Origin of the sequence: Veillonella sp. 20925_1_51 (genome assembly GCF_041431445.1) — a bacterium.
In the GTDB taxonomy this organism is placed as follows: domain Bacteria; phylum Bacillota; class Negativicutes; order Veillonellales; family Veillonellaceae; genus Veillonella; species Veillonella nakazawae.
Window position 1 is genome coordinate 1 of the sequence record NZ_JAPVXT010000008.1, and the last position, 95,844, is coordinate 95,844.

The window sequence follows — 95,844 nt, forward strand, 5'->3', positions numbered from 1 at the left end:
CGTGTTATATGTAGTATTCTCATATGTGGCAATAAAAAAGAACAGCTCATCAAGAGCTGTTCTTTTTATGTTACCAAATCTTAGAAGAAGAAGTGGTGAATTTCATGGATGAAATGTTGACCGAAGAAGGAGATACAACCATGCATAACGATGAAGATCAAGAAGTATTTGAATGCGCTGTTCATGATAACGCTTGCTTCGATTTCATGTTCTAAGTTGTGAGCTTCTTCAGAATTAATTTCTTTGTGGTTTTCTAGGTATGCTTTCAAAGCAGGACCTACGGCACCAATAGAAATCGCGATGGATTGTGGGGACAACATTTTGCCGATACCAGCTGCACCGGAGTTAACTGCTGCCAACCAGAAGCCAAGGTCTTCGAAGTTTGTAGGATCTAAACCTTGAGCTGCAGCGATTTGAAGTGGGCCAAACAATACGTTGGAGTTTGTACCGGAACCTGTCAAGAAGGCACCCAATGCACCTACGATAGGAGCGAATAGAGGGTACAAGGAACCTGTACCGGCAACCATTGCTTTCGCAATATCTGCAGTCATACCAGAGTAAGTCATCAATTTAGCTGTCATAACAACTGTGATGATTGTAAGGTATGTGAATTTCAAGTTTTTAACTGTGGAACCCAATGTACCGAAGATTTCGCCAGCTTTTGCTTTTTGGATGAAACCACCAACAATACCAGCGATGAAGATCATGATACCAGGAGTTGCAATCCATACGAATGTGTAAGGTTTTGCACCAGGACCTTGGTAGATAGGTACAGATGTTTTAATGGACGCAAGAGGACCATTAATTGCAGGGAACAATTTGGAAGTTAATAACAATAATACGAAGATCAAGATGAATGGCATTGCAGCTACAAGGCCTTCGCCACCGGAAACTTTAGGAACTTCGCCAGTTTGTTTAACTGCGTATGCAGGATCATTAGGAGGCATAATTTTTGCACAAATAATGATAACTGCCATGATAACGATGGATGCAGAGATTACGGATAATTCTGGACCCATTACTGCGTTGATTATAGTTTCAGGAATAGCTAATGCTAAACCGGAAAGTAATGTTACAAGGAATACACCTTTTAACGCTTTAACACCGCCACCAATGATCATAACAACGAAGAATGGTGCGATAAGGTTAAGCAAGAATAATTGTACGGAAATGAATGTACCTAAATGGCTTGGATCAAGGCTTGTTAAGGATGCCAATGTAGTTGTTGGAATACCAATGGAACCAAATGTTGTTGGTACAGAGTTTGCAACGAGACATGCAATGATAGATTTTAGCGGGTCAAAACCTACTGCAACCATCATAGCAGCTGGAATTGCAACGGCAGTACCAAAGCCAGCCATACCCTCCATGAAGGCACCGAAGCCCCATGCAAGTAACAATGCAAGTACACGAGTATCAGATGTTACAGAAGAAAGCATTGTTTTAATAGTTTCCATTGCTTTCGTATGTACTACCAAGTTATAAACGAAGATAGCAGCTGTAATAACTAATAGGATTGGCCAGATTGCCAATGCGGCACCTTCAAGGGCACCAGTGACCATAATAAATGGGTCAGATTGGAATGCTGTAATAGCGATGATGAAAGAACCGATTGCAGCAACACTTGTTGCTTGCCATGCTGGTAATTTCAAGATGGATAACGCTACGATCAACCAAATGATTGGAGATAGCGCTAATAGAACGGTGATAGCACTCATTTCTAAAATCATCCTTTCAAGAAAAATAAAAATATATGCTTAACAGGACGATGTAGCTTAATCAATTTAATTGATGAGTAAATCGCTATTATATTAAGTTGTAAAAGTTCAGTTAAAATAAAGGATTACAATAAAATAACAGATATACTTATCATAAAAAGTGATATATCTCTTAAAAATTTTTAACCTCATTACATATGAGGTTAAGAATATAAGAGAGGGGACATAAACAGTGTTTATGTCCCCTTCTTTACTGACTACATGTCCGTGTTAGGGCCTTTGTAAGGTCTTAGGTATTAGTAGTTACCTTTGAACATTGTAGCAGGAGCTTCTGGTACATAATCGCCGAAGTAGGATTTGAAGTCTAGACCTAATTCGTTGCAAAGATCTTGAACTTCTAGCATTGTACCGTTAAGTACAGGGATGCCTTCAGCTTTAACTTTTTCAACGGATTCATGTTCTTTTTCACCATGAGTGTAAATGCGGTCTTGACCAGCAGCTTTAGGAGCTTCACGTAATTCTTGTAAGAATTGGGAGAAGTGTTTTTTGATTTCAGCTGGGTCACCGAAGAATTCAGGGTTGATAGCCATGAAGCCGTGGCAGATATTGGATTTACCGCCAACCATACATTTGTTGGAAGTACCGCCTTGGGACAAGATGGAGGAGAATAATTCAGCAATCATGCCGTTACCATAACCTTTGTGGCCGCCAAGAACTTCTGTAGCACCACCTAAAGGAAGGATACCGCCGCCTTCATGACGGGAGATGTTGCCCAATACTTCAGCTGCATCAGTGGAAGGAACGCCGTCTTTATTAACAGCCCAACCATCTGGAGTAGCTTTGCCCATTTTGTTGTACATTTCAAGTTTACCACGAGTTACTACTGTAGTGGAGCAATCGAAGAAGAAGTCAACAGGATCAGCTGGTACAGTCCAAGCGATAGGGTTAGAACCAAGCATAGCTTTACGAGCATATACAGGAACCATGATTGCTTCGGAGTTTGTACAAGAGAAACCGATTAAGCCTTGGTCGGATGCCATTTTAGCATAGTAACCAGCGATACCATAGTGGTTGGAGTTACGTACGGATACGATACCAACACCGGATTTTTTAGCTTTTTCGATAGCCATTTCCATAGCCATGTGGCCCAAGATTTGGCCCATGCCGTCATGACCGTCGATAACTGCGGAAATTGGAGTTTCTTTTACGATTTCAGGTTTTGCGTCGATTTTGATCAAGCCATTAGTGATACCTTTGTGGTAACGAACCATACGTTGCATACCATGGCTTTGAATACCGAACAAGTCGGAAGTCAAAAGTACGTCTTGGATGATGTCAGCTTCTTTTTCGGAGAAACCGAATTTTTGGAAAGCGTCCATGCTTAATTTTTTCAATGTTTCATAAGGGAATAACACAGTGTTTTTTGCGTCTGCCATCGTTAAAACCTCTTTTCAGAAAATATGTACCTGATATAGTAACGTCACTCTAAAATATCATGAAGTTTAAATGATATCTGGTGAGCTCTATATCCTCTCAAATGACAATGTCAGTATAGCACAGAAAGAAGTGAGATTGAATAGTCTTACAGTCTGAAACACATTACTAAATACGCATACGTACCGGTGATGTTTGTCACATATTCCGAGGTCGATTACTGAAACATCCGATTATACCTAAAACTATATGGTTATGACTTTTAGTTATGATTGCATGATTTTTTTATAGATTTTCAGTATTTTTATAGAGCTTATTAGTATATCTGTTTAGGCTTTGAGCAAGAATGAGAATGGATAAACATCGATAAAACTTGAAATGTTCAATAACATATATAAAAATTTTTGATATGTATAGCAACGTATTGTGATAACTGAATGTATTGATATGCATGATATGCAATGATTTTAATCTTTGTGAAGATAGAAAATGTGTTAAAGGTTACACTTATACAGACAATGCTGTAATATAATATAAATATACATCCTATAGTTTATATAATTTATAAGCGAGGTGCTTATTTTGAAAGAATACAAATCAGTATGTCCTTATGATTGCCCAGACGCATGTGGTCTAATTGTATCGGTAGAGAACAATAGAGTAGTATCTGTTCGTGGTAATAGAGATCATGCTTTTACAAGAGGTACATTGTGCCCTAAAATGGCGCATTACGAACAAGTGGTTCATTCTCCATTGCGTTTACAGTACCCAATGAAACGGATTGGTAAAAAAGGAATCGGTGAAGACCAATATATACGTATCAGTTGGGATGAGGCATTAGATACCATTGTTAATAATTTTAAAGAAACTATTAGTACTCATGGCAGTGAAAGTATTTTGCGCTACTCCTATGCAGGTACGATGGGTGTGATTCAAAGCCCAGCAGCAGATTACTTTTTCCGCCGTATTGGTGCTACAGACCAGGACCGTGGTATTTGCTCCCCTGCAAAACAGGCAGGATTCCGCTCTGTTTATGGCGATACACTAGCCATTAAACCGCAAGAGGCACAACATAGTGATTTAATTGTTCTATGGGGCATTAATGCCACTGCTACTGATGTTCATATCTTACATGATGTAAACATAGCAAAAAAGAATGGCGCTCAAGTTTGGATTATTGATACTCATAAAACCTATACTTTTAATCAAGCTCATGAACATATTTACGTAAAACCTGGTAGTGATGGTGCCTTAGCGTTAGGTATGCTTCATATTATTCATCGAGACGGTTTAGCAGATATAGATTTTATTAAGAAACATGTACAAGGTTATGATGAACTCGTAAACGATGTGTTGCTTGATTTTACACCGGAAAAAGCATCTGAACTTTGTGGCGTTTCCGTAGAACGTATGATTGAGTTTGCCCATGCCTATGCTAAAGCTAAGGCTCCATTTATACGTCTTGGCAGTGGGTTATCACGCTATGGGAATGGTGCTATGAACTGTCGTGCTATTAATGCATTACCTGCTGTAGTTGGAGCTTGGCAATATTTAGGCGGTGGCTTATTATCGAGTGCTAGTGGTAGTAAGTTTGTGGGCAAAGAAGTGATGCAACAGGCTCATGTGGATGCACCAGCAAAGCGATTGATGCCTATGATTAAACTAGGTGAAATGCTTACAAACCCATCAGGTACAGCTGTGCATAGTCTTTATGTATTCTCTAGTAATCCGGCTATAACAGCACCTGATCAAAATGTAGTGCGAAAAGGCTTGATGAGAGATGATTTATTTACGGTTGTTCACGAACGCTTCTTTACCGACACATGTAAATACGCCGATATTGTATTGCCCGCCACAACATCAGTAGAACATGACGATATATATAACTCCTATGGGCACTATACAATTGGAACGGGTTATAAATTAATCGATCCTATTGGCGAATCCCGCTCTAACTGGCAAGTGATTTCTGAATTAGCTAAACGTATGGGACTTACAGATGAATTCTTTAAGCATAGTGAACGAGATTTAATAGACCAAATTGTAAGTGCGTCGCACCGTATTTCTAAGGATGATCAAAATTTAATTCTCCAAGGTGAACCAGTAGAGATGACGTTGCCTGAAAATTATAAATTAGATTTTAAAACGCCATCTGGAAAGATTGAGTTATATAATCCACATGATGTGGAGCCACTAATTCGTTATTTACCGCCTTATGGTGATAGTGCACCATTCTGGCTTATTATCGGTAATGATATTCGCATTTTAGATTCTAGCTTCTGTGAGTTAGAATTTGATGATCCTGAATTGATGAAACTACGCATCAATCCTAAAGATGCAAAAGTATATAACATTAATGATGGCGATGAAGTGGAAATCTATAATCAACGTGGTAGTGTAAGAATTAAAGGTTACTACGATGAAGGTGTACAACGAGGTACATTGGTAACCCTTGGTGTATGGTGGCAATCACAATCTAGTGATCCTAATGTAGGTATTAATGTACTTACAGCAGACAGACCTACGGATCAAGGTTGGGGTAGTACATTCTATGATGTGCAAGTTTACATCAAAAAGGCGGATGTTTAATTTCCTTTACTTATGGGAATAATATTATGCTAATATATCATAACAAGGATATTTTTGTTGCATACATATCCTCATTAGGATTATAATAGTAACATTATTTCTATATATAACCTGAAGGGGGTTACGTTTATGAATGGTAATGATAAATTATCTGCCCGCGCCTATTGGGCTATAGGCATGATGTTATTCGCCCTATTCTTTGGGGCAGGGAATTTGATCTTCCCAGCGGCCTTAGGTCAACAAGCTGGTAGTAATGTAGGTTGGGCTTTGCTCGGCTTCGTATTAACAGGTGTAGGCCTTCCACTTTTAGGTGTTGCAGCGATGGGGTACTCCTCCTGTAAAGATGTTGAAGAACTTGCGAGCCGTGTTCATCCAATTTATGGCTTGTTGTACACAATTTCTCTTTACTTGAGTATCGGTCCAATGTTTGCGACGCCACGTACTGGTACTGTAGCTTATGAAATTGCAATTAAACCTTTCACAGAAGGTTTAAGCATGAATATGGAACCAATTTTCTTGGCATTATTCTTTGGTGTTTCTTTGTGGTTATCCATTAGCCCACAAAAGCTTGTTAATCGTATCGGTAATATTTTGACACCAGCATTACTACTTGTAATTCTGTTGTTAATTATTAAATCCTTTATGACTCCGCTAGGCGGCTATGCAGTGCCACAACCTACTTATGGTGATGCACCTACAGCTGTGTTGCAAGGTTTCTTGGACGGCTATAATACGATGGATGCATTGGCTTCCGTAGTATTTGCTATTCTTGTAATCGACTTTGTTCGTCTTAGCGGCGCTACATCTCGTGCGGTTATTACAAAAACAGTAATGGAAGTAGGTGCTATTGCAGTATCTCTTCTTGGTATTGTGTATGTATTTATCGCTAACATTGGTGCTACTAGTGTTGAACGCTTTGGTTTGTTTGATACAGGTGCTCCTGTGTTGTCCGTAAGTGCTAACTACTTGTTCGGTGAATTCGGTCAAATTATCTTGGCTATCATCGTTCTCTTGGCTTGCTTGTCTACGAGTATCGGTCTTATCACTTCTTGTGGTACGTACTTCCACAAGTTGACACCGAAGATTAGCTATAAATTATATGTAGTAATCTTCTCCGTAGCAGCATTTGGTCTTAGCATGTTCGGTTTGAAAACAATCATCAGTGCAGCGATTCCAGTGTTGATGCTCTTGTATCCGTTAACGATTGTAATCATCTTGTTAGCACTTTTTCACAATGTGTTCGGTGGTCGTCGTTGCGTATACGCATGGACAATGGCTTTCACAATGATCTCTGCTCTTATGACTGGTCTTGAAACGGCAGGTATTGCACCTGTTGCATTGGAACAGCTCTTTACTCAATACATTCCATTCCAGGCTGCTGGCATGGGCTGGGTGAGCTTTGCGGTATTAGGCTTTGTTGTAGGTCTTATCCATAAAGGTCTTGTGTCCGAAAATAAATAAATAATATTAAAGGTTCTATACTTTCGTTTTGGGTGAAAGTATAGAACCTTTTTGTGTCTTAAGGGTTGTCATATAAAATTGATTTTGTGAGTAGAAGTTTCTATAATAAGAATATAGATAATGAATGAATGAAGGAAGGAAGATTTTATGCGTAGTACTCATTGTTTACCTAGTTATAGTTTTGGCGGTCATGAGGTGTTCGATGCTATTCCCAAATTTACAAAATTATATGGTAAGTCTGTAGCTATCATCGGTGGTGAGACAGCTCTTTCTAAAGCTTTGCCACACATTCGTCCAGTGCTTGATAAAGCAGGGATTAAAGTGCTAGATATTATTCACTTTGGTGGAGAGTGTACTTTCGCTCGAGGTAAGGAAATTGCACAAATGGCTTCTGTAAAAGATGCGGACTTTATGTTTGCTGTTGGTGGTGGTAAGGCCATGGATACGGTAAAAGTAGTAGCTCTAGAGTTAGATGATAAACCATTCTTTACAATTCCGACCATTGCCTCTACTTGTGCTGCAACGTCAGAAGTAGCAGCTGTTTACACTGCAGAGCATACTTTTGATGACGTAGCCTTTGTAAATCATCCTCCTGTGCACTGCTTTATTGATGCTGATATTCTCGTAGAAGCACCAAGCCGTTACTTGTGGGCGGGAATGGGAGATACTATTGCAAAACACTATGAAACTCATCTTTCTGCTCGCAATCGTGAGCAAGATTATAATACTCAGTTAGGCCTTACTCTAGCTTCTATGTGTAGTGAACCAATTTTAGTACATGGTATACAAGCCTATAAAGACAGTCAAGCTAAAAAACGTAGTGATGCATTTGATACCATTGCTATGACTGTTATCTTTACTACCGGTATTGTATCGGGTTGTGTTCCTATGGCATATAATAGTAATATGGCTCATGCTGTATGTTATGGCTGTGTTACTAATAAAGAAACAGAAGAAAACCATTTGCATGGTGAAATGGTAGCATATGGCTTACTTATTTTGTTAACCGTTGACCAACAAATGGATGAATTACAACGGTGGTTGCCAATATACCGCGAATTAGGTTGGCCTACTAAACTTTCACAGTTAGGTCTTACTGCATCGCATATTCCTCAAATTGTTGAAAAGGCTACATCTGTTCATGATATTGATGTATCTCCGTACAAAATTACAGCAGATATGTTGACTAAGGCTATTCAATACATGGAATCTCTTGATTAATATAATTTGTAACCGTTTGTGTATGTTATGTGATGAGGTTATAAATGCGAAAAATTGAAAAGGGTGGCTTATATCGTCATTTTAAAGGCATGTACTATTATGTGTTAGATGTTGCAACTCATTCGGAAACGAGTGAACAGTTCGTAGTGTATCAAAAATTATATGATCAACGTGACTTATATGTACGACCACTAGATATGTTTTTGAGTGATGTGGATCGTGAAAAATATCCTGATGTAGAGCAGAAAGAGCGATTTAAGTTAATGAGCGGACGTGATTAGGAGGGCCTGTGGAACAGAAATTTTTCTTTTTCGATATAGACAATACCTTAGCTGTGTGGCCGGAAGGTAAAATTCCTGACAGTGCACAATATAGTTTGGATGAACTGAAGCGCCGTGGCCATCGGGTAGCGCTTGCTACAGGTCGTATCCAAGTAGATGCTAAGCGTTTTGCTGAGCAAGCAGGTCTTACAGATTTTGTGGCAGACGGCGGACATAGTGTTACTGTTAATAATGAACTAGTGTCCATGATTGGCATGGATCGTGACGCATGCATTAACTATTTGGAATATTTAGAGTCCCATAATATTCCTTGGGCTGTAACAGATCGGAATAAATTAGGCCGAATTACGCCGTATAAGGAAATATTAGATTGGCATCCGAATTGGGATGTTTTTAAAACGACAGTAGATCCTAATTTTGACTTTCATAATGTAGAAGAGTTTTATAAGATTTATGTGTTCTTTAAAGAAGGGGAAGAAGAGGAAAAAGAAATTGAGCATATGACGCATAAGCTCATTCGTTATGGCGATGGCTGTGTTTTATATGAACCAATGGAAAAAGCTTTGGGTATTCGCAATATGCTTGATTATTTTGGTATGAAACCTAATCAAGCCGTAGTGTTTGGTGATGGATATAATGATTTATCTATGTTTAGGCCAGAATGGCTTAATATTGCCATGGGGAATGCACGTGCTGAATTGAAAGAAAAAGCCGATTATATCACTACCGACTGTGATAAGGATGGCATTTATAATGCGTGTAAGCATTTCAAGTGGATTGATTAGTTTGAGTTAATTCCAAGCAGACGGTTTGGCGCAATTAAAAGGTGGCTTCCAAGAAGGTGCTATTACTAACCAACCTCACTATGACAGATTGCAAGACGCTTTGGAAAAATCTAAAAAAGAAGGTTCTACATTCAAGGATCTTGATGCAGAACGGGACAATCTATTGAACGTTCTTAATGAATTAGTGCCAGTGTATAAAGAGTTGACTTCTTATAATGACTCTAAAGCCTATATGAACGATGGCGGTGCTAAAGGTAAAGAGTTAGCTGCTAAATATGTAGCTTCTGTAGAAAAATTTGATACAGCGTATGCTAAATTTAGTGATGTTCTTACAAAAACTAACAATGAACAAACTCAAAAACAAGTTGAAAAATTGAAAAAAGAAGGCAAGAAAGGTTATGCGGCAGCAATGGAATCTACGCTTCGCTTGAGTAACCTTGTAGAAAACCTTGAAAAAGCTCCTCAAAAAGCTGATAAGGCAGCTGTAGAAAAAGAGCTTTCAGAAATCGATGCATTGCTCAAGAGTGTGAATAATGATCGTGGACAAGTTCTGGCTGATCGTTACAATTCCGTAGTCGGTTCCGTACGTCAAGTACTTGCAGATTCAAACGAAAACAATCTTGACGAAATGATTCAATCCTTCAATGCTTATATTGATACCTATAACAGCACGAACCCAGAACAATTTGATGGTAAATAATAGCTAATATATAACTGAAAGTATAAGGTTATATAATTTGGTAAATTTAATAATTATTTAAACCAAATTTTCTCTAAAACATGATATACTAAAAAAGAGCCGCTCACGGGTTGAGCGGCTTTTCTATGTGAATTTTACATACATGTTAGTATAAACAATATATTTTGGGGGAACTATGAACTGGAAACGCTTGGCTTTATGCGCAATGTTGGGGATTACAATGCTTGGTACAGCAGCTTGTGGTACAAAAAGTGGGGAACAACCACAAGGTAATACTGTAAAAGCAGAAACTGTAACTATGCCTAACTTCTCTAACGCACCAATTGCTGATGAGTATGCTATTTTTGATACAAATTATGGTCAATTCAAAGTTCGTTTGCTAGGCTCTAAAGCGCCTATTACTGTAAAAAACTTTGATTACTTAGTAAAAAAAGGTTTCTATAATGGTGTTACATTCCACCGTGTTATCGAAGGCTTTATGATTCAAGGTGGGGATCCAGATGGTACAGGTGCTGGCGGTCCAGGCTATACAATTCCTGATGAATTCTCTAATGATTTACATTTCAACAAAATGGGCGTTCTTGCTATGGCAAACCGTGGCCCTAATACAGGGGGCTCTCAATTCTTCATTACCTTGGGACCTACAGATTGGTTAGATAATAAACACACTATTTTTGGTACTGTTGTACAAGGTATGGACGTAGTTGAAAAAATCGGCAAAGTAAAAACAGGCCGTAATGATAAACCAGTAGAACCAGTAATCATCAATACCATTACATTGGAACCGATTACTGATGATGCAAAAAATGGCAAATAAGGCTACTAAGTCTAAAGAGCGACACTATGTGTATTTAGTGCGTTGTTCTGATGATTCCTTGTACTGTGGGTGGACCACCGATATTGAGCGCCGTATAGAGGCTCATAATGGGCTTATTCCAGGCGGTGCTAAGTATACGAGAGGGCGACGTCCTGTTACATTGGTGTATTCTGAAAGCTTTCACAATAAACAAGATGCACAACGTAGAGAATATGCCATAAAACAGATGACAAAGACTAAGAAATTGCGACTCATTGAGGGTGCAAAATAGTCTTTGATTATGGTATAATATGATGATTAATTACTGCCATGGAGGTTGAAAAATGAAGCGGGTTCTAGTGTCCGTAAAAAGTGTACAACGAGATATGGACGGCAAGGATACCGTAGTGGAACTGATTTCCCCAGGTACATCACATGAAAAGGGTAATGCCCAGTATGTGCGTTACGAAGAATCTAGTGTGACTGGCTTAGATGGGGTAAAGACGACCATTAAAATCCATGATGACTCTATTGTATTGCTCCGAACAGGGGCTGTTAATATGCGTCATCAATATGTCCGTGGTGAAGAGCGCGAATCCGTGTATGAAACACCGTATGGTGATTTGCACATGGCCGTGAACACTCATGAATTAACAGTAGACTTTCACGAAGGCGTAGGTCATGTTCATTTAGGATATGATATTTCTGTCGAAGGTGAATGGCAATTTTATAATCAGTTAGATATAGACGTGCGGGAGGATACAGAGCATGGACATGAAGGAAATCCTGAAATCGGGGATTGAACAGGCATTACAAGATACGATTAACAGTGGTGGCTTACCAGCTGGTGAATATCCAGAAATCGTTCTCGAAGTGCCACCTCAAAAAGAATTCGGTGATTTTTCTACAAATATTGCGATGCAATCCGCTCGTGTAGCTCGTCAAAACCCTCGTGCTATTGCAGAGGCTTTGATTAGCCATATGAATTTTGATTGGCTTGAACGCGCTGAGGTTGCTGGTGCAGGTTTCATCAACTTCTTCTTGAAATCTGATATGGTGTACGATACGTTGAAAGCTATTTTAAATGCTGGCGATCAGTATGGTATTCAACCATTGCGTGCACGCGATACGATTCAAGTAGAGTACGTAAGTGCGAACCCAACAGGTCCTTTACATGTAGGTCATGGTCGTGGTGCTGCGTATGGTAGTGCTCTTGTAAACTTGTTGCGTGCAGCAGGTTATAATGTACAGTCTGAGTACTATATCAATGATGCAGGTAACCAAATCGATAATATGGCTATCTCCATTGAGTACCGTTTCCAAGAGTTGCAAGGTGCTACATTAGTGTTCCCACCTAAGCGCAACGAAGATGGTTCCATGCCTGAATTCGATATTCCAGAAGGGGCTCTCGTGTTCCCTGAAAATGGCTACCGTGGCCCTGATATTATCGAGACTGCAAAAGCTATTGCTGAACGCGAAGGCTTTGATAAATTGAATGCTATGAACGAAGCTGATCGTGTAGCATTGTTTAAAGAAGAGGGCTTAAAAGAAAAATTAGCTCGCTTAGAGGAAACATTAAGCAATTTCCGTGTTACTTTCGATAATTGGTTCTCTGAACGTACTGTTCATGAAGCTGATGAAATTCATCACTCCGTAGAGGCGTTAAAGGCTCTTGGCAAAGTGTATGAAAAAGACGGTGCATTGTGGTTGAAATCTACTGACTATGGCGATGATAAAGACCGTGTAGTTATTCGTGATAATGGAGTTCCTACATATTTAGCGGCAGATATTGCATACCACCGCAATAAATATGATCGTGGCTTCAAAGAAATGATTGATATTTGGGGCGCTGACCATCATGGTTATGTATGCCGTGTAAAAGCTGCTATGGCTGCTTTTGGGTATGACCCAGATAAACTAACAGTATTATTGTTACAAATGGTAGCATTGTTCCGCGATGGACAACTCGTTAAATTATCAAAACGTAGCGGCGATAGCGTTACATTAGATGAATTGATTGAAGAGGTTGGCGTAGATGCATCTCGTTACTTCTTCTTGATGCGTTCTCTAGATAGCCAACTTGATTTTGATATTAACTTGGCTAAATCTCGTAGCAATGATAACCCAGTGTATTATATCCAATATGCTCATGCTCGTATTCATAGCATTTACAACCAAGTGCATGAAGCTGGCATCGCATTTGGCGATTATAGTGAAACTGATTTCACAACGCTTACAAGCGAAATGGAATTAGAATTGATTAAAAAATTAGCTGAATATCCAGAAGAGGTCGTTCAATCTGCCGAACATCGTGCACCACATCGTATTGCTCGTTACTTATTCGATTTGGCAAGCATGTTCCATTCCTTCTATCGTCAAGGTCGTATCATTGGCGTAGATCCAGCGTTGCAACAAGCTCGTCTAGGATTAATCACAGCGATTGCCCTCGTACTTCGTCAAGGCTTGGGTATTTTAGGTATTTCTGCTCCGGAAAAAATGTAATAGGTGGGAGGCATCATGGCAACTAAGTATATTTTCGTAACTGGCGGCGTTGTTTCTTCTCTTGGTAAAGGGATTACAGCAGCATCCTTGGGTCGCTTGCTTAAAAACCGCGGTTTCAATGTAACGATTCAAAAATTTGACCCATACATTAATATTGACCCTGGTACGATGAGCCCTTACCAACACGGTGAAGTATTCGTAACAGATGACGGTGCTGAAACTGACCTTGATTTAGGCCATTATGAACGCTTTATCGATATTAACCTTAGTAAACGTTCCAACATTACAGCAGGTAAAGTGTACTGGTCTGTAATCAATAAAGAACGTAAAGGTGATTACTTGGGCAGCACTGTACAAGTTATTCCACACATTACAAATGAAATCAAACAAAACGTGTACCGCGTAGGTAAAGAGGATAACGCAGATGTAGTTATCACTGAAATCGGTGGTACTGTAGGTGATATTGAAAGCTTGCCATTCATGGAAGCTATCCGCCAAGTGAAAAAAGACGTAGGTCGTAATGATGTACTTTACATTCACGTAACATTGGTGCCTTACATCAATGCAGCAGGCGAGTTGAAAACTAAACCTACACAACATAGCGTAAAAGAATTGCGCAGCATTGGTATTCAACCAGATATCTTGGTATGCCGCAGCGAAAAACACATTTCTGATGAAATGAAAGAAAAACTTGCTTTATTCTGTGACGTAGAACCAGAAGCAGTTATTGAAAACCAAACTTGCAGCTCCATCTATGAAGTACCATTGATGATGCAAGATCAAGGTCTTGATGATATTGTTATCAAAAAATTAGGCCTTGAAGAACGCCCTTGCGATATGACTGAATGGAAAGAAATGGTTCATAAAATCTTGAACCCTAGTAAAGACATTACAGTTGCTATCGTTGGTAAATATGTAGCATTACATGATGCGTATTTATCCGTAGTTGAAGCTCTAGATCATGCTGGTATCGCTACAGGTACTAAAGTTAACCTTCGTTGGATTGACTCCGAAGAACTAGATGATACATCTGTAAATCCTAAAGAAGTGTATGAAGGTGTTGATGGTATCATAGTACCAGGCGGTTTTGGTTCCCGTGGTGTAGAAGGTAAAATCCGCACAATTCAATATGCTCGTGAAAACAATGTTCCATTCCTTGGATTATGCCTTGGTATGCAATCTGCAGTAATGGAATTTGCTCGCAACGTATGCGGTATGGAAGGTGCTACATCTAGCGAATTCGACGAAAATGCTAAATACAAAGTAATCGACTTGATGAGCGATCAAGTTGATGTAGATAAAAAAGGCGGTACAATGCGTCTTGGTATCTATCCATGTAAAGTAGAAGCAGGTACAAAAACTCATGAAGCTTATGGTGAAGACTTGATCTATGAACGTCACCGTCATCGTTATGAGTTCAATAATGAATACCGTCAACAATTGACTGATGCTGGTCTTGTTATCTCCGGTACATCACCAGATGGTCGTCTTGTAGAAAGTGTGGAAGTGAAGAACCATCCATTCTTCATCGGTACACAAGCGCATCCAGAACTTAAATCCCGTCCAAATAATGCACATCCATTATTCCGCGGCTTCGTAGATGCGATTTTGGAACTAAAAAAATAGAGTAGAGCCATGGGATCTCTTTTATCTATTATAGGTATCTTTATATTAGCTGCACTCAAACTAGAGCAGTTTGTATATGGTAAATCTGGAAAAGAACAATCTACAACTGGTCACATAGCACGGAGAGGGCTTGCTAATATAGCGGGTTTAATCGCTTTTGATCATTCTACTGTAAGTAGTAAATCTATTGTAGTTCGTAAAAAGAAGAAAGATGCTCAGAAATGAGCATCTTTCTTCTTTTTTGGCTCTATAATAAATGTTGGGGTGACACCACTACGGTGTCACTTCCAACATTATTTTTTTGCAAAAAAATAAGCATATAAGGCTCACATGCTTTACAATAAAAGTGTCAAAGTCCTAAAGAAAGGATGTGAGCTTATATGCCTACTACTGATTATACTGAATTTTTACATAATGTAAAACAAGAATATATTACAAATAGCTATGAATTAGACGGAATATTTATTTTTGACATAGAATTACCAGCAACATCACATATTTGCCCAAAGTGTGGAGAAAGCACAAAGCATATTAAGGATTACCGCATACGTACTGTAAAGTTTGGAAAAGTACAACGAGGTCCACTAATTGGAAAATACAGACAGCGTCGGTATATTTGTCCGCATTGTGGTCATTCTTTTGCTGAAAGCAATCCATTTGTACGAAAACATATGCAACTAAGTGTAACTAATATTAGAATGCTATTTGATAAACTTACTGAAAGTGTAACCTATACAGCTATTGCTAACGAGTGTGATACATCTATTACTACAGTATTACGTTATTGCTCTATGATTACTATACCTAAGCCCAAGACCTTACCCACTGTGATTGGTATTGATGAGTTTAAAGGAAATGCAGAAGGCTACCAATACCAAGTTAATTTAACTAATCCAGATACACATGAAATATTAGATATTTTACCGAAACGTGATACGCAAGCATTAATCCACTATTTTGCATCATTTAAACATAAGGATCGCCTACAAGTTAAGTTTATTGTAATGGATATGTCCATACAATTTAAGCGCATCATGGAGGCGCTATTTCCACATGCGCATATTATCTGTGATCGATACCATGTATGTCGACTTGTAGATTGGGCGGTAGAGCGAGTTAGAAAGCGTGAGCAACATAAACTGGCTGCTTATTCACGTATGTTAAAACAGAATCGACGTGTACTAATGAAGCATCCAGACCATTTAACGGAAGCCGAACATATTAAACTATGTGAAATACTCAGAATATCTGATGATTTACGAAAAGCATATGCTTTAAAACTTTCTTTTAGAAAAATCTTTTCAATCTATGGTAAACAAAGAATAGCTGCACATTTAACGCATTGGTTGGAATTAGTAAAAGCATCTGGCTTAAATGAATTTAATAACTTCTTTACATCATTTCCTGCATGGATGACGCAATTAACTAATGCATTCTTACTTCCATATTCTAATGGATACACAGAAGGAACTAACAACAAAATTAAAGTATTAAAACGGATAAGCTATGGACTTCGCCACTTTGGTAGATTTAGAGTACGTATTCTACTTTTGAGCAAAAAGAATGGCACCAACCATAACTATGATTGGTGCCAAAGAAGACTCGTAGGGTGAATACCCCAACATTTGACAGAGAGCCTCTTTTTTATTCATATCGATAAATGTTGGAAAAATATATCGATAAATTTAAAAATAACACTTGCAATCTTGAATGATATTTGTTATTATATAGACAAAGATAGATATAGATATAGATTTGGTGATAAGTACACTGATAATAATATAATTGTTACATTGGAACTCAATTAAGGAGGACATAACATGTCTATTATTGGTAAACAACTTCCTGAATTTACTCTAGATGCTTTCAAAAAACCTGAATTAGTAAAAGTTAGTACTGCCGATGTGTTGGGCAAATGGTCCATCTTCGTATTCTATCCAGCAGACTTCACATTTGTTTGCCCTACAGAATTAGAAGACGTACAAAACTCTTATGCAGAATTGAAAGAACTAGGTTGCGAAGTTTACTCCGTATCTTGTGACTCTGAATTTGTTCACAAAGCATGGTCTGATGCTTCTCCAAGCATTAATAAAATCGAGTACTACATGTTAGCTGATAAAAAACATGAATTAGCTGATTTCTTCGACGTATTCCAAGAAGAATCCGCTATGGCTTACCGTGGTACATTCGTAGTAGATCCAGAAGGTTTCGTTCGTACAGCTGAAATCCATGATATGGGTATCGGCCGTTCTGCTGAAGAATTGGTTCGTAAAGTACAAGCGGCTCAATTCGTAGCAAAACATGGTGACCAAGTGTGTCCTGCACGTTGGAAACCAGGTAAAGACACATTGAAACCAGGTCTTGATCTAGTAGGTAAAATCTAATTTAGAAATAACTTAGACGCTAGAATAATCTAGACAACTCCTCAAATGACAAAACGGGCGCGCATCGTTTTCCTGACGATACGGTAAGTCCCAATACCAGATGAACCCTCTCCAATTCATCATGGTAAACCTCATATAACAAACTACAAACTATACGCAAAAGGACTGGCCTTCGGGCTAGTCCTTTTGTGTTATGTAAAATAGTTAATGTATCGATATGTGTGATTGCTAGTCTAATAATAGAATAAAATAAATCAATAATATAGGCTTAGACCAATAAATATAAGGGTTTTAAATATCCCTTTGTAAAAGTAGGAAATAAGTTCTTGCATTTTTGAATTTAGTGGTCTATAATGAAATTAATTCCTATTGATATACAAGGTTTTATAAATGAAGTAGGATGAGTGTTTTATAACATGGGGTGTGTTAGCACTAACTTTTATAAAGAGAGGCAAGATATATGAGGATTTCCACAAAAGGTCGCTATGCATTGATGGTTCTCATCGATTTAGCAGAGCAAGGTCAGGATAAACCGGTTTCTTTGCGATCCGTTGCAGAACGACAAGGTATATCTGAGAAATACCTTGAGGGTATTGTGGCTCGTTTGGGTGCCGCTAACCTAGTGGATAGTATTCGTGGTAAATACGGAGGCTATCGCTTATCTAAAAGCCCTAAAGAGTACACTATTATTGAAATTTTGCTTGCCACGGAAGAATCCATGGCTATCATCTCCACTCTTGATGAAGGGGTGAGTACTGATACAGTAATCAATGAAAGAACTGTTGGTTTCTGGGCAGGATTACAAAACTATATTCATGATTATCTAGAAAACGTAACTCTTCAAGATGTAATTGATGGAACTTACGCTAAACTTGATACAAAATATGATAATTGGGATGGTTCTATTTAATAAGGAGTAACTATTATGTCTAATATTGCAAAATCTTTCGTTGAATTAATTGGTAAAACACCTTTGTTGGCAGCTACACGTTTTGGTAAAAAATATGGCGCAGATGCAAATATTTTTGCTAAATTGGAATACTTTAATCCAGGTGGCTCTGTAAAAGACCGTATTGCTGCAGCAATTATTCAAGCAGCTGTTGAATCTGGTGAATTACAACCAGGTGGTACAATCGTAGAAGCTACATCTGGTAACACTGGTATCGGTTTATCCGCTGTTGGTGCTGCTCTTGGCTATAAAGTTGTAATTGTAATGCCAGAAACAATGTCCATCGAACGCCGTAAATTGATGCTTGGCTATGGTGCTCAACTTGTGTTGACTGATGGCTCTCTTGGCATGAAAGGTGCTATTGCAAAAGCTAAAGAAATCGTAACAGCTACAGCTGGTGCCATCGAGGCGGGTCAATTCGTAAATCAAGCAAACCCAGCAATTCACTATAAAACAACTGGTCCTGAAATCTGGCAAGATACAGATGGTACAGTAGATATCTACGTAGCTGGTGTTGGTACAGGCGGTACTTTGACTGGTGCAGGTCGTTATTTAAAAGAACAAAACCCTGACGTAAAAATTGTGGCTGTTGAACCAACTGATTCCCCAGTATTGTCCAATGGCAAACCTGGTCCTCACAAAATCCAAGGCTTAGGCGCTGGCTTCATTCCTGATACTTTAGATACTTCCATTTATGATGAAGTAATCCAAGTAACTAATGATGATGCATTTGCTACATCTCAAGCATTTGGTCATACAGAAGGTATCCTAGTTGGTATTTCCTCTGGTGCTGCTCTTTGGGCTGCTCAAGAATTGGCTAAACGTCCTGAGAATAAAGGCAAAAACATCGTAGTAATTCTTCCTGATACAGGTGAACGCTACTTGTCCACAGCATTATTCCCAGAAGTATAATAGAATATGATTGGTGAAAGCTGTGAATATGCTTTCCTAATATAGCAAAGCCCCTCGTTTTTGATATGTACCCCCTTTACTGGACAACCAGTAAAGGGGGTATTTTCATGAGATATAGTTATCAATTTAAAAGGAAAGCAATTGAATTATTCTATCGAGGTGAATGGCCTAAGACACCTAACGGTGTAACAACAGATACATTTCATAGACTAATAAGAGACTGGGTTAAACTAGAGCAGCATCATGGCCCGGACATTAATAAAAATCGAGGGACTAATAAGTATTGGACTCCAGAAGAGAAATATAGTTTGGTATGCCAAGTCCTCTCTGGACAAGGATTGAGAACAGTAGCTATTGTAGCTGGTATTAATTCTGGGCAGCTGTATCAATGGGTTCATAAATACAAAACTTTGGGATACAATGGTCTTATCAATAAATCTAAAGGGCGACCATTAAAGGATTCCAAAATGAAACTACCAAAGAATACTTCACCTCGAACACTGAATGAGAGTGAATATGAAGAACTCATTCGCTTACGTGCTGAAATTGCGTATATTAAAGCTGAAAATGAAGTCATAAAAAAAGAGATTGCCTTGAGAGAAGAAAAAGAGGCTGCGCGACTCAAGGCGAAAAAGCAGCGATTATCAAAACGCTTCGCCAGCAAGGCTATCAACTAAAACATCTTTTGAAAGCTATGCCAATGTCCAAATCTACCTATTATTTTGAACTTACTAAAGTAGATCTTGTAGATAAAAGAAATACAGAGCTAAAAGATGAAATTCAAAAGATTTTTACAGAACATAAAGGGCGGTATGGTGTACGCCGTGTATATCGGGAGCTTCTTAATCGAGGTTTTGTAGTTAATCATAAACGAGTACAAAGACTTATGCATTGTATGGGACTCGCAGGAAAGCGACCGAAAGAAAAGTATCACTCTTACAAAGGGAAAGTCGGTAAGGTAGCAGAAAATATCGTCAATAGAGATTTTAGTACAACTGCACCATTACAAAAATGGACTACTGATGTGTCTCAATTTAATTTCTCGTGGGGAAAATGCTATTTGTCACCTATTTTAGATATGAATACGAATGAGATTATTGCTTATGACTTAGCATTAAGGCCCAACTTAGAACAAATTTCTCGTATGTTAGAGAAGGCATTTAAGAAGTTTACGAATCTTTCGGGATTAATCTTCCACTCTGATCAAGGCTGGCAATACCAACATAACTATTTTAGACAAGCACTTAAAGAACATGGCATTATTCAGTCTATGTCTAGAAAAGGAAATTGTTATGATAACTCTGTGATGGAAACCTTTTTTGGTAGATTGAAAACAGAAATATATTATGGTTTTGAAACAGAATATTCATCATTTAATGCTTTTGCAGTAGCAATAGAAGAATACATTAACTATTACAACAACAAAAGGATCCAGAAAAAAACAAAATGGATGCCTCCTGTAAAATACAGGGAAGCATCCATGTGTTTAGGCTAGTAAATAATATGTGTCCAGGAAAATGGGTACATATCATTTGAGGGGCTTTTTCGTGCTTAACATAGTGGAAGTTTATGTTAGAGATATTTAATTTAACATAAAGAAAAGGAGCTACTAGGTAGCTCCTTTTTTGTTATGGTATGTATTTAGTTGTTATTATCTACCGTTTTTAACGATATTATCCATCCAGTTGAATAATTCATCTAAATCGTAGTCGCCAGAATGGTCTACACCAAATGGTGTTGCCATATCTACGTTGTACCCAAGGTTTTGAGCACGTGTACCTACGATCAATGGGATGGCTACGGATGTATTGCTATCAGCTGTACCATAGCGGATACGATAGTAGCGTGCATTTGTCGCTGCTGGAGAACCGAGATAGTTCATTGGGTTCATCATAGTAACGATTTTAGCATTTTCTACGTATACATCTTGGTTCGGTGTTGTATCGTGTAATGCAGCAGTAATTGTAAAGTGATTATTATCTGTAGCACTTGTACCGAATAGGTTATTCTCGCCAGAGTCATTAGAACGGGAGTCAAATGCACCTGGTGCTTTAGAACGGCTTACAAATTGGTTGTAAGCTTCCCAGTTGATGTCTTTGATCGCGCCTGTTTTGCCATCTCGTACAAGGTATGTATGTTTAGATAAATCAGTACCTTTGGCTTGTGCTTTATTAGCTGCATCGATGATAAATGCTTTCACATAATTTTTGAAAGTACCATTACCATTCTTATCTAGTTTCAATACACGCCCCATGGAGTCATGTAATTGTAAGTTATTTATGTATTCTGGGAAGTGTTCACTTAGTAAGTTAGAGTATGCTACATCATCAGCATTCAAGTTTACACGTTGCATTGTACGTTGTGGAGGAGCTGTATTGCCACCTACGTTGGCTTGAGGCAATTCACCTTGGCCCATCGTTACTTTATTGAAAGATGTAATACCTTTATAGCTCCATTCATAGGCCATATCAGCCGCATCAAGGTTTGTAATAGGTGCATAGGCAGAAACTGCATATACATTGGTTGCCGCTGTAGCAGCCCCTAATGCTTGTAAATATGGTTGGAAGTCAGAGTTGTTACCAGTGGCACCTTGCAATAAGGATACAGCACCACCAGCACTTGTACCATTAGTGATGATACGATTTGCATTACCTGGCATTGTGGAATCGTTAGCATGTAAGTATGCTGTGGCAGCTTGTAAGTCAACAATAACTGCAGGCGCTTTACCGATAAAGTTGCCATCGGATGCTTTATTTGTACGACCGCGTGTAGCCGGGGAAGCTACTACATAGCCACGGGATAATGCGTAAAGAACACTATTAGGTTTGCCATTTTCTACTTTTGGAGTCATAGCTTGGCTTGGCATATAACCACCTACCGCATTTGGCATGAAGATAGGGGCTGTTTGCGTATTGTAACCATTTATAGTGCCATTGTTGAAGTATTCTTCTGGTACATAAATGTTCATGTACTGTTGATCGATATCGATTGGATTAGCCACGTAAGGGATATATTCGAAGGCGCGATATTTGATTTCCTTATTATCTGCAGTAGTAGACATGGATTCATAATTCTTCACGTCGAAAGCAAGGCTAATCTTCGCAGATGTATCGGCCTGCAATGGTGGTTCTATTGGTTGAGAAAGAATATTTTTTTCTTCCGTTACACCAGCACCTTTGGTGGAAGCTTCATTACGAGCATCTACATAAGATTGAGGTAATTTATTTTCTTGAGCTTTAGCTTGTGCCTCAGCTTCGGCTTTAGCTTTTGCCTCAGCTTCAGCTTGTGCTTTAGCTTTTGCTTTTGCTTCTGCCTCAGCCTGAGCTTTAGCAGCAGCTTCAGCTTGGGCTTTAGCTTTTGCTTCTGCCTCAGCTTGAGCTTTAGCAGCGGATTCAGCTTCTTCTTTTGCTAATTGCTCAGCAGCTAAACGTTCTTGCTCTTCTTTGATTGCAGCTTGTCTAGCCATTTCTGCTTGTTGTGCTGCAATGCGATCTTGTTCAGCTTTGAGTGCCGCTTCACGTTCAGCTTTAGCTTGTTCAGCAGCAATACGTTCTTGTTCAGCTTTGAGTGCCGCTTCACGTTCAGCTTTAGCTTGCTCTGCTGCGATACGCTCTTGTTCAGCTTTTATAGCCGCTTGACGTTCTGCCTCAGCTTTAGCAGCAGCTTCTGCACGTTGGCGAGCAGCTTGTTCAGCAGCGATACGTTCTTGTTCAGCTTTCAAGGCAGCTTGGCGTTGAGCTTCAGCTTGTTCAGCAGCGATACGTTCTTGTTCAGCTTTCAAAGCCGCTTGACGTTGAGCTTCAGCTTGCTCTGCTGCGATACGCTCTTGTTCAGCTTTTAAGGCAGCTTGTCGTTGAGCTTCAGCTTGTTCTGCTGCAATACGATCTTGTTCCGCTTTTAGAGCCGCTTGTCGTTGAGCTTCAGCTTGCTCTGCTGCGATACGTTGTTGTTCCGCTTTCAAAGCCGCTTGACGTTGAGCTTCAGCTTGCTCTGCAGCGATACGTTGTTGTTCCGCTTGTTTAGCTGCAATACGATCTTGTTCTGCTTTTAAAGCCGCTTGACGTTGAGCCTCAGCTTGTTGCTGTGCAATCCGTTGCTGTTCCGCTTGCATAGCCATTTGACGTTGTTGTTCTGCTAGAATTGCAGCTTGACGCTGAGCTTCAGCTTGTTTCTGAGCAACCATTTGCTGATCAACTTGGTTTGTACCTGCTTGTTGCGCCGCTTCTTCTGCTGCTAATTGAGCTAATCTTTCACGTTCTGCACGTTGAATATCTCGAATAGTTAATTTTTGTTTTGCTACAACGGCTTTAGTTTGAGTTGTATTAGCAATAACTAAAGGTGTTGTAGATTCTTGTTGAACCATTACAGGAGTACGTTGTACCTGTGTCGTTTGTACTTGCTGTTTGCCATCAACTTGTTTTTGTACTGTAACAGGTTCAGTTTTACGTTGTACGTTCATCAAGCTATGCATGGCCAATGTTGGTTCCATGACAGCATTAGTTTGTTTGTTAACAACATATTGTGGTTGTGAAACAGCCCGTTGTTGATCTGATAAAGCTTTCGCAATATCGTTTACAGGTACTGGACGTACACGCGGTATTAAAGGTGTTACCTTTGGAACTGATTGTGTAGTTACAGGGGTAGGCTGAGTTGCCATAGGTCGTACGACTGGAGTAGCAATATTATTATTGCCTTGAGCCGTTGATTCAGTGGTAGTGTTCGAACCTACTAAATCATTCATGTTGAGGGTAGGGGCTGCGTGGGCAACACCACCCAACGCTGCTGCTGCAAAAAATGCGGCAGTGACCTTACGTTTCCTAGATGATTTCATGAATTACTCTCCGAACTAGAATTGAAAAAAATAATTTATAATTTTAAAATTTATTTATATTTATATAGTTTAACATAAATCGATATATTTGTACAATTTATAGAAGGATAGATGAATACTGGATGAGTACGAAGAAGATAAACTTAGAAAAATATAAATAAATTTAAAGTACGTACAATAGTGATCATTACTTTTATATTATCTATAATGATTTGAAATGGCATTTTTCGTATGTGTACATCTTTCTATAAAATATGATATGCTTTTTGTAATTTAACGGAATTTCAATTATAAAGGAGAGAGTATGTTTAGAAAATTCTTGCTAGCCTGTATGGTACTAGCTACTTTTACCATACAGACACAAGCGATATCGATTAATGAGTTAAATAGTTCGCCCCAGTTTAAAAATGTATATGAGAAAACATATTCTTATGATGATAATTCAAGTAATAGGGATGTATTCTTTTTAAATACCTATTCTGTGGAAAGTTTAGAGTATGCAGCTCCACATTATAAGCTGAAAGGTATTATTTATTCTGTTAGCGAGCGGGCTCGTGGTGAGGCTATTACGGAATATGAATTGACTGCCACCTATAATACGAATTACTCGTTAGCTAGTCTAATACAAGCTCAACAGAGTGTAAAATCATCACCAGCTATGTATGCAGTGATTAAGGCTGCACAAGATGAGTCTGGTATACAAATTGAATTACAAGCGGTCAAACGATACACTTGGGATGGCACTGTGATTAATAGCCCAGCTAGATTGCTACATCAATCACGACCGCTTGATCGCAGTCGTTTCGATCAAGATCTCTTTGCTATAGCAGATGCCATGTTTGTCGTTGCATATCAGCAGCATTTTGATGATATTGTGGTGAAATGAGGTGCCTTATGAAACGTTTCTTATTTTTTATGGCACTACTATGTATTTGGTGTATTTCTTTTAATTCTGTAAAAGCTGTTTCTAATGCTGAGCTACAAGATACAAGTCGTTTTGAACATATCGTTTCTAAAGGTGACACAGGTGGTGGAGATGGTAAATATATTGAGTTGAGCACACTTCGAGATATATCTACCGATGCACGTACAAAAAGTATAGAGACTAAGATATACGTTGTATTACCGTCTTCTGATTTGATTCGGGAATACACAATTCGGTATGACTATAACTTAAATTACTCCTTTGCCAATTTAGTAGCAAAAATGCCAGAGTTTAAACAACGATTTCCTGATTTTAGTTTAAATGATATATGGAATCTTAAAATGGATGAATCTGGTATTGTAGGTACTGTTAAGGCGCAACAGGATTATACTCTTAATGGTGAAAGTAAACCTACACAACCAGGTTATAAAGGGTATGAGCATGTTACATTTTTAACACCGACTGACTTTGATTTTGAAAGCTATCATGTAGCAAATCGAGTTTTCAAGAAAGTATTTGGCATATTTTATGATGATGTAAGTCGATAGTTTACATAAGAAAAGGACTAGAACATTTTGTTCTAGTCCTTTTGCTATATGTACTTATTTAGCTTATGTACGTTTTTGTCATATGTACTAGTATTAAACTAGCTTTTACAATTATTTTTTTAGGCTTGGTTTTACAAGTGCCAAGATGAAGCAAGCCACAACGGAACCGATTGCGATGGATGCAAGGTATAGGAGTGGGTTACCGATTGTTGGTACTACGAAGATACCGCCGTGAGGAGCGCGTAATGTACATTCGAAGAACATGGACAATGCGCCAGCTGTACCAGCACCGATGATGCAAGCTGGTAATACGCGAACTGGATCAGCCGCTGCAAATGGGATAGCCCCTTCTGTGATGAAGGAGAGGCCCATGATGTAGTTAGTGATACCAGATTTACGTTCTGCTTCTGTAAAGCGGCTAGGGAAGAATGTAGTACAAAGAGCGATTGCCAATGGAGGAACCATACCACCTGCCATTACAGCCGCCATAATACCATATTCACCAGTAGCAAGTGCGCCAGTGCCGATAACGTAAGCCGCTTTGTTTACAGGACCGCCCATATCAACGGACATCATAGCACCAAAGATGAGACCTAACAATACGCGGCTAGTAGTACCCATGGATTGCAAGGAGTCCATTAACCAGTGGTTAAGTGCAGATACAGGAGGGTTGATTACGAAGGTAATGGCAAGACCTATGAACAATACACCAAGTACAGGATAGAAGAGAACTGGTTTTGTACCTTCTAACGCTTGAGGTAAACCAGAGACTAATTTTTTAACTAATAATACTAAATAACCTGCTGCAAAGCCGGCGATTAATGCGCCAAGGAAACCAGAGCCACCTTGGTTAGCCAATAAGCCACCAACGAAACCAGCTACAAGACCTGGGCGGTCCGCAATACTCATTGCAATGTAACCTGCGAGTACAGGCAACATGAAGCCAAAGGATGCGCCACCGATTTGCATTAAGAAGCCAGATAAAGGTGTGCCGGAACCGAAGTTTTTAGGGTTCGCAGGATCAAATGTATCGAACAAGAATGCAAGGGCAATCAAGATACCGCCACCGATAACGAATGGCAACATGTGAGATACGCCGTTCATCAAGTGTTTGTAGATTTGACGACCTACGCTGTCAGATGCGCTAGCAGCAATTTCAGCAGCTTCGCGGTCTGCCGCGGATGCTTGGTATACAGGTGCTGTGCCAGCCATGGCTTCGGTTAAAAGCTCTTCTGCTTTATTGATACCGTTCGCAACCTTAGTTTGAATCATAGGTTTGCCGTTAAAGCGCGCCATTTCTACTTGACGGTCAGAAGCGACGATGATGCATTTAGCATGAGCAATTTCTTCTGCTGTAAGAGCATCTTTAACACCAGAAGCACCATTTTTCTCAACCTTTAAGGAAATGCCCATTTCTTTGGCTTTTCGTTCTAAAGATTCTGCAGCCATGTAGGTATGAGCAATACCAGTAGGGCAACCAGTTACAGCCAATACATCGTAGTGCGGGTTATCTACAGAAATCTTAGGAGCCACTTTTTCGATAGCTTCCGTAGCTTTAGCTTCGATAGCATCGGTAATACTTGGAGTCTCTTGAGATTCTGGCTGTTTGATATATCCTTCAACGGATGGGTCAAAGTTACCTTGCTCTTTAGCTGTTACGAGCTCCAAGAAACGTTCTACAGTTGGTGCAGCGATGAGGGCTTCTTTGAAATCCGGGTCGATAACCATCATAGCTAATTGGCTCAATACCTCTACATGAGTATCAGCAGCGCCTTCAGGGGCAGCGATCATGAAGAATAAACGAGAAGGTTGGCCGTCGAGTGCTTCAAAGTCTACGCCGTGAGGCACAACCATAGCTGCTAGGCCTGCTTCTTTTACGCCTGCAGATTTAGCATGTGGTGTAGCAATACCGTCACCAAGGCCGGTGGAGCCAGATTCTTCACGAGCGAAAACGGCTGCTAAGTACTCACCTTTGTCGATGAGGTTACCGCTTTTTTCCATTAACTCGCCTAAGGTATAAATGGCGTCAGCCTTTGTAACAGGGTCTGCATTTAGCAGGACGGATTGAGGTTTTAATAAATCAGTGATTTGCATATGTGTACTCCTTGATGCAAATAAAATGTAAAACTAGTTAACTCGTACTTGTGAAAGTAATGCTTCTACTTCTGCCAGTGTAGCGAGGTTTTCAGAGTAAGCGGAGGCAGAGCCACTGGAGATACCCCAGTATAGAGCCTCTTGTAGGTCGCCTGTCTTTTCAAAGCCTGTAATAAAGCCTGCTACCATGGAATCGCCAGCGCCTACAGAATTTACGAGCGTTCCCTTTGGTGCAGGGCTTGTATATACAGTGCCATCAGCTGCGACCAAGATAGCTCCATCACCAGCCATGGAGATAAGCACATGCTGTGCGCCTTTCTCTTGCAATGCTTTGGCAGCTTCTACGAGGTCCTTCTTTGTAGAAAGGGGGCGACCAAAGATTTCGCTAAGCTCATGATTGTTAGGTTTAATCAAGAACGGTTTGTATGGCAATACTCGTGTAAGTAAATCCTTTGTAGCATCTACGACGATGCGAATGTTTTTATGTTGCAAGCGCTCCATAATGAGCTCGTACATATCGCTTGGTAAGCTAGAAGGAATGCTGCCTGCAAGGATTAGTGTATCCTTATCTGTCAATGTATCGAGCTGTTTGTAAAGTGCTTCTAATTCTTCATCCGAGATAATTGGTCCACGGCCGTTAATTTCTGTTTCTTCGTCAGAGGCTTTCACCTTAACATTGATGCGAGTTAAACCTTCGCGAAGACGGATGAAATCTTCTTTTACGCCAAAGCTATTGAGCTGCGTAACGATTTCTTCACCTGTAAATCCTGCGATGAAACCGAGTGCCGTTGTATCCATGCCCAAGTTGTTAAGAACGATAGATACGTTAATACCCTTGCCGCCACCAAGTACGTATTCTTGGGTGGTGCGATTAATGGTGCCCGTCTTGAGGTGATCAAGTCGTACGATATAATCGAGGGCTGGGTTAAAGGTAATGGTGTAAATCATACAAATTCCCCTTTAAGATAAATTATTAGATTATGATTGGTTAATCTTGTAATTAGCGTAAATTTGATTGATTTTGTAATTAGCCTATGATTGATTGATCTTGATTCCGTAGTCGTAACCAGTAAAGGAGTGGTACGAGGTATAGGAAGAAGGCGAATGGCACATAGCCAGCTGTGCTAGTACCCATCATAACAATAGGTACATAAGCGGCGATGTTCCATGGTAATAGTGGAGCAATGAGAATGCCACTGTTTTCAAAGTCGAGCATCACATCTTCATCTTGAATACCCCGTTGAGCGTAGGTAATACGCATAATAGAATGTGTCATTACAACCGCAATAGCTTGGCTACAGCCAACAGCGCCGGTTAAGAGTGCGAGGCCTACATTGGCAGCAAATACATCGCTCCGCGTTTTAGCTCGCTCTAATAGTTGTCTAAGATCATTCCAGAAGCCAACCCCTTCGAGCATGCCTGAAATGGCAGTAGCCATAAAGATGGATAGGGTAGGAATGAACATTGTTTGCAGCCCACCGCCATGAATGATATCTGCTAGTGGATTATAATGTGGTAGTTTAAAGCCTGTTAAGGTATACCAGCCTAAATCAGAAAGGGTAGCCCCTTGATTAGTATAAGCCAGAATGGCTGCGGCTAATGCGCTGACGCCGATAGGCCAACGGATAGATACTTTCAAAGGCAATAAAGCGATGACGATAATCACTGGAATCCACAATGTCCAATCAATATTGAAGATAAAGTGGATTGTATCGGATAGTAAACTATTTTCATAGTTTAGCGGGAACCACTGGGACAGTATTAGGTAGAGCACTGTAGAAATAACAAGTGCAGGTAGTCCCGCTTTAAACATAATTGGTATATTACTAGAAACCTTAGTATGTGTTAAGGCTGCTACCAGTGATGCGCTAGATGACAATGGGCCGTTGCGATCACCAAAGTACGCACCGGCTATAATGGCACCTGCTACGATATCCTCTGGAATATTACCGGCTCTTGCCATCGTGATGAATACAATGCCTATGGTGCCTACAGTACCGAAAGCTGTACCTAATAGCATGCTAACAATCGCTGTTATTAAGAAGGCACAAGCAATAAAGAGGGACGGATCAATCAAGTCGATGCCGGTGGCGATAATCATAGGGATGATGCCTGCTGCTTGCCACATAGCAATGAGCCAACCGATAAGCAAGAATATTTGCATTACCACAATCGAGCTTTTAGCACCTGTCCATGATAGGTTTAGCAGTTCTTTTGGTTGGTATCCTTTGCGATAGAATACATAGGCCATGATGCACCATATCACTATTAAGGCGTAACCAATAGCAATACCGTTAGCTACGGCGATGATAATGACGAGGATGGATATGAGTAAACCTATGAGCGACTCCGTATTTTTCGGCATTAGAGAACGGCCTTGTTGATACTTTAGAAACGCATTTAATATGAGTTGTAACCACTTCATCTTAATCAATAGGAAGTTCTGTTTCGAAGACTTCCTCAGCAGGGCCAGTCATGAGCACCGTGCCATCCTCCAAGTATGAAATATGTAATGTTCCTAAATAGAGCTCTACATCGACTTCGCGACCGGTTAAGCCCTTTTCAAAGGACATAACAGCAGAGGCACAAGAGCCTGTACCGCATGCTAGTGTAGCGCCAGCACCGCGTTCCCATGTGCGAACCTTGATGTGCTTATCATTTACTACCTCAATGTAGTTAACATTTGTATTGGATGGGAATGCATCGTGTTTTTCAATGATAGGACCTTGTGTCGTTACAGGTGCCTTTGTAATGTCATTGATATACACCTCTGTGTGCGGCACGCCGAGTAATACGGAGCTTACCGTTACTGTTTCGCCGTTTACGTCGAGGTCTACGTCGATAACATTATCCATATCTACATTCATAGGAATGTCTTGGGCTTTAAAGAATGGTTTGCCCATGTCTACTGTAACTTGTGTGACTATACCATTTTCAATGGTCAAGGTAGGTTTCATTACACCTGCTAATGTTTCGATGGTGAAAGTCTCTTTCGTAGTTTCACCGTGTTCGTAAGCGTATTTGGCGAAGCAACGAATGGCGTTGCCGCACATTTCTGCTTCACTACCATCAGAGTTGATGATGCGCATGCGTACATCGCATGTTTCAGAAGGAACTAGGATGGCAAGACCATCAGCACCGATACCAGTACGACGATCGCAAAGGCGAATCGCCAAATCAGTATAGTCCTTGTTAGCACCTTGAGGGTCGGCAAAGAGGATGAAATCATTGCCAAGACCATGCATTTTAGTTAATTTCATAAAATCTCCTATCAATAAGTAAGACTTTCACCATGAAGCCCGTGAAAGTCTCATATGTATATTATTATATATTCTATATTATTATATCATAAATGACACTTAATTATGTGGTGGAACTTTATAAAATTATAGCGAAAGTAAGCGAAAAATAACCCACGTGGGACGATTAAATGGGCGGATATAAAGGGCTCTATTACTTTATTGTTTGTCAGAGAAATGATAAAATAAAGAGTAATGTAGTTTATCGTAATAGAAAGAGGAACACATATGCGAATTCAAGGGATTTCTGGATCTCGTGGCGTTGCAGTAGGCAATGTATATAGATATATTCAAGAGGAAATTGTCATTCCTGATTACACTGTAGCAGAGGATAAGGTAGAAGTGGAAATTGGTAAGTTCGCTTCTGCTATGGCAGCTACCTTAAAGCAATTGGATACAATTCGTCAAAAGGCGTTGAAAGACATGGGCCCTGAAGAGGCGGCTATTTTCGAAGCACATATGCAAATTGCTCAAGACCCATCTTTGTCTGATGGTATTAAATCCCTTGTTGAGACTAGCCATACTAATGTGGTAGCGGCGACAGCTCAAACTATTGAAACCTTTGCGAATATCTTCCTCGGTATGGAAGATCCATATATGCGTGAACGCGGTGCAGATATCAAAGATATTGGTGATCGTTTGATGCGCAATATGTTAGGCATGAATCCTCGTGGTTTATCCCATATTTCTGGGGAGGTTATCTTGGTGGCTCATGATTTGGCACCATCTGATACAGCTTCTCTTGATAAAAATGTGGTAAAAGGCATTGTAACAGCTGCTGGTGGTCCTACATCTCATGCGGCTATCATGGCGCGCACCTTGGAAATTCCTGCCGTTATGGGCGTTGGTGACATTGAAGGCTTCGTAGATGGCGAGAAAGCTGTTGTACTTGGTACAGATGGTATTGTGGAAACAAATCCATCTGATGCGGATTGGACTGAATATACAAATCAAGCGGCTGCATACCAAGAGGAATTGAAACGGTTGCGCGAATCTGCCAATCTTGAAGCTAAGACTACTGATGGTCATCATGTAGAATTATTCGGTAACATCGGTAAGTCTAAAGATGCTAAACACGCTCTTACAATGGGCGCACAAGGCATCGGCTTATATCGTACAGAGTTCTTGTACATGGAAAACGATGAATTGCCAACAGAAGATGTACAGTTTGAAGAATATAAAAAGGTTGCAGAAGATATGCAGGGCCAACCTGTTATTATCCGTACCATGGATATCGGTGGCGATAAAGAATTGAAATGCCTTGATTTGCCAAGTGAAATGAATCCATTCCTTGGTTATCGTGCGATTCGTATTTCCTTGAACCGTCCGGATATCTTTAAAGTACAATTACGTGCGTTATTGCGTGCTAGTTCCTTTGGTGATATTCACATCATGTACCCTATGATTGCTTCCGTAGAAGAAGTGAAACAAGCGAATGCTATGCTCGAAGAATGTAAGGCAGAACTTACAGCTGAAGGCAAAGAATTCAACAAGGATATCAAGGTTGGCATTATGATCGAAGTACCAGCGGCGGCTGTTATTTCTCCAATCTTAGCAAAATATGTGGACTTCTTCAGTATCGGTACAAATGATTTATGCCAATATACACTGGCGGTAGACCGTATGAATGAGTCTATTGGTTCTCTATATCAACCATTGCATCCAGGTGTATTACGTCTTATCAAGCATGTTATCGATGCGAGCCATGAACAAGGTAAATTTACAGGCATGTGCGGTGAACTAGCTAGTGATCCTGTAGCTACTATGATTCTATTAGGCCTTGGCCTTGATGAATTCTCTATGACAGCGTCATCTATACCACTTATTAAGAAAATCTTGCGTTCCGTTTCTAAAGCAGAATGTGAAGAGGTGGCTAATAAAGCACTTTCCATGGATACAGCTGAAGAAATTACAGAATATGCTAAATCTGTACTAGCCGAAAAAGACTTACTATAATTCTGTATAGATTAAAGATAAACGTTAAGCGAATCAGTATATAGTAAATAACTTTTAATATACTTGAATTGAAATGCTTGAAATTGATACAATATATCTATTAGAACGTATGGGATAGGTACTACCTATCGAGATAGAAAGAGGTTATTATGAAAGAATTAACAGTAGAAATTACTAACGAATCTGGTTTACATGCTCGTCCTGCTACAGCTTTCACACAATTGGCTGCTAAATACGCTTCCAAAGTGACAATCGCTGCTAACGGTAAAACAGCTGATGCTAAATCCATTTTAACTGTATTGACTTTGGGCGCTACAAAAGGCACATCTGTTACATTGACAGCTGACGGTGCTGACGAAGATGACGCACTCGCTGCATTGAGCGAATTCTTAACAACTAACCACGACTAATACTTTGTGGTAATATAAAGGACTCTACGAATGTAGAGTCCTTTTTTTGAGTTATATATGATGGATGCTTTAATCAGATTTGATTTTTATTTGCTTTTTCGGGGAATCTTCGCGATTTAGTAGAGCCTTGTTTTTTGTAAAAAAAGAAGAGGCCTCTTAGCCTCTTCTTTATTTTCCCATGTTTGCAAAACGCTCTACAGCTTTTGTAAAGTCGCTAATGGTTTTTTCTACGTCACCGTGTTCGATACCATCTCGCACGCAGTGGTTGATATGTCCTTCAAGAACTACTTGACCTACTTTATGTAGTGCAGATTTAGCTGCATTAATTTGGCTCAACACATCTTCGCATGGAATGTCTTCTTCAATCATTCGATCAATAGCTTGCACTTGACCAAGGATTTTACGCAATCGACGATGTAGATTTTCTGAATCCATACATTGTTTCATAATACTCCTCCAATGGGCATGTTTTTATCATCTTTACTATTATACTCCATGTAAAGTTTATAATACAACTTAATAAGTATACCTAATATGAATTAAATCTGTATATGTAGATATACGCTTGGTTATAAATAGTAAGATTCTCTCTTTTATATTGTTAGAATTCTTTTCCTAACAACTATAATAGCAAGGTCTATACATATCTTCTTCTTGATTGATGTGATACAATACATTTAATACACATTATAGTAGTATATGTATATAAGGCGTTGTAGATACTGTTAGTTAATAACTGTATGTATACTATGGTCCTTTATGAAATAGGTGAAAGCAATGAAAGTGTTTCGCTACCTTCGAAATCTAGTGGTGTTCGTGGTGGTCATCATATTGGCTGTGTTTATATATGACGGATACCATAGCTTTCAAGGTACAGATCGTGAAAGTAAGGCTCACACAACTGTTGAAAAACGCATAGAACAAAGTGAAGATACCCTCAGCCGTACAGATCGTATCATACGAATATTTACATTTAAAGAAAAGGTAGAGGCGGCCCTTAATCAACGTGTTTCTAAAGAACACTGGGTGAAGGGTGATGTCATTCCAGAATATACAAAGAATGCACTCATCGCCATTGAGGATAAGCGGTACTATAAACATGGAGCTATTGATGTGCTCGGTATTATTCGCGCCTTTTATACCAATACTATAGCAGGTGAAACTGTAGAGGGTGGTAGTACCATTACACAGCAAGTAGTAAAGAATCTGTTCCTTTCATCAAAACGCATCATGAGTCGTAAGGTGGAAGAGGCAATCCTTGCTAGTGAAATGGAACATTACTACTCAAAGGAAGAAATCCTCACCATGTATTTAAATACTGTATATTATGGTCATAATTATTACGGCATTTACGAAGCTGCGCATGGCTACTTTGGAACGAGCCCAAGCCGATTGACACTAGGCCAAAGTGCACTCCTTGCAGCACTACCTAATGCACCATCCTATTTGGATCCCTATACGAACTATAAAGGGGCTAAGGCTAGACAAAAACTGGTGCTTGAACAAATGGTAGATCAAGGCATGATTACACAAGCGGAAGCAGACTATGCATACCAACAAGACTTGGGTCTTGTGGATGAATAATTGAATATATTTTATAATCTCTGTTTGCTAATGAATAATTAATTGGCGAACAGAGATTTTTTTGCGAAGATTGTTACATTCCGAAATATATTACTAAATTGAATAAAAATAATGCTTGCATTTATAATTATACAGGTGTATACTATTTTTTGTCAGAAAGAGGGAATGACCGGTGAGCTAGATGCCACGGTGCTTTCACAATTATCTGATATAATATTGATTATATGAGTTTAAATACATAGTAAGTTTTTTATGAGGTGTTATCATGGGTAAAGCAAATAAAGTAGTACTCGCATATTCTGGTGGTTTGGACACATCCGTTATCATTCCTTGGTTAAAAGAAAATTATGGCGCTGAAGTCATTGCAGTGTGCGTAGACTTGGGCCAACCTGAGGATTATGATGCAGTTGAGAAAAAAGCAATCAAATCTGGTGCTTCTAAAGCGTACATCGTTGATGCTAAAGAAGAGTTCGTAAAAGATTATGTATGGCCAACAGTAAAAGCTGGTGCAGTTTATGAAGGCAAATATTTATTAGGTACATCCTTCGCTAGACCTTTAATCGGTAAAATCCTTGTAGATATTGCTAAAAAAGAAGGCGCTGATGCTATCGCTCACGGTGCAACTGGTAAAGGTAATGACCAAGTTCGTTTCGAACTTGCTATCAAAGCATTGGCTCCTAATATGAAAATCATCGCTCCTTGGAGAGAATGGGATTTGAAATCTAGAACAGACTGCATGGAATACGCTGCTAAACACGACATTCCAGTTGTGGCTACAAAATCCCATCCATATTCTATGGACCAAAACGTATGGCATTTGTCCCATGAAGGCGGCGATCTTGAAAATCCAGCAAATGCTCCTAAAGATGATGTGTACTTGGTAACACATACTCCTGAACAAGCTCCAGATGAAGCTGGTTATGTAACTGTATCCTTCAAAGATGGCGTACCTGTAGCAGTAGATGGCCAAGAAGATACTCCGTTACAATTGTTAGAAAAACTCAACGAAATCGGTGCACACTATGGCGTAGGCGTTGTAGATATCGTTGAAAATAGATTAGTAGGCATGAAATCCCGTGGCGTTTATGAAAATCCAGGTGGATCCATCATCATGTATGCTCACAGAGAACTTGAATACCTTTGCCTCGACAGAGCTACATACCACTACAAAGAACTTATTGCTAACAAATACGCTGAACTCGTATACGATGGCATGTGGTTCGCACCATTGATGAACGCTTTGCAAGCATTCGTTGATGAAACTCAAAAAACTGTAACTGGTGAAGTAAAACTTAAATTGTACAAAGGCAACATTATCTCTGCTGGTGCAACTTCTCCATACTCCTTGTACAGCGAAGATTTCGTAACATTTGAAGAAGATGATGTATATAACCAAGCTGATGCGGCTGGTTTCATCAACTTGTTCGGTTTACCTCTTAAAATTAATGCATTAATGAAAGAAAAGGCAGGTAAATAATGGCTAAATTGTGGGGCGGGCGTTTCACAAAAGGCACTGATAAAGCGGTAGAGGATTTTACATCCTCTATCGCTTTTGATGCGCGGATGTACGCCGAAGATATTGCAGGCAGTAAAGCACATGCGACTATGCTAGCAAAACAAAATATTATCTCCGACGCAGATCGGGACGCTATTGTTGAGGGCTTAACAAAGATAAAAGGCCAAATCGATAAAGGGGAGTTCCCATTCTCCGTGGCTCTTGAAGATATTCATATGAATATTGAAAAGCACCTAACAGATAATATTGGTGAAGCCGGTGGCCGCTTACATACCGGCCGTAGCCGTAATGACCAATGTGCAGTAGACTTGCATATGTATGTGCGTAAAGCCGTAGTAGAAATGGGCGAGCTCATCGTAGATATGCAAAAAGCTCTCATCGAAACGGCTGAAAAATACAGCGATGTTATCATGCCTGGCTATACGCATTTACAACGGGCACAACCTGTATTGTTCGGTCATCATATGATGGCATACTTCTCTATGCTAGAACGTGACTTTGACCGTTTGTTGATGGTCTTCAAACACGCAGACATCATGCCACTTGGTGCAGGGGCCTTAGCAGGTTCTACATACGGTATTGATCAAACTTATACGCAAAAGCTACTCGGCTTCTCCCGTATTTACGAAAATAGTATGGATGCCGTATCCGACCGTGACTATGTAGTTGAATTCTTGTCCTTTGCATCTCTTGTGATGATGCACTTGAGCCGCCTTAGCGAAGAATTGATTTTGTGGTCTACCAATGAGTTTAATTTTATTGAACTTGATGATGCTCATTGTACAGGCTCTAGCATTATGCCACAAAAGAAAAATCCTGATGTATGTGAACTTGTTCGTGGTAAAACAGGTCGTACCTATGGCCACTTGTTAGGTTTATTAACTACATTAAAAGGTTTGCCACTTACATATAATAAAGATATGCAAGAGGATAAAGAGGGCATTTTTGATGCTATCGATACAGTACACTTTGCATTGTCCATTAATGCGGCTATGATTCGTGGTATGAAGGTTAATGGGGCTCATATGAAAGCTGTCCTCGATGATGACTTCTCTAATGCTACAGATATGGCAGATTACCTTGCAAAAAAAGGTGTTCCATTCCGTGAAGCGCATGAAATCGTAGGTAATGCTGTTCATCATTGTATCGAAAAAGGCTGCGTATTACTTGATTTATCTGTTGAGGATTTCAAAGCTATCTCTGATCACTTCGATGCAGATATTCTTGATGCCATTTCCATCGAAGCCTGTGTAGCAGGACGTAATAACTACTCTGGTACAGCTCCAGAATGTGTGGAAAGACAACGGAACAATGGTAAAGCTGTTATCGCCGGAGAAGAAAAACAAATTGCTCAGTGGAAAGCAATTGTTGAATCTGTGCAAGCATAACTGCTTTAGTAAGCCTAATGTTTTGATTTAGGGCCACATCCTGTATAAGAGTAACATTCAGAGTAATCGTTACTTGTGACATTGAAAATTTAAGATCGATATACATATAAGTCTTATGTTAAAGTGCTTTATATTAACCTTTAAGCTTATGTGTATATCGATTTTTTTATTTGAATGATAGATAATTTCTAGAAAAGAGGTATTCTAATTGATAAATTACTATTAAAATGGTGTAAATTTGTGTACGTATACAGTGGACTGTGCAAAAACAATAGTCTTGTACTACGACACTATAACCATGATAGATAGTAAAAATCACATATATACACAGAATAAAATGGGGTAAAAACATACACTGTCATTGTTAAAATGAGTTCTGTTCGTTTTAGATGATAAATTAACTATAATTTATTCAATTCGTGTAATAATGCTTGTCCGCCAATAAAGTACTTTCATTTTGGGTTCATAGGTGTTATTATTTAATTCGTAATAAGAATAACAATGGTAAATTCACATTCAAGCCCATCACAGCACGAACTGAATTTACTTAGCGGTATATTATATTTAAGTGAATTATGGACGAGAAAAAATTCACCTTTTGAAAGGGGATTGATACATGAAAACCACCGCTAAAAAAATGTCTGTATTCCAGCTAACCACAATGGTAGCAGCCAATATGCTAGGAGCTGGGATCATTATGTTACCAACTAATTTGGCTCAAGTTGGTACTATTTCAGTTTTATCTTGGCTCGTAACAGCTGTGGGTGCGCTTCTGTTAGCGTATATTTTTGCTCAAGCGGGTATGTTCTCCCAGATTAGAGGGGGCATGGGCGGTTATGCAGAACACCGCTTCGGTAAAACTGGACATTTTATGGCGAGCTATGCTTACAGCATATCTCTCATCATTGCTAATATCGCCATCGCGGTATCTGCCGTAGGTTATGGCGCAGCTTTCTTTGGTGTTGACCTCAATGCAACACAAACTAGCCAAGTAACAATTGTGCTTTTATGGTTCGCAGCGATTTTGAACTTCCGTGGTAATCGCTTCACAGGTCGACTCAGCAACATGACTATTTGGGGCTCTATTGTGCCGGTTTTATTAATTGGTACAATCGGCTGGTATTGGTTTGACCCATCTATTTATTGGGCGGCTTGGAACCCAAATGATCTTCCGTTTTACGATGCAGTAAAACAATCCATTTCCCTCACATTGTGGGGCTTCCTAGGATTTGAGTCCGCAGCGGCTAATGCTGATGCTGTTGAGAATCCAAAGAAAAACGTACCTATCGCAACTGTAGCGGGTACATTAGCAGTGGCAGTGGTTTACATCTTGTCCACAAACGTTATGGCCGGTATCGTGCCTAACATCGACTTATTAAATTCTAACGCACCATTCGGTTTGACATTCGTATACATGTTCAATGATACAATTGCAAATATCGTGATGGCTGCAATGGTTATTTCTTGCTTTGGCGCTTTACTTTGCTGGCAATTCACATTGTCTCGCGTATTTAAAAGCGCAGCGGAACATGGTTACTTCCCTAAAGTATTCGCTCGTGTAAATAGTAATGATGCTCCTGTTCGTGGCGTATTCATTCTACTCGCTGTTGAAACATTACTTACATTGTTCACTGCAAGTGATTCTTTGCGTGAGCAATTTGAAGTATTGGTAAACTTAGCGGTTGTAACTAACGTAGTACCATATGTATTGTGCATCTTAGCTGTACCTACAATGATGCGTATGGCTGGCGTAGCTGAAAGCCGTATTAAACGCTACAATTACGTATTTGGTGCAGGCGTTGTGTATTGCTTATATGCTATCTATGCATGTGGCTTTGATGCTATGGTTGGTAGTGCCGTGGCAGTAAGCATTGGTCTTGTGATCTATGTTTTGCGTAAAGCGTGGGCTACACGCAAAGCGCACCGCTTACAACAAAGTATCGATTAACTGAATATCTCTCGTCTTATAAGAGGCTGTTACTTAGTAACAGCCTCTTTTTGGTATATTAATCAGACTTATTAATTATAATTTTATTAATTATAAATAATTGATAGTTGCTAAAGTGATTAAGAGTTTTTTCGGTATGTATAAAAAAAATTCATGAGAAAATTACCATTATAATAATAATTAATATATATACAGTTGGATACAGTTAATACGGAAAAAATCATATATATAAAGTGATTTGTATGGGTTTATACATAAATAGAGACTTGTTCAGTAATCGATAATTTTTATTAGTATAAAAATTATATTGATTTTACTAAATATAACAATACCCCTAAGGGGTATATGTATTGTAAACATATTATTAATATAGTATATTTATAATCGATAAAAATGAATAAACTAATGAGTGTCGGGGTATACCGAGCGTAAAAGAGGAAAATGGGTGTAAATCCCATACTATGCAAATAGCTGTAATGAGGAGCAAGGTTTCATTATAGGGTCACTGGGAAACTGGGAAGGCCGAAATATTGCGATGAATCATGAGTCAGAAAGCCTGCTCTAAATGTATGGTATTGTACATACTATACTTAATTTAGGTTAGTCAGGTGGACTAACCTTTTTTGTCGTTTTCCTATATGCACCTCTGCTATATCGGGAGAAATAAGCATATTAGTTGTTCATTTAGATTATTGTAGTATTTAGAGAGTATAGGAGGAGGCGCCTATGGGCAAACGCTTTGCTAAACAGCTAGGTCAATTCATTGTTACACTGTTTGGCATTACTTTTTTAACATTTTGTCTCACTTATTTAGCACCAGGCGATCCAGTAACGATGTTACTAGAAACGGCAGATACAATTGTATCTCAGGAGCTTATCGATGAAACTCGAGCTCAGCTTGGGTTAGATAAACCGTTTATAGTGCAATATGCAAACTGGGTTGTGAATGCTGCACAAGGTGACTTAGGGATGAGTTACTCTGCTAAAAAGCCTGTTGTAGATCGTATGTTGGAGGCTTTGCCAGGGACAGTTATGCTAGCAGGTACAGCATTAGTATTTACATTGCTCTATGCATTGCCGGCAGGGATTATAAGCGCCTTAAATCGAAACAAATGGATCGACTATCTGTTGCGCGTTGCTTCCTTTGTAGGCGTGTCTATGCCATCATTCTGGTTAGGCCTTGTACTGATTTATATCTTTGGCCTTAAATTAGGACTTGTTCCTATTGCATCTTCTCGTGTAACTCCTATCGGTGTAATTCTACCAGCCGTTACATTAGCTGTTGTAGTCGGGTCCAAGTACATGCGCCAAGTTCGTCTCGTTATTCTTGAAGAAATGCAAAAGGATTATGTTATCGGCGCACGTGCTCGTGGTGTGAGTGAGATGAAAATTTTATTCGGTCATATTTTGCCTAATGCAGTATTACCACTTATCACTATACTGGGCGTTGTTATCGGTTGGTTATTAGGCGGTGTTGCAGTTATTGAAATGGTATTCTCCTGGCCTGGCCTTGGGAATATGGCAGTATATGCCATTACCATGCGCGACTATCCATTGATCGAAGGTTTTGTGTTGTGGGTTGCCTTAGCATATATGTGTATTAATGCATTAGTTGATGCGTCATATATCTTGTTAGACCCTAGATTAAAAAGGGAGAGAGCATAATGGCAGAATTTATTCAAAAACATAAATTGTTCTCTTTCTATAGCGCCTTGATGATTGTGGTAGTTCTCATAGCTATATTTGCACCATGGCTTGCTCCGGGTGATGCTTTTAGCTCAAATCTGAGTCAAGCATTACAAGCGCCAAGTAGTCAACATTGGTTTGGTACAGATAAGCTTGGTCGTGATGTATTGTCTCGCATCATTTATGGTACACAGTTATCCTTGTTTATGGGTGTCAGTATCGTTGTTATCATGGTAAGCATTGGTACTATTATCGGTGCTGTAGCTGGTTATTTCGGCGGGAAAATCGAAATGGTCCTCATGCGTCTTGCGGACATTATGCTATCCTTCCCGGGTGTAGTATTAGCCATTGCCATTGCTGGTATTTTGGGTGGTAGCATTGTGAATACGATTATAGCGCTATCTGTAGTTGGTTGGGCAAAATATGCTCGTCTTGTACGGTCTATGACGTTGAAAGTTCGCGGTGAAGAGTATGTAACGGCGGCTGTCATGATGGGGGCCTCTACAACGACTATTCTAAGACGTCATATCATTCCCAATATCCTTCCTCTTGTTGTTACAACAGGGGCTCTTGATATTGGGGCTATCATGATTGAAGTAGCAGGTCTTTCCTTCCTTGGATTTGGTGCTCAACCACCAACACCAGAATGGGGCCTTATGCTTAACGAAGGTCGTCAATATTTACAAACCAGTCCATGGCTGATGGCATTCCCTGGTATGTCCATCCTTATCGTAGTTGCTATCTTTAACCTTTGGTCTGATTCCTTACGGGACGTAGTGGATCCTAAGAACCAAGGTTAGTTATGTGTGATGCTTATTTATAGGTTGTGTTGTGAAAGTTGTTATATAAATAGGCGGTAATAAGGTTTTTCCATTATGACTATTGTAGATTGTAGTGGTCATGATGTGTATGTTTTATGTTTATATGTAATGGAACAAGGAGATTTTACATGAAAAAATCTTGGAAAAAAGCCCTCTTAGCAGGTCTTAGCATTGTAGTGATGGGTTCCTTCATCGCTGGTTGCGGCTCTGATAATAATGGTGCTGCTAATAAGGATGTTTTAAAAGTTGGTGTAACTAACTTCGCATCCACATTAGAACCTACAGAAAACTTCTTCGCATGGGTTGTTATGCGCTATGGTGTAGGCGAAACATTGGCTAAGTTTGACGAACACATGAAACCTCAACCATGGATTGCATCTAAATGGGAAGTATCCCCAGACCATAAAACGTGGACTTTCACAATCAATGATAAGGTGAAATTCTCTAATGGTAAAAAAGTTGATGCTGCAGCAGTTAAAGCATCTATCGAACGGGCTTTTGAAAAATCCAATCGTGCAAAAACATTTTTCGAATATGACTCTATGGAAGCTAATGGTCAACAATTAGTTATTCATACAACAAAAGAATATCCTAATATGCCTGGCCTTTTAGCGGATCCGTTGTTCCTAATCGTTGACGTTCAATCTGAAAAAGATGGCCGTAACTTTGCCAAGGAAGGTCCTATCGGTACAGGTCCATACGTAGTTAAATCTTTCACAAAAGATCGTGCTGAGATGGCTGCTAACGAAAACTATTGGGATGGTACAGTACCATTTAAAACTGTAGAAATTCCTTCCATCGATGATCCTAATACGCGTGCTATGAGCTTGCAATCTGGTGACGTAGATATGGCGGTTAACATCGGTGCTGGTGAAATGGGCTTATTCCAAAATAACGATAAGTTCAAGGTTGATGAAATCGCATCTCTTCGCGTAGTATTGGCTCGTATCAACCAAAAAGGTGTTCTTGGTGATGACAAAGTACGTGCTGCAGTTATTTCCGCAACAGACCGTAAAAACTATGCTGATGTATTGTTAAAAGGTACATTCATTCCTGGTTCCGCACCAATTCCACCATCCATGGACTATGGCTTCAAAGATTTGAAAGATCCTAATGCGTATAACCCTGAACGTTCTAAACAATTATTAGCAGAAGATGGTTGGAAAGATACTGATGGGGACGGCATCCTTGATAAAGATGGCAAACCATTAACATTTGACTTCGTAGTATATAATTCTCGTGCAGAATTACCACTTTATGCAGAAGCTGTTCAAGCAGACCTTAAAAAAGTGGGTATCGACATGAAAATCAAAACAGTTGACTATAACTTGATTGATAAAATGGGTCAAGATGGCGACTATGATATGCTTATCTCCAACATCGTAACTGCTAATACAGGCGATCCAATCTGGTTCTTAGCTAACTACTGGCATACTAATGTGGATGGTTCCAACCCTCAAAACGGTTCTGGTTACTCCAATCCACAAGTTGACCAATTGTTAGATGCTGCTGAAACTGAATTTGATCCTGCAAAACGTCGTGACTATGCAATTCAAATTCAACAATTATTGATGAATGATGGTGCTGCATTGTTCTTAGGTTACCCTAAAACTAATATCGTTACTGGTTCTTACTTGAAAGGTGCTGTCATGTACCCAAGTGACTACTACTGGATTACTAATAAAATTACAAAATAATAAGGAGCTATAATGGCAGAAAACATACTAACTGTAGAGAACCTTAACATCGCGTACCAAGGTGTGCCTGCTGTTATGGATGTAAACTTTACCTTGGAACGCGGTAAGGTATTGACCATTGTAGGGGAATCTGGATCCGGTAAAACTACCGTGATCCGGGCCCTCATGGGTTTATTGCCTATAGGTGGTGAGGTCACAGATGGTACAATGCTCTTTAATGGTCAAGACCTTCGCACCCTATCTAAGTCTGAATGGAGAGCTATACGTGGTAAAGACATGGCCATGATTTTCCAAGATAGTGGTAGTGCTTTAGACCCAATAGTTCGCATTGGTAAACAGTTTAGAGAATTATTTAAATCTCATATAGAAATTACCAATGATGAATGTGATCGACGAGCAATTGAGTTATTAGAATCTGTTTCTCTCCCTAATGGGGCAGATATATTGCGCCGTTATCCACATGAATTATCCGGCGGTCAACGCCAACGTGTGGGCATTGCTATGGCATTAGCGCTGGATCCTGCGTTATTAATTGGTGATGAACCTACATCTGCTTTAGATGTAACAACACAATCACAAGTTGTTATGCAAATGCTAGAACTTGCTAAAGAGCATAATTCTGCTATCGTAATGGTTACGCATAACCTTGGTGTAGCGGCCTATATGTCCGACTATATCATTGTTATGAAAAAGGGTCGTGTTGTTGATGCTGGCACACCGCAAGATATTTTGGAAAACCCATCTAATGAATATACGAAGCAATTAAAAGATGCTGTACCAACATTGGAAGGAGGTCGTTACATTGACTAACTACGCTGTAGAATTAAAAAATGTATGTAAACGATTCCCACTTCCTACTGGTGGTGAGCTCGAAGCGTGTAAGAGTATTAATATCACCTTAGAAAAAGGCGAGTCCCTTGGGATTGTAGGGGAGTCTGGCTCTGGTAAAACAACTTTGGTTCGTATGATCATGAAGATGCTGCCTATCACAGAAGGCGAGATTTATGTAGATGGTGTAGAGATTCAACATATGAACTCTGAGCAAACGAAAGAATACCGCAAGAAAATTCAGATGGTATTCCAAGATCCATCTGCAGCTTTCAATCCGCGTATGAAGGTAAAGGATATTATCCTTGAACCGTTATACAATTTTGGGCTTCTTGAAAAAGGAAAAGAAGAACAAATCGCAGGTGACTATCTTGAAATGGTAGACCTACCTCGCGAGTTCATGCATCGTTATCCTCATGAAATGTCTGGTGGTCAACGTCAACGTGTAGCTATTGCTCGTGCCATTGTACTAGAACCAGAAATTCTTGTTCTAGATGAGGCAACAAGTGCTCTAGACGTGTCTGTACAAGACTCCATCGCCTATTTACTAGCGCGTTTACAAAAGAAGAAAAATTTAACATATCTATTTATCGCTCATGATATTGCGTTCATTCGTACCATGTGTCATAAGGTAGTGGTTATGTATAAAGGTGCTATCGTTGAAGAGCTAGATGCATTCCATTTAGCAGATGCAAAACATCCTTATACAAAGGTTCTATTGAGTTCTATCTTTGAAATTGGTAAAGATCATAAGCCACTTACTTTAGAAGAAGCTGGGAAAGCATAAATTTTGATTATATAAAATAGCAGTTAGCCATTTGGTTAACTGCTATTTTTATATTATCTATTATTTATTATGCGGATAATTTTTGCTTCTACATAAATATATCGAAAATTTTCTCAAAAATGATTGTGTTAACACTAAATATATAGTATAGTTGACTAAGCGATATACCCCTATGGGTATAATTAAAATATGCTCATATGAAATGATATACATATACATATACTTATAGAGAAAGGTTAGGTGTGTGAATGAAAGGATTACGTAAGGCATTACTGATTGGTATGATGCTGGGTGTTACGGTCCTTGGTACTGTAGGCTGTATGAATCAATTATCCAATTCATCTAATGATGTATTAAAGGTAGGGGCTATTAGCTTTGCAGGTACATTAGAACCAACAGAAAACTATTTTAGCTGGGCCGTTGTACGATATGGTGTAGGGGAAACTCTAATAAAATTTGATGATCACATGAATGCTAAACCCTGGTTAGCATCCTCTTGGAAACAAAGTGATGATAAGCTGACTTGGACTTTCACCATCAACGATAAGGTTAAGTTCTCTAACGGTAATGCTCTTACTGCTGAGGCCGTAAAGGCGTCTTTGGAACGAACCTTCGGGAAAAGTAAACGGGCAAAAACATTCTTTAATTACACTGAAATGACGGCTAATGGTCAAGAGCTCACAATTAAGACCGATAAGCCTTATTATAATTTGCCAAACTTGTTGGGAGATCCATTATTCTTGATTATGGATGTAACTGCTGAGGCAAATGGTCGTGATATTGCGAAGGAAGGTCCTATTGGTACTGGTCCTTATGTAGTGACATCATTTACAAAAGAGCGTGCTGAGCTAGCACGGAATGATAACTATTGGGATGGCAAGCCAGGCTTTGCTAAGGTTGAAATTCCATCTATTAACGATGCCAATACACGAGCTATGGCATTGCAAGCGGGTGATGTAGATATGGCCGTTAGCATTGGACCTGGCGAATATGGTATCTTCCAAAACGATAAGAAATTTACTATTTATGAAGGATCATCTTTACGTGATGTATTCGTTCGGATGAGCCAAAAAGGCAAGCTTAAGAATGCTAATCTTCGAGCGGCCCTCATTGCCGGAGCGAATCGTGAGTCCTATGCAAAGAACCTTATGAAGGATACCTTTATTGCCGGTAAGGCTCCATTGCCACCGTCCATTGATTATGGATTCAATCAATTGCGGGATCCTAATAAATATAATGTTGAACGTGCTAAAGAATTACTTAAACGTGAAGGTTATATTGATACAAATGGTGATGGGATTGTAGATAAAGATGGTGAAAACCTAGTGCTTGATTTCTATGCCTATACATCTCGTCCTGAATTGCCATTATATGCAGAGGCATTACAAGCGGACTACAAAAAAATCGGTGTAGATTTACAAATTAAAATCATAGACTATGCTGTGATTGATACATTGGCGCAATCTGGGGATTACGATATGCTCATCTCTAGTGTAGTTACTGCTAATACTGGCCAACCTGTATGGTTCTTGAAACAATACTGGGGGACCGGTGCTGAGGCAAATGGTTCTGGATTCTCCAATCCACGTTTCGATGAATTGTTAGCTCTTGGTGAAAGTGCCAACGATCCATTAGTGCGTCGTAATGCGTTGATCAATGCACAACAATTGATGCTAGATGATTCGATAGCACTCTTCCTTGGATATCCTAAGATTAATATTGTAGGGAATAACAATATCGATGGTATTAAGATATCTCCATCTGAATACTATATTATTACGAAAGACTTAAAACGGAAATAATTTTATTATATAAACCTATAGTAATGAAACTTGTTAATATAATTTAAAGTAGTTGTAGACATATCAAAAGAGGACTAGCCACGGCTAGTCCTCTTTTGGTAGTTAGTTATTTTTTCTTTTGATCTGTTGCATCAAGTTCTGCCATATTTACGACATTTGCTTTGCCAACCATTTTGTTATATTTAATAAATAGTTGTGTATATGCTTCGCCGTAGGAAGAATTGATGATGATATAGTTGCGAGCCTCTGCGACAAACTCTTTTACAGAATCTTGATACTCGCGAACTGCGTTTTGCGTTTCTGATGTTGTACCAGGTTGTAATTTGTTGATGCGTTGCGTGATTTGTTGCAAGTTTGCTTCAACCTTTTGGGTATCTGTATTTCCATCTGGATCGATAAGATCGATTGTTTGGGCCGTCATGAGATTTAACTCGATGAAGTTAACTGCGTTTTCACGTTTTTCACCTTGATATTCAGTCATGCGTTCTGTATAGAGCTCATTATTACGATTATCTAAGGCTAAATCTAAAGCATTGTATGTAGCGTAGAATTGTTCAGCTAGAGGTACATACTGTGCCGCTAACTCATCGCTACCTTTGAAATTATCTTTTTCAAAACGACGTTCTACATAGTAGGCTTGCAATTGATCCGCAACAGGAATCAATTGATCTAGCACTGCTAATACATCATTAGTTGATTGGTTTACATCTTCGTATGGAGTAGGGCTATCTTGCTTTGCAGCCTCTAATGCTGTTTTAAGATCTTTGTATTTTGGTAATGTAATCGTCGTGTTATGGGACCCATTACGTAACTCTTCAAGAGTTGGTTGTAATTGATTTGCATAGGCTACACTGTACGCGTTATATGAGTCTAATGCGACGATATAAGGTCGGATAGCGTTGATCTTGTCGTCAACGGTTGATCGATATAAAATTGTCGTTGTATTGGATGACAAGAGTGTATACACCCCGTAGATCCCACCACCGATAATAGCGACGCCAAGTATAACAGCTGCTATTAACTTGATGTACCCCTTTTTCAACTGCGCACGCTCCTTGAAAACACACTAACTCTTTTTGGATCCGTTTGGGCGGACTACGCCCCTAAGAGTAATTAGTTATATTATATCATAAACTTACGTCCCAAAAAAGACGTATAGAGTGGAGAATCATAAGGAATAGATGAAATTATGTTATGTGAACATGTATTAATATTTGTAATTAGTGATTTGTAGAGGGATAACCTTAAAAGGCTTTTACATAAACAAGCTATTCTGCATAAAAATATATTTCTCTAGACGCTGCAGCTGCGGCTGGTATAATAGCAAGTATAGTATTCATTATATGGGGAGTTTTTTATGTTAGAATCGAATCGTTTACTCAACTTTGCTACATCTTCAGAACTCATAGCAAATGGGGAAGGGCGCAATGTGCTATCTGCTATAGAAGATGGTTTGCGTAATTGTGATGAGTTTTTAATATCTGTAGCATTTATAACACCAGAAGGATTACTAACATTAAAGCCAATACTTAAAGAGTTAGAAGATCGAGGTGTACATGGTCGCATATTAACAACAGATTATCTTGGTTTTAATAGTCCACAAGTTCTAGAAGATTTAGGTAATCTAAAGAATATTGATTTGAAGGTATATTGTACTACTCAAGGTAGTGGACATGGTTTTCATACAAAGGGATATATTTTTAGGAAAGATGAATCCTATCAAATTATAATAGGTAGTTCTAATTTAACTATTAATGCGCTAAAGAGCAATAGAGAGTGGAATACCCGTTCTGAAGTACATGGTAGCGATACTTATGCTCGAGAGATTAATGAGGAATTTGAACTGTATTGGGATTCAAAATTTGCCATTCCTTATGAAGAGTTTATACCTTGGTATAAGCCTAGATGGGTTCGTCCAGAACGTTCTTCTCAAAGGTCTGTAGCGGAACAGTTTAATCAAGTTGATTTACCTACTTTAGAACCTAATATAATGCAACAACAGTTTATTGCCAACTTTAATGAGCTAAGAGCTAATCAGGCTAAACGAGGGCTTTTAATTTCTGCTACGGGGACAGGAAAAACTTATGCAGCAGCCTTTACGATGCGTGAAATGAATCCGAAAAGAATTCTATTTTTAGTGCACCGCGAACAAATAGCAAAACAGGCAATGGCAAGTTTTGAACGGGTTTATAATGATCCATCTATAACGTTTGGGTTAGTATCTGGTAATGTTAAAAAATATGATGCTACCCATGTATTTTCTACAATGCAAATGATGGGGCGTTATGATGTAATGAAACAATACGATCCAAAAACTTTTGATTGTATTATTATTGACGAAGTACATCGTGCAGGCTCTGAAAGTTATCAACGTATTATCGACTATTTTAAACCACAGTTTCTATTAGGTATGACTGCAAGTCCGGAGCGGACTGATGGTTATGATTTATATGAGCTCTTTGATCATAATATTATTTATGAAATTCGATTACAACAGGCTCTAGAGGAAGATTTATTGTGTCCATTCCACTATTTTGGTATTAGTGACTTATGGGTTGATACAGACGAACCGATTACTGATATGGAGGTTACTTTTTCTAATTTATCAACAAAGGAGCGTGTAGATAAAATTATTGAAAAGATTCGCTACTTTGGACATAGTGGTAGTCGAGTAAAAGGCCTGGTATTCTGCAGTAATCGCGTTGAAGCAAAGGCTTTATCTGACGCTTTTAATGAGCGAGGGATTTATCGCACGGTAAGCTTGACGGGTGAGGATAGCCAAGAAAGTAGAGAGAAAACGATTGCTCGATTAACAGGGACCGGGGAGTATCAAGGTAGACTTGATGAGCAGTTAGATTATATATTTACTGTGGATATATTTAATGAAGGCGTTGATATACCTGAAATCAATCAAGTTATTATGTTACGTCAAACTGAAAGCCCAATAATTTTTATTCAACAATTAGGACGTGGACTTCGTAAGTTTGAAGATAAGGAATATGTAGTTATCCTTGATTTTATTGGGAACTATACAAATAACTTTATGATTCCCTTGGCACTATCTGGTGATAGAAGTTATAACAAAGATACATTGCGTCGATATGTACAAGCAGGTAATCGTATTATCCCTGGTAGCTCAACAGTACATTTTGATAAAATTGCGAAACAACGTATTTACGAATCTATTGATACGGCAAAGTTTTCTGATATGAAATTAATAAAAGAAGCCTATTTTAATTTGCGCTTTAAATTAGGTCGTATTCCTAGAATTTCTGATTTTGCAGAACATGGTTCTATTGATGTAAGTCGAATTTTTTATAAATTTAAGTCCTATCATAATTTCTTGATAAAGATTAAAGATAAGGATTATGATGTATCATTCACACCTGTTCAGGAACGGATGTTACATTTTATATCTCAAAAACTAACAACAGGAATACGTGTACGAGAGCTATTAGCATTACAAGCATTATTAGAAGGAAAACAGGATGTTATTACATATGTATCTAATGAGCTTTTAAATACATATGATGTAGAATTATCTGAGCATGGGCGAATTAATCTCATTAATGTTATGACAAATCAATTCGGTGTGAAAGCGGCACAAAAGACATTTGAAGATAGTGTATTTATTGAATTATCTAATGGTCGTTATGGAATATCTCAAGCATTTAAAGATGCATTAGAAAATAGTAATTTTAAAGAGCAAGTGCAAGAACTTGTTGCCTATGGTTTGAAACAGTTTGATGATAAATATAAAGGTAAGATTTATCCGAATACTCCTTTTGCTTTATATGAAAAGTATACCTATGAACAAGTGTGTCAATTATTAGAATGGCCTCAAAATGAAGTGCCATTGAATATTGGGGGATATAAATTCCATAAGGAAACAAAGACGTATCCTGTATTCATCAATTATCATAAAGCAGATGATATTCAAGATACTATTAAGTATGAAGATAGATTTGAAAATCCAGGATTATTGAAAGCTATTTCTAAAAATAAACGATCATTTTCTTCTGATGATGTGCAGACTGCATTTAACGCTGATGCCTTAGGGGTTTCTATGCACTTGTTTATGAGAAAGAATAAGGATGATGAAGAGTCTAAAGAGTTTTACTATTTGGGTCCTATTCATTCTACAGGACGAGAACGAGCTAAAGAAATCTTTATGGCAAATGGTACTATGGCAGTAGAGCTAGAGTATCAACTTGAAGTGCCCGTACGGGATGATATTTATGATTATATTATTAATGGGTAAGGATATATGAGTGAAGAACGAAAACATATTGAAGTTGTAGCAGCAATTATCAAAAAAGATAATACTATATTAGCTACTCAACGTGGTTATGGTGATCTAAAAGATGGTTGGGAGTTCCCAGGTGGTAAGGTTGAGCCTGGCGAAGCTCACGAGGTAGCACTTAAAAGAGAAATACATGAAGAACTAGAAGCGGAGATTACCGTTCTGGAACATATTATTACTATTGAATATACAGGGTATGAGAAGTTTGATTTAACAATGTATTGTTATTTATGTTCTTTAGTAAATGATTCTGATATTACTCTATTAGAACATGAAGCGGCTAAATGGCTTTCAAAAGAGAATTTATACTCAGTAGATTGGTTACCTGCTGATATTGATGCAGTAGATGCGATCTCTAAACGTTTATAATTATTAGTGTTAGTATTAGTATAAACTCTAGTTTTATTATGTGATGAGCTTCAAAAGATTGATGCTACTTCAAGTGCGTATATTATCTCAGTAAAGGCATTTAAACAATATTATAAAGTTATCTTTTAATTACGAAGAGTCTCTATCCCTGATAGAGGCTTTTTTAGTCATAAAAATATTGTAATTCTCATTACTTTCTCATTAATTCTAAGTAGGATATAAACTATTATAGTATTATGAGATATAATAGGAGAGAGATTTATGAGCGAGAATGCATACGTGTGTCCATATTGTCAGTCGGAAAATATTCAAAGTTATAATATTGCTTATGCTGGTGGCTTTTCTAATGTAAATGGTGTAACTACAGGTGTAGGTATTGGTGCTGGTGGTCGAGTAGGTGTTGGTATTGGCAATACTGTAGGTACTCAACAAACAGCACTTTCTATGATGGCAAAACCTCCGATGAAAAAATCAATTGCTACATTTATTTTAAAGTGGTGGATTGCGATTCAATTTGGTCTCGTATTATTGCTTTGGATTTCCGGTCTAAGTAAACATGAGGCTTCACTAATTATTTATTTTGGTGCATATGCGTTGTTAATCTACAAAACATATCAACGTTATGTATGGAATAGAGACATATATCCAGGATTACGTCGCGACTGGGAGCATACATATATATGTTTACGTTGTGGGAATTCTTTTCTTTTATAATTGAAATACATCAGCATACAATATAGAGGTACGCCTATAATACTATATAGGTGTACCTTTTATTTTGTATGGATAGGATATTTGTAATGTGAAAGAGCTATTAGAACATATTGGCTTATCGTTTAAATTATATTTTCATATTCATTGTCCATACTTTCATATCGTTATATAATAATATTATCAGATTTGTATTTTTCGATATAATTATATGAAAGGAGTACATATGTCAAATTTCATCACTCCTAAAGAGTTATTAGCTTGTCTCGATGAGGTTATCATCTTAGATGCTCGAGGTTATCAAGATTATAAACAAGGTCATATTAAGGGGGCTTTTCCTGTAGATTTAGATAAGGATTTAACAGGCCCTGTAGGTGAGCATGGCGGTCGTCATCCATTACCAGATATGGAGCGTTTGGCTCATACTTTTGAGTCTTACGGGATTACTCGTGATTCCAAGGTTGTTGTATATGACTCTTGGCTTTTCTTGGCGGGACGTTTATGGTGGACGTTGCGCTACCTGGGTTTAACGGATGTACGCGTATTGTCTGGCGGTGTTGAACGCTGGATTAAGGAAGGTCATGTTCTAACTAAAGAACCAACTCCATTACCTGCAGAACCGTCTGTTTTCAACTATGAATTACAAACGCATATGGTTATGAGTCGTGATGAGGTTCTCAAGGCTAGTGAAACGGGTGACCATGTTATCATCGATGCTCGTGCGCCGTTCCGCTACGATGGGTCTCAAGTAGATACGATGGATGGCATGACTGGTCACATTCCTGGTGCTGTTAATCATTTTTATGAAAGTGGTTATACCGTAGATGGTCCTAAGTCTGTAAAAGATTTAGAAGCTGAGTACTATAATGAAATCTACCAAAATAGACCTGTTGTGACTTACTGTGGCTCAGGGGTAACCGCTTGTAATGCGATGTTAACTATGAGCGAAGTAGGGCTTGAATCGGCTTTATATGTTGGTAGCTCTAGTGATTGGGTAACCTATGACGGTTTCCCACTTAAGACTGGTGTAGAAACATTACGATAATACAGGAGGGCAAATGAAAATTTTAAAACATCTACTAACCCTTGTTGCGTTTGGTTATTTGTGTTATCACATCTATACCTTTGGGCCCGGCATGTTTAATGTTACGGTGTTGGTAATTCTTGTTTTATCTTCCATAGCTAATTATTTCCGTGAAAAACGTGAAAGTGATCTTAAAGCAAACGAAAATGCTCGAAAGGCTCGTGCGGAAGCAAGACATGCAAAGAAACACAAACAATAGTAATGTACAACTTTCTGTCTAAACTGTATAACATACTATAATTGCTAGTATAAATAAGAATATTTTTGAAATATAAGGAAATTGTTGAAATAGAGGCTTTCACAAACTATATTGGTATGTAAAAGCACTATTAGAATAAGGAGTAAGCATTGAAATTAATTTCTTGGAATGTAAACGGCCTTCGTGCCGCTGTAACAAAAGGATTTATGGAATCCTTTAATGAACTGGATGCAGATATTTTCTGTTTACAAGAAACTAAATTACAACCTGACCAAATTTCTTTGGAGTTGCCAGGCTATGAGCAATACTGGAATAGTGCTGTTAAAAAAGGCTATAGTGGTACAGCTGTATTCACGCGCATTAAACCATTATCTGTAACTAATGGCATCGGTATTGAAGAGCACGATCAAGAAGGTCGCGTTATTACTGCAGAATATGAAAACTTCTATTTAGTATGTTGCTATACGCCAAATAGCCAACGTGAATTGGCTCGTCTTGAGTACCGCATGACTTGGGAAGATGCATTCCGCAACTATTTACTTGAATTAGATAAGAAAAAACCAGTTATTCTCTGTGGTGACCTCAACGTAGCTCACCAAGAAATCGACCTTAAAAACCCTAAGACAAACCGTAAAAATGCAGGCTTCTCAGATGAAGAACGTGCAAAAATGACCGAACTATTAGGTGCTGGTTTTACAGACACATTCCGTCACCTTTATCCAGATGCTATTGAGGAATATAGCTGGTGGTCTTATATGGGCAAGGCTCGTGAACGAAATACGGGATGGAGAATTGACTATTTTATCACCTCTAAACGTCTTGACGACAAAATTCAAGAAGCTAAAATTCACCAACAAATCTTTGGCTCTGATCATTGCCCAGTAGAATTAGATATCGATTTATAATATATTGAAAGTATAATCTACAGCCTCATCTTAGGATGGGGCTGTTGTAATAGGTGAAAGGAGACCTTATGGCTCAAAAACAAAAGGCTGTTGTCTTATTTAGCGGTGGTGTAGATAGTACTACATGTTTAGCGCTAGCTATTGAAAGATTTGGCAAAGATAATGTAGTGCCGTTATCCATTCAATATGGTCAAAAACATAGTAAAGAACTAGAGGCTGCTGCATCTATTCTCGCTTATTATGGCATTGAAGGTAAAACGATGGATGTCACTAAATTGTTTGCCTTCAGCAATTGCTCTTTATTGACCCAATCCACAGAGGCAATACCTCAAGGTTCATACAAGGAACAACAAGAAACAGAAGGGGAAGGTACGGTTAGCACCTATGTGCCATTTAGAAATGGCCTATTCCTATCTGCGGCGGCTTCCTTAGCCTTATCTCTAGACTGCGGCTATATCTACTATGGTGCCCATAGCGATGATGCGGCTGGTAACGCATACCCAGACTGTACAGAACACTTCTATAAATCCATGGGTGATGCTATCTTCGAAGGATCCGGTAAAGAATGCTCTCTAGAAGCACCATTTATCAACCATAACAAAGCAGACGTCGTAAAAGAAGGCTTACGCCTTGGCGTACCATACCACCTAACATGGTCCTGCTACGAAGGCGGAGACAAACCATGCGGACACTGTGGTACCTGCATCGACAGAGCCGAAGCATTCCGCGCCAACGGCGTTGAAGACCCAGCACAATAATAGAATTTCTCTACATCCACTAAAACTTCTCTACATACACCAAAACTGGATTATATTAGTAGTCGCCTTTTAGGCGGCTACTTTACATATAAACTAATAGATAAGACACCATATTTGCCTTGAGGCGGACTTCTACGTCGCTAACTCTCCTCAACTGGCTTAGACTAGTTGAGGCGCTTTGATGAGTAATATATTTTATATTATTTATCATGTGGGGGATGCTGAGTTAAAGCGGCCTTTTACGTCACTATGTATCTGTAATATTGATTTGTTAAATTCGCAGTGGAAGAAAATACCTTTTCAAAGAGCGACTTTGGCAGGTCGAGGCCCTCGGCCGATGACCGTATAGCCAGTGGAGCGATGAGGAAAGGTATTTTCTGCCACCCCACCCTTGCCAATATTACACTGATGGTAGTTGCTGTAACAGGCTGCTTTAGCTCTCAACGACTTGTAGATATCGAAAATATATGATATTATAAATGCAACAACTAAATAAGACAGTTTGAAACCATCCTGTCTCTAAACAAAACTACGGAAATTCATAAGCATTTATAGCATGGTAGTTTTGCCATGCTTTTTTTATTTGAGGAGGTGAGTGTTATGATTACTACACGTAAATTGACTATTTCTGCCATGGTTGTGGCATTGTACATCGTCGTACTATATTTAACGCAAAGCGTTTCTTTCGGAGCGTATCAAATTCGTATAGCAACATCATTATATGCACTTGCTTATGCCTTTCCGTTTTTGGTAATTCCAATGGGGATTGGTAACCTCATTTCTAACTTCCTATTCGGTGGTCTTGGTATCCTCGATATGATGGGCGGCTTTGGCGTCGGTATTTTAACAACAGGTATTATCGTAGGTATGCGTAAACTTGGCCTTAGCGCTTGGTGGGCGATTTTGCCAATCATCTTTGTTCCAGCGCTCTGTGTACCATTATGGCTAAGCCCATTGCTTGGCCTGCCATACTGGCCATTGGTATTGAACCTCATCGTAGGTCAAACAATTCCAGCAGTGCTTGGCTCTGTTTTGGTAAAAGCATTGATCAGCCGTCCTAGCATGGCCGCTTTATTAGGTGCTTTCAAATAAAAAGTACATAGGTAAATAAAAAGGCGTAAGCTCGATGTGAGCTTACGCCTTTTTTATGGCTAAATGTTATGGAGGTTGAAAGTATTAGCAGTTGTAGCCGCGCCATTTAGTTTCTACTACGAGGCGTTCAAGGGCAACCATGTACGCTGCTTGACGAGGTGGTACATTGTATTTATGTTGCATTTCCCAAACTGCTTCAAAGCTATTTTGCATATTTTTAGTTAAGCGTTCATTAACTTCTTCTTCAGTCCAGTAGAAGCTAGCTTTGTTTTGGACCCATTCATAGTAGGATACAACTACGCCGCCGCCGTTTGCAAGAACGTCAGGAATGATGTCGATACCTTTTTCATAGAAGTATTTATCTGCATCATTAGTAGTAGGGCCATTAGCACCTTCCAAGATGATTTTAGCTTGGATGTTTTCCATGTTGTCTTTGTTCAATTGGTTTTCAAGAGCTGCCATGTACAATACATCAACTGGTTGAGCCAATAATTCTTGCGCACCAATTGTAGTCATACCTGGTTCGCTGTAACCTTCAAGGGAACGACCATGGGAGTTAGCATATTCGTATGCTTTTTCCACATCAATACCGTTAGGGTTGTAGATATTAACGCTTACGTCGCCGATAGCAACAACTTTAGCGCCTGCTTGCGCGATGAGGCGAGCACCTACGGAACCTACGTTACCGAAGCCTTGAACTGCTACAGTAAGGTTTTTAATGTCTAAGTTTTTCTTAGCTAAGTAACTTTGTAATGCGATGAGACAGCCGCGACCAGTTGCTTCATTACGACCTAAGGATCCGCCTACTTCAATAGGTTTACCCGTAACGATACCAGGGCTCCATTCACCTTTTAATGTGCTGTATTCGTCAGCGATCCAGCTCATGATTTGGGCGTTTGTATTTACGTCTGGTGCAGGCACGTCAGTATTTACGCCAATGATAGGAGCAATACGACGTACAAAGTTACGAGTCAAGCGTTCTAATTCGCGAGGGTTCAAAGTTTTAGGATCAACTTTGATACCGCCTTTACCACCGCCATAAGGAATGTTAGCGATAGCATTTTTAATAGTCATCCAAGCTGCCAATGCACGAACTTCGTTTTCGTCGGAGTCAGGATGGAAGCGAAGACCACCTTTAGCGCTACCACGTAATGTGGAGTGTTGGCAACGGTAACCTTCGTATACGCGAACTTCACCATTGTCTAGTTGAAGAGGTACAGCTACTTTTAGTTCTCGTTCAGGATGACGTAATACTTCGTACTCACTACGAGAATAACCGAGTTTTTCTGCTGCTACATCTAACGTATTTAGCATGTTTTCATAAGGATTATAACCACTCATAATAACCTCCTGTATATAAGAGTAAATTAAGTTTTGCTAATTTTAGACATACTGTAGTATTCGACGTTGTATACATAATACCCTTTATAATTTTATAACTATATTCTATAGTTTTTAATGCTTGAAAAGTGTATAGAATATAGATATTTACTGTGATTATAGTCACTCCTAAAGTTAGATATAAATCGTAGTTTTTACAGTATAAATGGATACTTTTACAAAAAAAAAAGAGACCGATGAAAGATACTTTCACCGATCTCTAAAGAGAATATATTTTATTTTTCCATTGTATTTTCCACTGGAGTAGGAGGTACAGAAGAGTCTGTAGTTTGGCCGTCACCCCACCATACGATACCGTATGTATGATTAAGAACAGAACGGTTAAATACAGGTGTTTCGATGCCTGCCTTGCGTTGTTTGATATAGTCATCAAGAGCAAGACCTGCAGTACGTCCCATACGTACGATGGAACTAATATTAGTTAATACTAAGAAGGCCATGAATAAATCGGCTAAATTCCATACTAAATCAAGGGAGGCAATAGAGCCTACGAATGTCATGATTATTACACCAATACGGAATAAATGAAGATAGAATTTCTTCTCTGTTAAGTGGCTAATATTAATTTCACCGTAGTAATAGTTACCAATTAAGGAACTGAAGGAGAACATTACGATAAAGATTGCTACCGCTGTTGGTGCCCAAGAACCAAGTTGTTGTTCAAGGTTATGTTGTACTAGAGCAACACCAGTTAAACCTGTTGTGCTATAGTCACCAACGATGAGCACGATGAAAGCAGAAGCGGTACAAATGATAAATGTATCAAGGAATACACCGAATGCTTGTACAAGACCTTGTTCAACAGGATGGTTAACAGCTGCAGTAGCCGCTGCATTAGGCACAGAACCTTCACCGGCTTCGTTGGAGAATAGACCACGTTTAATACCATTCATTACAGTAGCACCTAATAAGCCACCACCTGCTGCTACTGGTTCAAAAGCAGAGGAGATAATAGTATAGATTACATGTGGGAATTGAGTGATATTCATAATAACTACGAATAATGCAGTAGCGATATATAAAACCGCCATGATAGGAACGATGATTTCAGATGCTTTAGCAACGCGGCTGATACCACCGAAAATGATAATACCAAGAAGAATTGCTACTACAGCGCCTGTATAGGATACATCAAAGTTGAATACTTGAAGAGATGCAGCTAATGTATTAGCTTGTACAGAGTTGTAAATCCAACCGTATGTAATACTGATCAAAATTGCAAATAAAACAGATAATGCTTTGTTGTTTAAGCCATAGCGAATGTAGTATGCTGGGCCGCCGTAAAAGCCGCCTTTAGCAACAGGTTCTTTGTAGATTTGTGCCAATGTAGATTCGATGAAACCTGTAGCAGCACCAATAAGAGCGATAACCCACATCCAGAAAATAGCACCAGGACCACCGAGTACAACAGCAATCGCTATACCTGCGATGTTACCAACACCTACACGAGATGCAGTACTAACACAGAACGCTTGGAATGAGGATACATGATTTTTTTCTGTAGAACTACCTGCACCATTGATTACGAGGCGAATCATTTCTTTGATCATACGAATTTGTACAAAATTCGTTGTCATCGTAAAGAAGAGACCTGCGCCGATGAGGATAAAGATGATGAAATAACTCCATAAATAGCCATTAATGGTAGAAATAGCATCATTGAGCATTGCTTCCATAAAAACGCTCCTTTCTCATAAAAAGAATTCTTATAATTATTAATAATATTGTATCAATTTCTATAGACTATGTAAAACAAAATCCCTCACAAGAGTGAAGGATTTTATTAATAGTTTATTATTGTATAGCAACTAAGATGTTTCTTTAAGCTTTAGTGAATTCCGGTGATTCCTCCATGCCTTGTAATAAGGTTTGTTCAGAATGTTCCATGTGAATTCTTGCTAACTTACGAGCTTGAGTAGCATTATGTGAAGCAATGGCCTCTACCAATTGACGGTGTTCTTCCCATGTTTTTCTTAGTCGGCCCGGTTGATTCATAGAGAAGCTACGGAATCGATAGGTTTGCTCCCGCAAGTTGTGTACGATATCTGCTAAACGTTCGTTACGAGATGCACGATATAGTACTTCATGGAATTCTACGTCTGCTGTTACGACGGACTCCATATTTTTATTCTCCATATGGTCGCCGATCTCTACGAGCATTCGTTCTAGTGTTTCGATTTCCTCTTCGGTTATGCGTTCGGCAGCAAGGCCTGCTGCGAGTTCTTCTAGGGCAGATCGAATTTCGAATACTTGAGTAATATCCTTTAACGATATATTGGCTACATATGTACCACGGCGAGGAACCATGACAACAAAACCTTCGAGCTCAAGCTTACGAATGGCTTCGCGAATTGGTGTACGGCTCACACCGAGTTCTTCAGCTAGAGGGATTTCCATAAGGCGTTCGCCCGGTTTTAACACGCCGTCTTGAATGGCTTGACGTAATGTTTCACTTACGACTTCGCGTAGAGGTTTATACGCATCTAAGCGTATTGGTTGTAACCGTTTTGTCATGGTAAGTCCTCCTGTGTACATGTTTTTGTAATGAGCGATAGCCAATCATGGCCTGCTGCTTTGATCTCTTCTTGCAGTTGTAATGCTTCCATTGGTTTATCCAGCAATACCACCATTGTAGGGCCACTACCAGTCATAATCGTTGGATACCCACGACTAGTGAAGAATTCTTTACAAATGACAAGTTCTTCATGGTCAGGGAAGAGTAGTTCTTCAAATGTATTAGCACTAGTAAGGAATGCTGATTTTAAGTCATTATTTTCTAAGTGTTGTTGGACTGTATCGATGGTTTGTTTTGTTGCTACGGACTTATTTGTGAAGCGACCATAAGCAGCTGCAGTTGATACAGAAACCTTTGGCTTTACTAGTAATAACCAATGTGGATCTGGAGATTTTCCGTACGTTAATATTTCACCACGCCCCGTGCCACGTGCTGTACCACCTTGCAATAGGAATGGCACATCGGATCCAAGAGTAGCACCGATTTGTAAAAGTTCCTCTTGGGGGAGTCGTAAGTCCCAGAATCGATTGAGACCTACTAACATAGCTGCCGCATCAGCACTACCACCGCCAAGACCGGCTTGAATAGGTACTCGTTTTAATAGGTGAATGGCAGCTCCCGCTTTGCAGCCGGTATAAGCTTGTAGTGCCCGTAATGCTTTGAGGGCAAGATTTTCTTCCCCGTAAGTAACTAATTTTTGCATATACTCAGGTAATTCTGGAGCGCCACCGGAGAAAACTACGGAATGATGCTTCGCAAAATAAATGGAGTCGCTAAGGCGAATGGATTGGAAGATAGAGTCGATATCGTGATATCCGTCTTCACGCTTGCCCGTAATGGCAAGTCCAATATTGATTTTACTGCAACCGAGTTGCTCAAAACTTTTACTCATGATAGCCTCGTTTGTAACATACAGAATATATGCAATTTATATGTTTATTTTATACTCTTATAAAGTGATTGAAAATAACCATTAAGTGGTTTATGATGAATTTGTATACGCATATTGTTTTATTACTAAATATATTGTAAATAGCGTATGTTTTAGTTAGTTCATTATAGAATATTTATAGTGAAATGGCAATTTGGAGGGGGCTATGTTCGCTAAGTATAAAAGTGTTATCTATGAAAGCCTTATGGTCATTCTTGGATGTGCCATATTTGGTGCCGGCCTTGATGCCTTTGTATTGCCACACAAATTGGTGAGTACTGGTATTAGTGGGGTAGGCTTGATTTTGTATTATGTAACGGGCTTATCCGTTGGTTCTTGGAATATGATTTTAAATATTCCTATATTCTGGGCTGCTTGGAAGTGGCTGGGCACCCGTGTTGTTATCAAAACCTTGTATGGCACATTGATGCTGTCTTGGATGGTTGATTTATTTAACTTCTTGCAATATGACATGATTATTAAGGATCCTTTGTTGAGTTCCATGATGGCTGGTATTACTACTGGTGTCGGTCTTGGCATTGTATACCGCGTAGGCGGTAACACAGGTGGGCTTGATCCTATTGCACTCATTGTACGCAAATATTATGGACTTCAAATGGGGTCCATTAATAGTGCCATAAACTGTGCCATCCTTGTTGCCGCAATTGGTGTTGTTGGCCTTGAAGCCGTAGCGGTCACACTTATTAGTGTCTATGTGTATACCATCATTACGAATAAGGTAGTTATCGGGTTTAATCAACGAAAGGTAGCTTTCATCATTACCTATCGTACCGATGAGGTCTGCGAATGCATCATCAAAAAGGTTGGCCGTGGAGCCACTATTATTAATGGTGTGGGTGCCTACACACGGACGCCGAAGCAAATCGTTATGGTAGCCGTTAATCTCTTGCAAGTAAATAAATTAAAAGAGGTTATTCAAGAGGCCGATCCAAATGTATTTATTTTGATAACCGATGCACAAGAGGTTATTGGTCAAGGCTTTACGCAGCCTATTATACCGACTGAAGTATGTGAACAGTTGAAAGATAAGAGTACTACACAAGAGGACGATACAGAGACTGTACACAATCAATAAGTAAGTATTTGTCATCTCATCTTAATCATGTGTAAATATAATGTTTTATGAATGATATATACAGTTGAGATTAGGAGGTTCCTATGGCTCATAAATTAGCAGGTATGCCTGTACAAGAACAAGATATTATAGATGTACAAACTCTGGTGGATGCATATTTTGATAATGCACCGGATGTAACGGATCCGACACAACTCGTATCCTTTGGTACATCTGGTCATCGTGGTACCTCTTTGAATGGTACCTTTACAGATTTACATGTAGCAGCTATTACGCAGGCTATCTGTGATGGTCGTGGACAATTTGGTGCGACAGGTCCTATTTTTGTGGGCCAAGATACACATGCTTTATCTCAGCCTGCATTAGTAACAGTGCTTGAGGTCCTTGCCGGTAATGGTGTGGTTGCAATGGTTGATGCGGATATGGACTTTGTGCCTACACCGTCAGTGTCTCGTGCTATCATTCGGTATAATGAAAGTCATTTTGATAAGGCGGATGGTATCGTTATTACACCATCCCATAACCCGCCAGATAATGGGGGTATTAAGTATAATGCTACCAATGGTGGCCCTGCGGATACATTGATAACGAAATGGATTGAAACCCGTGCCAATGAGTACGTTCGTGCTTATTGTGAATTAGAAGGGTTCAAACGTATTAGTATTGATAATATTGAACCAGATCAACAAGTTCCGTATGACTACAAGGGTTTATATGTTGAAGAGTTATCTTCCATCATCAATATGGAAGCTCTTCAAAGTGCTAAGCCTAAGGTTCTTGTCAATGCATTAGGTGGTAGTGGTCTCGGTTATTGGCGGGCCATTAAAGAACGATATAATCTCAATATGGATATCATCAATGATGAGTACGATCCAACCTTTAGCTTTATGACTTATGACCATGATGGTAAGGTGCGTATGGATTGTTCCTCTGAATATGCGATGGCGGATGTAATTAAACAAATTGGCAATTATGATCTCGCTGTTGGCAATGATCCAGACTATGACCGTTATGGTATCGTTACTGCAGAGGGCCTTGTTTCTCCAAATGCATTCCTTACGGCTGCTGCAGATTATTTGTTTACGACCCGTGGTTGGACTGATAAAGGGGTAGGGAAAACCGTTGTTTGTACTACGATGATTGATAAATGGGCTGCTGTTAAAGAAATTCCGGTTTATGAGGTTCCGGTAGGCTTTAAATATTTTAGCTCTTTATTATTTGATGGTGAGATTGGCATCGGTGGGGAAGAATCTGCAGGGGCATCGTTCCTCAAAAAGGACGGCACCGTATGGACTACCGATAAAGATGGCATGGTAATGGCTTTATTGGCGATGGAAATGTATGCTGTTATGGGGGCTACTGTTGATAGACTTTACAATAATATTGTTGAAGGCTGTGGGGACCCACGATTTGGTCGCATTGATGCGGCTTGTACAAAGGCGGCAAAGGCTAAGTTGAAACAATTAAATGCTAGTTCCATTACAGCTACTGAGGTCGATGGTGACCTTATTACCAATATACGTACTACGTCCTTGTACAAGGATATGCCAATCGATGGCGTTCGCGTAGAAACGGAAACAGGTTGGTTTGTGGCGCGTCCATCTGGTACAGAGGATTTGTATAAAATCTATGGTGAAAGCTATAAAGGGGATAAAGGCTTAGTTGCGTTATTGACAGCAGGAGAGGCTATCGTAACGGCTGCATTATCCGACGAAGTATAAAATACCGTTTTTATGTGAAAACTCATGAAGATTTCACCGTAGAAAAGTAATAAATGTGATATAATATATTAATATAGTTTATTGAATGCCCCATATGGGTTAAATAGTTTGTAGTGCTCAGAAAAGGTGATGTTATGAAATTAGTTGTTACCGTTGTCGGCGTTGACCGCGTCGGTATCATTGCTGGGGTTAGTACAGTACTTGCTAATCACGGTGTAAATATTATGTCTATTAATCAAACCATTCTTGACGGCGTTTTCAATATGATTATGATGTGTGAAACAAAGTCTGAAGATATAAAAGATTTGACCTCCATTCAAGAGGCTTTAACTACACTTGGTAAAGAACTTGGTGTTGAAATCCGTGCACAACATGCTGATATTTTCTTAAGCATGCACCGTGTAGGATAGGAGGCACTATGTTATCTATCGACAATATTTTAGAAACGAATCAGATGATTCATGACAACAAGCTTGATGTTCGTACAATTACGATGGGCATTAGCTTGCTAGAATGTGCATCTAGTTCTGGTAAAGAACTATGTGATCGCATTTATGATCGTATTACAAAAGAAGCTGAACATCTTGTGTCCACTGGTGAGGATATTGAGCGCGAGTTTGGTATTCCTATCATTAATAAACGCATCTCTGTAACTCCTATCTCTCTTGTTGCAGGTGGTAGTGATTTAACATCCTATGTACCAATTGCAGAAGCGATGGACCGTGCTGCTAAAACAGTAGGTGTTAACTTTATCGGTGGTTACTCCGCTCTTGTAACAAAAGGTGCTACACGAGCTGATCGCATCTTGATTGATTCTATCCCAGAAGCATTGGCAACTACAGATATCGTATGTAGCTCTGTAGGTGTTGGTTCTACTAAAACTGGTATCAACATGGATGCAGTTCGCGACATGGGGATTATCGTTAAGAAAACGGCAGAACTTACAAAGGATAATGATGCTCTTGGCTGTGCTAAGCTCGTTATTTTCTGTAATCCTGTAGAGGATAATCCATTCATGGCAGGCGCTTTCTTTGGCGTTACTGAAGGTGATAGTGCTATTTCTGTAGGAGTATCTGGCCCAGGCGTTGTAAAACACGCACTTGAGTCTGTGCGTGGTCAGTCCTTTGACGTTGTAGCAGAAACGATTAAACGTACTGCTTTCAAAATTACTCGTGTAGGCCAATTAGTAGCACAAGAGGCATCTCGCCGTCTTGGTAAATCATTTGGCATTATCGATTTGTCCTTGGCGCCAACACCAGCGGTAGGCGATTCTGTTGCTCACGTTCTTGAAGAAATGGGCTTATCATCTTGTGGTTGTCATGGTACGACTGCGGCACTTGCATTACTTAATGATGCGGTGAAAAAAGGTGGTCTTATGGCATCCTCTCACGTAGGTGGTCTCAGTGGTGCATTTATTCCAGTATCTGAAGATGCTGGTATGATTGATGCCGTATCTTGTGGCAGTTTATCCCTCGATAAATTAGAGGCTATGACATGCGTATGTTCTGTTGGCCTTGACATGATTGCTATTCCTGGAGACACAACAGCGGATACAATTTCTGCAATTATTGCTGATGAATCTGCTATTGGTATGATTAATAATAAGACAACTGCGGTTCGTGTAATTCCTGTACCTGGCAAAACCGTAGGTGAGGTTGTTGAATTTGGTGGCCTTTTAGGTTACGCTCCAATTATTGAAGTGAGTCCATATAGTGCAGCTGAGTTCATCGCCCGTGGTGGTCGTATTCCAGCACCTATTCGTAGCTTAACTAATTAATTGTGTTTATAACCCAGTTGTTGGAGGTGTCTTATGAGTGATTATGTGCTCGATTATGTGTGGGCCTTTGCTCTGGCGCTCATCATAACCTTTGCACTAACCCCTTTGGTAAAACGCTTTGCCGTTGCTGTAGGGGCAATAGATAAACCTGATGCCCGAAAGGTGCATCATGGTGCTATTCCACGACTTGGTGGGTTAGCAATCTTTCTCGGTTATGTAGGATCGGTCCTCTTTAATGGCTCTATCCCACATGACCATAAACTATTTGGCTTTGTACTTGGTACAGTTATTCTTGTGCTCGTTGGCATTTGGGATGATATTAAACAGATTGAGCCAAAGACTAAGTTAATGGGCCAAATCATAGCAGCTGCAATTTTGGTGGCTTATGATATTCGGGTGGACTTTATCAACCTTCCTTGGGGTGGTGTAGTGTACCTTAAATATTGGGCTGCTCCATTGACTATTTTCTGGATCGTAGGATTTACGAATATCGTAAATCTTATCGATGGCCTTGATGGCTTGGCAGCAGGGATTTCCTTCATTGCTTGTATTGCTGTTTGCGCTATGACATTACAACTTGGCCAAACTGACTTAGCATGTATATCTCTTGCACTTGCAGGTGCAACAGTAGGGTTCTTGCGGTATAACTTTAACCCAGCGAAAATTTTCATGGGTGATACGGGTTCCATGCTCCTCGGTTATACTTTAGCAGCTATTTCTGTAATGGGTGCTGTTAAAACGGCAGCTACTATTGCATTAGTAGTTCCTGCAATCGTACTTGGCTTACCAATTCTGGATACATTATTTGCTATCGTACGCCGTAAAATTAGCGGTCGTCCAATTTTTAAGCCTGATAAAGGCCATGTGCATCATCGTTTGTTAGCTCAAGGTTTATCTCAAAAACAAGCGGTGCTAATGATGTATGCCGTAACAGCTCTGTTTGGTGGCGTGTCTGTCATCGTAGCAGAGGTCAATGCTTGGATTGGTATTGCATTGGTACTCGTTATCTTCTTAGGCAGTATTTTTGTGGCTCGTCGCCTTGGTGTTATTACCCATAGTGATGCAGCTGGACATCCATTGCCACGTCCTACAATTGAACGCAGCGATTCAGATGAAACTATTTCCTTTGATCGTGAAGAATTGGCAAAAGCTTTAGAGGAACCTGACGATTCCCATAAGAAATAACCATATGTGGGGCGCACGGCGCCCCATTTTTTCTATCCTACTATGTTGGAGGCAACTATGTTAAAAGTTATGACAATCTTTGGTACAAGACCTGAAGCTATCAAGATGGCTCCTCTTGTAAAAGCACTAGAAGCAGCACCAGATATGGAGCCGATTGTAACCGTTACGGCACAACATCGCGATATGCTCGATCAAGTACTAAACTTGTTCAATATTACCCCTGATTATGACTTAAATATTATGAGCCAAGGTCAAACATTGTACGATGTAACAAACCGTGCATTGATGGGCCTTAAAGATGTATTAGAAGAAGCTAAACCTGATGTAGTTCTTGTACATGGTGATACAACAACAACCTTTGCAGGTGCTTTGGCGTCCTTCTATCAAGAAATTCCTGTAGGTCACGTAGAGGCAGGTCTTCGTACTGGAGATATTTATTCTCCGTTCCCAGAGGAAATGAATCGTAAATTGACTGGCTCTATTGCAACCTATCATTTTGCACCAACAGCTAGTTCTGAAAGCAATCTTAAGAAAGAAAATATCAATACAGATCATCTATATGTAACAGGTAATACTGTTATCGATGCCCTTGATACAACAGTGCAAGATAATTATGTTTTTGATGATGCTGCTATCAATGCATTGGATCCTGAAAAACGTACAGTTCTTGTTACTACACATCGACGTGAAAACTTGGGTGAACCTATGCGCCACGTGTACCAAGCTATTCGCGATTTAATTAATGAATTTGAAGATATTCAAGTGGTCTTCCCTGTACATAAGAATCCTAAGGTTCGCCAAGTTGTACAAGAGGAACTTGGTTCTGTAGAACGTGTTACCTTAATTGATCCGCTTGATTATGAACCATTTGCGAACTTAATGGCTAAATCTTATTTGATTCTTACTGACTCTGGTGGGATTCAAGAGGAAGCGCCAGCCCTTGGCAAACCAGTTCTCGTATTGCGCGATACTACAGAACGCCCTGAAGCGGTTGAAGCTGGTACGGTTCGCCTAGTAGGTACTGATAAAGATGCAGTACACATAGCGGCTCATGAATTGTTGGGCAATGCAGCAGCTTATAAATTGATGTCTAACTCCGTTAACCCTTATGGTGACGGCAAAGCATCTGAACGCATTATTCAAGCGTTGCGCCATGAGTTCTTAGGCGATTCTAATCGTCCTGAACGGTTTGGTAAATAATATGGATAAGGACCTTGTGAAAGCCCTCGCCATGGCAACATCGGCGGGGCTCACACTCGTTTTCTGTATAGGTGGTTTCATTTGGATTGGATATACACTGGATGGTTGGTTTAGAACGGAACCGTTATGTATGATTATATTTGGTCTTATTGGAGCTATAACAGGTTTTTATATGTTATATAAACAAGTTAAGTAGTGAGGTATATATGAATCAATATATTAAATTCATAGTGCGTGTGCTACTAACTTGTTTTTTTATTGCCTTTTTAGGCGGTATAATACAAGTTTTATGTGGCCTAGAACAGTATCTATGGGGATGGTTTTGGGGGATTTTTATAATGGTACTCTACTTGCTAAGTTTAGCTTTGCATGGTCAATCCATTGTATCAGGGGGGGATCCTTACAAAGCCGTTCGTAAAGCTCGTAGACAGATGATATGGCGTCTTATGTTAGTAGGTTCATTAGTAGTCTTAGGATTAAAGATTCCCGGCATAGAGGCTATTAGCATGTTTGTTGGTGTCGCACTTATTCAGCCCGCATTATATGTTGTTTACTGGTGGCTTAGTCGACATTTCTAAGCTTATGATGTGTTAAATTATAGATACATTCCAATAATGCATTATACACAATACATTCATGAGAAATTAGAATTGTTTACCTTTCAAGTGTTGATTATATATCTATAACGATGTATGATGATACATATATATTATATTTATATTTATTGTAAGTATATTAGTTTTTTATTATGTCTATGGAAGGGGTTGAGAACGTGGAATTACATGCGGGACACCATGAAGTCGTGCAGTGGTTAGGGTTGACATTTAATTTGGATACTCTAATTGCTACATGGGTTACTATGGCTATTGTAATACTGATAACAGTACTAGCCACCCGGGGACGAAAATTGGTGCCTGTAGGCTTGCAAAATATAGTTGAATCTATATTGGAAGGCTTAGAGGGGCAATTAGCTCCGAACTTAGGTCGTCATTGGCCGATGGTGAGTTCCTTGTTATTTACGTTTTTCTTATTTATTTTTGTAGGAAATGAATTAGGTTTAATGCCTACGCTTAAGGCTTTAACATCACCGACATCCGATATTAATACTACTGTTGCATTAGCTCTAAGTAGCACATTAGTAGTATGGGTTATGGGGATTAAAGTTAAAGGCTTATCCTATTTCAAGCATTTCGTACGACCTTATAAGGCTTTGCTAATACTGAATATTTTTGAAGAGATTGCTAGACCTGTTACACTTGCCTTCCGTCTATTTGGTAATATCGTAGCTGGTGAAATTCTGTTAGAAGTATTGTACAATTTGCCTTGGTTTGTACCGGTACCATGGGTATGGATTGCTTTTAGTTTATTTATTGGTATTATTCAAGCCTTTATTTTTACCGTTCTTACTGCCTCCTACTTGGGGATGGCTCTTAGTGAGGAACATTAATTTTTTACGGAGGATATATTATGGAAGCTCAAGGTTTATTCGCATTAGCAGCAGCAATCGCAGTAGGTTGTGGTGCCATTGGTGCAGGTATCGGTGACGGTCTTGTATCTAGCAAAGTAATTGAAGGTATTACGCGTCAACCTGAATTGCGTGGTCAATTGATGTCTACTATGTTCGTAGCGATTGGCTTGATCGAAGCGATGCCTATCATCGGTGTAGTAGTAGCATTTATTTTGTTATTCAGATAATAACGAGGAGGAATAACCTTGGTTGACTTAAGCCTTGGAACGATTCTTGCTCAAATGTTGAACTTTTTTATATTAGTTTGGCTATTGGCTCGTTTTGCATATAAACCATTATTGGCTATGATGACAGAACGTAAAGAACGAATTGCTAAAGACTTAGAAGCTGCAGAAAAAGCTCGTGCAGAAGCAGAAGAATTTAAAGCTGATTATGCAGCTCAAATTTCTAATGCTCGTGTAGAGGCACAAAAAATTGTTGAAAAAGCAATTCAAGAAGCAGAAAATACAACACGTGAACAATTAGCAACAGCACGCGAGCAAATTGAACAAGAAAAAAATCGTGCTCGTCAAGATATTGCCATTGAACGTGATCGTGCTATGAACAGCTTGCGCAATGAAGTTGTTTCTTTATCTGTAGCTATGGCTGGTAAAGTTGTTGCTAAAGATATGAACAGCGAAACTAATACGAAATTGATCGAAGACGCTATTCGTCAACTTGATAGTAAAACGATAGGGTTGTGATACGATGAGCATAGAAATTGTAGCAGATAAATATAGTTCGGCTATGTTTGAATTAGCTCAAGAACAAAATAAGTTGGAACTCATGGAGGAGCAATTAGGTTATGTAGCATCCGTAATGGTTGATCAACCTGAGTTGCGTTCATTTCTAGAGAATCCAATCGTTACAGAAGATGCAAAGATTAAGCTTATTGGTAAAATTTTTGACTCTAGTATCGATAAAGTTGCTCTACACTTTATTTATGTGATGATTAAGCGCGGTCGTTATCGCTATATAGCATCGACTATCGAAGCGTTTATTAAGAAATCACGTGCAGCACGTGGTATTTTGGAAGCTACTGTAACAGTAGCTGAACCAATTACAGCTGATGTAGAAGCATCTGTACAAGCTAAACTAAGAGAAGTAACAGGAAAAGATGTCATCTTATCCGTGCGTCAAGATCCATCCATTATGGGTGGTATCGTTATCCAAGTAGGGGATAAACGCATCGATGGCTCTGTAGCTCGCCGTTTAGAGGAATTAGAAAAATCTTTATTAAGAACGAACTCTATTAGATAGGGGTGAATGGGTATATATGAAAATGAAGCCTGAAGAAATCACTGCTATAATTAAACAGCAGATTCAGGACTATGATGTTGACCTCAATGTCGATGACGTGGGTACTGTTCTTGACGTAGGGGATGGCATCGCCCATATTTATGGTCTTGAAAGAGCCATGGCTGGTGAGTTGTTAGAGTTACCACACGGCGTATATGGCTTGGTTTTGAACTTAGAATTAGATAATGTTGGTGCCGTACTATTAGGTGACGACTTCTTGATTAAAGAAGGCGATGAAGTATGCCGTACTGGCAAAATTATGGACGTACCAGTAGGTGATGCTCTTATTGGTCGTGTAGTAAATCCATTGGGGCAGCCTATCGATGGCAAGGGTGCTATTCAAGCGACTGAACGTCGTCCTGTAGAACATCCAGCGCCTGGTATTGCGGATCGTCAATCTGTAAACGAACCATTGCAAACAGGTTTGAAAGCGATTGATGCGATGGTACCAATTGGCCGTGGCCAACGTGAGCTTATCATTGGTGACCGTGGTACAGGTAAAACTGCAATTGCTCTTGATACAATTATCAATCAAAAAGGTAAAGATGTAATTTGTATCTATGTAGCAATTGGTCAAAAAGAATCTACCGTAGCTCGTGTAGTACAAAAATTGGAAGAAACAGGTGCGTTGGAATATACAATCGTTGTTTCTGCTAGTGCTTCTACAGGGGCTCCATTACAATACATCGCTCCGTACGCAGGTGTTGCTATGGGTGAATACTTCATGTACAAAGGCAAACATGTACTTTGTGTATATGATGACTTAACTAAGCAAGCGGCTGCTTACCGTGCTATGTCTTTATTATTACGCCGTCCACCAGGGCGTGAAGCGTATCCAGGCGACGTATTCTACTTACACAGCCGTCTATTAGAACGTGCTGCGAAACTTTCACCAGAACTTGGTGGTGGTTCCATTACTGCGTTGCCAATCATTGAAACACAAGCAGGTGACGTATCTGCATACATCCCAACAAACGTAATTTCCATTACTGATGGTCAAATTTTCTTGGGTACAGATATGTTCTACTCTGGCATTCGCCCAGCGGTTGATGTAGGTTTGTCCGTATCCCGTGTAGGTGGTAGTGCGCAAACTAAAGCGATGAAACAAGTAGCAGGCCAATTGCGTTTGGACCTTGCTCAATATCGTGAGTTAGCTGCCTTCGCTCAGTTCGGTTCCGATCTTGATGCGGCTACTAAAGCACAATTAGACCGTGGTGAACGTTTGACTGAAATGTTAAAACAAGGTCAATATGAACCTATGAGCGTAGCAGAAATGGTTATTAATCTTTACGCTGGTACAAAAGGATATTTAGCAAGTATTCAAGTGGATGATATTTTAGCGTTTGAAGCTGAACTTTTACGTTATATAAAAGCTAACTATCCTGAAATCATCACAAATATTGAAACGTCTAAGAAAATTGACGAAGATACTGAAAATCTATTGAAACAAGCAATCCCAGAATGTGTAGAAGCATTTGGTTCTACGCATACATTAGTGTCTCATAAGGAGGCGTAATGTATGGCTAGTGCACAAGATTTGCGAAAACGCATAAAAAGTGTTACCAATACGCAACAAATTACAAAAGCGATGAAGATGGTAGCCTCTGCTCGTCTTCGTAAGGCGCAAACAAAAGCGGAAGGTACTCGTCCTTACGCAGAGAAGATTGGGCAAATCTTGCGTCATATGTCTAATAGTGATTTAGAAGGCTTTAGCAGTCCTTTGTTAGAGGTACGCCCTATAAAACGCACATGCTATATCGTAATAGGTGCCGATAAGGGCCTTGCAGGGGCATTCTCGTCTAATGTGTTGAAGTTTGCTATGGAACAATTGCATGGTAAATCTTCCGATACATACCGTGTTATCACGGCAGGTAAAAAGCCTAGAGACAGCATGAAATCTAGAGGAATTCATATCGATAAGTCCTATGCAGGCTTCTCTGATAAACCTTCTTATGAACATGCCCGTGCCATTATGCATGAAGCACTTTCACTATACGAACGTCATGAAGTTGACGAAGTCATCATGATCTATACACGTTTTGTAAATTCTATGACGCAAATTGCACAGGCTGAGCGCTTGTTGCCGATAGAGCAACCACAAGATGAGGTAAAGGGCGAAGAGTATGATTTCATGCCATCTGCTGTATCTGTCTTGGAGGCGTTGTTACCAAAATATTTAGAGATTACTGTTTATAATGGATTGTTGCAATCTGCAGCAAGTGAATTGGGTGCTCGTATGACAGCTATGACATCTGCTACAGATAATGCAGGGGAACTCATTGATTCCTTAGGTCTTGAATATAACAAGTTACGTCAATCTAGCATTACAAACGAAATTTCTGAAATCGTTGGTGGCGCTAATGCCTTGCAATAAATAAGGAGACATTTGTCGATGAGTAATAATATTGGTAAAGTTGTGCAGGTCATTGGCCCAGTTGTAGACGTGCGCTTCGATGCTGGTCATTTGCCAAGCATCTACAACGCCATCAACATCTACCATGATCATAAGGCACATGATAGACAAAAAATTGTAGTAGAGGTTATGCAACACTTAGGCGACGATACTGTACGTTGTGTTGCGATGAGCTCTACTGACGGTATGACCCGTAATATGGATGCCGAAGATACTGGTGCTGCAATTGCAGTTCCTGTAGGCGAAGGAGTGTTGGGTCGTATCTTTAACGTATTGGGTGAAACTGTAGACCATGATCCAGCTCCAGTTGTAGCCGATGAAAAATGGCCTATTCACCGTCCAGCACCTAAATTTGATGACCTTTCTCCAGATACTAAAATCTTGGAAACAGGTATTAAGGTCGTTGACCTTATCGCTCCATATGTAAAAGGTGGTAAAATCGGCCTCTTCGGTGGTGCCGGTGTAGGTAAAACCGTATTAATTATGGAATTGATTCACAATGTTGCCACAGAGCATGGTGGTTACTCCGTATTCTCCGGCGTAGGCGAACGTACTCGTGAAGGTAACGACTTGTGGAACGAAATGAAAGAGTCCGGCGTTATCAACAAAACAGCTCTTGTATATGGCCAAATGAATGAGCCACCTGGGGCACGTATGCGCGTAGGTCTTACAGGCCTTACAATGGCTGAATACTTCCGTGATGTGAAGAAACAAGACGTGCTCTTGTTCATCGATAACATCTTCCGCTTTATTCAAGCGGGCTCTGAAGTATCTGCCCTCTTAGGTCGTATGCCATCTGCCGTAGGTTATCAACCTACATTGGCTAATGACGTAGGGGCATTACAAGAACGTATTACATCTACCAAAGAAGGTTCTATTACTTCAGTACAAGCTGTATACGTACCTGCCGATGACTTAACTGACCCTGCTCCAGCGGCAACATTCGCTCACTTGGATGCGACAACAGTATTGTCTCGTTCCATTGCGGAACTTGGTATCTATCCAGCGGTGGATCCGTTAGATTCTACAAGCCGTATTTTGGACCCACATGTACTTGGTGAAGAACACTATGAAGTAGCGCGTGGCGTGCAAGAAGTATTGCAAAAATATAAAGATCTTCAAGATATTATCGCAATCCTTGGTATGGAAGAATTGTCTGACGAAGATAAATTGACTGTATCTCGTGCGCGTAAGATTCAACGTTTCTTGAGTCAACCGTTCTTCGTAGCTGAAGTATTTACTGGTTCTCCTGGTAAATACGTACCATTGTCCGAAACATTGAGAGGCTTTAGAGAAATTCTTGATGGTAAACATGATGATTTACCTGAAGGTGCATTCTACATGGTTGGTACCATCGATGAAGCCGTTCAAAAAGCAAAGGAAATGCAAGAGAAGGGGGAATAATCCATGGCGGAACCTATGACCCTACAGATCATTACACCTGATGCGATTGTCTTTGAAGGTAAGTCTACATTCTTTGTAGGTAAAGCCATTGATGGTCAATTTGGTATCTTGCCAAATCATGCACCTATGATTATCGCATTAGATTTAGCGCCATTACGCATAGATCAACCAGATGGAACATCTCGTGAACTTGCTGTATTTGGTGGTTTCTGTGAAATCGAACATAATAAGGTGAGTATTGTAACACCAGATTGCCAAGATCCAGCATCCATTGATGTGGAACGTGCTCGTCGAGCTAAAGAACGTGCAGAAGGCCGGTTATCCAATCCTACACCAGATATCGATGTAGAACGCGCAGAAGCAGCATTGCAACGTGCATTATTGCGCTTGCATGTAACTAAACAACTATAAAGAAAAAGGCTAGCCATAGGGCTAGCCTTTTTCTATAGAATTTCATTTTGTTTATAGGAAACACTCATCTAACATTAAGGTCATCTACTTATACTAAAATTTGTCATTTAAATTTAATGACTTATTGTGTTAATTTGGAGGTTTTCTAATGAACGTATCAAAAAAATCTTTCATTGCTTTTGCTGTATTAGCATGCTGTTTTGGTGCATCTACACTAGGAACACATGTAGACGCATCTTATGGTTATAAATATACTGACTCGGTTCGTCCACCAGTAGAAACTCCTACAAATGATGCTTTTAGAGCTAACATGGTTAAACAAAATGAAGCTGATAATGCTAAATATGCTGCGACTACTAATACAAGTACAGCAAGTGCAAAAGATGATGATTCAATTTATTACGTAAGCGATTTATCTGATTCCTTCCGTAGTTCATTTACTGCACTTTTAAGAAATGCTGGTTTTACAGAGCATCAACTTAGATTAATCGGCTTGATTCACTAAGTTATGTATCGTTAATAGGTGAATACAAAAAGACCGTTAAGCAATTGCTTAACGGTCTTTTTAGTGTCTCTTATAATACGCTAACACCTTTTAAGGAGTAAGCAGTATTTCTAGGTTGTTCTACTTGGAAGTCAAGTACAACTGGAGATTCAGAGTTAATACCAGGTGCTTGATAGCGGTCGCGGTCTGTTGGAATACGTTTGTATGGTAATTTATCAAGTAATACAGTCATAACTTTGTTCCATACAGCCTTATGTGTTGGCATTGTTAAGGAATCATCAGTTTGATTGAATCCACTGCGTACAGTGTGAATTACTTGATCATTCACATCGTAATAATATAAAAGTGCATTTACCTTTGCGGCGATGTACATTTCACGATCATCATTATTATATGCATATGGGCTATTAACACCATTGATTTGTACATATACGTCTTGTAATGGTACAGGCATAATAACGATTTCAGAATTTTGTGCAGCTGCAATTTGTGCAAGGTCAACAGCTCTAATTTCAGCTGTTGGCGTATTAGTACTTACGATTGCTGTATCATAGTATGGATACTTAAGCGTATTAGATAGACGGTCTGTCATGTAACGACCTAATTGGGCTGTGTTTTCGTTGCGCAATTTTGCAGGTACAACAATTGTAACTTTGCGACTAGGGAAATTATCTAAGTGACCATCATAATTAGAATTAGAAGTATTGATAGTCGCTTTTTCAGGTGTTCCAACAATTGGAGTTGAAACAGGTGTGTTTGCAACCTTCAAAATAGGTTGACCATTATTATCGGCTTGTAATGTAGGGGTAGTCGTATCTACATTGGATGACATAGAGTTGATGACTACCGGTTGAGCGGTATTTGATGTTAACTGGCTCATATTAATAGTGGCAGCACTTGCTGTAGCGAGTGTAGATGCCAATAATACACCTAGTACTGTAAGTAGCGAACGTTTATAACGTCCGAATGCATGAAACATATTTCCTCCTCTAAATAAGACTCTTTAAAGTTCACAAACAAAACAACTGGTACTATTATATCACATATACAAAAAAAAGAAGCAAGCTTTATGCTTGCTTCTAGGTTTGGTGGACGATGACAGGATCGAACTGCCGACATCCTGCTTGTAAGGCAGGCGCTCTCCCAGCTGAGCTAATCGTCCATATGGTGACCCGTCCGGGAATCGAACCCGGGATACCGCCGTGAAAGGGCGGTGTCTTAACCGCTTGACCAACGGGCCAGAATGGCTCCTCGAGTAGGACTCGAACCTACGACCGATCGGTTAACAGCCGATTGCTCTACCAACTGAGCTATCGAGGAATGGTACGATTGTTATTATATGTTAGATTAATTATAAAAGCAAGCGTTTTTTTTAAAATTACTATAAATCAAAAGACGTTAACTATGACTAAAACACATAACGTTATACAAAAAAACAATTATTAAAAATATTGATAAGCAAGTCATTAAAATTAATATAATCTATATAAATGAATAAACATAGATAAATACTGTGTTTATAGAGATATCTTGAGGGATATTTTACTAAGAGTTAGCAATATAAGTATATTGAATATAATCGGTATACATATGCATTACAAAAAAGTTTAAACCTTTTATTTGAAAAATAATATCAAGTAGTCTGAAAGTGTATTTATCATCTTAGATATACTCTGCATTTATACGGTGATTTCAACCTAATTTTGGCCTCTAAAAGTGGATTAATATATAGGGTATAAAAATTCTTTCAACCTATGATTAGCTATGACTTTTATCACATTTGAAATATAGTTTTTATAGTCGAAAATATGATGAAAAAGAACTATTGAAATACCGAAATATATACAATAATATTCATGAAAATAATTCTCAAAACATGAAAAAGCATTGAGAAAACTGTATAGTTAAGCCGTTGAAAGCATGTATGTTGTGTGTTACGATTGATGCATAGAGTTAATCTCGATGTGTATGAGAAACATATGTCTTATACACTTGAGAGTTAAAAGTTATCTCACGGTAATTTAGAATTAATATTCAACTATGTTCCTGAGGAGGGATTATCTTGCGCGAGATTCAAGTATCTGAAATCACAAAAACAGTCCGTCAAATGTGTATGGACGCAGCTTACCACTTGCCAAAAGACATCTATGAAGGCTTGAAAAAAGGCCGTGAAACAGAAGAGTCTCCAGTTGGTTGCATCGTTCTCGATCAAATCATCAAAAATGCAGAAATTGCTGATGCTGAAGATCGTCCATACTGCCAAGATACTGGTATGACATTGGTATTCGTAGAAGTAGGTCAAGATGTTCATTTCGTTGGTGGCGATCTTAAAGAAGCTATCAATGAAGGTGTTGCTCAAGGTTATGTAGAAGGTTACCTTCGTAAATCCGTTGTAGCAGAACCATTGTTCAACCGTAAAAACACTCAAAACAACACACCTGCAATCATCTACATCGATATCGTTCCTGGCGATAAAGTAGAAATCAACGTAGAACTTAAAGGCTTCGGTTCTGAAAATAAATCTGACGTAGCTATGTTGGTACCTGCAGATGGCGTTGAAGGCGTTAAAAATGCAGTTCTTGAAATCGTAAAACATGCTGGCCCTAACCCATGCCCTCCAATCGTACTTGGCGTTGGTATTGGTGGTACTATGGACCAAGCAGCTGTTATGTCCAAAAAAGCTTTGCTTCGCGATATTAGCACTCCTCACAAAGATCCTGAGTATGCAAAATTGGAAGAAGAAATTTTGGAAATGGTTAACAAAACTGGTATCGGTCCACAATTGGGCGGCACAACAACTTGTATCGGTGTAAACATCGAATGGGGTGCAACTCATATCGCCGGCCTTCCTGTTGCTGTTACTATTATGTGTCATGCTGCTCGTCATAAACACGTAGTACTTTAATCGGTAGGAGGTAATTACAATGGCTGAAACAATTCGCATTAATACTGAAGAATATAATGAAGAGTTTTCCCGTAAATTAAAAGTTGGTGATAGCGTTCTTATTACTGGCAAAATTTACTCCGCTCGTGACGCTGCTCATAAAGTTATGACTGAAGCTTTAGCACGTGGCGAAAAATTACCAATCGATTGGACTAACAAATTCGTTTACTACCTTGGCCCAACACCTGCAAAACCTGGTGACCCAATTGGTTCCGCTGGTCCTACAACTTCTGGTCGTATGGATGCTTACACACCAACAATGCTTGATCAAGGTATTAAAGGCATGATCGGTAAAGGTTCCCGTAAACCAGCAGTAGTTGAATCCATGAAGAAAAATGGTTGCACATACTTCGCAGCAGTTGGTGGCGCTGCAGCATTGATTGCAAAATCCATCAAAAAATACGAAGTACTTGCTTATGGTGAACTTGGTCCAGAAGCTTTGGCTGAATTGACAGTTGAAGATTTCCCTTGCATCGTAGTTGGCGATACTGAAGGTAACAACTTCTACGAACAAGGCCAAAAACCTTATAGAAAAATCTAATATCACCGTTGAGTGATTGAAAGAGGCTTGCTAATGCAAGCCTCTTTTTTATCTATAGAGGTTCAATAATTATCACTGTACATGTATATATTTAATGATTATTACATTGTTTATTAGTATGATAGTAATATATGAAATTACTTTTATAGTTTATATATTATTATGTTAGATTCACTTTTGCTTAGTAGAGTAAAGTCTACCGATTCTGTCCATTTTGTGATAATATACATATAGATTTATACATTCAAAGTGAGTGAGGCGATATCATGACTTCTGTAGAAACTATTCGTCAGTCAGTGCGTACAGCGATGGCTGAATTGCTAGATTTGGCAAAGGTTCGAGAAGGTCAATTATTCGTGGTGGGTTGTTCCACTAGCGAAGTTATGGGTAAGAAAATTGGCACTGATTCCCACATTGATGTGGCTCAGATCCTATTTGATGAAATATATAAAGCTGTTAAAGCTAAAGGTCTTAATTTGGCTGTTCAATGTTGTGAGCATATTAATCGAGCTCTTGTTATGGAACGTAGTGCAGTAACTTGGGAGGAAGAGGTTAATGTAGTACCTCAACGTCATGCAGGTGGAGCCATGGCTGTTACTGCCTATGAACGTTTTGACGATCCAGTGATGGTTGAATTTATTAAAGCTGATGCAGGTATCGACATCGGGGACACTTTCATAGGTATGCATATGAAACATGTTACTGTACCAGTGCGCCTCAGTATTAAAGAAATTGGTGAGGCTCATGTAACCGCTTGTCGTGTTCGACCTAAGAGCATTGGTGGTGAACGTGCTGCATATAATGAAGCGTTGATGTAGGGGGATAGTATGTCAAACGTAATACCATATTTTGTATTAGCTGTTGTAGCGCTTGGATTTTTTGCCATTTGTTACGCCGTTTTTAATCGTAATGATAGTGAAAGCCAAGCTAAAGATGAGCACCATGATAGATCTGTTACTAAGTTTGATGGCGAACATCATAGAGAAAAGTCCGTTAATGAATCTAGGGTAGGCGATGTAACTGTTACACATGAAGGTGGAACCAATGTGTATACGGCCTCTGTGTTAGAGAATAATGAGGATTCTAATGCTTCTGAACCTGTGGAAGCTCATAAAGATACATCTTATAACCGACGAGATGGTAATCAATTACATGTGGAAAACTCCGAAATAGGATATTCCTTGGCCTTAGGTCATCATGCAGGCGAGACTGAGACTAAATCAAGTCAAGCTGACTTAAAAGGACAAGAACCTGTTCAAGATACATCTGTTTCTGCTGGTTCTATTCCGCATGAATCTGTTTCACATGAATCTATTCAAGTAAATTCTGGTTCTCTAGAGAAGACAGAATCTGCTCCAACAGAACATAGTAATGATGAAACTATTATAATGCCTGCAGTTTCTGATGGTAAACGCTCTAATAGTGAGCATCATTCCACTCCATTGATGGATAAGACTATTGTTCTTGATGCTGTTACAGATGAACTTCGCAATCGAGCTAATTCTGTAGAGGATACGATTGCTATGGGCGAATCTGTAGAGGCTCTTGAAGCTGATGAAGCAGAACATATTGAGGCTACACAAATGATCGGTGGTGTCGATGAGATTAAAACAGCAGAAGGCCCATCTGTATTGGATGAAACACGCTTGTTTGATGCTTCCGAAATAGAGGCTCAATTGGCAGCCGCTAGTATGGTTGAAGAAGAGGTACCAACAGGGCAATGGGCTAAAGCGGCACATGAAGATAAATGTATTGAATTGGCAATCGCACCATTTATTCATGCCTTCGGCGTGTTGCATGGAGATACACAACATTATGTGGAATCTATTACAAGAGATGCATTAGCAGCTCTTAATATTACAAAGTTAGCTGAAGTCAACGCACTTCTTGATAATATTGTTATTCAAGAAGCATTGATGAGTATGCAAAAGGCTTATGCTGCGACGAATACAGAGTGGATGAAATCCGCCGCCTTAGGTGCGTTCTTAGATGTAGTACAATCACCTAAGTCTAGTACTCCGTACCTTGTAGCCTTTGATGCGTTACGTGTATTGCCACACTTGACATTAGGTCATTTCCAAGTCATGGCATTGACACTATTGCTACAATATTCTAGAAACTCTAATAATTATGGATTAATTCATTTCCAACATTATGTAGAGAAATATATTGAGCCATTTATTTCTGATTTACCTCAAAATAATTCTTTCTACCGTCAGCTAGACTATTTACGCTGTACACAAGAGGAACGTGAACCGATTACATTAGCTCAAGTATTATCCAATTCTTATCCATTCGTGTTCAACTATCGTGGTTTCTCCAAGGAGGAACTCTTCCGTGCTACCGATGGTCATGGTGTGGATCCGCGCTATGTAGTGCGTAGCTTGAACTCCAATCTATATAAATTGGCTTTGGTTGATGAGTCTTTAGCACCACGATTCTTTAGACAAACTCGCATTTCCGATTCTATGGTACAACGAGATCTCATCGCTCTTATGAAGAGTAAACCGACTGCTTTCAGAGGTCAAGAAGCACGTGATATTATGGATGATATTTCTCCAGTTCTCTTAGATTTAGCAGATGTATTTGATCATACGCCTATGTCTAAAATCAGTTTAACATTACTTGGCCTATATTTAGGTCGTGCTCATGTGAAAGCTACGATTGGTGAAGAATTCGATTTATCTCATTGGTTCTAATGTGTAAAATTAATTGTAAAGAATTAATGCTAAAGAACTAATACTAAAGAAATAATAACTGTATACTAAAAGGTCTCCCTAGATTATATAGGGAGACCTTTTTACGTTTATTGTATATTATTAGTTTTATTATAGGTTAAAAGATATGCTAGAAGCTATTAAAACCGAATTCTTCGATTCCTTCCACGTCTTTTAGTGTTACTGTACGGCCTGTAATATCGATAATGCCTTCATCTCTTAGGCGACCGAGTTCGCGGCTAAGTGCTGTGCGAGATACATTGAGTACCTCTGCCATTTGCTCGCGGTTATGTGGTAAATGGATTGTTGTAGACTGCTGACGTTTATAAATGTCTGTTAAGTACGCGAAAATCTTCTCGCGCATACCTTTCAAGGTAAGATAATGAACCTTTCTTGTGAGGAGAATAGCTTTTTCAGACAAATCCTCCAATAGGTTGGACAAGATTTTGGTTTGGCATTGTTGGCAATCAGGCAATGTATCAATAAATGTTTCAAGAGGAATGAACATAATTTTACTAACCTTTGTAGCTTTAATAGTAGCAGGCCATAGAGGTTGCTTACTAAATAGCAATGCTTCACCAAAAATATCAGATTGTTCAAGGTTAGCCATAATAACGCGTTGGCCCATAACATTTTCACGTGTCAGTAACGCACTGCCTTCGAGAATGACCCCAATGCCTTCCATCGGATCCCCAGAGAGGGCAATAAAATCATTTTTCTTATAGCTATGCACAATAACTTTCGCATTATGTAAATAACTGCGTAGTTCAGGTTCGCCCAACTTATTAAATAAAGGGCATTTAATTAGGGTAGGTAGATATTGGTTGATAATGTCATTTGAAAGTATTTGCTTCATGGTCGCCTCCGATGTGACGAAGTCTATAGTAAATTAAATTGATTATTGTATAATAATAGTATAAGGTCAAATGACCTACCTGTTCCGAAAGGGGAGCCAGGTAAAAATTTTGAAAAAGTTTTTTATTTGTTGCTCAAGCTACAGAAATTGTATCATCTTTACGTTATACTTTCAAATGTAATCAATCAGACACCTGATAATTCATCAGTGTAATGTATAGGTTTTATATTATCTAGCTTGAATGCGAGGAAGTCTCGCAAAGGAGGATTTTTAAATGAGTATGTTCTGTTATCAATGCGAACAATCTGCAGCACCAGGCGGCTGTACTGTACAAGGTGTATGTGGTAAAACTGCACCAGTTGCTAACTTACAAGACGAATTAACTGCTGCTTTAGTTGGTTTAGCACGCGCTTTAGACGTAAAAGGCCAAACTAAAGAAGGCGTTGACTATTTAATGCGTGGTTTGTTCATGTGTGTAACAAACGTAAACTTCTCTGAAGACCGCGTTCAAGAATTCATCGACGAAGTAAACGCTTATCATGCAAAAATCGATAGCGCAGCTCAAAACTTCGATTGGGAACAATTGTGGAAAGGTGAAGAAGATATCGTATCCCTTCGTTCCACATTATTGTTAGGTATGCGTGGTATGGCTGCTTATGCATGGCATGCTGCACGCCTTGGTTTCCATGATCCTGAAGTTGATGCTTGGTTCATCAAAGGCATGGTAGAATTCGCTAAAGACCACAGTGCTGAAGAATGGTTGAACTTGTTGATGGAATTCGGTCAAATCAACTTGAAATGTATGGCTATTCTTGATAAAGCTAACACTGAAACATATGGTACTCCAGTACCAACTACAGTACCTTTGACTGTAGAACCAGGTCCTTTCATCGTTGTAACTGGTCATGACCTTCACGACTTGAATCAATTGTTGGAACAAACTGATGGTAAAGGTGTAAACATCTATACTCATGGTGAAATGTTACCTTGCCACGCTTACCCTGAATTGAAAAAACATCCTCAATTGAAAGGTAACTTCGGTACTGCATGGCAAAACCAACAAAAAGAATTCGTTGACGTTCCTGGCGCATTCTTGTTCACTACAAACTGCATTATGCCACCAAAAGAAAACTACAGAGCTAATATCTTCACTACAGATATGGTAGGTTTCGACGGCTGTGCACACGTAGAAGAAAAAGCTGATGGCACTAAAGACTTCTCCGCTGTTATTGAACGCGCAATCGAATTGGGCGGCTACAAAGAAGCTCAAGAATTCACTGGCATCAACGGTGGTCACGAAGTAACTACTGGTTTCGGTCACGGTACAGTATTGGGTATTGCTGATAAAGTAATCGACGCTGTAAAAGCTGGCGCAATCAAACACTTCTTCTTAGTTGGTGGTTGTGACGGTGCTAAAGTAGGCCGTAACTACTACACAGAATTCGTAAAACAAACTCCAGATGATACTGTAGTATTGACATTGGCTTGTGGTAAATTCCGCTTCAACGACCTTAACATCGGTGAAATCGGTGGTATCCCTCGTATCCTTGATATGGGTCAATGTAACGATGCTTACTCCGCTATTCAAGTAGCAGTAGCTTTGGCTGGTGCATTTGAATGTGACGTAAATGACTTGCCATTAACATTGGTATTGTCCTGGTACGAACAAAAAGCAGTATGTATCTTGTTAACATTGTTGGCATTGGGTATCCGCAACATCTACATCGGACCTTCCTTGCCTAAATTCTTCTCCAGTAATGTATTGAACATTTTGGTAGAAAAATTCCAATTACATCCAATTACAACTCCAGAAGCTGACATGAAAGCTATCTTGGGCTAATAGGATCCATTAACTTATTAACTACAGTCCTACTTCCCCTCTCTTTTATGATTTAGGACTGTTGTTATAAATAACGCACCTTAGGTTCGCCTAAGGTGCGTTTTTTACTATTTTGTGAAAACTATCTATCAAATTTTGTATATTGATGGGGCCCAGTTTCGTATCTACAACTTAGTCCTCCGTATGTGTACAAAAATACTGCTAATGTGCATATAGACATTAATTAATATCGATTGTTATACTATAGGTAAAGTAAGAATTTTCTCACATTGTTTATGTGTATATAGAGGCGTGTATGAATAGTATTTTTGATATTATAGGGCCTGTCATGATTGGCCCGTCTAGTTCGCATACAGCGGGTGCTGCGCGGCTAGGTAAGATGGCGCGGTGCATTTTCCGTTCCACACCTAAAAAGGTAGATTTAACCTTATATGGCTCTTTTGCTAAGACTTATAAAGGCCATGGTACAGACCGTGCCTTGATTGGGGGCTTATTAGGTTTTAAAGAGGATGATACGAATATTCGTGTTGCTCATAAATTAGCTGAAAAAGAGGGCATGGAGTATAACTTTATCGAGTCTCCTCTTGATGTAGGTCATCCTAATGTAGTTCGTTTTGATATGTACGATGAACATAATCGTCATATGACGGTGATTGGTCGATCTCTTGGTGGCGGTCAAATTATGATTACCGAAGTAGATGGCAATGATATGTCTATTACTGGCGATGAGTTTACTCTTGTTGTATTCCATGAAGATAGACCTGGCGCCATTTCTTTGGTGAGCCAAGCATTGAGTGAGTCCGATATTAATATTGCAACGATGCGTGTATTCCGTAAGGGTAAGCACAAGGATGCAGTGATGGTCATTACTACAGATACAGTAGTAAATCCTATTACCGTTCAGTTTATGCGCGAGTGTCCAGGCATTCAAGATGTCATGACCTTTGAAGCGTTATAGGAGGGTGAATAATGAGCTATGCATATGATACAATTGCAGATATTATTCGCTTAGCTGAGGAAAATAACATTTCCTTTGGCGAAGTAGTGCTGCGTTATGAATTAGAGAATTATGACCGCAATGAAGAAGCGGTTATTCGTGAAATAGAGCATCGTTTAGACATCTTTGAAGGTTCTATTCAAGATGGTATAGACTATGCAGAAAAAACAGCGTCTGGTATGTCCGGTGGTCAGGCGGCACAGCTTAATGGCCAAGCACCAAGATTTATGAGTGATATTGCGTATAAGGCTATGACCTATGCTATTGCTGTTAATGAAGCAAATGCAAAGATGTTCCGCATTGTTGCGTGCCCTACGGCTGGATCTTGTGGTGTTATGCCTGGTGCGGTGAAAGCAGTAGCGGACCATTACAAGCTAGATAGAGCAACTATGGTAAAGGGCTTCTTGGCTGCCTCTGGCATTGGCAATGTCGTAGCGAATCGCGCTTGTGTGGCCGGTGCCGTTGGCGGTTGTCAAGCAGAAATTGGTACGGCCGCTTGTATGGCTGCCGGTGCCATTGTAGAAATGATGGGCGGTACGCCTCGTCAAGTAGGACATGCTATCGCATTGTGCATGAAAAACTTATTGGGCCTTGCCTGTGATCCAGTAGCAGGGCTTGTAGAGGTACCGTGCGTTAAACGTAATGGTTTCTATGCAGTTCATGCCATTACTGCATCTGAATTGGCTTTGATGAATATTGAAAGTCAAATTCCACCAGATGAAGTTATTGAAGCAATGAATAATATCGGTCGCGCTATGCCAGCAGCATTGCGTGAAACAAGCGATGGCGGCCTTGCGGTAACACCGACGGGTACAGCTATTGCAGAACGAGTGCAATCCTTATAGGATTGCACTTTTTTCATGCTTTCATTTGTAGTAAAATAAAGGTTAGACTAGTTCAGAAAGGAGTGTGCATGATGGAACAAGCCAATCGAATATTGACTGTATTAGAAGAAGCAGGTTATGAAGCCTATATCATTGGCGGAGCAGTGCGTGATATTTTGATGCATCAAAAGCCTCATGACTTTGATATTGTGACGTCTGCACGCCCTGATACGGTAATTGAAGTCCTACGCGGTCAAGGTATTCAAACGACAGACTTAGTAGGAAAATCCTTTGGTGTAGTAGTAGCTACACTAGAAGGAAAGCAATATGAAATTGCAACGTATCGCACTGAACGATATGGAGCGGATAGTCATCGACCAGAAGAAATCGCTTATGCCGATACCTTGGAGGAAGACGTGTTGCGTCGTGACTTTACGGTCAATGGCATGGCTATGAATCGTTTTGGTGAGGTCATAGACCTAGTAGGGGGACGTCGAGATATCAAGCATAAGACTTTGCGAACCATTGGGAATGCACAGCAACGCTTCGAAGAAGACGCATTGCGATTATTTAGAGCCTGCCGCTTTGTGGCAAAGCTAGATTTCTTACCTACCGAAGACTTATTAGAAGCTATGCCAAAGGCATTTCATCGTGTGCCTGGATTATCTCTCGAGAGAGTTCGTAGTGAACTGGACCGCCTCCTGTTAGAGCCTGCTGTGGCTAAGGGCCTTGATGTATTAGTACAATCTCGCTTGGCCGAGTGCTCTTGTCGCGTTGTAGAAAATGGCGTGGCTCGTGAAGTGCCTATTTTACCAGAGCTATACCATCTTGTGAATTTACCACAAGAAAAAGACTTTCACGAATTTGATGGTTGGTATCATACATTAGCCGTTGTATCTCATACAGAACCAGATTTAACATTACGTTGGGGTGCACTGTTACACGATGTAGCAAAGGGGATGCCTACGGTGCGTGCTGTGGTGAATGGTCGCCTCACAGATCGTGGTCATGATACATTAGGGGCTGAAATGACAGAAACCTTGCTTACTCGTTTAGGTTACCCTAAGAGTTTTGTGCGCCGTGTAGCTTGGATTGTAAAAAATCATATGCGCTTTCACTATTTTGTACAAAATGGGGAAGCTAATGAGAAGAAGTGGATCCGTAAAGAGGCTCGCAGCGGTGAGTTTCGAGATAGTCAAATTATGCGAATTGCATGGGAACAATTATCTAAGGTTTGTGCTGCCGATGTATTAGGCTGTGGGAAGCCTTATGCATCGACGGATGGCACCTTAGCCTTTGGTGAATGTATGGCAGATCTTAGCCTAGAGATGCCTATCCATACAAAGGATTTAAATTATGACGAACGAGTTATTAAGCTTGCAGGGAAAAAAGTGGGGGAAGGATTGCAGTATTTATTAGGTCAGGTTCAAAATGGGGTGATTCCCAATGAACCAGATGCATTATATGATGCATTAGACCATAAGTTACGCCGTCCAGTGGAGAAATGATGAAGTTATTAAATAAAGCGTTATTACGCATGAGTGATTGGAGTCGCACTACGTGGTGCCTTGCCATACTCATGACCGTTGCCTTCGTCCTTATCGGGCGTTTAGCACAGTTACAGGTCTTTGATACCTTTGACCTAGAGAAGAAAAACTTATTACAAGTTCAAGTAGATAGAAAATTACAATCGCCGCGCGGTACAATCTATGACCGTAATGGCAAGCCTTTGGCGATGAGTGTAGTTACAAAATCTTTATATGCGGATCCGAAGATGATTAAACAGTCTCCTCAAGAGATTGCGGATCTCATCTCACCGTACGTAACGATGTCAAAAGAGAATATTGTGAAAGCTTTGCAAGAGGATACCGCCTTTGTCTGGTTGAATCGTATGATGGATGCAGACAAATCAAAAGGGGTACAACAAGTTATTAAGGATAATAATATTGCAGGCCTCAATTTTGTTGAAGAATCTAAGCGCTATTATCCAAATGGTGTCTTAGCGGCACAAGTATTAGGCTTTGTCGGCACTGATGATAAAGGTCTTGATGGTCTAGAAATGGTTCTTGATGACGAATTAAAGGGGGGCGTACAACAAGAAATTGTAGCTACTGATAATAAAGGGAATGCCATCTTTGGTTCCGTACTATCTAAATTTTTACCAGATAAGGGTAAAAGCGTAACCTTAACCATCGATGCAACAATTCAATTTATTGCAGAACGCGCTCTTGATAAGGCGATGGTTGATACAGGAGCTAAGCATGCGAGCGTTATCGTTATGGATCCAAAGACCGGTGAAATATTAGCGATGGCCAATCGTCCAAGTTATGATCCTAATAATTACAACCAAAGTGGCGAAGAGGCTTTTAAAAATATTGCGGTTACCAATTTATATGAACCAGGTTCTACATTCAAACCTATCATTGCATCTGCAGCTCTTGCAGCAGGCAAATGGAAGTTAGACACTGTGTATAACGATAAAGGGGCCTTCGCTGCCAATGGACATATCATTAGAAACTGGAATGGTGAGGGATATGGTCCTGTTCGTTTGCTAGATATTTTGAAGTACTCTATTAATACTGGTATGGCTGAAATTGGTACATTAACAGGTGCAGATATTCTCTCGAAATATGTACGTGATTATGGCTTTGGTTCTGAAACAGGTATTGAATTGCCTGGTGAAGGAGCAGGTATTTTGTATAATCCAGAGGATATGAGTAAGCTAGACGTGGCAACCATGTCTATCGGTCAAGGTATTGCGGTTACACCATTACAAATGGTTCGCGCCTTTGGTGCACTTTCTAATGGTGGGGCTATGATGAAACCACATATCATCAAGTCTTATAGTAACTCTCAAGGCGATGTAACAAGTACGACTGAAACATCTGTTGTGGGACAACCAGTTCCGGAGGAAACAGCTAAAACCATTGTAGATATTCTAGAAAAAGAAGTATCTGAAGGTGGCGGTACAAAAGCGATGGTAGAGGGTTATCACTTCGGCGGTAAAACTGGTACGGCGCAAAAACTAGATACCAAACATGGCGGTTATCTCGACGGACAATACATTGCGTCCTTTATTGGTTTTGGCCCTGTAGAGGATCCAAAATTTGTAGTTCTTGTCGTTATTGATGACCCACAAAAGGGTTCTTATTATGGTAGTCAAATTGTAGCCCCTGTATTTAAGGACATCGTATCTCAGCTTGTACGGTATTACCAAATGAGTCCGTATGTTAAAGAAAGTACACCAGTAGCTGTTAAAGCTGCTAATACACTACCTGAACCAAAACCGGGAAGTGATGGTTCTGTTACATTGCCTAACTTTACTGGTTTTACCTATGGTGAAGTGCGTGATTGGTTACATAAGGCGGGACTTGCCTTTAAACCGGATGGAACTGGTACGGCTACATCTCAAGATGAAAGTAGCGGTACAACTGTTCAGGCTGGTACAGCAATTACTGTCCATTTCCGTAGATAAAACGAATTCGGTCATAATTAGAAATTATAGACAGTTCGTTATATAATAGAATAAGAGACTTAGGTGCCTCTCAGGAGGCACCTTATTTTATAGATAGTTTGAATGAATGGAGATACACATGATCGAATTACGCGGTAAAGCAGTAGCAGATGCTCACAAGGCGATTTTACAAGAAAAAGTTGCAGCAGTAGGAGACTCTGTAATTACTATGGCAGTATTACTTGTTGGTGAAGACCACGGTGCTCATATGTATGCTACATTTATGGAAAAGACAGCAAAGAATTTTGGCTATAGCTTTGTATTAAAACAATTACCTGAAACGGCTACACAGGATGAAGTGGTGGCAGCATTGCAAGAATTAAATAATGATGCGGCTGTTCATGGAATTTTACCGTTAATGCCGATGCCTAAACACATTGATACTGAGGCTCTTATCGATATGCTAGATCCTAAAAAAGATATCGATGGTTTAACTACGTATAATATTGGCCTTGTAACTGCAGGCAAAGGTGGTTTTGCCCCTTGTACTGCTAAGGCGTGTATGGCAATTTTGAATCACTACGATATTCCTGTAGAGGGGAAACATGTGGTAGTAATCGGTCGTAGCCAAGTTATTGGCAAACCAGTAGCTCTTATGACCCTTGGTGCACATGGTACTGTTACAATGTGCCATTCTAGAACTCCTGATTTGGCAGAGCAAGTAAAACGAGGCGATATCGTTATTGCTGCAGCGGGTCGTGCTCATATGATTACAGCAGATATGATTAAGCCAGGTGCTGTTGTTATCGATGTAGGCATTAATGAACTAGAAGGTAAGACGGTAGGCGATGTTGATTATGAAGCGGTAAAAGATATTGCGTCAGCAATTACTCCAGTGCCTGGTGGTGTAGGATCTGTAACGACTACTATGATGCTTGAAGCTGTATATGAGGCATACCATGCATGAGATGTCTATAGCAGAAGGTATACTTGATGTAGCCCTCGATACGTTACGACAACACGATGCATCTGTGATTCATTCCGTTCAACTCGATTTGGGCCTTATGAGTGGAGTAGAGCCAGATTCTCTCCTATTTTGCTGGGAAGCCGTTACAAAAGGGACTGCCGCAGAAGGTTCTCGTATAGAAATTAACACGATTCCTATTGAAGGAAAGTGCTTGGATTGTGATAAAACATTTCCTGTAGAAAATTATAAGTTTATCTGTCCCTATTGTGACAGTCATTTCGTACAAACCATTGGTGGCCGCGAACTACAAGTGACCTCCATGGATATCGATTGATAGAAAGGTTAGGACATGCAAGTTCAAGTTAAAACTAATGTATTGGCAAAAAATGATGCCATTGCAGAGTCCTTACAACAGTTGTTTAAGGAAAAAAATATTTTTGTATTCAATCTATTAGGTTCTCCAGGGGCTGGTAAAACATCTCTGTTAGAGGCAACTTTACATGATTTGAAAAAAGATTACCGCCTTGCTGTTATTGAAGGTGATTTATTTACTGCTAAGGATGCGGAACGGATTCATGAATTAGGCGTTCCTGTTATTCAAATCAATACAGTGGGAGGTTGCCATCTTGATGCACAAATGATTCAAGATGCACTAGGTGATTTAAATCTTGATGAACTGGATATGATCATTATCGAGAATGTAGGTAACCTTGTATGCCCTGCAGAATTTGAGATTGGTGAAAGCTTGAAGGTAACTGTATTATCTGTTACTGAAGGTGAGGATAAGCCTCTTAAATACCCATTAATCTTTAAAGCGTCAAAGGCTATCCTCATTAATAAGATAGATTTATTGCCTTATGTACCTTTCAAAAAAGATAAGGCCATACAAGATATACGTAATTTGAATCCAACAGGAGAGATTTTTGAAGTAAGTTGCACGGCCCATAATGGACTTGAGCCATGGTTGACATGGTTGCGTGCACAATTGGAGAGTAATCGATGAATCATTCTATTAAGAGCCGTATCGTAGCGGCACTTTTAGTAGGCTTATCTGCTACATCGGTAGGGTATGCAGCAGAGCCGGCTATTTCGACTGTGAAACAAACTGCGGTGGAATCTACAGAGAATGCAAATGATGTTGCACATACGGATGATAAGACAACTGTAGAAGCAGCGGGAATTGATGCGGCTAAGTCTGTTGCGTATATAGATAATGCACCGATTAAAGCTGTTAAAATCGATACAAAGACAAAAAAGGAAAGCACTAAAACAGGATGGCTAGCTGAACAAATGGCGGTTACCGAGTTTGGTGATTCCATACAGTTTTGGCAAGCAGCTAGCGAAAATGAAGGTCCATTGCCTAGCGTAACGCAAAATAACTTGGCTGATATTGGTAAGTCTTATACGGCTAATAATTTGCCAGCTTTAGGGTCTGAAGATGATTATGCTATTGATGGGTATCGCTTAGGAGATCAGTTTGTAGCGCCTAAAGATGTAGAAAAAACAGTAGTTCGTGATAACTTTACGACGTACTATATGAAAGACTTGGAGGTGACCGTTTATACGGGACCTGCTCAAGAGCGTTTAGTAAATAATCAATTACGCGGTCAAGGTGCTACTTATTTCTTTGAACCGAATACTATTACCAATATTCATAGTACGAAAAAAGGCGTCCACACTGTACGCGATATTGGTGTTGGTAGTACGCGCATGGAATTGGTATTTGCCTATGGCAGCCCTATTGCGATGTGGCGTGATTTGAAAAATGAAAGTTATATCTTCCTATATGAAGGTCATTCCGAAAATTCATGGTCTCGAAAAAAGGAATTTAATAGCTCGATAGAGAATACAAATAATAATAGCCAACAACAATCTATGCTAGGACAACAGAAAGAATATATTGCTTTCACCATCAAACAAAGCAATGTAGAGGCTGTTGATATGATTAGTGGTCAAGTATGGCCAAGATTTGGATTGCCTAAAGCTCCAGTATATGATTTTCAAGCAGGTAAATTGACTGCTGATGATTTTGTGTTGCGTGGCTATAAATTAAATGATTATTTTGTTAATGATCCCAATAATGATTGGAAACATCAAGGTATGTTGTTTGGGTCCACATTTATTGGATATAACGAATATGGCGTGAGTGTTGATAAAAAAAATCTCATCAATCGTGTTCTATTAAATATTTACACGCCTACTCGTCGCGGTATTGCGATGGGGGATACTAAATACTTATTGCTCTTTGTATATGGTATGCCTACTCGTATTGTTGAATCTACAACAAATGCGGGCACATCTACTGTATATGAATATAAAAATCCAGCGGCAAGCGACTCATATTTACAGTTTGCCCTAGATGATAAAAACCAATATATCAAATCCGTTATGTTATCTGACCGTCCAGTTAAGTAGGAACGGTTACAGCGAGGAGGCAAGGGATATGGTTACAGTTCAAGATGTAAGAGAACGTTGGGAACAAATTCAAGGTGATGATGAACGTATATTGTTTATCGTTGGTGGTCCTGGTTCTGGTAAAAGTTTGTTGATTCGTGAATTATCTGAACAAAAAGGTTGGAAGTACTTAGAGGCAAAACAACTTATTGAAGAAGAGTTTTTATTAGTACCTCGTGATGAAAGACCACAACTTGCAGAAGAAGTAATTCGTCGTGCATTAAGTCGCAGTGATACAGAAGTTGTTCTTATCGATGGTATTAATGTATTGTTTGCACCGATATTAAATTTAAATCCTCTTGAACTATTAAAGACTATTAGTAAAACATATCCGATTGTTGTAGGTTGGCGTGGTCATCTCGAAGGTGATCAATTATACTTAGAACACAATAATGATCCAAAACATGCGGTAGTGACAATCACTAAACCTGATCGTGTTATGGTTATTGATTAATAGAGTTATATTGATTGTTGAGGGCATTATATATTGCCATGAGTTATGACCGCATATAAAAGGCAGGTGATATCATGGACCAATATGTAATTGCCCTCATTTTAGGTGTTATAGAAGGTATAACAGAATGTATTCCTGTATCTAGTACAGGGCATATGATTATTATTGGGCCGATTCCTGTGATAATAGGTCTTTTGGTAGGCGCCCTTTTTATGATTTATGCAGAAAAAAGACGAGTGACTACAAGACTGGTAGATTCTGTAAATAATTTATCTATATACCAATGCTTCCAGATTGGGCTCTATCAAATGCTCTGTTTGTGGCCTGGATTTTCGCGGTCTGGCGCTACCATTGCAGGGGGCATGTTAATCGGTTGTACTCGAAGAGCTGCTGCTGATTTTTCGTTTATCATGGCTGTACCAGTCTTTATCCTCCTTTGGGTATTATCGGATAATAGTGGCTATATTAGCAATTATCTATCTTTATCTATGATTGCCAATGAGGAAAAAATGAAGTTTAAAAAGTTTAGAAAAAATACTTGCATAGGGTATCGTTTCATGTTATTATGATTAAGCACTAAGGGATACCGCAGTGAACGAAAAAAAGTTTTTAAAAAGTTCTTGACACTTAGTGGGACGGATGATAAAATACATCTTGTCGTAATGATGCTGGCGTAGCTCAATTGGTAGAGCAGCTGACTTGTAATCAGCAGGTTGTGGGTTCAATTCCTATCGCCAGCTCCATTTTATTTTGGAGGGATTCCCGAGCGGCCAAAGGGAGCAGACTGTAAATCTGCCGTCTTCGACTTCGAAGGTTCGAATCCTTCTCCCTCCACCATTTATAGCGGGGTGGAGCAGTTGGTAGCTCGTCGGGCTCATAACCCGAAGGTCGCAGGTTCAAGTCCTGTCCCCGCAACCACAAAAATTCACAGTGAAATGATCGTTCATTGTGCTGGTGTAGCTCAGTCGGCAGAGCGTATCCTTGGTAAGGATAAGGTCACCGGTTCAATCCCGGTCACTAGCTCCATACATGGCGGCATAGCTCAGTTGGCTAGAGCAATCGGTTCATACCCGGTGTGTCCGCGGTTCAAATCCGTGTGCCGCCACCATTAAACCTCACATTGATGAGGATTTTTTTATTTCTCCATAAAATATAAATTGAAGCTGATGAGTGTAAGGATTACATTTGTCAGTTTTTTTATTTTAGAAGAATATTTGTATTTTTAGAAGTTTTTCTATATATGGTATAATAATGTATAAGGGAATCTTATATTCCATTGATAAATTAGGGTTAATATATTATATTAATACTAGAATGTAATTTGTTTTTGTGAAGGAGGATACAATCCTAATGGCAAAAGAAAAATTTGAACGTACGAAACCGCATGTTAACATTGGTACAATCGGTCACGTTGACCATGGTAAAACTACTTTGACAGCTGCAATCACTAAAGTATTGGCTGAAAAAGGCCAAGCTGATTTCCAAGATTACAGCATGATCGATAAAGCTCCAGAAGAACGTGAACGCGGTAT

88 protein-coding genes, 8 tRNA genes and 1 riboswitch are annotated in these 95,844 nt (G+C 39.5%); of the genes, 78 read left to right on the forward strand and 18 right to left on the reverse strand.

Translation table 11 applies throughout. From position 1 onward, the window contains the following. Positions 1-80: 80 nt before the first annotated feature. On the reverse strand, positions 81-1,718 hold the full coding sequence (locus O3607_RS08320) for an L-lactate permease (protein WP_178885580.1): 1,638 nt from the start codon (positions 1,716-1,718) through the stop codon (positions 81-83). Positions 1,719-2,014: 296 nt separating this feature from the next. Continuing rightward, positions 2,015-3,154, reverse strand: coding sequence for an Ldh family oxidoreductase (locus tag O3607_RS08325; RefSeq protein ID WP_105084988.1), 1,140 nt, complete (start codon positions 3,152-3,154; stop codon positions 2,015-2,017). A 580-nt stretch (positions 3,155-3,734) separates the two neighbouring features. Here O3607_RS08325 and O3607_RS08330 point away from each other — a divergent pair. From O3607_RS08330 to O3607_RS08415, 18 genes are all read left to right on the forward strand, one after another. Continuing rightward, positions 3,735-5,741 carry a molybdopterin-dependent oxidoreductase gene (locus O3607_RS08330; RefSeq protein ID WP_371443678.1) on the forward strand — a complete coding sequence of 669 codons (2,007 nt, stop codon included), beginning with the start codon at positions 3,735-3,737 and terminating at the stop codon, positions 5,739-5,741. A gap of 129 nt (positions 5,742-5,870) precedes the next feature. Then, positions 5,871-7,202: a branched-chain amino acid transport system II carrier protein gene (gene brnQ / locus O3607_RS08335; protein WP_349224554.1), complete on the forward strand. Its 1,332-nt coding sequence runs from the start codon at positions 5,871-5,873 to the stop codon at positions 7,200-7,202. Positions 7,203-7,349: 147 nt separating this feature from the next. Then, on the forward strand, positions 7,350-8,423 hold the full coding sequence (locus O3607_RS08340) for an iron-containing alcohol dehydrogenase family protein (protein ID WP_213467254.1): 1,074 nt from the start codon (positions 7,350-7,352) through the stop codon (positions 8,421-8,423). A 44-nt stretch (positions 8,424-8,467) separates the two neighbouring features. Next, positions 8,468-8,704, forward strand: a complete 237-nt coding sequence (locus O3607_RS08345; protein WP_371443679.1) for a DUF1653 domain-containing protein — start codon at positions 8,468-8,470, stop codon at positions 8,702-8,704. An 8-nt stretch (positions 8,705-8,712) separates the two neighbouring features. After that, positions 8,713-9,489 (forward strand): HAD family hydrolase, encoded by a 777-nt coding sequence (locus O3607_RS08350; protein WP_060924407.1) that lies wholly within the window; start codon positions 8,713-8,715, stop codon positions 9,487-9,489. A gap of 25 nt (positions 9,490-9,514) precedes the next feature. Continuing rightward, entirely contained in the window at positions 9,515-10,189 is a 675-nt protein-coding gene (locus O3607_RS08355) for a DUF3829 domain-containing protein (protein ID WP_371443680.1), read from the forward strand. A 175-nt stretch (positions 10,190-10,364) separates the two neighbouring features. Beyond that, positions 10,365-11,006 (forward strand): peptidylprolyl isomerase, encoded by a 642-nt coding sequence (locus O3607_RS08360; RefSeq protein ID WP_005385330.1) that lies wholly within the window; start codon positions 10,365-10,367, stop codon positions 11,004-11,006. Next, complete coding sequence (locus O3607_RS08365; protein WP_371443681.1) at positions 10,996-11,277, forward strand: GIY-YIG nuclease family protein; 282 nt, start codon at positions 10,996-10,998, stop codon at positions 11,275-11,277. The genes O3607_RS08360 and O3607_RS08365 overlap by 11 nt, the downstream gene beginning before the upstream one ends. Positions 11,278-11,329: 52 nt before the next feature. Next, positions 11,330-11,788, forward strand: coding sequence for a DUF1934 domain-containing protein (locus O3607_RS08370; protein ID WP_060924404.1), 459 nt, complete (start codon positions 11,330-11,332; stop codon positions 11,786-11,788). After that, complete coding sequence (argS, locus tag O3607_RS08375; RefSeq protein WP_371443682.1) at positions 11,754-13,487, forward strand: arginine--tRNA ligase; 1,734 nt, start codon at positions 11,754-11,756, stop codon at positions 13,485-13,487. Before O3607_RS08370 ends, argS begins: the two co-directional genes overlap by 35 nt. Before the next feature lie 15 nt (positions 13,488-13,502). After that, complete coding sequence (locus tag O3607_RS08380) at positions 13,503-15,113, forward strand: CTP synthase (RefSeq protein ID WP_295203450.1); 1,611 nt, start codon at positions 13,503-13,505, stop codon at positions 15,111-15,113. Positions 15,114-15,122: 9 nt separating this feature from the next. Next, positions 15,123-15,338 carry a hypothetical protein gene (locus O3607_RS08385; protein WP_287514212.1) on the forward strand — a complete coding sequence of 72 codons (216 nt, stop codon included), beginning with the start codon at positions 15,123-15,125 and terminating at the stop codon, positions 15,336-15,338. Between the two features lie 155 nt (positions 15,339-15,493). After that, complete coding sequence (locus tag O3607_RS08390) at positions 15,494-16,726, forward strand: ISL3 family transposase (protein ID WP_316417294.1); 1,233 nt, start codon at positions 15,494-15,496, stop codon at positions 16,724-16,726. Positions 16,727-16,933: 207 nt separating this feature from the next. Then, entirely contained in the window at positions 16,934-17,497 is a 564-nt protein-coding gene (gene ahpC / locus O3607_RS08395) for an alkyl hydroperoxide reductase subunit C (RefSeq protein WP_004698190.1), read from the forward strand. Positions 17,498-17,957: 460 nt separating this feature from the next. Continuing rightward, a complete protein-coding gene (locus O3607_RS08400) occupies positions 17,958-18,407 on the forward strand; it encodes an Rrf2 family transcriptional regulator (protein ID WP_004698292.1) in 450 nt (149 codons plus the stop codon). A 15-nt stretch (positions 18,408-18,422) separates the two neighbouring features. Beyond that, entirely contained in the window at positions 18,423-19,358 is a 936-nt protein-coding gene (gene cysK / locus O3607_RS08405; protein ID WP_005385347.1) for a cysteine synthase A, read from the forward strand. A gap of 107 nt (positions 19,359-19,465) precedes the next feature. Next, positions 19,466-20,035: a transposase gene (locus tag O3607_RS08410; protein ID WP_371443683.1), complete on the forward strand. Its 570-nt coding sequence runs from the start codon at positions 19,466-19,468 to the stop codon at positions 20,033-20,035. Beyond that, positions 19,999-20,853, forward strand: a complete 855-nt coding sequence (locus tag O3607_RS08415) for an IS3 family transposase (RefSeq protein WP_371443708.1) — start codon at positions 19,999-20,001, stop codon at positions 20,851-20,853. Before O3607_RS08410 ends, O3607_RS08415 begins: the two co-directional genes overlap by 37 nt. Positions 20,854-21,009: 156 nt before the next feature. Here the strand turns inward: O3607_RS08415 and O3607_RS08420 are convergent, their stop codons facing one another. Beyond that, positions 21,010-24,189, reverse strand: a complete 3,180-nt coding sequence (locus O3607_RS08420) for a subtype B tannase (RefSeq protein ID WP_371443684.1) — start codon at positions 24,187-24,189, stop codon at positions 21,010-21,012. A 481-nt stretch (positions 24,190-24,670) separates the two neighbouring features. On the opposite strand from O3607_RS08420, the gene O3607_RS08425 reads away from it, so the two are divergent. Both O3607_RS08425 and O3607_RS08430 read left to right on the forward strand, forming a co-directional pair. Further along, a complete protein-coding gene (locus O3607_RS08425) occupies positions 24,671-25,075 on the forward strand; it encodes a hypothetical protein (protein WP_314108485.1) in 405 nt (134 codons plus the stop codon). Positions 25,076-25,083: 8 nt separating this feature from the next. After that, positions 25,084-25,662 carry a hypothetical protein gene (locus O3607_RS08430; protein ID WP_257846950.1) on the forward strand — a complete coding sequence of 193 codons (579 nt, stop codon included), beginning with the start codon at positions 25,084-25,086 and terminating at the stop codon, positions 25,660-25,662. Positions 25,663-25,773: 111 nt separating this feature from the next. Here the strand turns inward: O3607_RS08430 and O3607_RS08435 are convergent, their stop codons facing one another. The 4 genes from O3607_RS08435 to dapF form a co-directional block, all read right to left on the reverse strand. Then, the gene (locus O3607_RS08435; protein ID WP_371443685.1) at positions 25,774-27,756 is read right to left on the reverse strand and encodes a fructose-specific PTS transporter subunit EIIC; all 1,983 of its coding nucleotides are present in this window, start codon (positions 27,754-27,756) and stop codon (positions 25,774-25,776) included. 33 nt (positions 27,757-27,789) lie between these two features. Beyond that, complete coding sequence (pfkB, locus tag O3607_RS08440) at positions 27,790-28,704, reverse strand: 1-phosphofructokinase (protein WP_371443686.1); 915 nt, start codon at positions 28,702-28,704, stop codon at positions 27,790-27,792. A gap of 79 nt (positions 28,705-28,783) precedes the next feature. Further along, positions 28,784-30,121, reverse strand: a complete 1,338-nt coding sequence (locus O3607_RS08445; RefSeq protein ID WP_371443687.1) for a Na+/H+ antiporter NhaC family protein — start codon at positions 30,119-30,121, stop codon at positions 28,784-28,786. A 61-nt stretch (positions 30,122-30,182) separates the two neighbouring features. Then, positions 30,183-31,016: a diaminopimelate epimerase gene (gene dapF, locus O3607_RS08450; protein ID WP_371443688.1), complete on the reverse strand. Its 834-nt coding sequence runs from the start codon at positions 31,014-31,016 to the stop codon at positions 30,183-30,185. 267 nt (positions 31,017-31,283) lie between these two features. Between dapF and ptsP the strand changes: the two genes are divergently transcribed. Further along, the gene (gene ptsP, locus O3607_RS08455; protein ID WP_371443689.1) at positions 31,284-33,011 is read left to right on the forward strand and encodes a phosphoenolpyruvate--protein phosphotransferase; all 1,728 of its coding nucleotides are present in this window, start codon (positions 31,284-31,286) and stop codon (positions 33,009-33,011) included. Positions 33,012-33,160: 149 nt separating this feature from the next. After that, positions 33,161-33,421 carry an HPr family phosphocarrier protein gene (locus O3607_RS08460; RefSeq protein WP_009352491.1) on the forward strand — a complete coding sequence of 87 codons (261 nt, stop codon included), beginning with the start codon at positions 33,161-33,163 and terminating at the stop codon, positions 33,419-33,421. Positions 33,422-33,589: 168 nt separating this feature from the next. On the opposite strand, the gene O3607_RS08465 is transcribed toward O3607_RS08460, so the two are convergent. Continuing rightward, positions 33,590-33,868, reverse strand: coding sequence for a metal-sensing transcriptional repressor (locus O3607_RS08465; protein WP_004695033.1), 279 nt, complete (start codon positions 33,866-33,868; stop codon positions 33,590-33,592). A gap of 330 nt (positions 33,869-34,198) precedes the next feature. Between O3607_RS08465 and O3607_RS08470 the strand changes: the two genes are divergently transcribed. From O3607_RS08470 to O3607_RS08515, 10 genes are all read left to right on the forward strand, one after another. Further along, positions 34,199-35,005, forward strand: a complete 807-nt coding sequence (locus O3607_RS08470) for a transglycosylase domain-containing protein (RefSeq protein ID WP_371443690.1) — start codon at positions 34,199-34,201, stop codon at positions 35,003-35,005. Positions 35,006-35,270: 265 nt separating this feature from the next. Then, entirely contained in the window at positions 35,271-36,482 is a 1,212-nt protein-coding gene (locus tag O3607_RS08475; RefSeq protein WP_371443691.1) for an argininosuccinate synthase, read from the forward strand. Then, entirely contained in the window at positions 36,482-37,909 is a 1,428-nt protein-coding gene (gene argH, locus O3607_RS08480) for an argininosuccinate lyase (protein ID WP_371443692.1), read from the forward strand. Before O3607_RS08475 ends, argH begins: the two co-directional genes overlap by 1 nt. Before the next feature lie 616 nt (positions 37,910-38,525). Continuing rightward, a complete protein-coding gene (potE, locus tag O3607_RS08485) occupies positions 38,526-39,857 on the forward strand; it encodes a putrescine-ornithine antiporter (protein WP_178885542.1) in 1,332 nt (443 codons plus the stop codon). Between the two features lie 390 nt (positions 39,858-40,247). Continuing rightward, positions 40,248-40,436: riboswitch (cobalamin riboswitch) on the forward strand. A gap of 147 nt (positions 40,437-40,583) precedes the next feature. Then, entirely contained in the window at positions 40,584-41,522 is a 939-nt protein-coding gene (gene nikB / locus O3607_RS08490; protein WP_178885540.1) for a nickel ABC transporter permease, read from the forward strand. Further along, positions 41,522-42,343: a nickel transporter permease gene (gene nikC, locus O3607_RS08495; RefSeq protein ID WP_105089750.1), complete on the forward strand. Its 822-nt coding sequence runs from the start codon at positions 41,522-41,524 to the stop codon at positions 42,341-42,343. The genes nikB and nikC overlap by 1 nt, the downstream gene beginning before the upstream one ends. A gap of 149 nt (positions 42,344-42,492) precedes the next feature. Continuing rightward, positions 42,493-44,061 carry an ABC transporter substrate-binding protein gene (locus tag O3607_RS08500; protein WP_178885538.1) on the forward strand — a complete coding sequence of 523 codons (1,569 nt, stop codon included), beginning with the start codon at positions 42,493-42,495 and terminating at the stop codon, positions 44,059-44,061. Positions 44,062-44,073: 12 nt separating this feature from the next. Beyond that, entirely contained in the window at positions 44,074-44,871 is a 798-nt protein-coding gene (locus tag O3607_RS08505) for an ABC transporter ATP-binding protein (protein ID WP_005385379.1), read from the forward strand. Beyond that, positions 44,864-45,676 carry an ABC transporter ATP-binding protein gene (locus O3607_RS08510; protein WP_156719994.1) on the forward strand — a complete coding sequence of 271 codons (813 nt, stop codon included), beginning with the start codon at positions 44,864-44,866 and terminating at the stop codon, positions 45,674-45,676. Before O3607_RS08505 ends, O3607_RS08510 begins: the two co-directional genes overlap by 8 nt. Positions 45,677-45,924: 248 nt before the next feature. Next, the gene (locus tag O3607_RS08515; RefSeq protein ID WP_371443693.1) at positions 45,925-47,478 is read left to right on the forward strand and encodes an ABC transporter substrate-binding protein; all 1,554 of its coding nucleotides are present in this window, start codon (positions 45,925-45,927) and stop codon (positions 47,476-47,478) included. Between the two features lie 106 nt (positions 47,479-47,584). Here the strand turns inward: O3607_RS08515 and O3607_RS08520 are convergent, their stop codons facing one another. Next, positions 47,585-48,520 carry a DUF3829 domain-containing protein gene (locus O3607_RS08520; protein ID WP_119208969.1) on the reverse strand — a complete coding sequence of 312 codons (936 nt, stop codon included), beginning with the start codon at positions 48,518-48,520 and terminating at the stop codon, positions 47,585-47,587. Positions 48,521-48,835: 315 nt separating this feature from the next. Here O3607_RS08520 and O3607_RS08525 point away from each other — a divergent pair, with 315 nt between their 5' ends. From O3607_RS08525 to O3607_RS08560, 8 genes are all read left to right on the forward strand, one after another. After that, on the forward strand, positions 48,836-51,739 hold the full coding sequence (locus tag O3607_RS08525; protein ID WP_371443694.1) for a DUF3427 domain-containing protein: 2,904 nt from the start codon (positions 48,836-48,838) through the stop codon (positions 51,737-51,739). A gap of 6 nt (positions 51,740-51,745) precedes the next feature. Then, positions 51,746-52,150, forward strand: a complete 405-nt coding sequence (locus O3607_RS08530) for a (deoxy)nucleoside triphosphate pyrophosphohydrolase (protein ID WP_287533475.1) — start codon at positions 51,746-51,748, stop codon at positions 52,148-52,150. 261 nt (positions 52,151-52,411) lie between these two features. Beyond that, positions 52,412-52,864, forward strand: coding sequence for a hypothetical protein (locus tag O3607_RS08535; RefSeq protein WP_178885524.1), 453 nt, complete (start codon positions 52,412-52,414; stop codon positions 52,862-52,864). A gap of 223 nt (positions 52,865-53,087) precedes the next feature. After that, the gene (locus O3607_RS08540) at positions 53,088-53,906 is read left to right on the forward strand and encodes a sulfurtransferase (protein WP_287499564.1); all 819 of its coding nucleotides are present in this window, start codon (positions 53,088-53,090) and stop codon (positions 53,904-53,906) included. A gap of 13 nt (positions 53,907-53,919) precedes the next feature. Continuing rightward, complete coding sequence (locus O3607_RS08545; protein WP_024064459.1) at positions 53,920-54,144, forward strand: hypothetical protein; 225 nt, start codon at positions 53,920-53,922, stop codon at positions 54,142-54,144. Positions 54,145-54,293: 149 nt separating this feature from the next. Then, a complete protein-coding gene (locus tag O3607_RS08550) occupies positions 54,294-55,049 on the forward strand; it encodes an exodeoxyribonuclease III (protein ID WP_024064458.1) in 756 nt (251 codons plus the stop codon). Positions 55,050-55,117: 68 nt separating this feature from the next. Then, complete coding sequence (queC, locus tag O3607_RS08555) at positions 55,118-55,807, forward strand: 7-cyano-7-deazaguanine synthase QueC (RefSeq protein ID WP_039968958.1); 690 nt, start codon at positions 55,118-55,120, stop codon at positions 55,805-55,807. A 600-nt stretch (positions 55,808-56,407) separates the two neighbouring features. Further along, the gene (locus tag O3607_RS08560; protein ID WP_024065885.1) at positions 56,408-56,899 is read left to right on the forward strand and encodes a QueT transporter family protein; all 492 of its coding nucleotides are present in this window, start codon (positions 56,408-56,410) and stop codon (positions 56,897-56,899) included. Positions 56,900-56,983: 84 nt separating this feature from the next. On the opposite strand, the gene O3607_RS08565 is transcribed toward O3607_RS08560, so the two are convergent. The 4 genes from O3607_RS08565 to ispE all read right to left on the reverse strand — a co-directional run bounded on the left by O3607_RS08565 (position 56,984) and on the right by ispE (position 61,707). Further along, on the reverse strand, positions 56,984-58,240 hold the full coding sequence (locus O3607_RS08565; RefSeq protein WP_005385406.1) for a Glu/Leu/Phe/Val dehydrogenase: 1,257 nt from the start codon (positions 58,238-58,240) through the stop codon (positions 56,984-56,986). Between the two features lie 275 nt (positions 58,241-58,515). Beyond that, positions 58,516-59,976, reverse strand: coding sequence for a sodium:alanine symporter family protein (locus tag O3607_RS08570; protein ID WP_295231303.1), 1,461 nt, complete (start codon positions 59,974-59,976; stop codon positions 58,516-58,518). A 145-nt stretch (positions 59,977-60,121) separates the two neighbouring features. Continuing rightward, a complete protein-coding gene (locus O3607_RS08575; RefSeq protein WP_005385408.1) occupies positions 60,122-60,814 on the reverse strand; it encodes a GntR family transcriptional regulator in 693 nt (230 codons plus the stop codon). Next, positions 60,811-61,707 carry a 4-(cytidine 5'-diphospho)-2-C-methyl-D-erythritol kinase gene (ispE, locus tag O3607_RS08580; RefSeq protein WP_371443695.1) on the reverse strand — a complete coding sequence of 299 codons (897 nt, stop codon included), beginning with the start codon at positions 61,705-61,707 and terminating at the stop codon, positions 60,811-60,813. The genes O3607_RS08575 and ispE overlap by 4 nt, the downstream gene beginning before the upstream one ends. A gap of 205 nt (positions 61,708-61,912) precedes the next feature. Between ispE and O3607_RS08585 the strand changes: the two genes are divergently transcribed. The 17 genes from O3607_RS08585 (at position 61,913) to O3607_RS08665 (ending at position 76,264) form a co-directional block, all read left to right on the forward strand. Beyond that, entirely contained in the window at positions 61,913-62,842 is a 930-nt protein-coding gene (locus tag O3607_RS08585) for a YitT family protein (RefSeq protein ID WP_195186426.1), read from the forward strand. Between the two features lie 83 nt (positions 62,843-62,925). After that, positions 62,926-64,563, forward strand: coding sequence for a phosphoglucomutase (locus O3607_RS08590; RefSeq protein ID WP_371443696.1), 1,638 nt, complete (start codon positions 62,926-62,928; stop codon positions 64,561-64,563). A gap of 134 nt (positions 64,564-64,697) precedes the next feature. After that, a complete protein-coding gene (locus O3607_RS08595; RefSeq protein WP_024065891.1) occupies positions 64,698-64,973 on the forward strand; it encodes an ACT domain-containing protein in 276 nt (91 codons plus the stop codon). An 8-nt stretch (positions 64,974-64,981) separates the two neighbouring features. Beyond that, positions 64,982-66,340 (forward strand): PFL family protein, encoded by a 1,359-nt coding sequence (locus tag O3607_RS08600; RefSeq protein ID WP_303880635.1) that lies wholly within the window; start codon positions 64,982-64,984, stop codon positions 66,338-66,340. Positions 66,341-66,373: 33 nt separating this feature from the next. After that, positions 66,374-67,525: an MraY family glycosyltransferase gene (locus O3607_RS08605; RefSeq protein WP_285363818.1), complete on the forward strand. Its 1,152-nt coding sequence runs from the start codon at positions 66,374-66,376 to the stop codon at positions 67,523-67,525. A 57-nt stretch (positions 67,526-67,582) separates the two neighbouring features. Continuing rightward, complete coding sequence (wecB, locus tag O3607_RS08610; RefSeq protein ID WP_371443697.1) at positions 67,583-68,725, forward strand: non-hydrolyzing UDP-N-acetylglucosamine 2-epimerase; 1,143 nt, start codon at positions 67,583-67,585, stop codon at positions 68,723-68,725. 1 nt (position 68,726) lies between these two features. Further along, positions 68,727-68,921, forward strand: coding sequence for an AtpZ/AtpI family protein (locus O3607_RS08615; RefSeq protein ID WP_009352385.1), 195 nt, complete (start codon positions 68,727-68,729; stop codon positions 68,919-68,921). 142 nt (positions 68,922-69,063) lie between these two features. Beyond that, positions 69,064-69,303, forward strand: coding sequence for a hypothetical protein (locus O3607_RS08620; protein WP_371443698.1), 240 nt, complete (start codon positions 69,064-69,066; stop codon positions 69,301-69,303). Positions 69,304-69,473: 170 nt separating this feature from the next. Then, the gene (atpB, locus tag O3607_RS08625) at positions 69,474-70,172 is read left to right on the forward strand and encodes a F0F1 ATP synthase subunit A (RefSeq protein ID WP_119208979.1); all 699 of its coding nucleotides are present in this window, start codon (positions 69,474-69,476) and stop codon (positions 70,170-70,172) included. Between the two features lie 20 nt (positions 70,173-70,192). Then, on the forward strand, positions 70,193-70,420 hold the full coding sequence (atpE, locus tag O3607_RS08630; RefSeq protein ID WP_004695064.1) for a F0F1 ATP synthase subunit C: 228 nt from the start codon (positions 70,193-70,195) through the stop codon (positions 70,418-70,420). 18 nt (positions 70,421-70,438) lie between these two features. After that, the gene (gene atpF / locus O3607_RS08635) at positions 70,439-70,936 is read left to right on the forward strand and encodes a F0F1 ATP synthase subunit B (protein WP_105089726.1); all 498 of its coding nucleotides are present in this window, start codon (positions 70,439-70,441) and stop codon (positions 70,934-70,936) included. 4 nt (positions 70,937-70,940) lie between these two features. Then, complete coding sequence (atpH, locus tag O3607_RS08640; protein WP_105094204.1) at positions 70,941-71,492, forward strand: ATP synthase F1 subunit delta; 552 nt, start codon at positions 70,941-70,943, stop codon at positions 71,490-71,492. Positions 71,493-71,508: 16 nt separating this feature from the next. After that, positions 71,509-73,047 (forward strand): F0F1 ATP synthase subunit alpha, encoded by a 1,539-nt coding sequence (gene atpA, locus O3607_RS08645; RefSeq protein WP_371443699.1) that lies wholly within the window; start codon positions 71,509-71,511, stop codon positions 73,045-73,047. A 3-nt stretch (positions 73,048-73,050) separates the two neighbouring features. Further along, complete coding sequence (atpG, locus tag O3607_RS08650) at positions 73,051-73,905, forward strand: ATP synthase F1 subunit gamma (protein ID WP_105094202.1); 855 nt, start codon at positions 73,051-73,053, stop codon at positions 73,903-73,905. An 18-nt stretch (positions 73,906-73,923) separates the two neighbouring features. Next, complete coding sequence (gene atpD / locus O3607_RS08655; protein ID WP_105084942.1) at positions 73,924-75,348, forward strand: F0F1 ATP synthase subunit beta; 1,425 nt, start codon at positions 73,924-73,926, stop codon at positions 75,346-75,348. A gap of 3 nt (positions 75,349-75,351) precedes the next feature. After that, entirely contained in the window at positions 75,352-75,759 is a 408-nt protein-coding gene (atpC, locus tag O3607_RS08660) for an ATP synthase F1 subunit epsilon (protein ID WP_156720011.1), read from the forward strand. 148 nt (positions 75,760-75,907) lie between these two features. Then, positions 75,908-76,264: a hypothetical protein gene (locus tag O3607_RS08665; protein ID WP_105084941.1), complete on the forward strand. Its 357-nt coding sequence runs from the start codon at positions 75,908-75,910 to the stop codon at positions 76,262-76,264. A gap of 70 nt (positions 76,265-76,334) precedes the next feature. Here the strand turns inward: O3607_RS08665 and O3607_RS08670 are convergent, their stop codons facing one another. The 4 genes from O3607_RS08670 to O3607_RS08685 form a co-directional block, all read right to left on the reverse strand. After that, complete coding sequence (locus O3607_RS08670; protein WP_371443700.1) at positions 76,335-77,243, reverse strand: hypothetical protein; 909 nt, start codon at positions 77,241-77,243, stop codon at positions 76,335-76,337. Between the two features lie 107 nt (positions 77,244-77,350). Beyond that, positions 77,351-77,426 (reverse strand) — tRNA-Val (locus tag O3607_RS08675). Between the two features lie 3 nt (positions 77,427-77,429). Continuing rightward, positions 77,430-77,504: transfer RNA gene (locus O3607_RS08680), tRNA-Glu, on the reverse strand. A 4-nt stretch (positions 77,505-77,508) separates the two neighbouring features. Then, positions 77,509-77,584, reverse strand: a tRNA-Asn gene (locus O3607_RS08685). 742 nt (positions 77,585-78,326) lie between these two features. On the opposite strand from O3607_RS08685, the gene O3607_RS08690 reads away from it, so the two are divergent. The 4 genes from O3607_RS08690 to O3607_RS08705 all read left to right on the forward strand — a co-directional run bounded on the left by O3607_RS08690 (position 78,327) and on the right by O3607_RS08705 (position 82,448). Further along, positions 78,327-79,169, forward strand: coding sequence for a fumarate hydratase (locus O3607_RS08690; protein WP_009660830.1), 843 nt, complete (start codon positions 78,327-78,329; stop codon positions 79,167-79,169). Positions 79,170-79,188: 19 nt separating this feature from the next. Beyond that, a complete protein-coding gene (locus O3607_RS08695; RefSeq protein WP_005385442.1) occupies positions 79,189-79,749 on the forward strand; it encodes a Fe-S-containing hydro-lyase in 561 nt (186 codons plus the stop codon). A gap of 266 nt (positions 79,750-80,015) precedes the next feature. Further along, positions 80,016-80,567, forward strand: coding sequence for a TIGR01440 family protein (locus O3607_RS08700; protein ID WP_105094198.1), 552 nt, complete (start codon positions 80,016-80,018; stop codon positions 80,565-80,567). A gap of 9 nt (positions 80,568-80,576) precedes the next feature. Further along, complete coding sequence (locus O3607_RS08705) at positions 80,577-82,448, forward strand: LPO_1073/Vpar_1526 family protein (RefSeq protein ID WP_371443701.1); 1,872 nt, start codon at positions 80,577-80,579, stop codon at positions 82,446-82,448. Between the two features lie 148 nt (positions 82,449-82,596). Here the strand turns inward: O3607_RS08705 and O3607_RS08710 are convergent, their stop codons facing one another. Next, positions 82,597-83,322, reverse strand: coding sequence for a Crp/Fnr family transcriptional regulator (locus O3607_RS08710; RefSeq protein WP_105094196.1), 726 nt, complete (start codon positions 83,320-83,322; stop codon positions 82,597-82,599). A gap of 274 nt (positions 83,323-83,596) precedes the next feature. Here O3607_RS08710 and hcp point away from each other — a divergent pair, with 274 nt between their 5' ends. The 17 genes from hcp to O3607_RS08795 form a co-directional block, all read left to right on the forward strand. Further along, a complete protein-coding gene (hcp, locus tag O3607_RS08715) occupies positions 83,597-85,162 on the forward strand; it encodes a hydroxylamine reductase (protein ID WP_005377073.1) in 1,566 nt (521 codons plus the stop codon). A 295-nt stretch (positions 85,163-85,457) separates the two neighbouring features. Continuing rightward, positions 85,458-86,120 carry an L-serine ammonia-lyase, iron-sulfur-dependent subunit beta gene (sdaAB, locus tag O3607_RS08720; RefSeq protein WP_005385446.1) on the forward strand — a complete coding sequence of 221 codons (663 nt, stop codon included), beginning with the start codon at positions 85,458-85,460 and terminating at the stop codon, positions 86,118-86,120. An 11-nt stretch (positions 86,121-86,131) separates the two neighbouring features. Continuing rightward, entirely contained in the window at positions 86,132-87,004 is an 873-nt protein-coding gene (gene sdaAA / locus O3607_RS08725; protein WP_295201262.1) for an L-serine ammonia-lyase, iron-sulfur-dependent, subunit alpha, read from the forward strand. A 68-nt stretch (positions 87,005-87,072) separates the two neighbouring features. Continuing rightward, positions 87,073-88,491, forward strand: a complete 1,419-nt coding sequence (locus tag O3607_RS08730; protein ID WP_371443702.1) for a CCA tRNA nucleotidyltransferase — start codon at positions 87,073-87,075, stop codon at positions 88,489-88,491. Continuing rightward, positions 88,491-90,458, forward strand: coding sequence for a penicillin-binding transpeptidase domain-containing protein (locus O3607_RS08735; protein ID WP_371443703.1), 1,968 nt, complete (start codon positions 88,491-88,493; stop codon positions 90,456-90,458). Before O3607_RS08730 ends, O3607_RS08735 begins: the two co-directional genes overlap by 1 nt. Positions 90,459-90,576: 118 nt before the next feature. Then, complete coding sequence (locus O3607_RS08740) at positions 90,577-91,404, forward strand: bifunctional 5,10-methylenetetrahydrofolate dehydrogenase/5,10-methenyltetrahydrofolate cyclohydrolase (protein WP_371443704.1); 828 nt, start codon at positions 90,577-90,579, stop codon at positions 91,402-91,404. Continuing rightward, complete coding sequence (gene hypA / locus O3607_RS08745; RefSeq protein ID WP_005385455.1) at positions 91,397-91,738, forward strand: hydrogenase maturation nickel metallochaperone HypA; 342 nt, start codon at positions 91,397-91,399, stop codon at positions 91,736-91,738. The genes O3607_RS08740 and hypA overlap by 8 nt, the downstream gene beginning before the upstream one ends. Before the next feature lie 15 nt (positions 91,739-91,753). Beyond that, positions 91,754-92,407 carry a hydrogenase nickel incorporation protein HypB gene (gene hypB, locus O3607_RS08750; protein WP_371443705.1) on the forward strand — a complete coding sequence of 218 codons (654 nt, stop codon included), beginning with the start codon at positions 91,754-91,756 and terminating at the stop codon, positions 92,405-92,407. After that, positions 92,404-93,819, forward strand: a complete 1,416-nt coding sequence (locus O3607_RS08755) for a hypothetical protein (RefSeq protein ID WP_371443706.1) — start codon at positions 92,404-92,406, stop codon at positions 93,817-93,819. Before hypB ends, O3607_RS08755 begins: the two co-directional genes overlap by 4 nt. Before the next feature lie 28 nt (positions 93,820-93,847). Next, the gene (gene brxF / locus O3607_RS08760) at positions 93,848-94,312 is read left to right on the forward strand and encodes a BREX-3 system P-loop-containing protein BrxF (protein WP_005379848.1); all 465 of its coding nucleotides are present in this window, start codon (positions 93,848-93,850) and stop codon (positions 94,310-94,312) included. A gap of 74 nt (positions 94,313-94,386) precedes the next feature. Then, complete coding sequence (locus O3607_RS08765) at positions 94,387-94,881, forward strand: undecaprenyl-diphosphate phosphatase (protein ID WP_257846975.1); 495 nt, start codon at positions 94,387-94,389, stop codon at positions 94,879-94,881. Between the two features lie 98 nt (positions 94,882-94,979). Continuing rightward, a tRNA-Thr gene (locus O3607_RS08770) sits at positions 94,980-95,055 on the forward strand. A gap of 9 nt (positions 95,056-95,064) precedes the next feature. Then, positions 95,065-95,149, forward strand: a tRNA-Tyr gene (locus tag O3607_RS08775). A 5-nt stretch (positions 95,150-95,154) separates the two neighbouring features. Then, positions 95,155-95,230 (forward strand) — tRNA-Met (locus O3607_RS08780). A 32-nt stretch (positions 95,231-95,262) separates the two neighbouring features. After that, positions 95,263-95,338 (forward strand) — tRNA-Thr (locus tag O3607_RS08785). Positions 95,339-95,343: 5 nt separating this feature from the next. Beyond that, positions 95,344-95,420: transfer RNA gene (locus O3607_RS08790), tRNA-Met, on the forward strand. A 242-nt stretch (positions 95,421-95,662) separates the two neighbouring features. After that, on the forward strand, positions 95,663-95,844 hold a 182-nt coding region (locus O3607_RS08795), incomplete at its 3' end, for a GTP-binding protein (protein ID WP_371443707.1).

Coding starts and splice junctions, on each gene's coding strand:
- O3607_RS08320 (WP_178885580.1), bottom strand. CDS start 1,718: ATGAGTGCTATCACCGTTCTATTAGCGCTATCTCCAATCATTTGGTTG.
- O3607_RS08325 (WP_105084988.1), bottom strand. CDS start 3,154: ATGGCAGACGCAAAAAACACTGTGTTATTCCCTTATGAAACATTGAAA.
- brnQ (WP_349224554.1), top strand. CDS start 5,871: ATGAATGGTAATGATAAATTATCTGCCCGCGCCTATTGGGCTATAGGC.
- O3607_RS08340 (WP_213467254.1), top strand. CDS start 7,350: ATGCGTAGTACTCATTGTTTACCTAGTTATAGTTTTGGCGGTCATGAG.
- O3607_RS08345 (WP_371443679.1), top strand. CDS start 8,468: ATGCGAAAAATTGAAAAGGGTGGCTTATATCGTCATTTTAAAGGCATG.
- O3607_RS08360 (WP_005385330.1), top strand. CDS start 10,365: ATGAACTGGAAACGCTTGGCTTTATGCGCAATGTTGGGGATTACAATG.
- O3607_RS08365 (WP_371443681.1), top strand. CDS start 10,996: ATGGCAAATAAGGCTACTAAGTCTAAAGAGCGACACTATGTGTATTTA.
- O3607_RS08370 (WP_060924404.1), top strand. CDS start 11,330: ATGAAGCGGGTTCTAGTGTCCGTAAAAAGTGTACAACGAGATATGGAC.
- argS (WP_371443682.1), top strand. CDS start 11,754: ATGGACATGAAGGAAATCCTGAAATCGGGGATTGAACAGGCATTACAA.
- O3607_RS08380 (WP_295203450.1), top strand. CDS start 13,503: ATGGCAACTAAGTATATTTTCGTAACTGGCGGCGTTGTTTCTTCTCTT.
- O3607_RS08385 (WP_287514212.1), top strand. CDS start 15,123: ATGGGATCTCTTTTATCTATTATAGGTATCTTTATATTAGCTGCACTC.
- O3607_RS08390 (WP_316417294.1), top strand. CDS start 15,494: ATGCCTACTACTGATTATACTGAATTTTTACATAATGTAAAACAAGAA.
- ahpC (WP_004698190.1), top strand. CDS start 16,934: ATGTCTATTATTGGTAAACAACTTCCTGAATTTACTCTAGATGCTTTC.
- O3607_RS08400 (WP_004698292.1), top strand. CDS start 17,958: ATGAGGATTTCCACAAAAGGTCGCTATGCATTGATGGTTCTCATCGAT.
- cysK (WP_005385347.1), top strand. CDS start 18,423: ATGTCTAATATTGCAAAATCTTTCGTTGAATTAATTGGTAAAACACCT.
- O3607_RS08410 (WP_371443683.1), top strand. CDS start 19,466: ATGAGATATAGTTATCAATTTAAAAGGAAAGCAATTGAATTATTCTAT.
- O3607_RS08420 (WP_371443684.1), bottom strand. CDS start 24,189: ATGAAATCATCTAGGAAACGTAAGGTCACTGCCGCATTTTTTGCAGCA.
- O3607_RS08430 (WP_257846950.1), top strand. CDS start 25,084: ATGAAACGTTTCTTATTTTTTATGGCACTACTATGTATTTGGTGTATT.
- O3607_RS08435 (WP_371443685.1), bottom strand. CDS start 27,756: ATGCAAATCACTGATTTATTAAAACCTCAATCCGTCCTGCTAAATGCA.
- pfkB (WP_371443686.1), bottom strand. CDS start 28,704: ATGATTTACACCATTACCTTTAACCCAGCCCTCGATTATATCGTACGA.
- O3607_RS08445 (WP_371443687.1), bottom strand. CDS start 30,121: ATGCCGAAAAATACGGAGTCGCTCATAGGTTTACTCATATCCATCCTC.
- dapF (WP_371443688.1), bottom strand. CDS start 31,016: ATGAAATTAACTAAAATGCATGGTCTTGGCAATGATTTCATCCTCTTT.
- ptsP (WP_371443689.1), top strand. CDS start 31,284: ATGCGAATTCAAGGGATTTCTGGATCTCGTGGCGTTGCAGTAGGCAAT.
- O3607_RS08460 (WP_009352491.1), top strand. CDS start 33,161: ATGAAAGAATTAACAGTAGAAATTACTAACGAATCTGGTTTACATGCT.
- O3607_RS08465 (WP_004695033.1), bottom strand. CDS start 33,868: ATGAAACAATGTATGGATTCAGAAAATCTACATCGTCGATTGCGTAAA.
- O3607_RS08470 (WP_371443690.1), top strand. CDS start 34,199: ATGAAAGTGTTTCGCTACCTTCGAAATCTAGTGGTGTTCGTGGTGGTC.
- O3607_RS08475 (WP_371443691.1), top strand. CDS start 35,271: ATGGGTAAAGCAAATAAAGTAGTACTCGCATATTCTGGTGGTTTGGAC.
- argH (WP_371443692.1), top strand. CDS start 36,482: ATGGCTAAATTGTGGGGCGGGCGTTTCACAAAAGGCACTGATAAAGCG.
- potE (WP_178885542.1), top strand. CDS start 38,526: ATGAAAACCACCGCTAAAAAAATGTCTGTATTCCAGCTAACCACAATG.
- nikB (WP_178885540.1), top strand. CDS start 40,584: ATGGGCAAACGCTTTGCTAAACAGCTAGGTCAATTCATTGTTACACTG.
- nikC (WP_105089750.1), top strand. CDS start 41,522: ATGGCAGAATTTATTCAAAAACATAAATTGTTCTCTTTCTATAGCGCC.
- O3607_RS08500 (WP_178885538.1), top strand. CDS start 42,493: ATGAAAAAATCTTGGAAAAAAGCCCTCTTAGCAGGTCTTAGCATTGTA.
- O3607_RS08505 (WP_005385379.1), top strand. CDS start 44,074: ATGGCAGAAAACATACTAACTGTAGAGAACCTTAACATCGCGTACCAA.
- O3607_RS08515 (WP_371443693.1), top strand. CDS start 45,925: ATGAAAGGATTACGTAAGGCATTACTGATTGGTATGATGCTGGGTGTT.
- O3607_RS08525 (WP_371443694.1), top strand. CDS start 48,836: ATGTTAGAATCGAATCGTTTACTCAACTTTGCTACATCTTCAGAACTC.
- O3607_RS08530 (WP_287533475.1), top strand. CDS start 51,746: ATGAGTGAAGAACGAAAACATATTGAAGTTGTAGCAGCAATTATCAAA.
- O3607_RS08535 (WP_178885524.1), top strand. CDS start 52,412: ATGAGCGAGAATGCATACGTGTGTCCATATTGTCAGTCGGAAAATATT.
- O3607_RS08540 (WP_287499564.1), top strand. CDS start 53,088: ATGTCAAATTTCATCACTCCTAAAGAGTTATTAGCTTGTCTCGATGAG.
- O3607_RS08545 (WP_024064459.1), top strand. CDS start 53,920: ATGAAAATTTTAAAACATCTACTAACCCTTGTTGCGTTTGGTTATTTG.
- queC (WP_039968958.1), top strand. CDS start 55,118: ATGGCTCAAAAACAAAAGGCTGTTGTCTTATTTAGCGGTGGTGTAGAT.
- O3607_RS08560 (WP_024065885.1), top strand. CDS start 56,408: ATGATTACTACACGTAAATTGACTATTTCTGCCATGGTTGTGGCATTG.
- O3607_RS08565 (WP_005385406.1), bottom strand. CDS start 58,240: ATGAGTGGTTATAATCCTTATGAAAACATGCTAAATACGTTAGATGTA.
- O3607_RS08570 (WP_295231303.1), bottom strand. CDS start 59,976: ATGGAAGCAATGCTCAATGATGCTATTTCTACCATTAATGGCTATTTA.
- O3607_RS08575 (WP_005385408.1), bottom strand. CDS start 60,814: ATGACAAAACGGTTACAACCAATACGCTTAGATGCGTATAAACCTCTA.
- ispE (WP_371443695.1), bottom strand. CDS start 61,707: ATGAGTAAAAGTTTTGAGCAACTCGGTTGCAGTAAAATCAATATTGGA.
- O3607_RS08585 (WP_195186426.1), top strand. CDS start 61,913: ATGTTCGCTAAGTATAAAAGTGTTATCTATGAAAGCCTTATGGTCATT.
- O3607_RS08590 (WP_371443696.1), top strand. CDS start 62,926: ATGGCTCATAAATTAGCAGGTATGCCTGTACAAGAACAAGATATTATA.
- O3607_RS08595 (WP_024065891.1), top strand. CDS start 64,698: ATGAAATTAGTTGTTACCGTTGTCGGCGTTGACCGCGTCGGTATCATT.
- O3607_RS08600 (WP_303880635.1), top strand. CDS start 64,982: ATGTTATCTATCGACAATATTTTAGAAACGAATCAGATGATTCATGAC.
- O3607_RS08605 (WP_285363818.1), top strand. CDS start 66,374: ATGAGTGATTATGTGCTCGATTATGTGTGGGCCTTTGCTCTGGCGCTC.
- wecB (WP_371443697.1), top strand. CDS start 67,583: ATGTTAAAAGTTATGACAATCTTTGGTACAAGACCTGAAGCTATCAAG.
- O3607_RS08615 (WP_009352385.1), top strand. CDS start 68,727: ATGGATAAGGACCTTGTGAAAGCCCTCGCCATGGCAACATCGGCGGGG.
- O3607_RS08620 (WP_371443698.1), top strand. CDS start 69,064: ATGGTACTCTACTTGCTAAGTTTAGCTTTGCATGGTCAATCCATTGTA.
- atpB (WP_119208979.1), top strand. CDS start 69,474: ATGTCTATGGAAGGGGTTGAGAACGTGGAATTACATGCGGGACACCAT.
- atpE (WP_004695064.1), top strand. CDS start 70,193: ATGGAAGCTCAAGGTTTATTCGCATTAGCAGCAGCAATCGCAGTAGGT.
- atpH (WP_105094204.1), top strand. CDS start 70,941: ATGAGCATAGAAATTGTAGCAGATAAATATAGTTCGGCTATGTTTGAA.
- atpA (WP_371443699.1), top strand. CDS start 71,509: ATGAAAATGAAGCCTGAAGAAATCACTGCTATAATTAAACAGCAGATT.
- atpG (WP_105094202.1), top strand. CDS start 73,051: ATGGCTAGTGCACAAGATTTGCGAAAACGCATAAAAAGTGTTACCAAT.
- atpD (WP_105084942.1), top strand. CDS start 73,924: ATGAGTAATAATATTGGTAAAGTTGTGCAGGTCATTGGCCCAGTTGTA.
- atpC (WP_156720011.1), top strand. CDS start 75,352: ATGGCGGAACCTATGACCCTACAGATCATTACACCTGATGCGATTGTC.
- O3607_RS08665 (WP_105084941.1), top strand. CDS start 75,908: ATGAACGTATCAAAAAAATCTTTCATTGCTTTTGCTGTATTAGCATGC.
- O3607_RS08670 (WP_371443700.1), bottom strand. CDS start 77,243: ATGTTTCATGCATTCGGACGTTATAAACGTTCGCTACTTACAGTACTA.
- O3607_RS08695 (WP_005385442.1), top strand. CDS start 79,189: ATGGCTGAAACAATTCGCATTAATACTGAAGAATATAATGAAGAGTTT.
- O3607_RS08700 (WP_105094198.1), top strand. CDS start 80,016: ATGACTTCTGTAGAAACTATTCGTCAGTCAGTGCGTACAGCGATGGCT.
- O3607_RS08705 (WP_371443701.1), top strand. CDS start 80,577: ATGTCAAACGTAATACCATATTTTGTATTAGCTGTTGTAGCGCTTGGA.
- O3607_RS08710 (WP_105094196.1), bottom strand. CDS start 83,322: ATGAAGCAAATACTTTCAAATGACATTATCAACCAATATCTACCTACC.
- hcp (WP_005377073.1), top strand. CDS start 83,597: ATGAGTATGTTCTGTTATCAATGCGAACAATCTGCAGCACCAGGCGGC.
- sdaAB (WP_005385446.1), top strand. CDS start 85,458: ATGAATAGTATTTTTGATATTATAGGGCCTGTCATGATTGGCCCGTCT.
- sdaAA (WP_295201262.1), top strand. CDS start 86,132: ATGAGCTATGCATATGATACAATTGCAGATATTATTCGCTTAGCTGAG.
- O3607_RS08730 (WP_371443702.1), top strand. CDS start 87,073: ATGATGGAACAAGCCAATCGAATATTGACTGTATTAGAAGAAGCAGGT.
- O3607_RS08735 (WP_371443703.1), top strand. CDS start 88,491: ATGAAGTTATTAAATAAAGCGTTATTACGCATGAGTGATTGGAGTCGC.
- O3607_RS08740 (WP_371443704.1), top strand. CDS start 90,577: ATGATCGAATTACGCGGTAAAGCAGTAGCAGATGCTCACAAGGCGATT.
- hypA (WP_005385455.1), top strand. CDS start 91,397: ATGCATGAGATGTCTATAGCAGAAGGTATACTTGATGTAGCCCTCGAT.
- hypB (WP_371443705.1), top strand. CDS start 91,754: ATGCAAGTTCAAGTTAAAACTAATGTATTGGCAAAAAATGATGCCATT.
- O3607_RS08755 (WP_371443706.1), top strand. CDS start 92,404: ATGAATCATTCTATTAAGAGCCGTATCGTAGCGGCACTTTTAGTAGGC.
- brxF (WP_005379848.1), top strand. CDS start 93,848: ATGGTTACAGTTCAAGATGTAAGAGAACGTTGGGAACAAATTCAAGGT.
- O3607_RS08765 (WP_257846975.1), top strand. CDS start 94,387: ATGGACCAATATGTAATTGCCCTCATTTTAGGTGTTATAGAAGGTATA.